At 32.4% G+C, this 115343-nt stretch carries 103 protein-coding genes (2 of these 103 cut by a window edge); 51 read left to right on the forward strand and 52 right to left on the reverse strand.

The window, feature by feature from the left end:
• Positions 1 to 2024, reverse strand: the 5' portion of a protein-coding gene (locus tag Q1B37_RS04570; protein WP_299895977.1) for an esterase-like activity of phytase family protein. The gene continues 844 nt to the left of window position 1, outside the view; only the first 2024 of its 2868 coding nucleotides appear in the window; the start codon lies at positions 2022 to 2024; its stop codon lies off the left edge, out of view.
• Positions 2025 to 2353: 329 nt separating this feature from the next.
• On the opposite strand from Q1B37_RS04570, the gene Q1B37_RS04575 reads away from it, so the two are divergent.
• The 3 genes from Q1B37_RS04575 to Q1B37_RS04585 are packed head-to-tail and all read left to right on the forward strand — an operon-like array spanning position 2354 to position 6142.
• Complete coding sequence (locus Q1B37_RS04575; RefSeq protein ID WP_299895981.1) at positions 2354 to 4759, forward strand: TIM-barrel domain-containing protein; 2406 nt, start codon at positions 2354 to 2356, stop codon at positions 4757 to 4759.
• A gap of 47 nt (positions 4760 to 4806) precedes the next feature.
• Entirely contained in the window at positions 4807 to 5196 is a 390-nt protein-coding gene (locus Q1B37_RS04580) for a hypothetical protein (RefSeq protein ID WP_299895984.1), read from the forward strand.
• Positions 5197 to 5215: 19 nt separating this feature from the next.
• Complete coding sequence (locus Q1B37_RS04585) at positions 5216 to 6142, forward strand: GyrI-like domain-containing protein (protein WP_299895986.1); 927 nt, start codon at positions 5216 to 5218, stop codon at positions 6140 to 6142.
• Positions 6143 to 6199: 57 nt separating this feature from the next.
• Here Q1B37_RS04585 and Q1B37_RS04590 read toward each other — a convergent pair whose 3' ends face one another.
• The gene (locus tag Q1B37_RS04590; protein WP_299895989.1) at positions 6200 to 6742 is read right to left on the reverse strand and encodes a hypothetical protein; all 543 of its coding nucleotides are present in this window, start codon (positions 6740 to 6742) and stop codon (positions 6200 to 6202) included.
• 121 nt (positions 6743 to 6863) lie between these two features.
• Between Q1B37_RS04590 and Q1B37_RS04595 the strand changes: the two genes are divergently transcribed.
• Positions 6864 to 7457, forward strand: a complete 594-nt coding sequence (locus Q1B37_RS04595; protein ID WP_299602140.1) for a YdeI family protein — start codon at positions 6864 to 6866, stop codon at positions 7455 to 7457.
• A 13-nt stretch (positions 7458 to 7470) separates the two neighbouring features.
• Here Q1B37_RS04595 and Q1B37_RS04600 read toward each other — a convergent pair whose 3' ends face one another.
• The 3 genes from Q1B37_RS04600 to Q1B37_RS04610 all read right to left on the reverse strand — a co-directional run bounded on the left by Q1B37_RS04600 (position 7471) and on the right by Q1B37_RS04610 (position 11585).
• Positions 7471 to 10008 (reverse strand): PQQ-dependent sugar dehydrogenase, encoded by a 2538-nt coding sequence (locus Q1B37_RS04600; protein ID WP_299895992.1) that lies wholly within the window; start codon positions 10006 to 10008, stop codon positions 7471 to 7473.
• Between the two features lie 72 nt (positions 10009 to 10080).
• Complete coding sequence (locus Q1B37_RS04605) at positions 10081 to 10740, reverse strand: alpha/beta fold hydrolase (RefSeq protein WP_299895995.1); 660 nt, start codon at positions 10738 to 10740, stop codon at positions 10081 to 10083.
• Positions 10741 to 10778: 38 nt separating this feature from the next.
• Positions 10779 to 11585: a hypothetical protein gene (locus Q1B37_RS04610; protein WP_299895998.1), complete on the reverse strand. Its 807-nt coding sequence runs from the start codon at positions 11583 to 11585 to the stop codon at positions 10779 to 10781.
• Between the two features lie 568 nt (positions 11586 to 12153).
• Here Q1B37_RS04610 and Q1B37_RS04615 point away from each other — a divergent pair.
• From Q1B37_RS04615 to Q1B37_RS04630, 4 genes are all read left to right on the forward strand, one after another.
• Entirely contained in the window at positions 12154 to 12507 is a 354-nt protein-coding gene (locus tag Q1B37_RS04615) for a hypothetical protein (RefSeq protein ID WP_299896002.1), read from the forward strand.
• 28 nt (positions 12508 to 12535) lie between these two features.
• The gene (locus Q1B37_RS04620; RefSeq protein ID WP_299896004.1) at positions 12536 to 13405 is read left to right on the forward strand and encodes a type IV pili methyl-accepting chemotaxis transducer N-terminal domain-containing protein; all 870 of its coding nucleotides are present in this window, start codon (positions 12536 to 12538) and stop codon (positions 13403 to 13405) included.
• 109 nt (positions 13406 to 13514) lie between these two features.
• Positions 13515 to 14828 (forward strand): alginate export family protein, encoded by a 1314-nt coding sequence (locus Q1B37_RS04625; protein WP_299896005.1) that lies wholly within the window; start codon positions 13515 to 13517, stop codon positions 14826 to 14828.
• 204 nt (positions 14829 to 15032) lie between these two features.
• Positions 15033 to 15380, forward strand: a complete 348-nt coding sequence (locus Q1B37_RS04630) for a DUF3887 domain-containing protein (RefSeq protein ID WP_299602122.1) — start codon at positions 15033 to 15035, stop codon at positions 15378 to 15380.
• A 16-nt stretch (positions 15381 to 15396) separates the two neighbouring features.
• Here the strand turns inward: Q1B37_RS04630 and Q1B37_RS04635 are convergent, their stop codons facing one another.
• The 4 genes from Q1B37_RS04635 to Q1B37_RS04650 form a co-directional block, all read right to left on the reverse strand.
• Positions 15397 to 15726, reverse strand: a complete 330-nt coding sequence (locus Q1B37_RS04635; RefSeq protein WP_299602119.1) for a hypothetical protein — start codon at positions 15724 to 15726, stop codon at positions 15397 to 15399.
• A 16-nt stretch (positions 15727 to 15742) separates the two neighbouring features.
• Positions 15743 to 16993, reverse strand: a complete 1251-nt coding sequence (locus tag Q1B37_RS04640; protein ID WP_299896008.1) for a dihydroorotase — start codon at positions 16991 to 16993, stop codon at positions 15743 to 15745.
• Positions 16990 to 18915: a BatA and WFA domain-containing protein gene (locus Q1B37_RS04645; protein ID WP_299896011.1), complete on the reverse strand. Its 1926-nt coding sequence runs from the start codon at positions 18913 to 18915 to the stop codon at positions 16990 to 16992. The genes Q1B37_RS04640 and Q1B37_RS04645 overlap by 4 nt, the downstream gene beginning before the upstream one ends.
• Before the next feature lie 180 nt (positions 18916 to 19095).
• Complete coding sequence (locus Q1B37_RS04650; protein WP_299602110.1) at positions 19096 to 19617, reverse strand: porin family protein; 522 nt, start codon at positions 19615 to 19617, stop codon at positions 19096 to 19098.
• A gap of 173 nt (positions 19618 to 19790) precedes the next feature.
• Between Q1B37_RS04650 and Q1B37_RS04655 the strand changes: the two genes are divergently transcribed.
• Positions 19791 to 21347, forward strand: coding sequence for an NAD(P)/FAD-dependent oxidoreductase (locus tag Q1B37_RS04655; protein ID WP_299896012.1), 1557 nt, complete (start codon positions 19791 to 19793; stop codon positions 21345 to 21347).
• Here the strand turns inward: Q1B37_RS04655 and Q1B37_RS04660 are convergent.
• From Q1B37_RS04660 to Q1B37_RS04675, 4 genes are all read right to left on the reverse strand, one after another.
• Complete coding sequence (locus Q1B37_RS04660) at positions 21344 to 22561, reverse strand: GAF domain-containing sensor histidine kinase (protein WP_366944296.1); 1218 nt, start codon at positions 22559 to 22561, stop codon at positions 21344 to 21346. The two genes, Q1B37_RS04655 and Q1B37_RS04660, sit on opposite strands and share 4 nt — an antisense overlap.
• 342 nt (positions 22562 to 22903) lie before the next feature.
• Positions 22904 to 23677 carry a TIGR02757 family protein gene (locus Q1B37_RS04665; protein ID WP_299896014.1) on the reverse strand — a complete coding sequence of 258 codons (774 nt, stop codon included), beginning with the start codon at positions 23675 to 23677 and terminating at the stop codon, positions 22904 to 22906.
• A gap of 41 nt (positions 23678 to 23718) precedes the next feature.
• On the reverse strand, positions 23719 to 24387 hold the full coding sequence (locus Q1B37_RS04670; RefSeq protein ID WP_299602101.1) for an ABC transporter ATP-binding protein: 669 nt from the start codon (positions 24385 to 24387) through the stop codon (positions 23719 to 23721).
• Between the two features lie 55 nt (positions 24388 to 24442).
• Positions 24443 to 26875 (reverse strand): DUF5916 domain-containing protein, encoded by a 2433-nt coding sequence (locus Q1B37_RS04675; RefSeq protein ID WP_299896016.1) that lies wholly within the window; start codon positions 26873 to 26875, stop codon positions 24443 to 24445.
• 147 nt (positions 26876 to 27022) lie between these two features.
• On the opposite strand from Q1B37_RS04675, the gene msrA reads away from it, so the two are divergent.
• Both msrA and Q1B37_RS04685 read left to right on the forward strand, forming a co-directional pair.
• Positions 27023 to 27565, forward strand: a complete 543-nt coding sequence (msrA, locus tag Q1B37_RS04680) for a peptide-methionine (S)-S-oxide reductase MsrA (RefSeq protein WP_299896018.1) — start codon at positions 27023 to 27025, stop codon at positions 27563 to 27565.
• A gap of 241 nt (positions 27566 to 27806) precedes the next feature.
• Complete coding sequence (locus tag Q1B37_RS04685; protein WP_299896021.1) at positions 27807 to 28109, forward strand: hypothetical protein; 303 nt, start codon at positions 27807 to 27809, stop codon at positions 28107 to 28109.
• Here the strand turns inward: Q1B37_RS04685 and Q1B37_RS04690 are convergent.
• The 6 genes from Q1B37_RS04690 to Q1B37_RS04715 all read right to left on the reverse strand — a co-directional run bounded on the left by Q1B37_RS04690 (position 28106) and on the right by Q1B37_RS04715 (position 33335).
• Positions 28106 to 28630 carry a DUF6787 family protein gene (locus Q1B37_RS04690; RefSeq protein WP_299896024.1) on the reverse strand — a complete coding sequence of 175 codons (525 nt, stop codon included), beginning with the start codon at positions 28628 to 28630 and terminating at the stop codon, positions 28106 to 28108. The two genes, Q1B37_RS04685 and Q1B37_RS04690, sit on opposite strands and share 4 nt — an antisense overlap.
• A 39-nt stretch (positions 28631 to 28669) precedes the next feature.
• Positions 28670 to 29092, reverse strand: a complete 423-nt coding sequence (locus tag Q1B37_RS04695) for a DUF6146 family protein (RefSeq protein ID WP_299896027.1) — start codon at positions 29090 to 29092, stop codon at positions 28670 to 28672.
• Positions 29093 to 29240: 148 nt separating this feature from the next.
• The gene (locus tag Q1B37_RS04700) at positions 29241 to 29879 is read right to left on the reverse strand and encodes a DUF937 domain-containing protein (protein ID WP_299602086.1); all 639 of its coding nucleotides are present in this window, start codon (positions 29877 to 29879) and stop codon (positions 29241 to 29243) included.
• A gap of 178 nt (positions 29880 to 30057) precedes the next feature.
• Complete coding sequence (locus tag Q1B37_RS04705; protein WP_299602083.1) at positions 30058 to 31008, reverse strand: D-2-hydroxyacid dehydrogenase; 951 nt, start codon at positions 31006 to 31008, stop codon at positions 30058 to 30060.
• A 74-nt stretch (positions 31009 to 31082) separates the two neighbouring features.
• Complete coding sequence (gene serC / locus Q1B37_RS04710) at positions 31083 to 32147, reverse strand: 3-phosphoserine/phosphohydroxythreonine transaminase (RefSeq protein ID WP_299896030.1); 1065 nt, start codon at positions 32145 to 32147, stop codon at positions 31083 to 31085.
• 126 nt (positions 32148 to 32273) lie between these two features.
• Positions 32274 to 33335 (reverse strand): acyl-CoA reductase, encoded by a 1062-nt coding sequence (locus Q1B37_RS04715; protein ID WP_299896033.1) that lies wholly within the window; start codon positions 33333 to 33335, stop codon positions 32274 to 32276.
• Between the two features lie 66 nt (positions 33336 to 33401).
• Between Q1B37_RS04715 and Q1B37_RS04720 the strand changes: the two genes are divergently transcribed.
• The 4 genes from Q1B37_RS04720 (at position 33402) to Q1B37_RS04735 (ending at position 36254) form a co-directional block, all read left to right on the forward strand.
• Positions 33402 to 33752 (forward strand): 4Fe-4S dicluster domain-containing protein, encoded by a 351-nt coding sequence (locus Q1B37_RS04720; protein ID WP_219007555.1) that lies wholly within the window; start codon positions 33402 to 33404, stop codon positions 33750 to 33752.
• Positions 33753 to 33870: 118 nt separating this feature from the next.
• Complete coding sequence (locus Q1B37_RS04725; protein ID WP_299896036.1) at positions 33871 to 34485, forward strand: outer membrane beta-barrel protein; 615 nt, start codon at positions 33871 to 33873, stop codon at positions 34483 to 34485.
• Between the two features lie 103 nt (positions 34486 to 34588).
• Positions 34589 to 35464 carry an alpha/beta fold hydrolase gene (locus tag Q1B37_RS04730; protein ID WP_299602067.1) on the forward strand — a complete coding sequence of 292 codons (876 nt, stop codon included), beginning with the start codon at positions 34589 to 34591 and terminating at the stop codon, positions 35462 to 35464.
• A complete protein-coding gene (locus Q1B37_RS04735; RefSeq protein ID WP_299896037.1) occupies positions 35451 to 36254 on the forward strand; it encodes an alpha/beta fold hydrolase in 804 nt (267 codons plus the stop codon). Before Q1B37_RS04730 ends, Q1B37_RS04735 begins: the two co-directional genes overlap by 14 nt.
• A gap of 58 nt (positions 36255 to 36312) precedes the next feature.
• Here Q1B37_RS04735 and Q1B37_RS04740 read toward each other — a convergent pair whose 3' ends face one another.
• Complete coding sequence (locus Q1B37_RS04740; RefSeq protein ID WP_299896039.1) at positions 36313 to 38928, reverse strand: TonB-dependent receptor; 2616 nt, start codon at positions 38926 to 38928, stop codon at positions 36313 to 36315.
• A gap of 178 nt (positions 38929 to 39106) precedes the next feature.
• Positions 39107 to 42031, reverse strand: coding sequence for a TonB-dependent receptor (locus Q1B37_RS04745; RefSeq protein ID WP_299896042.1), 2925 nt, complete (start codon positions 42029 to 42031; stop codon positions 39107 to 39109).
• 678 nt (positions 42032 to 42709) lie between these two features.
• On the opposite strand from Q1B37_RS04745, the gene Q1B37_RS04750 reads away from it, so the two are divergent.
• A complete protein-coding gene (locus tag Q1B37_RS04750; protein WP_299896045.1) occupies positions 42710 to 44656 on the forward strand; it encodes a polysaccharide lyase family 7 protein in 1947 nt (648 codons plus the stop codon).
• A 284-nt stretch (positions 44657 to 44940) separates the two neighbouring features.
• A complete protein-coding gene (locus Q1B37_RS04755) occupies positions 44941 to 46299 on the forward strand; it encodes an RICIN domain-containing protein (RefSeq protein ID WP_299896048.1) in 1359 nt (452 codons plus the stop codon).
• An 82-nt stretch (positions 46300 to 46381) separates the two neighbouring features.
• Here Q1B37_RS04755 and Q1B37_RS04760 read toward each other — a convergent pair whose 3' ends face one another.
• Positions 46382 to 46933 carry a hypothetical protein gene (locus Q1B37_RS04760; RefSeq protein ID WP_299896051.1) on the reverse strand — a complete coding sequence of 184 codons (552 nt, stop codon included), beginning with the start codon at positions 46931 to 46933 and terminating at the stop codon, positions 46382 to 46384.
• Positions 46934 to 47149: 216 nt separating this feature from the next.
• On the opposite strand from Q1B37_RS04760, the gene ychF reads away from it, so the two are divergent.
• The 3 genes from ychF (at position 47150) to Q1B37_RS04775 (ending at position 51607) form a co-directional block, all read left to right on the forward strand.
• Positions 47150 to 48244, forward strand: coding sequence for a redox-regulated ATPase YchF (ychF, locus tag Q1B37_RS04765; protein ID WP_299602046.1), 1095 nt, complete (start codon positions 47150 to 47152; stop codon positions 48242 to 48244).
• Between the two features lie 127 nt (positions 48245 to 48371).
• Positions 48372 to 49271: a DMT family transporter gene (locus Q1B37_RS04770; protein WP_299896053.1), complete on the forward strand. Its 900-nt coding sequence runs from the start codon at positions 48372 to 48374 to the stop codon at positions 49269 to 49271.
• Between the two features lie 146 nt (positions 49272 to 49417).
• Complete coding sequence (locus tag Q1B37_RS04775; RefSeq protein WP_299896056.1) at positions 49418 to 51607, forward strand: response regulator; 2190 nt, start codon at positions 49418 to 49420, stop codon at positions 51605 to 51607.
• A 220-nt stretch (positions 51608 to 51827) separates the two neighbouring features.
• Here the strand turns inward: Q1B37_RS04775 and Q1B37_RS04780 are convergent, their stop codons facing one another.
• The 9 genes from Q1B37_RS04780 to Q1B37_RS04820 form a co-directional block, all read right to left on the reverse strand.
• Positions 51828 to 52313, reverse strand: coding sequence for a hypothetical protein (locus Q1B37_RS04780; protein WP_299896059.1), 486 nt, complete (start codon positions 52311 to 52313; stop codon positions 51828 to 51830).
• Positions 52314 to 52453: 140 nt separating this feature from the next.
• On the reverse strand, positions 52454 to 54646 hold the full coding sequence (locus tag Q1B37_RS04785; RefSeq protein ID WP_299896062.1) for a peptidase domain-containing ABC transporter: 2193 nt from the start codon (positions 54644 to 54646) through the stop codon (positions 52454 to 52456).
• A 101-nt stretch (positions 54647 to 54747) separates the two neighbouring features.
• Positions 54748 to 55278 carry a redoxin domain-containing protein gene (locus Q1B37_RS04790; RefSeq protein WP_299896064.1) on the reverse strand — a complete coding sequence of 177 codons (531 nt, stop codon included), beginning with the start codon at positions 55276 to 55278 and terminating at the stop codon, positions 54748 to 54750.
• Between the two features lie 188 nt (positions 55279 to 55466).
• Positions 55467 to 56090 (reverse strand): hypothetical protein, encoded by a 624-nt coding sequence (locus Q1B37_RS04795; protein ID WP_299896067.1) that lies wholly within the window; start codon positions 56088 to 56090, stop codon positions 55467 to 55469.
• Between the two features lie 162 nt (positions 56091 to 56252).
• The gene (locus Q1B37_RS04800; RefSeq protein WP_299896069.1) at positions 56253 to 56411 is read right to left on the reverse strand and encodes a hypothetical protein; all 159 of its coding nucleotides are present in this window, start codon (positions 56409 to 56411) and stop codon (positions 56253 to 56255) included.
• 237 nt (positions 56412 to 56648) lie between these two features.
• Entirely contained in the window at positions 56649 to 56831 is a 183-nt protein-coding gene (locus Q1B37_RS04805; RefSeq protein ID WP_299896072.1) for a hypothetical protein, read from the reverse strand.
• Between the two features lie 12 nt (positions 56832 to 56843).
• Positions 56844 to 57026: a hypothetical protein gene (locus Q1B37_RS04810; RefSeq protein WP_299896074.1), complete on the reverse strand. Its 183-nt coding sequence runs from the start codon at positions 57024 to 57026 to the stop codon at positions 56844 to 56846.
• 365 nt (positions 57027 to 57391) lie between these two features.
• On the reverse strand, positions 57392 to 57964 hold the full coding sequence (locus tag Q1B37_RS04815) for a sigma-70 family RNA polymerase sigma factor (RefSeq protein ID WP_299896076.1): 573 nt from the start codon (positions 57962 to 57964) through the stop codon (positions 57392 to 57394).
• Positions 57965 to 58472: 508 nt separating this feature from the next.
• Positions 58473 to 58958, reverse strand: coding sequence for a hypothetical protein (locus Q1B37_RS04820; protein ID WP_299896079.1), 486 nt, complete (start codon positions 58956 to 58958; stop codon positions 58473 to 58475).
• 309 nt (positions 58959 to 59267) lie between these two features.
• Here Q1B37_RS04820 and Q1B37_RS04825 point away from each other — a divergent pair, with 309 nt between their 5' ends.
• Together Q1B37_RS04825 and Q1B37_RS04830 are read left to right on the forward strand one after the other, a co-directional pair.
• On the forward strand, positions 59268 to 60965 hold the full coding sequence (locus Q1B37_RS04825) for an AraC family transcriptional regulator (protein ID WP_299896081.1): 1698 nt from the start codon (positions 59268 to 59270) through the stop codon (positions 60963 to 60965).
• A gap of 122 nt (positions 60966 to 61087) precedes the next feature.
• Positions 61088 to 61273: a hypothetical protein gene (locus Q1B37_RS04830; protein WP_299896084.1), complete on the forward strand. Its 186-nt coding sequence runs from the start codon at positions 61088 to 61090 to the stop codon at positions 61271 to 61273.
• 97 nt (positions 61274 to 61370) lie between these two features.
• On the opposite strand, the gene Q1B37_RS04835 is transcribed toward Q1B37_RS04830, so the two are convergent.
• Positions 61371 to 62135, reverse strand: a complete 765-nt coding sequence (locus Q1B37_RS04835) for an alpha/beta hydrolase (protein WP_299896087.1) — start codon at positions 62133 to 62135, stop codon at positions 61371 to 61373.
• Between the two features lie 127 nt (positions 62136 to 62262).
• Here Q1B37_RS04835 and Q1B37_RS04840 point away from each other — a divergent pair, with 127 nt between their 5' ends.
• Complete coding sequence (locus Q1B37_RS04840) at positions 62263 to 64140, forward strand: peptidase M61 (protein WP_299896089.1); 1878 nt, start codon at positions 62263 to 62265, stop codon at positions 64138 to 64140.
• Between the two features lie 56 nt (positions 64141 to 64196).
• Here the strand turns inward: Q1B37_RS04840 and Q1B37_RS04845 are convergent, their stop codons facing one another.
• From Q1B37_RS04845 to Q1B37_RS04855, 3 genes are all read right to left on the reverse strand, one after another.
• Entirely contained in the window at positions 64197 to 65921 is a 1725-nt protein-coding gene (locus Q1B37_RS04845) for an NAD(P)/FAD-dependent oxidoreductase (protein ID WP_299896092.1), read from the reverse strand.
• A 135-nt stretch (positions 65922 to 66056) separates the two neighbouring features.
• Complete coding sequence (locus Q1B37_RS04850; protein WP_299896095.1) at positions 66057 to 66515, reverse strand: SRPBCC domain-containing protein; 459 nt, start codon at positions 66513 to 66515, stop codon at positions 66057 to 66059.
• On the reverse strand, positions 66508 to 66837 hold the full coding sequence (locus Q1B37_RS04855; RefSeq protein ID WP_299602025.1) for a metalloregulator ArsR/SmtB family transcription factor: 330 nt from the start codon (positions 66835 to 66837) through the stop codon (positions 66508 to 66510). Before Q1B37_RS04855 ends, Q1B37_RS04850 begins: the two co-directional genes overlap by 8 nt.
• A 190-nt stretch (positions 66838 to 67027) precedes the next feature.
• Here Q1B37_RS04855 and katG point away from each other — a divergent pair, with 190 nt between their 5' ends.
• Positions 67028 to 69241: a catalase/peroxidase HPI gene (gene katG / locus Q1B37_RS04860; protein WP_299896098.1), complete on the forward strand. Its 2214-nt coding sequence runs from the start codon at positions 67028 to 67030 to the stop codon at positions 69239 to 69241.
• Between the two features lie 112 nt (positions 69242 to 69353).
• On the opposite strand, the gene Q1B37_RS04865 is transcribed toward katG, so the two are convergent.
• Positions 69354 to 69875 carry a GNAT family N-acetyltransferase gene (locus tag Q1B37_RS04865; protein ID WP_299896101.1) on the reverse strand — a complete coding sequence of 174 codons (522 nt, stop codon included), beginning with the start codon at positions 69873 to 69875 and terminating at the stop codon, positions 69354 to 69356.
• 228 nt (positions 69876 to 70103) lie between these two features.
• Here Q1B37_RS04865 and Q1B37_RS04870 point away from each other — a divergent pair, with 228 nt between their 5' ends.
• From Q1B37_RS04870 to Q1B37_RS04900, 7 genes are all read left to right on the forward strand, one after another.
• Positions 70104 to 71957 carry a DNA topoisomerase IV subunit B gene (locus Q1B37_RS04870; RefSeq protein ID WP_299602017.1) on the forward strand — a complete coding sequence of 618 codons (1854 nt, stop codon included), beginning with the start codon at positions 70104 to 70106 and terminating at the stop codon, positions 71955 to 71957.
• Between the two features lie 36 nt (positions 71958 to 71993).
• Entirely contained in the window at positions 71994 to 74663 is a 2670-nt protein-coding gene (locus Q1B37_RS04875) for a DNA gyrase/topoisomerase IV subunit A (RefSeq protein WP_299896104.1), read from the forward strand.
• Positions 74664 to 75037: 374 nt separating this feature from the next.
• Positions 75038 to 75595 (forward strand): RNA polymerase sigma factor, encoded by a 558-nt coding sequence (locus Q1B37_RS04880; protein ID WP_299896107.1) that lies wholly within the window; start codon positions 75038 to 75040, stop codon positions 75593 to 75595.
• 22 nt (positions 75596 to 75617) lie between these two features.
• On the forward strand, positions 75618 to 75914 hold the full coding sequence (locus tag Q1B37_RS04885; protein ID WP_299896110.1) for a hypothetical protein: 297 nt from the start codon (positions 75618 to 75620) through the stop codon (positions 75912 to 75914).
• Positions 75915 to 75916: 2 nt separating this feature from the next.
• Complete coding sequence (locus tag Q1B37_RS04890; protein ID WP_299896113.1) at positions 75917 to 76369, forward strand: hypothetical protein; 453 nt, start codon at positions 75917 to 75919, stop codon at positions 76367 to 76369.
• A 71-nt stretch (positions 76370 to 76440) separates the two neighbouring features.
• Positions 76441 to 77223: a YHYH protein gene (locus Q1B37_RS04895; protein ID WP_299896116.1), complete on the forward strand. Its 783-nt coding sequence runs from the start codon at positions 76441 to 76443 to the stop codon at positions 77221 to 77223.
• A 10-nt stretch (positions 77224 to 77233) separates the two neighbouring features.
• Positions 77234 to 77881 (forward strand): hypothetical protein, encoded by a 648-nt coding sequence (locus Q1B37_RS04900; RefSeq protein ID WP_299896118.1) that lies wholly within the window; start codon positions 77234 to 77236, stop codon positions 77879 to 77881.
• Between the two features lie 72 nt (positions 77882 to 77953).
• On the opposite strand, the gene Q1B37_RS04905 is transcribed toward Q1B37_RS04900, so the two are convergent.
• The 5 genes from Q1B37_RS04905 to Q1B37_RS04925 form a co-directional block, all read right to left on the reverse strand.
• Entirely contained in the window at positions 77954 to 78961 is a 1008-nt protein-coding gene (locus tag Q1B37_RS04905) for a glycoside hydrolase family 11 protein (protein ID WP_299896121.1), read from the reverse strand.
• Positions 78962 to 79155: 194 nt separating this feature from the next.
• Positions 79156 to 79734: an alkylphosphonate utilization protein gene (locus tag Q1B37_RS04910; RefSeq protein ID WP_299896124.1), complete on the reverse strand. Its 579-nt coding sequence runs from the start codon at positions 79732 to 79734 to the stop codon at positions 79156 to 79158.
• Between the two features lie 37 nt (positions 79735 to 79771).
• Positions 79772 to 80566, reverse strand: coding sequence for a TerC family protein (locus tag Q1B37_RS04915; protein ID WP_299896127.1), 795 nt, complete (start codon positions 80564 to 80566; stop codon positions 79772 to 79774).
• Entirely contained in the window at positions 80566 to 80943 is a 378-nt protein-coding gene (locus Q1B37_RS04920) for a DNA topoisomerase IV (RefSeq protein ID WP_299601994.1), read from the reverse strand. Before Q1B37_RS04920 ends, Q1B37_RS04915 begins: the two co-directional genes overlap by 1 nt.
• Before the next feature lie 81 nt (positions 80944 to 81024).
• On the reverse strand, positions 81025 to 81510 hold the full coding sequence (locus tag Q1B37_RS04925) for a helix-turn-helix transcriptional regulator (protein WP_299896129.1): 486 nt from the start codon (positions 81508 to 81510) through the stop codon (positions 81025 to 81027).
• Positions 81511 to 81896: 386 nt separating this feature from the next.
• Here Q1B37_RS04925 and Q1B37_RS04930 point away from each other — a divergent pair, with 386 nt between their 5' ends.
• The 8 genes from Q1B37_RS04930 to Q1B37_RS04965 all read left to right on the forward strand — a co-directional run bounded on the left by Q1B37_RS04930 (position 81897) and on the right by Q1B37_RS04965 (position 90256).
• A complete protein-coding gene (locus tag Q1B37_RS04930) occupies positions 81897 to 83054 on the forward strand; it encodes a M14 family zinc carboxypeptidase (protein ID WP_299896132.1) in 1158 nt (385 codons plus the stop codon).
• A gap of 75 nt (positions 83055 to 83129) precedes the next feature.
• A complete protein-coding gene (locus Q1B37_RS04935) occupies positions 83130 to 83609 on the forward strand; it encodes a winged helix-turn-helix transcriptional regulator (RefSeq protein WP_299601986.1) in 480 nt (159 codons plus the stop codon).
• Positions 83610 to 83710: 101 nt separating this feature from the next.
• On the forward strand, positions 83711 to 86293 hold the full coding sequence (locus tag Q1B37_RS04940; protein WP_299896134.1) for a phosphoenolpyruvate carboxylase: 2583 nt from the start codon (positions 83711 to 83713) through the stop codon (positions 86291 to 86293).
• 152 nt (positions 86294 to 86445) lie between these two features.
• Complete coding sequence (locus tag Q1B37_RS04945) at positions 86446 to 86895, forward strand: hypothetical protein (protein ID WP_299896137.1); 450 nt, start codon at positions 86446 to 86448, stop codon at positions 86893 to 86895.
• A 153-nt stretch (positions 86896 to 87048) separates the two neighbouring features.
• The gene (locus Q1B37_RS04950; protein ID WP_299896141.1) at positions 87049 to 88422 is read left to right on the forward strand and encodes an alpha/beta fold hydrolase; all 1374 of its coding nucleotides are present in this window, start codon (positions 87049 to 87051) and stop codon (positions 88420 to 88422) included.
• Between the two features lie 12 nt (positions 88423 to 88434).
• Entirely contained in the window at positions 88435 to 89139 is a 705-nt protein-coding gene (locus Q1B37_RS04955; RefSeq protein WP_299896144.1) for a DUF2927 domain-containing protein, read from the forward strand.
• A gap of 177 nt (positions 89140 to 89316) precedes the next feature.
• A complete protein-coding gene (locus tag Q1B37_RS04960; protein WP_299896146.1) occupies positions 89317 to 89829 on the forward strand; it encodes a DinB family protein in 513 nt (170 codons plus the stop codon).
• A gap of 1 nt (position 89830) precedes the next feature.
• Positions 89831 to 90256 carry a nuclear transport factor 2 family protein gene (locus Q1B37_RS04965; protein WP_299896149.1) on the forward strand — a complete coding sequence of 142 codons (426 nt, stop codon included), beginning with the start codon at positions 89831 to 89833 and terminating at the stop codon, positions 90254 to 90256.
• Here the strand turns inward: Q1B37_RS04965 and Q1B37_RS04970 are convergent.
• From Q1B37_RS04970 to Q1B37_RS04980, 3 genes are read right to left on the reverse strand one after another with little or no spacing between them, the layout of a single operon-like run.
• On the reverse strand, positions 90239 to 90868 hold the full coding sequence (locus Q1B37_RS04970; protein ID WP_299896152.1) for an esterase: 630 nt from the start codon (positions 90866 to 90868) through the stop codon (positions 90239 to 90241). The two genes, Q1B37_RS04965 and Q1B37_RS04970, sit on opposite strands and share 18 nt — an antisense overlap.
• 14 nt (positions 90869 to 90882) lie before the next feature.
• The gene (locus Q1B37_RS04975; RefSeq protein WP_299896155.1) at positions 90883 to 91731 is read right to left on the reverse strand and encodes an alpha/beta hydrolase; all 849 of its coding nucleotides are present in this window, start codon (positions 91729 to 91731) and stop codon (positions 90883 to 90885) included.
• On the reverse strand, positions 91731 to 92297 hold the full coding sequence (locus Q1B37_RS04980; protein ID WP_299601963.1) for a TetR/AcrR family transcriptional regulator: 567 nt from the start codon (positions 92295 to 92297) through the stop codon (positions 91731 to 91733). The genes Q1B37_RS04975 and Q1B37_RS04980 overlap by 1 nt, the downstream gene beginning before the upstream one ends.
• 84 nt (positions 92298 to 92381) lie before the next feature.
• Here Q1B37_RS04980 and Q1B37_RS04985 point away from each other — a divergent pair, with 84 nt between their 5' ends.
• On the forward strand, positions 92382 to 92804 hold the full coding sequence (locus tag Q1B37_RS04985) for a hotdog fold thioesterase (protein ID WP_299601961.1): 423 nt from the start codon (positions 92382 to 92384) through the stop codon (positions 92802 to 92804).
• A gap of 5 nt (positions 92805 to 92809) precedes the next feature.
• Complete coding sequence (locus tag Q1B37_RS04990) at positions 92810 to 93889, forward strand: chorismate-binding protein (RefSeq protein WP_299896157.1); 1080 nt, start codon at positions 92810 to 92812, stop codon at positions 93887 to 93889.
• Positions 93890 to 93966: 77 nt separating this feature from the next.
• Here the strand turns inward: Q1B37_RS04990 and Q1B37_RS04995 are convergent, their stop codons facing one another.
• Positions 93967 to 94356, reverse strand: a complete 390-nt coding sequence (locus Q1B37_RS04995; RefSeq protein ID WP_299896159.1) for a nuclear transport factor 2 family protein — start codon at positions 94354 to 94356, stop codon at positions 93967 to 93969.
• A gap of 136 nt (positions 94357 to 94492) precedes the next feature.
• On the opposite strand from Q1B37_RS04995, the gene Q1B37_RS05000 reads away from it, so the two are divergent.
• The 4 genes from Q1B37_RS05000 to Q1B37_RS05015 all read left to right on the forward strand — a co-directional run bounded on the left by Q1B37_RS05000 (position 94493) and on the right by Q1B37_RS05015 (position 98679).
• On the forward strand, positions 94493 to 95383 hold the full coding sequence (locus Q1B37_RS05000; protein ID WP_299896162.1) for a LysR family transcriptional regulator: 891 nt from the start codon (positions 94493 to 94495) through the stop codon (positions 95381 to 95383).
• A gap of 186 nt (positions 95384 to 95569) precedes the next feature.
• Entirely contained in the window at positions 95570 to 97294 is a 1725-nt protein-coding gene (gene menD / locus Q1B37_RS05005; protein WP_299896165.1) for a 2-succinyl-5-enolpyruvyl-6-hydroxy-3-cyclohexene-1-carboxylic-acid synthase, read from the forward strand.
• A gap of 103 nt (positions 97295 to 97397) precedes the next feature.
• On the forward strand, positions 97398 to 97739 hold the full coding sequence (locus Q1B37_RS05010; protein ID WP_299601950.1) for a DUF2853 family protein: 342 nt from the start codon (positions 97398 to 97400) through the stop codon (positions 97737 to 97739).
• Between the two features lie 106 nt (positions 97740 to 97845).
• On the forward strand, positions 97846 to 98679 hold the full coding sequence (locus tag Q1B37_RS05015) for a S1-like domain-containing RNA-binding protein (protein WP_299896168.1): 834 nt from the start codon (positions 97846 to 97848) through the stop codon (positions 98677 to 98679).
• 29 nt (positions 98680 to 98708) lie between these two features.
• Here the strand turns inward: Q1B37_RS05015 and Q1B37_RS05020 are convergent, their stop codons facing one another.
• Positions 98709 to 99185 (reverse strand): hypothetical protein, encoded by a 477-nt coding sequence (locus Q1B37_RS05020; protein WP_299896172.1) that lies wholly within the window; start codon positions 99183 to 99185, stop codon positions 98709 to 98711.
• Between the two features lie 167 nt (positions 99186 to 99352).
• On the opposite strand from Q1B37_RS05020, the gene Q1B37_RS05025 reads away from it, so the two are divergent.
• The 3 genes from Q1B37_RS05025 (at position 99353) to Q1B37_RS05035 (ending at position 101745) form a co-directional block, all read left to right on the forward strand.
• Positions 99353 to 100195 carry a 1,4-dihydroxy-2-naphthoyl-CoA synthase gene (locus Q1B37_RS05025; protein WP_299896175.1) on the forward strand — a complete coding sequence of 281 codons (843 nt, stop codon included), beginning with the start codon at positions 99353 to 99355 and terminating at the stop codon, positions 100193 to 100195.
• A gap of 93 nt (positions 100196 to 100288) precedes the next feature.
• A complete protein-coding gene (locus Q1B37_RS05030) occupies positions 100289 to 101080 on the forward strand; it encodes a hypothetical protein (protein WP_299896178.1) in 792 nt (263 codons plus the stop codon).
• Positions 101081 to 101130: 50 nt separating this feature from the next.
• The gene (locus Q1B37_RS05035; RefSeq protein ID WP_299896181.1) at positions 101131 to 101745 is read left to right on the forward strand and encodes a hypothetical protein; all 615 of its coding nucleotides are present in this window, start codon (positions 101131 to 101133) and stop codon (positions 101743 to 101745) included.
• Positions 101746 to 101764: 19 nt separating this feature from the next.
• On the opposite strand, the gene Q1B37_RS05040 is transcribed toward Q1B37_RS05035, so the two are convergent.
• Complete coding sequence (locus tag Q1B37_RS05040) at positions 101765 to 104179, reverse strand: thiamine pyrophosphate-dependent enzyme (protein WP_299896183.1); 2415 nt, start codon at positions 104177 to 104179, stop codon at positions 101765 to 101767.
• Positions 104180 to 104503: 324 nt separating this feature from the next.
• Here Q1B37_RS05040 and Q1B37_RS05045 point away from each other — a divergent pair, with 324 nt between their 5' ends.
• A complete protein-coding gene (locus Q1B37_RS05045; protein WP_299896186.1) occupies positions 104504 to 105211 on the forward strand; it encodes a hypothetical protein in 708 nt (235 codons plus the stop codon).
• Positions 105212 to 105240: 29 nt separating this feature from the next.
• Here the strand turns inward: Q1B37_RS05045 and Q1B37_RS05050 are convergent, their stop codons facing one another.
• From Q1B37_RS05050 to uvrA, 4 genes are all read right to left on the reverse strand, one after another.
• Positions 105241 to 108066 carry a metalloprotease gene (locus Q1B37_RS05050; RefSeq protein WP_299896189.1) on the reverse strand — a complete coding sequence of 942 codons (2826 nt, stop codon included), beginning with the start codon at positions 108064 to 108066 and terminating at the stop codon, positions 105241 to 105243.
• Positions 108063 to 109313: a T9SS type A sorting domain-containing protein gene (locus Q1B37_RS05055; protein WP_299896192.1), complete on the reverse strand. Its 1251-nt coding sequence runs from the start codon at positions 109311 to 109313 to the stop codon at positions 108063 to 108065. Before Q1B37_RS05055 ends, Q1B37_RS05050 begins: the two co-directional genes overlap by 4 nt.
• 33 nt (positions 109314 to 109346) lie before the next feature.
• Positions 109347 to 110036 (reverse strand): TIGR00730 family Rossman fold protein, encoded by a 690-nt coding sequence (locus tag Q1B37_RS05060; RefSeq protein ID WP_299601922.1) that lies wholly within the window; start codon positions 110034 to 110036, stop codon positions 109347 to 109349.
• A gap of 66 nt (positions 110037 to 110102) precedes the next feature.
• The gene (gene uvrA / locus Q1B37_RS05065; protein WP_299896195.1) at positions 110103 to 112940 is read right to left on the reverse strand and encodes an excinuclease ABC subunit UvrA; all 2838 of its coding nucleotides are present in this window, start codon (positions 112938 to 112940) and stop codon (positions 110103 to 110105) included.
• 153 nt (positions 112941 to 113093) lie between these two features.
• Here uvrA and Q1B37_RS05070 point away from each other — a divergent pair, with 153 nt between their 5' ends.
• Together Q1B37_RS05070 and Q1B37_RS05075 are read left to right on the forward strand one after the other, a co-directional pair.
• Positions 113094 to 113618 (forward strand): hypothetical protein, encoded by a 525-nt coding sequence (locus Q1B37_RS05070; protein WP_299601916.1) that lies wholly within the window; start codon positions 113094 to 113096, stop codon positions 113616 to 113618.
• On the forward strand, positions 113619 to 115061 hold the full coding sequence (locus Q1B37_RS05075; RefSeq protein WP_299896198.1) for a DASS family sodium-coupled anion symporter: 1443 nt from the start codon (positions 113619 to 113621) through the stop codon (positions 115059 to 115061).
• A 65-nt stretch (positions 115062 to 115126) separates the two neighbouring features.
• Here Q1B37_RS05075 and Q1B37_RS05080 read toward each other — a convergent pair whose 3' ends face one another.
• A protein-coding gene (locus Q1B37_RS05080; RefSeq protein ID WP_299896200.1) for a vanadium-dependent haloperoxidase crosses the window boundary here: on the reverse strand, positions 115127 to 115343 show its 3' end. 1181 nt of this gene lie beyond the right edge of the window; only the last 217 of its 1398 coding nucleotides appear in the window; the start codon falls outside the window, past its right edge — the gene reads right to left on this strand; it ends in the stop codon at positions 115127 to 115129.

Raw genomic sequence — 115343 nt, forward strand, 5'->3', positions numbered from 1 at the left:
GTGGTTAAAGCCATTCCTTCAAAACCACCACTTTGTTTTACATTAAAAGGTGTATCTAATTTTGTTACTCTATATGGCCAGTACATTCCTGCTAACCATGGAGTGTTTTCACCATTTTGATCCTGAAGATTTGTTCCATCACCAGCATCTCCTACTTTTGGAAAATCACCAAATAAACAAACTGTTCTAATAGAAGGATATTGCTTTTGGGAGATCAGTAAAGTTCTAAAGTCAAAACTTTGAATATCTGCACGATCCTCTAAATTATTGGCTACTATAATATCTGCGATCGCTTGTGTAAATGTTTCCGGATCTACAGTTCTTTCTGCGAATACATCTCCACGATCATCTACATCAGTTCTTGGGTTTATTTTAGTTTCTATGTTGAAACGAACTTTAGACGCGTTTTTCCATCGTCTAGTAGCATCTGGTGTTGATGCTCCGGCACCATTTTTATAATACTCCACATAAAACTCAACAAAATCAAATAGTTGTTGCAAAGAAGGCATGATATAAGGATCGATAAATCCTCTTTCATTAGCAAAAGCTACAGATACAGGAGATAAGGCTAGATCATTTGTTTGTACAGGTCTACCAGCTAATATTTTGTCTGCAATAAAAGTATTTTGAATTTCAGCTAGCGTAAGATCTTTTACTAATACTTCATCCTCAAATTCATAAGGAGTTCCATCTGCTTTTCTTGTTTTTGCAGCTTCGATATGTGGATCATGATCCAAAACAGGAACTCTATCTAAGGTAATTCCGCAATCCGTTTCTAAAGTAGGCATTAAGTAATCTAATGCAGCTTCCATAGAAGGTAAAGTGTTTTCAGGGCGTAAGTTTCTAGCTCCACGATGTCCTTGAGCATCAAAAAGATTTACATCGATCAGTCCTTCTTCATCTAAATAGTCAGAACTTCCGTCTTGGTTTTTATCAAAATTTTGAACTGCTTCTAATAATAAGTCAGGACGATCCGAAATAATACCTTGCAGATCTAGATCTAATAGTCGATTCATGTTCTCAGAATCATTAACAGTATATACAACAACAGGGTGTCCAGCTCTGTTTAAAGAAGAAACATTAAATAATTCGCTAGAAGCCTCTGATAATCCATTTGGAGGAGTAGTTCTACTTCCTACCAATGTATTCGTATCATTATCATCTAACATTACAAACCAAGGAGACATTACTGGTGCTTTACTACCATTAGCTTGTGCATGTGAACGCATTGCATTCATAATTCTAATAGCACTAGCTTCTTCGCTAAAAGGATTTTGTGGAGCTCTTAATTCTTTGCCAGGATTGTCTAAATCAGGTAGCGCATAAGGTGCATCTAATAAGACACCATTCTTATCAAAATGCAGTAAGAATGGACCAAACTCATCACCAATCCAGTAGTCGCCATTAGCTGTTCTCTGAATAGATTCGATATCAAAATCAGCACCTGTAAGTATTCTTTCATCACTAAAGTGGTTGGTAATAGCAAAAGGAATCAATCCATTAGGATCTCTTAATTCGATAAAATCAAGCACTTGGATATCTCCTTCACCTCTTCCAAAGAACGTTTCAAATCTAGGTCTAATTTTGTATAATCGTAAGTTATAGTCTGCAGAGTTTTCAATGCTACCAAAACCATTATCAGACATCGCAGTGAATGTTCCGTCGAAGTTATTTAGTACAGCAGAGAAACCCTGAATCGGTTGTTTACCTGTAAATGGAAGTTCTTGTTGGTTGATTGGACCATTTCCAATAAATAAACCAGAAGTTGGTCCTTCAGAAAAGCTAGACGCGTCTAATACTGCTCGCGAGAATAATAGATCTCCAAAATTTCTGAAGGATCTACCTTGACCTTTGGCGTAAACTTCTTTACCGTAATGATTATCTTTTGGAAGATCAAAGGATGGTTTGGTTTCGTCTTTTTGTTTTTGAGCAAAAGTTGAAAAAGAGAAAAGTAAGCCTAAACAAGCTGAAACACATAGTGTTTTCTTGAATCTACTTACCATAGAGTAAGAATGATTTTTCATGTGTGATACGATTAAGATTAAATTGGTTATTAATACCCTAAAAGTATAGTTTCGGTATTACCAAAATGTTTAGTGTATCTCAAGAAATGTTTAGCTTAAGGTTAGGTGTTTTATATTACTGTATAAGTGTATGAATACGCTTACTTTTAAGGAACAGCTTGTCTATTGGTATAACGAAAACGTTGTAGTAATCTGTTGTGATTTTTGTTGCGTTTTTTGAATTTCGATGAAAATTTAATAATTCGATCAGAGCGATTGTTGTTATATCCCTATTGTAAAGGGATTCTGCTATATTTGACTCTTATCTATTGTCGAAAACTCTATACCAAATGAATTCAAGATTTTTTTCTATTTTGCTCTTAGGAGTGTTTACCTTTTTATCGCTTTCTTGTAAACATAATTCTAGTGATGCCATCGCTAATTATAGTACTTATAAAAAAGATGGTTTTATAGAAATTCCTAGAGATAATGGAAAATATATTATCAAATTATATTCGAATAAAATTGCAGAGACTTCTTTTATACCTAATGGTGAAACTTATAATGATTCATCTCATGCAGTAATTTTGAAAAATGGAATAGAAGCCAATCTTACTGAAACCGATGGATTAATTACTTATGGAGTTGCAAATGGAATTAGTGTAAATATCTCAAAAGAACCTTTTCATATATCTTATTTGTACAATGACAAAGAGCTTATTTCTGAAAAAGATGGGTACGTAAAAACAGATACTACAGAGATCTTAAATTTTAATTTAGATAAAGAAGAAGTGATTTACGGAGCTGGATCTCGAGTAGTTGGGATGAATAGAAGAGGAAATCGATTACAACTGTATAATCGAGCGCATTATGGTTATGAGACACGTTCTGAATTGATGAATTATACCATGCCACTTGTTTTATCATCAAAAAAATATGCTGTTCATTTTGATAATGCACCGATTGGATTTCTTGATATCGACAGTAAGAAAGATAATACGTTAAGTTATGAAACGATAAATGGGAGAAAAACATATCAAGTAGTTGCAGGAGATGATTGGAAAGATCTAATGGATCAATATACAGACTTAACAGGAAAACAACCGCTACCACCCAGATGGGCTTTTGGGAATTTTGCCAGTCGTTTTGGATACCATTCCGAAAATGAAACAAAAGAAACAATTGCTAAGTTTAAAAAGGATTCTATTCCTGTGGATGCAGTTATTTTGGATATCTATTGGTTTGGTAAAGATATTAAAGGTCATATGGGAAATCTTGAGTTTTTAAAAGATTCATTTCCTAATCCAAAACAAATGATTAATGATTTCAAAGATCAAGGAGTCAAAACGATATTAATTACAGAGCCATTTATATTATCAACTTCTAAAAAGTGGGAAGAAGCAGTAGCTGAAAAAGTGTTGGGTAAAGATTCTATTGGAAATCCTTTCGTCTATGATTTTTACTTTGGAAATACTGGAATTGTAGATATTTATGATCAGAAGGGAAAAGATTGGTTTTGGAATATTTATAAAACCTATACCAAAGACTATAATATTGCTGGTTGGTGGGGAGATTTAGGTGAGCCCGAAGTACATCCATCTGCTTTATTACATGCTACAGGATCTGCAGATGAAGTGCATAATATATATGGTCATGATTGGGCAAGATTGGTTCAGGAAGGATATCAAAAGGATTTTCCTAATCAACGTCCTTTTATCCTAATGCGTGCTGGGTATTCTGGCTCTCAGAGATTTGGAATGATCCCTTGGTCTGGAGATGTCAGTAGAAGTTGGGGAGGTTTGCAACCGCAAACAGAGATTGCATTATCCATGGCTATTCAGGGATTAGGATATATGCATTCTGATTTAGGAGGATTTGCTGGAGGCGAAAAATTTGATCCCGAACTATATACACGTTGGTTGCAGTACGGAGTTTTTCAGCCAATTTACAGACCACATGCCCAAGAACATATTGCTCCGGAGCCTGTTTTTCATGATACAAAAACGAAAGATTTAGCTAAGCAAAGTATCGAACTCAGATATCAAATGCTTCCTTATAATTATACATTAGCATTTGAAAACAACCAAAAAGGAATGCCATTAATGAGACCTCTATTTTTTGAGGATATGGATACTAAAGAATTACAAATAGTTTCTAATACATATTTATGGGGAGATAATTTTTTAGTATCTCCAGTTGTTAAACCTGGAGTAGCTTCTAAAGATGTATATTTTCCTAAAACAGCAAACTGGTTTGATTTTTATACAGGAAAAAAATATGAAGGAGGAAGATATATTACAGTAGAGACTGAAGAAAACCACATACCAGTTTTTGTAAGAGGAGGAGCATTTATACCCATGGTTGCTACCGTACAAAACACAGAATCGTATAATACAAAAGAGTTGACTTTACATTATTACTACGATGCGACTGTTAAAAAGAGCAGTGATATTTTATATGATGATGATGGAAGTACACCGAATGCCTATGAAAAAGGTAAATATGAGCTTTTAAGGTTTAAAAGTTCTACTACCGATACTACACTTTTAATGAACTTTACTGCAGAAACAGGAGCTAATTTTGAAAAAACTAAAAGAAGCATCTCTTTAGTGATTCATAACATCTCAAAAGCTCCAGAATCTATTCTTATTGGCGATCAAGCCACAGAATTTGATTGGAATGAAGAAAAGGGTCTAATAACTATAGAATTTGAATGGAATTCAAATCTTGATCAAAATTTAAAAATACAATTTTAGTTAGTTTATATTCTTTATATTCAACTCTGTTCTATAAAAATAGGTAGATGGGGAAATATAAAGATGCCGAATGGTATATAAAAAACAGCAAAGAGCTTACACAAAAGTATGGTGATATTCCACCACCATGGATATATGCACCTAATATTCATCCGTATAGTATTGGATGGAGAATGGGTGGAGGAGAAACACATATGATAATTTTAGATGAATGGTTGGATGAACAAGATTTATCTTTTGATGAACGTGTAACTTATCTAAAAAAATATCCAGTTCCTGCGAGATGGTACTCATGGATCATACATTTTTTATGGGAAGTTGATTCCTATAAATTCGAAATACCTGATTATATTCCATATTTTGAAAAACTTGAAGAACTAGGTTTTAAGAATACAAAAGATTTTCACAAGGATTTTAGTAGAGAAGATTTAGACTAAAAAGTGGACAATAAATACTATGGAATTTGATTCAGAACAGTTTCTAAAGAAAGAATATATTCAGAGAATTAATTTGGCGCTCGAGTATATTGATCATAATCTTGATAAAGAGTTGTCATTAGATATTATTTCAAATGTAGCTTCATATTCGTCATTTCATTTTCATCGTATTTTTAAAGCGATCATAGGTGAAACCTTAAACTCCTACATCGGTAGAAGACGTTTAGAAAAAATAGCTTCTATCTTAATGCATAAAGAAACAGTAAGTATAACCGAAGTAGCTTTTCAGTTTGGTTTTAGTGGTAATTCTTCACTAACTAAAGCGTTCAAAAAGTTTTATGGAGTAAGTCCAAGTGAGTTTAGAAAACGGCTTCCCAATAAGTTTAGCAAGATTGGCAAAGTGAAAAGCAAGAATGGAAAAGAAGAGCTGTTGTTTGAGCAATACATTTGCAACATAACTAATCACTTAAAATGGATTGAGATGAATACAAAAATTGAGATTAAAGAATTACCAGATTTACATTTTGCTAGCATTACACATATTGGAGTAGAAGGTATCGAAAATACTTTTGAAAGACTCTTTAAATGGGGAAGATCTAATGGCATTATGAATGAGAAAGACTCTAAAGTTGCGAGGGTATTTCACGATAGTTTCAAGGTTACATCACCAGATAAAGTGCGAATGAGTATTTCTCTATTATTGGATCGTAAAATTAAGTCTGAAGGAGAAATACAACCACTTACTATTGTTGGAGGAAGAAGTATTGTAGCGAGTATGGAAATTAAGCCAAGTGATTTTGAGAAATCTTGGAGTAGTTTATTTGTTTGGATGAATGATCAAGGGTATACAAAATCAGAGAAAACTCCTTTCGAAATATATCATAATGATTTTAGAGAACATCCAGAAGGAAAGTTTTTGGTAGATTTTTATATTCCGATATTATAGTCTAATTATTAAACAATATTGTTTTATTCGATGTTGTTTTTAGTACTACTAAAGGATTTAGTTCATCATTGAATATTTTCTATAATTACGAGTAGATAGATATTCCTTTTTGAGATTTCTTAAGAATGTAATTACCTCCTCTTTTTGAGGGTAGTTTTCCTTTAAAGGATCCATAAACTCTTCATCATTTACTGTTAATGCGATGTACCATGTACCACTTCTGGTGGTGTAAATATCTTCCATTATCGGGCCATGATCATATCTTGATAGTACTCCGTCAATTACCATTGGAGCTAAATTTACCATATTGGAAGTTCTTTCAACTTCGTAAAAAGAAAAGTAAAATTCTTTTTCATCTATTTTAAAAGGAACATTCCATTGGACATTTAGATCATTTAATTTGAATTTTGCATTTACGAACTTATAAAACTCATTGGCGTCTTTAGGGTCTTCAAAAATAAAAGCACCTCTTTTAGGAAGTTGTTTTTTAAATTTTTTACCTGTAGTGACCTTATAATCCTCAATTCTTGGAGCAATTTTCGTTGGAAAACAAGAGTTACACAATAGCAATAATAAAAGTCCAAAAATTAGAGTTCTCATTGTCTTAATTTTATTTTTTTTGATTATCAAGTTTTATACCATAGTTTTCTTATATGTAAAAAGATATAAGTATATTGAAGTTAATCAATGAATTATGTGAAAGTTTGAATCAAAAAGAGGTATGCAGTACAATACATCAGTAGAAGAATTTATCTCAAAAAAGCCAGAGTGGGTGAAGAGCTTGCAATTGCTTAGATCCATTATGCTAACTACCGAAATGGAAGAAACTATTAAATGGGGAGTCCCTACGTATACGATCAATGGTAAAAATATTGTTGGCATAAGTGCTTTTAAGTCTTATGTCGGAATATGGTTTCATCAGGGAGTTTTTCTGAAGGATCCCTTTAATCAGCTAATAAATGCACAAGAAGGAAAAACAAAAGGTCTAAGACAATGGAGGTTTAGTTCTTTTGATGAAATAAACAAAGATCAGGTATTAGCATATGTGTTAGAGGCAATACAGAATCAAAAAGAAGGTAAGGAAATAACTATCGAAAGATCTTCTACGGAAATAGAAATGCCAGATCGATTGAAAACGGAGTTAGAGCAGAATAAAGAACTAAAACTAAACTTTGATAAGCTAACACCCTTTAAGCAAAAAGAGTATATGGAATATATTTCTACAGCTAAAAGAGATGCTACCAAAGACGCTAGATTACAAAAAATAATACCAATGATTTTAAAAGGCATTGGCCTGAATGATAAGTATAGATAATCTTTTTTTTAACTTATCTCTTAATGATTTTTAGAGTTTTCTTGTCCTTTATGGTAAGAAAGTACATTCCGGTTTTTCTTGTAGAAATATCCAAGGAACTACTAAATCCTTCTCCTATAATTTTTCCAGTAATATCTGTAAGAATCCAATCAGTTTTTTCTGGAAGTTCTACAATACCAGTGGTAGGATTAGGATAAAGATACACTTGCTCTTCTTGTATATCCGGAGTGCTTAACACGCTATCTGATATCCATTGAGCAGTATTATTAGCATTATTTGCACCTGCAATAGAGAAATTACCTCCTGCGAATAATGTATCGGTATCATTAGTATTGGAGGCAAAACTTAGCGTGTTTATTTTTACATTAACACCAACATTAGTATTTGTTCCTAGTGCTTGCCATCCATCAGTTTCACTCCATCGAGCAATATTATTAACGATAATACTAGTAGAGTTATCAATATTGGCGGTATCAAAAGCACCTCCTACATATACATGAGTTCCATCGTGGATTAGCGTATTTACAATATTATTTACGCCATTATCCAAACTAGACCAACTAGATGAGGTTTTGTTCCATCTGGCAATACGATTTACGGTTTGTCCACCCGCAATAGAGAAGTTCCCTCCAATAAAAATATCATTCCCTGAAATTGCGATCGCTTCTACAAATCCGCTCGTTCCTGTTCCAAGAGTACCCCAATTGCTTCCATTCCAAGTGGCAATTCGATTAGCGGTCATATCACCGGCTTCATCAAAATTTCCACCAACATACAATATCCCATCCGTGTCTACAGCTAGAGATCGTACTTCATTATTAGTTCCTGAAACTGAGGAAGTGTTATCTGTTAGAGCTGACCATGAGGCACCGTTCCAAGAAGCAATATTTCTCACTGTAGTACCATCCACAGTTTCAAAAACACCACCTGCATAAACAAGGTTGTTATCTATTTCTATGGCCGCAACAGTACCATCGATCCCAGAACCTAAAGCCGACCAAGAAGTTCCATTCCACATAGCAATATTATTTGCAGCAATACCGCCAATTTCGGTAAAACTACCTCCTGCATATAAGTTGCCATTTGCAGCAATTTTAAGAGTATTAATCGTGCCGTTTGCACCGGTACTCAATGTTCTCCATCCAGAAGATTCATTCCAAACAGCAATATTATTAGCGTTTATGTTTCCGGCTTCAGTAAAAGTACCACCATGATATACATCTCCGTTGGTATCCGTTGCTATTGCTTGCACTATTCCATTTGGTATTCCTTGGTTAAGAGGATTCCATTCTCCTATACCATTTACAGCAGTTCCTGATGGGGTAGAGGTACCATCCACAAGCTTATATAATTGTGCATTACTTCCGTAATCACTAAAGTAGAGTTCTCCGTTTTTATCGACTCCAAAGGATGAGACAAACTCTCCAGAAGTATTAAATAGTAATGTGCTGCTTGCATCTCCGGTAGATGGATTATAGTCTAAGACCCAAACTCTTCCGCTTACATAATCTCCGAAAATATATTTTGAGCTAATATCTGGGCTAAGACTTGTTATTTCGGAACCTCTATACACATATCCACCTGTTATTGATCTATCTCCCTGATTTCTATTATAAAAGTGTACAGGGAATTCCGTAGGTCCTGAAATAGTAACACTACTATTGGCTACAGAATTAGCTTCGAAACGACTCCAACCATAGTTTTTACCATTTTCTATAAGATTCACCTCTTCAAAAGCACCTTGTCCTACATCAGCACCCCATAATCTTCCTGTAACATCGTCAAAAGAGAATTTCCAGGTGTTCCTTATTCCGTATGCATATATTTCGTCTAATCCATTTACTCCTACAAAAGGATTATCGCTTGGTATTTCATAATTTCCATTAGGTAAATCAGGATTGGTTTCAACAGTATTATTTCCATCTAAGTCTACATCAATTCGTAAGATACTACCGAAAACAGTATTTTTATTCTGTCCATTTCCTTCAGGATCATTTCCACCGCCACCATCTCCAATAGAAATGTATAGATATCCATCAGGACCAAATTCGATTTTACCACCATTGTGATTACTATTATTTTGGTTTTTATCGAACTGAAAAATAACTAATTCACTATTGGGATCTACAAAATTAGGGTTTGTAGGGCTGACTGTAAATCTAGAGAGTACCATTCTAACAGTAATTCCTGAAACTGGACTATCAGTGGTATAGTATGTATAAAAATATCCATTGGTGTCATAATCTGGATGAAATGCTAATCCTAAAAGACCCACTTCTTGTCCATCTCTAAATCGAACACGATCAGTAATATTTAAAAAAGTATCAACTTCACTCTCTAGTACATTACTTCTTCTTGGAAATACCTTAATTCGTCCTCTCTGTTCTAGAATAAACATTCTGTCGGTTCCATCTCTTGGAGACTGAATTTCTACCGGAAATTCAAAATCGATATTTGGAAAAGCATTTTCATAAGTGATCTGTGCTGTTCCTATTAAGGTAAAGGACAATAAAAAAAATAGGAAAACAATTGGAGTAGTTAGTGTTTTCATTTGAAGAGTTTTAAGACTTGTGGTTTTAATTCAACGAAAACAATAACCGTTTAGTATAGCATGAGTATACTTTTACAAATGTTTAGCTAACCAATCTTTAAATTGATAAAAATTTTGTGGTGCTACACCATGACCCACAGGAAATTCATTTAGTGTTGTTTGTATTCCTAGTTCATTTAGTTTAACAGGAGCTTTTCTTGCCCAATCGATAGGAATTACTTGGTCTACACTACCATGAGAACAATAAATATTTAGATTTGAAAAATCCTGATTTTCGTAATTTTCTTTAAGAATATCTTCATTTAAATATCCACTTAGCGCAATTACATTTTTTACTTTATTAGGATATGATAATGCAACTGAATAACTGAGTATGGTTCCCTGACTAAAACCTAATAATGTTACATTGCTGGCATCTAATTGGTAAGCTTCAATAGCTTCATCGATAAAGTTTGCAATCTTATCACGAGATTCTATTGCCTGTGCATCATCACTGAATTTTCCTTGAGCGGCGTCAAAATAAATAGCATACCAAGCATTTCCATATGGTTGCAAAGGATAAGGAGCTCTTACAGAGATGATACATAATTCTTGTTGTAGTTCCGGTGCAAAAGAAAATAAATCATTTTCATCACTACCATATCCGTGAAACATAAATAAAACAGGAGTTTTATCACTTTTAATAGTTGGAGTTTTAATGATGTGATGTAATGAAAGTGTCTTAGTTTGCATATTGCTAATTTTTTATGTCAGTCTGGGCTTTTCGAAGTCTATTTTAATTGTAAATGAATATGGTCATCATGTCTTACCGCTTGACACCCGTGAAATCTTATTTTAGGATTTGTTAGATGTAGTCTGTTTTTTAGATGAGGTTCGATAAAAATTTTACCAACTTTCTTTTCATTTACGCTTGCCAAAATTAAATCTTTTGTGGCGGTTTCAGAAAGTTTCAATTGATTATTTACAAAACCAAATGTTACGTACTTGGTAAAGTCATATTGCCAATATCCTTTTTTCTTACATCTATGAGTTTGATCAATTTCATTGCCAACAGGATTTACAAAAGCACCATATCCAAATAAGGAAGGTTTTTTATTAGTTAGTTGATTGTCTACATCTTTATAAATGAATGAAATATCTATTTTTTTTCCATCATTGTGACTAAGATGAGGAAGCAAAGGGAATTTATCTATAAATGGAAAATTAGCATCTAGATATACCAATTTGATATTAGGGTGCTTTAAATGTACTTTTTTAGCAATTGCTTGTATGGAAAGATTTAAATCGGGAGTAACATAATTTCTATTGGATAGTACAGTAAAAAATGAACAAGCTTCTATGTGCTCTGTATTCTTAATTTTCTCTCTACCAAATAGTGGAGCTAAGTAAGGAACTAAAATAAAAGTACATATCATATAGGTTAAAAAGAATATACTGTACTTCTGTATTCTGTATCCTTTATCTTTTTTTATAAAAAGTATTTCTATAATCAAATAGATGATACCTCCAATTTGGGTGAGTAGTGTTAATAAAAGAGCTGATAGAAATTTCCCTAGGATTAATAATATTTTATTCATTAAATAATGTAGCTTTATTCTTACTAATGCAAATTGTGTTTAAGTGTTTATATTGTTGAAATTCAATATTTAATACTTAGTACGTAACGATTTCACTCTTTTTTGTTATATAAAAGTCGCTTTATTTTTCGATTAAATGTTAATAATGTCGATGAAATACATTTACAATTGTTAAATATGTGTTAAAACAATAGTTTTGTTATGGTTTAACCGTAATCTTAACATAGATTTAAGAAATTTTCGATGCTCGACGTTTTTATAAACTTATGATATGATTAAATGTATTTATTTAAAAATTAAGTATTTATATTGCTTTTAAACAATCTAAACGTTCTTTGTCAATGTACTATTATTTAGTTAACTGGATTAGTAAAAAATTATTATTGATCATATAAATTATAGTTATCGACTATATCAGGCTACTTAACGTATGTAATTTGTGCTTCGTCGATTAGCGATGTGTTTTAAAGGATTTCTGGATAATTTTGAGTCTATACGTTAACTATTTCGAAATAACTAAAGTGTAACTAATAACCTTAAATCTTATAATATTTTAACCCTAAATCTTATGAAAAAAATTACTCTTTTATTAATACTATGTATTTGTTCTAGTTTTATTCAAACTGAGGATAGTTATAAAATGACTGTCACTAAGATAGCAGATGCGTATAATGCTAATGATGCAGATCAGATATTTGGATTGTTTTCTCCCGAACTTCAATCTTCATTCACATTAGATAAAGTAAAAACTTTTATCACAGATAACCATAATAAAAAAGGTAAAATGGGATCCTCTTCATTTTTAATGGATGACGAAGGTACTAAACATTATTTAATGGAATTCGATAATTCTTCTACCATATTGATATTAGGATTATCTACCGATAATAAAATCACTCAACTAGCACTAGAGGAATACTAAAATTAATCTCAATTTTAAAAATTAAACAATGAAAAATAGTTTTACATTTAAATTTATGATATTATTCCTATCTATTGGAATTGGAATATCTAGCACGAGTTCGATATGTGCACAACAAAATATGAAATATGGAATGTTAACTTTTAATAAAGCGGTTAATATTTCTGGAAAACAAAGAATGTTAAGCCAAAAAATGGCAAAATCATACCTCTATCTGGTCGAAAATCCTAGCGATGCCAAAGTTAAGAGAGACCTTTTAACTAGTAAAATCATTTTTGAAAAACAAAATGGTATCATTAGACAAAATTCTGGATATAAATTAACGAAAGATAGACTTACTAAAGTAGATAAAATCTGGATTGAATTTAAAAAGCTTATCGAGAGTACACCAAATTATGATAATGCTAAGAAAATCATTGATCTAAATACAGATCTGTTAAAAGCTACAAATGATGTAGTATCAGCAGTTATTGTAGAATCAAAAGGTGCTAATAAAAGTGATGATAATCTGTTAGAGGATGAAGGTCTAGGAGAATCTGATTTAGAGCTTAAAAAAATGATCAATATGGCAGGTAGACAGCGTATGTTATCTCAGCGATTGGCATTATATTATTTTGCAAATCAAACTACTCTAAAGACTAAAAATTCGGAGTCTATGCTTAGTAACGTTTTTAACGAAATAGATGGAGCTATCACGATGTTGTTGATTTCAAATTTTAATAATGAAAAGATTGATGAGAAATTAGGAGTTGCCATGACCAAGTGGGAGAATGTAAAAAACAATAAAGAGAAATTGATGAATCAAGGTTTTAAGCCTTCTGAGATGTATCAAATTAGTAACGATTTAACAAAGGCTTTCAATGCAGTAACTGGATTATATGAAAAAGTAAAAATATAATTACTAGATTAAGTCAGGTTTAAAACGGGGAAAATTGCGTATTTTAATCAAGTGTTAAATACGCATTTTTTTTACCAATATTTCAAATTAACTCAAAAAACCACTTAAAATGAAAAAAACTTTACAACTAGTGATTTGTACTTTTTTATTATGTATTAGTACTGTTACGTCACAAGAATTAAGTATAGATGCAGACATAAGGCCACGAGCAGAATATTTGCGAGGTTTTGGTAATCTTGTTCCTTCTGGAGTGGATGCTGCTATTTTTGTTCAACAACGTTCTCGATTAAAATTTGGATATACTGCAGATAAATTTGCTGCTTATGTGAGTGTTCAGGACGTTAGTGTATGGGGAGATACGCCGCAGATTGCTGCTGCCGATAGTAATAATAGTTTCTCACTGGCACAAGCCTGGATAGATTTTAAATTTGGAAAAGGATGGTCTACAAAACTAGGAAGACAGGCACTATCATACGATGATCAAAGAATCTTAGGAGGTTTAGATTGGGCAATGCAAGGAAGATTTCATGATGCAGCTTTAGTGCGCTATAAAAATGATAACGGTTTTAAATTAGATCTTGGATTCTCTTTTAACCAGAATGGTCTTAGTAGAATAAACACCTTATTTGATCCTAATAATGATGGAGATGCCAGAGCAGTGTTTGATTATAAAGGCATGGCATACGCTTGGTTGCATAAAGACTGGGCTAAATTCTCTGGAAGTTTCTTGTTTGTAAATAATTCTTACCAGAACCTTGATCCTTCGGATGGACAAACACCAATCGATGGAACAGTAAATAGACAGACTTTTGGGACACATTTCGTAGCTAAACCAGCAAAAGGATTAAAAATTGCTGTAAACTTATATGGACAAACAGGAAAATTTACAGAAACTGTGGATTTATCTGCCTACAATGCAGCGCTTGAAGTAACTTATAAACCAGGTAAAACCCTATTTGGTCTTGGAGGAGAAATCTTAAGTGGTGATGATAATGGAGGAACTGATGGAGAAATTAAATCGTTCTTCCCAATTTTTGGAACCAACCATAAGTTTAATGGATATATGGATTATTTCTTTGTTGGAAATCATGCTAATAGTGTAGGATTACAAGATTTATATGCTAAAGCGGTTATCAAGACAGGAAAAACAAATAGTTTTTTAGCTAAACTTCATTATTTTTCTGCTGCTGAGGACATTGCTGGAACAGATGATAAGTATTTAGGTACAGAATTGGATCTGGTATTTACTCAAAAAATATTATCATTTGCTACCTTAAAGATCGGATATTCTCAGATGTTTGCAGGAGACAGTATGGAGGTGCTTAAAGGTGTTACAGATTCAAGCGGTTTGCAAAACTGGGGATGGGCAATGTTAGTTGTAAAACCAAATTTCTTAAAATGGAGTCCTAAACCAGCAGAATAGTTGCTTATCAATAGAATTTTAAAAAAACTGAGAAATCAATTTCTCAGTTTTTTTTATGAATTTCATAAAGATTGTCAGCTTTTTGTTTATAAAATTAGATTATTCTTATTTGTAATATACGTATTAATACTTACTTTTGGTTTTGAATTGTGGAATATTCCCTTTTTCGACTCCCTTTTAAAACCTAATTAAGTAGATCGTACCATGAAAAAACTTATTTTTATTTGTTTGTTGTTTTGTTTTCAAATTACAGTAGCACAAACAGATGCAGATTATGAAAACACTTTGAAAAATATTATAACCTCTTATAATGCTAGTGATGCTCAAAAAATTTTCGATCAATTTTCTGCAGATTTACAAGCAAGTTATCCACTAGATAAGTTAAAAGCATTTTTAACAAAAACACTAGAAGATCAGGGTAAGTTTTCTGAGTTTGATTTTATGGATAAAGATGGGGGCCATCGTTATCTAATACAATCAGAAAGTGATTCAATTATTTTGGTAATAGAACTATCTCCAGATTTAAAACTCACCAAGTTTACAACGGAATAATTTATAACTTTTGTAATTATTTAATAGAAGAGAACCATTGTTGGAATTGTTTGCCAACCAAAGGAACAGTTTTTTGTTCTTCTTTTACTGCGGTAATAATACCATAAAACCATATTACGAATATAAAAACATAAAATGATGAGGAGATGAGCCATGAATCAAAAATACTTACTAAAGCTCCAAGTAAATAAAATCCAATATTGATACCTAATGCTTGTCTAATATGGAAATAAGCAAAAGTATTTTTATCTTCTTGATTTATAAAAAAGGCAATGATCGTTCCTATTAAAGTTAGGTAGGCTACAACGGCAGCTGTTTTACCTTGTTTTGCGTAATCTGATTCCATAATTTGCTTAGTATTATTATATGATTCCTTTTCCGTTAGAAATTACTCCATAAACATTCCCAGTAATTTCTTTTCCCATAAAAGCACTGTTTTTGGAAGTAGAAAATACATGATCTAATGAAAAAGTAGTAGTTCCTTTGGGGTTAAATAGTGATAAGTTCGCTTTATTTCCTTTATCGATAGAAATGTTTTCTACTTTAAATACATCTCTTCCACTCGTCAATACATTTATAGTTTGTTCTAGACTTAAAATACTATTTAAAATTCCGAAAGTACTTTCTAAGCCAATGGTACCGTACTTAGCATTATCGAATTCTACTTTTTTATGCTCAATATCTATAGGTTGATGATCACTAGTAACCATATCAATCGTTCCATCCTTGATACCTTCAAGCAATGCTTCTATATCTTTTTGTGTTCTTAAAGGAGGCAGTACTTTATAGTTGGTGTCAAAACTACTTAACTCCTGATCGGTAAGATATAAATGATGTACCGAAACACTACAAGTAACTTGTAATCCTTTTGCTTTTGCCTCTCTTATGAGCTGTACTGATTTTGCTGTAGAAATGGTAGGAATGTGCAATTTACCGCCAGTATATTCCAGTAAAAACAAATCTCTCGAAATTTGTAATTCTTCTGCAAGCGCTGGAATCCCCTTTAATCCCAAAAGTGTACTTTGTTCCTCCTCGTGTACCATTCCTTTTCCTGCTATGCTATTATCCTGAGGATAGGAAAGTACTAAACCATCAAAGTTTTGAGCATATAATAAGGCGATCTTAAGTAAATTCGGATTTTGAATAGCTTTTTTATAATCACCAAAAGCAATAGCTCCTGCTTGCTGCATATCATATAACTCTGCGAGATCTACACCTTCAGACTTTACTGTTAATGCTCCAATAGGGTATAAGCTTACAGCATTTTGCAATGATTTTCCTTTTAAAAAACCAACAGAAGCACTTGTATCTGTAATAGGTAATGTGTTAGGGTTTAATGCAATTCCGGTAAACCCACTTTTTGCCGCAACAAAAAGTCCATTTTCTATAGTTTCACGCTCCTCATAACCAGGCTCACCATAACTCACACTGCTATCAAACCACCCTTTAGAAACATGAAGATTATGTAGTTTAATTTCCTCTACATCTTCTGAAACTTCTAATAAAGCATCTATATCTTTTATGATTCCATTTTCAATGAGAATATCTACTGTTTGATTATGAAAAGGAGAGGAGGGATCAATAACAGTAGCAGCCTTTAATAAGAAATTCATTTGAGATATTTTAGTAATAAGATTTCGATTAATAAGAAAATCAAGGCAAAAATAATAAACCATTTCCAAAGTTCGTGAATACTGGTTTCTTCTTTTATTTCTTCAAATAGATTAGAAACCGAGTCACTAACTTGATACGAAGAATTTGTGGATAGGTTATAATATTGTAAATGACTCTCTTGATTATTATAATTATAACTTACATGTTGAATAATATTTTCCTTGTCTTTAAGCGCATAAATACCTGCCTTCGAAGGAACATCTTCAGTAGTAATTTTTACTTTAGAACTAAAACTTTGCTGCAAAGGAATACTACTTTCTTTATCTGATTGTAAAGATAAAATACCATCCTGACCTAGAGAAATAGGAACATCATAGGTGTTCGTTTGACCAATGATATAGGAAATATCCGGTAACTTTAAACTTTGCTTACCAATGTTATACAACGTAGGTACAATTAGTGGTGAATTCTGGAAATTGGAATTCTCATCATTCAATGAAGCTGTAAACACATACAACGCATTTGTTTTATACAGGAAAGGCGCTTTGTCTTCAAATGAAATGATAGTATTATTTGGAGAAGCTTGATAATAGGTGTTAACTTTTGGATACTGAAAATTAGTTACGGGTTTATCAAATACTCCTTTATACAGTGGATGAGAGAAGTTAATTCCGGTTATTTTCTTTTCTTGTGTTTTCAGAGAAAGAAAACTCTCCGCAGAAAAACTATTAATCAATTGTTGATAAGAAGCTAAGTTACCATCTGTTGCCGGAATAAAACAAATACTTCCGCCTTGATCTGTAAACTGTTTAAGTGTATTTATTAAAGAAATAGGTATTTGTTTTAGTTCATTAATGACAACAAGATTGGCATTACTAATATCATTATAATTAAGTTCATTGAAAGGAGTACTGATCAACGAAAATTCATCTTTTGTATAAATGTTTTTTAGAAAAGCATCCTTGGCTTCATTGATCGCAACTACTTTTATCTTTTCTGGGGTATTAATCGTAAAGTATCTATAGTTATCAAAGGTTAGTGCAGGATCCTCGATCATCACACGTCCGTTGATTTTAGTATTTTCATCTATCTTAAATTCCGTACGAGCAGTACCATTGGCATTTATTGGAATCGTTGTTTTTGCAAGAAGCTTGGTGTCATTATATAAAGCGACTGCAACATTATCGGGTTTTTTGTCAGCATTACTTAGAAGAGCATTAAGAACAAGCTCATTATTTTGGTTACGATTAACGTATAAGCTATCAATAGCTATGTTTTGTTGTGTTACGGGTTTGAGTTGAACAAGATTTGTTTTAATAGATGAATCGGAAGGTATATCAAAATTCTCATCTTTTTGCTGAAAATCAGACACCATAATCATTCGTTTCAATGTTTCTGGAGCATTTCCGAGCAGTTCCTTTCCCTTCAGATAAGCAGCAGTATAAGAGATTTGGTTAGAAGTATACTCTAATTGCAAAAGATCATTGAGGATGTCTTTTTTGTTTACTTGTCTAAATGTTTCTGTATTGGTAAAGACGGATACGGTTTCATCTTCTGCTAAAGAACTTAATAATTCTTGTACAGCGCGTTGTAACAAAGCGCCTTTTGCGCCTTTTGCTTGCATGCTAAAGGAGTTGTCTAAATAAATCGCAACTTCACTCTTTTTATTCACAATTTCTTCAGAAGCTAGAAATGGTTGTGCAAAAGCAAGAATAATAGCAGCGAAGATAAGTAACCGTGTAATTAGCGTAAGCCATTTTTTGATTTGGGAACTCTTACGAGTTTGTATCGTAACTGCTTTTAAAAACTGAACATTGGTAAAAGGTACTTTCTGAAAACGTCTTAACTGAAATAAATGAACTATGATAGGGATAACAAGCGCAAATAAAGCATAAAGGAATTCTGGGTTTTTAAATTGCATTCGCGAGTAACGTTTGTCAAATATACTATAAGATTTGATATTGACGGTTTAGGGTTAACTAATTTTTAGGTAAGATAATTCCTTAATCTGATTTTATACTTTAAAATTTTAAAAATATTGTTGTAAAATAAAAAAGCGGAAGAATCCTTCCGCTTTTTCCAATCTTTAAATTAGGAAATGTTATAAGAAATAATACCCGACAGAAAGTTGAAACGTACCATTCTTAACATCATTGTTTTCTACTACATCAGTAAAACCATAATTATATCTTGCTTGCGCAAAGAATTTTCCAAATTCTACCCCAGCACCTGCAGCCACACTTAGGTCAAAACTTTTGGTTTCGAACGCTTCAGGATATTCATCGTTTACCAATATTCCGAATTGTGGTCCCGCTTCAAAACTTAAGAACTTCAAAAACTTATATTTTACTAAAATAGGAACGTTTACATAGTCTATATCTAAGTCATCGGAACCTTGGGCAGAATAGATGATTTCTGGTTGTAATGCAAATTTACCAGGTAATCCTATTTGAGCAGCAACTCCAATATGATATCCAGTTCTGGCATCAAAATTCGAATTAGCGTCATCTCCATTGATTGTAGATAAGTTAATTCCTCCCTTAACTCCCAACTTTAAACGTTGTGCGTTGGAAATCGAAGTAAAACCAATAAGCATTATTGCTAATAAAAATAGTTTTTTCATGAGTTAAATTGTTTGTTTGTTCAATTCAAATATAGAAACTTAAAGATTAAAAAAAGTTAAATAGTTTCTATAATTAGAAAGGCCTTGATCCTGAAATCAATCGAGAAATATTTTTACATAGATATATCTATCCTAAGGTTGTATCTTCGCAAAAAACTAAATATCATATCTCTTTGCAATACGAATTTAGCATACAAGTATTACCTGAAGTAGCTGGAAATCCTGATTTGTTAAAAAAACAGGTTTCAATACAAAACAACATACCTATTGAAGATATCAGACATGTGCAGATCCTAAAACGATCGATAGATGCACGTCAACGGGTGATTAAGGTAAATCTAAAGATAAGGGTTTATGTAAATGAAAAATTTACAGAAGAACCTATTTTATTACCAGATTATCCGGATGTATCTAATGCTGCAGAAGTAGTAATTATCGGAGCTGGTCCAGCAGGATTATTTGCTGCGTTAAAATGCATAGAACTAGGATATAAACCCATTGTTATAGAAAGGGGTAAAGATGTACGAAGTAGGAGAAGGGATCTGAAAGCAATTAATCGGGATCATATAGTACATGAAGATTCTAACTATTGTTTTGGAGAAGGAGGTGCAGGAACCTATAGCGATGGTAAATTGTACACAAGATCTAAAAAAAGAGGTGACGTCAATCGAATTTTACGGCTTTTAGTCGGTTTTGGAGCTACGGATCAGATTCTTGTCGAAGCGCATCCACATATTGGTACAAACAAATTACCAGGAATCATTGCGGCGATAAGAAATAAGATTATAGATCATGGTGGCAAGGTACTTTTCGAAACAAGAGTAACAGATTTAAAAATTCTACATAACGAAATACGAGGTGTTATTACACACAATGGAGATATTATAGATGCCAAAAAAGTCATTTTGGCTACTGGACATTCTGCTCGTGATATTTTTGAATTATTATATCGCAAAAAAGTTGAAATAGAAGCAAAGCCTTTTGCTTTAGGAGTGCGAGTGGAACACTCACAACAGTTGATTGATCAGATACAATATAAATGTCCTACTCGTGGTCCTTTTCTTCCGCCATCTCCATATAGTATTGTAAAACAAGTAGGAGGAAGAGGAATGTATTCATTTTGTATGTGTCCAGGAGGTGTTATTGCTCCTTGTGCGACCAGTCCTGGCGAAGTAGTTACGAATGGATGGTCACCATCTAAAAGGGATCAACCTACCTCTAATAGTGGTATTGTGGTTGAACTTCGATTGGAGGATTTTAAAGATTTTTCGGAGTATGGTCCTTTAGCAGGAATGTATTTTCAAAAAAGAATAGAACAACAAGCATGGCATTTAGCTGGAGAAACGCAGAAGGTACCTGCTCAACGATTAGTAGATCTTACAAACGGAAGCGTATCCACTGATTTACCTGAAACTTCTTATAAGCCAGGTTTAAGTTCTATAGATATGAGTGAAGTGTTTCCACAATTTATTTATGAAACGCTAAAAGAAGGTTTTAAGGCTTTCGATAAAAGTATGCGAGGTTATCTAACAAATGAAGCAGTTGCACATGCTCCCGAATCCAGAACATCATCGCCTGTTAGGATTCCTAGAGATAGAAAGACGCTAGAGCATACTCAAATAAAAGGTCTGTATCCTTGTGGAGAAGGAGCTGGATATGCTGGTGGAATTATTTCTGCAGCTATAGATGGAGAAAAGTGTGCGGAAGCCTGCGTTGCTAGTTTATCTTAACTTTCTATTTGCTTTTTGATAGAAAAATCAAAAATTGTTTGAATACCTAAAGTAGATTGTACCTTAATACGCCCTCCTAAGGATTCTACTAGTTTTTTAACAGTAGAAAGACCAATACCATTACCTTTATTTCCACTTCGATCTGTACCGTTGGCAGTAGTGAATAAATCAAAAATGGTATTTATTTTGTCATTAGGAATTCCCATACCATTATCAACTACTTTAAAATAATAGAACATTTTATCTTCACAATGTTTGATGTCTATTAGAATATGATCTTTATCATTATACTTTATACTATTGCCAATAAGATTGAAGAATATTTGTTTCAGAGCAGACTTATTACATTCTAAAGTAGGATTAGACTCTGGAAAATTAATGGTACAATCCGGTTTAATACTTAATAATTCTGCTATTTCTTTTAATAAATGATTTAGTTTGAATAATTCTGGTTTATGTTGTGCAAGGCTGTCACTTTCATAATGGTCGAGTACATCATTGATATAATCACTCATCGTAAACGAAGACTGTTTGATATATTCAAAATACTCTGAAGTTTCCTGATCTAGATCATTCGCTAATTTTAGTTTTAACAGATCCGATGTGGTAATTACATTAGCTAAAGGCATTTTAAGATCATGAGATATTACTCTTGCAAAATCTTTTAAAGATTCATTTCGCTTTCTGAGTTTATTCTCTATTTTTTCTAGGTCTTTGTTCTTTTTATTGAGTTCAAAGAGAATCACCACCTGATGAGCTAATGATTTTAGTGCTTCCAATTGTTTATTGGTAAGTTCTTTAGGTTTACTATCGATAACACATAAAGTTCCTAACGCGAAACCATTTTTATCTATTAATGGAACCCCTGCATAAAAGATTATAGTTCCGTTTAATGTATATGGATTATCCTTGAAACGAGAATCCTTTCTAGCATCAGTTATAATTAAAGGAGTTTCAGGTTGTAAGATAGAATGTGCACAAAAAGAATGATCTCTATGTATTTCTTTAGTATTAAAATTATGTGCAGACTTGAACCATTCTCGATCTGAATCGACAAGGGAAATGAGCGCTATTTCAGTATCACAAAGATAGGCTGCAAGTGTTGTGATTTCATCAAATTCATTTTCAGGTTCTGTATCCAGTATATCTAATGAATGTAAAGCCTCAATTCTAAAATCTTCATTTATGGGGAGTCCGGGTATAATCATCTTCATCAAGAATTGCCTTGTGTGAAACAATTCTTAATAAAATTAACAAAAAAATATTAAAAATTAAGATTTACCAATGTGTATTCGACCAAACGTTAATAAAAAATTATAATCTAATTCTTTTTTATTTAAGTTCAAGAAAATCTTGTGTAGAGTTTTATTATATTCTTGGTTTAATGTTTTAATAAACAATATCTTAAAAAAGAGATTGGTTTAGGACGTAACAATCCATAAAATAGAGCAAGGAGTTGTAAGTTAATTTCATGACTGCGTAAATTTTATTAAAGCAAAATGTATTATGGTAACTTCTTTGAGAACTTTAGGAGAAGGTTTTAGGATTATTCTAAACTAAAATTTTTCAAAAACACCCAATCCAAATAATGCATAGTCATATTTTACTGGATCAGATGGGTCTAATAATCGTAAGTTATTATCGAGGAGACGCAATGCTTTGGCATCATTTTGCTTTCTGCTGATTAGATGTAATTTTCTAGCGACATTACCAGAGTGGACATCCAATGGACAAGAAAGTTGAGAAGGAGAAATATTTTTCCAGATACCTAAATCTACACCAGCTCCCGCCTCTCTAACCATCCACCTAAAAAACATATTGATTCTTTTAGCTGCAGAATTTTTATGTGGGTCACTAACGTGTTTTTCAGTTCTTGGTAAATGTGGGAGACTAAAAAATTCCTTTTTAAAGTAGTGAATAGCATCTTGTAAAAATTCTTCCTGAGCGTATTGCTTAAAGAATCCTTCCATATCACCATATTTTGTATAGAGGTGTTTTAATGCTTTGATAAAATATAGAAGATCTTTGTCATTAAAAGTTCTATGTACAAAACCTTCTAAATTTTCTAAATCAGTATTTGAGTGATTCATTACGAAATCATAAGGAGAGTTTCCTAGCATTTCCATTAACCGATGTGCATTAGTGAGAATGCTTTTACGATTTCCCCAAGAAATAGTAGCCGTTAGAAAACCAGCTATTTCAATATCTTCTTTCTGAGTAAAAAGATGTGGTATTTGTACAGGATCTGTTTCTATAAACTTTGGCTGTTCATAGAAGGCAGCTTTTTCATCAAGAAATTCTTTAAGTTCTTTTTGGTTTAATTTCTTCACAAGATCTTAGATCAAATTGCTATTCCAAAAGCAAAGGAAGGTTAGGATTTATCAACTATTTTACCATCTACCATAACCAACTTTCTGTCTGCCATATCAGCAAGTTCTTCATTATGAGTTACGATCACAAAGGTCTGTCCGTATTCATCCCTAAGTTTAAAGAATAGTTTATGAAGGTTTTCTGCTGATTCACTATCCAGATTTCCAGAAGGCTCATCTGCGAAGATAACTTTTGGGTTGTTTATTAATGATCTGGCTACTGCAACTCGTTGCTGTTCTCCTCCTGATAGTTCACTGGGTTTGTGATCACATCGATGTGACAATCCTAAAAAACCTAAAAGCTCTTTAGCCCTTTTTTCGGCTTCATCTTTAGGTACTTTTTTTATAAATGCAGGAATACATACATTCTCTAAGGCTGTAAATTCTGGTAGTAATTGATGAAATTGAAAAATAAAACCAAGTTGTTCGTTTCGGAATTTTGATAATTGTTTTTCCGATAAAAAATTGATGATATTGTTGTTAATAGATAAATCACTTCCTTTTACTTCAGAGGCTCTATCTAAGGTTCCTAATATTTGTAATAAGGTAGTTTTTCCTGCTCCAGAAGCACCAACTATAGAAACAACTTCTCCTTCTTTGATATGAAGATCTACACCTTTTAATACATGTAAATCACCATAATTCTTATGAATATTTTTGGCTTTTATCATCAGTTCAATTTGTACAGATGGTGAAATTAGTTAAATATCCTAAAAATCGCCAAAATTATCCCTTAAAAGAACCTTTTAAATTATTAACATCAAGAAAATAAACCACTCTTAAAGAAAGTGTATGTTGTATAGGTTGCGCAAATAGATTATCCAAACTTTCTGAATAATTTATTGTAGAAAGTTGATCTTGATTAAAAATTTGATTTCTGTAGAGTAGGGTAGCTTCACTTCCTGGAGCGAATCTCCAACTAAAACTTAGATCAAGATTCCAAATATTAAAATTGGTATTAGGATCATTGTCAGAAGTGTCATATTCAATTTGTGTTCTACCACCGTTATCATTTAAGACATAAAAAACATTTTCGGAATAATCAGCCGTACTCCAAAAATTTCTAAAACGTAGATTGATGGCTTTATAAGGATCAAAATTATAACTAGCACTTAATGAGTTTTCGATAGTAGTAATGTCTCTTTGTCCTAAAAACACATCGGTATCATTATTATCAATATATCCAAAATTTCTTTTGCGAATAGAATAGTCAGTAGTCCAAATCATTAATAATTTATCCGAAAAACGATATCGCGGAGAAAGATTCATACTGTAGGTTTGTTGATTATCCTCGAACCAATTTCGATGGAAAAGACGGACATCATACGCGAATTTTTTTCGATAATCTGACGATACCCACATATTTACTCCCAGGTTTTCACTGAAGGTCACAAATCTTCCATCTACGCGAGGTTCAAAATAATCATCTGTATCTGAATCATAAATGGTAAACCCACCAAAAGCAAAACGCTCGCGAGTAACAAAAAACCAATCTACTCCGAGAGAGTTTGATGTCTGAACACTCGGATCATATAATCTTCGGTGCCTGGCAAAAAGATTAATCCTGTAGTTATTAAACACTTTTGTTGGTTCAAAAATTTGATAAGAAGTACTTATTCTAAAGCTGTTAAAATTATTTCTAAAATTCACACCTAAATCATTGATATCAAATGTGGTGTTCGCAAGATCATGCCCAAAACCATATCTCCATTTTCCTTTGATACGATCAAAATCTAGTTCTGATCTAAATCCAGCAATATTATCTCCAGGAAGATTCACCTGACTCACAATGGATCTACCTGTTAACCGATATGAATTTGCTTTATTCGCTAAATTCCACACCAGTCCAGTTACATTGGCATCTCTAAAATCACTTCCGTTTCTGGTGACATTGGTATTAATGAGTGATAATGAAGAATTTTGATTAAACTGTTGGTCTAGCACAAAGATATTGTAGTTTGCTAAAGGTTCTACTACCTTAGATCGCTGTTCTCCGGTTATAGTATCCGTAATTCGTACTTCTGTTTTTTCGGTAATAGCATTAAAAAAACCAATACCTAGATTGTCTTTGGTTCTTCCTGATATTTTCAATGCATTTAAAAGATTCACTTTTGTAGGAGCATCTTCGGCAACTTCATTCTCATTTAGATCTTCATCAGAAACAAAACCAGTAGGTCCGTTACCAACCCTTCTAGAAAAGAAAATTCTTCCTTTATTAAATAATTCGGTTCCTTCTGTAAAAAATTGCCTATTCTCTCCGAATGTTTGCTCAAAAGGCCCCAAATTTAATCGAACTTCGTCAAATGCTGCTTGACCAAAATCAGGTATCAAAGTAGCATCTAGAGTGAAACTATCACTTAAACCATATTTTACATCAACGCCTGCACTAAAATCAGTTTCTGTTTCCCCATCTGTACTAGAAACCAAACCTTGCACAAAAGGAAAAAAAGTAAGTCTGACAGGTGGATTGATATTTTTAACTCCTTTTACAATTCCGTTGTATTGCGTACGCTGTCCAACTTCATTATCAATAAAATTCCAGGAGTGGGTTTCATTTCTGTTTTGGAAGCGTCTAAAAAAGTTAATACTCCAATCCTGCACCTCCACTTCTGGGAAACGTAAGGCATTATAAGGAATTTTAAACTCAGCATACCACCCTTTATCATCATAGGAAATTTTGGCACTAAAAACTACATTGTAACTAAAATCTTCATTAAACTGATCAGCTCTAGCATCTCCAATCGTTCCGGCGCTCGTTATAAAGAATCGGGTTTCATTAATCCCGTCATTGTAGGTGTTTATCGAAATATTAAAAAAATCTGCTTGTGCAAAAACATTGTCTCTCTGACTAAACTGTTTTAAGATTTTATCTGGTTGATCATCATATAAATAGGCAGCAAAATATACAGCTTTATCGTCATAAGCCATTTTTACTTCGGTTCTTACATTATCGGGTATAGTTCCTTCATTTCCAGGTTGCCACATCTTGAAGTCTCCAGATGGCTCTATATTTTGCCAAACATCGTCATTTAAAATACCGTCAATTTTTGGGGGAGTAGATATTCTATGGGCAGTAATTTGTTTTTTTTCTTGACCAAATAAGTAAAAGGCATGCAATAAAATTAGCACACTGAAGATAGGGCGTATGTTTCTTTCCATATTTTGTAAAAAAATCCTTACTTTTTTGACTTATTTGCAAAACTATGCTTTACAGATAAATGACATACTAATGAAAAGTTAAAAAGCGTCATAGCTGTTTACTATATATGTACATTCGTTCAACAATACTTATTTTTTAACAATATTATGGGAAATAATAACTTACATACAGCTGTTTTTGCTGGTGGTTGCTTTTGGTGTACTGAGGCTGTTTTTCAACGTTTGCAAGGAGTGGAAAAAGTTATTTCTGGATATACAGGAGGAACTATTAAAAACCCAGCTTATCGCGAAATTACTACAGGAAGAACTGGTCATGCCGAAGCTATAAAAATTGAATTCGATGCTGATCAGATTACTTTTTGGGAGTTATTAGAAGTTTTTTTTGCAACTCATGATCCTACTACACTAAATAGACAAGGTGCCGATCGAGGTACACAATACAGGAGTGCTATTTTTTATGAAAATGAAGAACAAAACAAGCTAGCACAACAAATGATAGATTATTTAAATGCTGAAGGTGTTTTTGATAATCCAATTGTTACCGAAATAACTCCGCTTGGCCCATTTTATAATGCAGAAGAGTATCATCAGAATTATTATAATCAAAATAGTGAACAAGGTTATTGCCAGTTTGTGATTAATCCCAAACTAAGTAAATTACAAAACACTTTTAAGAGTAAATTGAAATAAGAGAAAAATTAGTACGGATACCATATAACAAGTTAGAAGAATATAATATAAAAGTTACTGATGATACGCGGTGTACAAAAACAAAATTCAGTAACCACACATCTGGATTTAGAGGACAGTTTGATAAAATAGAAACAAGAACAGAATTTTTGAGATGAATAACCGCCGATTTGGCATACTATTATTTTGGAATGCTATTTGCTTTATTTTGTGTAAATTAAAGAACCCAAAATAATAGTATATGACAGAAAACAAAACAAAAAAGTTAGCACTTAGTATCTTATTTGATGCCATTGGAATGCTATCTTACATTTTTCCTCCTTTTACCGAGATAATAGACATTGCTTGGGCTCCTTTAGCAGGATGGTTAATGACTAAAATGTACAAAGGTAAAGTAGGGAAGGCTGCAGGATTTTTTACCTTGATTGAAGAAGGTTTTCCAGGATTGGATTTTATTCCGACATTTACGTTGATGTGGATTTATACATATGTTGTGAAAAAAGAAAAAGTTAAAGGAGACGTAATGGAGGTAGACCCTTCTTAGTCTTTCAAAAACTTAGCAAATCCCATTCTACGAAGCATTTTTTTTTCGAACCACCAGAAGAATTTGAATTGACCAAATAGCCACCCGACTATTAGTAAAATTACTTGGTATATTGGGAATATTAAGAAAATTCTTAAAGGCCAGTAGATCCATCCATTGGTTGTTTCCTTGCTCAAGCCTATCAAAGATAAAATCGGATCAGATATTCTAGCCGAGGTAGAACCAGTAATTGCAAAAGCAATAAAGATGGCTATAAGTTCCCAGCGATACGTAACATTCCATCTAGTTTCTAAAGCTTTGAATAGTTTTAGTGTTATTACCAATAGAACTATAAAAAGTAGTAAAGATATTACAGAAATAGTAATAATAAAAAGTTCCTTGTCTTCTGATAACGTAAAGAAATTGGAGATGATTCCTCTTGCCAAAAGGAATGAAGAGAATAATAAACTTACGACTCCTAGTACGGGAAAAATTAATTGCCAGTTAGCCTGAATTTCCCAGCGATCTTTGAATTTTTGCATAGCACAAAAATACGATTTAAACTCTCTACGCCAAAACCTTTATCCTCTACTTACAAAAAAACGTTGGTTATATCGCTGTTCAAAAAACAAGAAGTAATTGTAGAGTAAATAGTTTACTTCGTATCCGTAATCGATATGTTGCTCGTAGTTTATTTGTTGGATATATAAATTGGGATTAAAACGCTGTGGTTGTATCACTCTTTGGTTGTATTCGATTACGTATTGACGATTTCTAATTTCCAAAAATTGTTGATTATAATACCCTCTCGGTCTCTGAGTAACTAACCAAGTATTAAATCCTGGTTCTATAATAATAATTTCATATTCTAGGTCGTCATTTGCAATTCGCAACGTATCCGAAGTCTTATTATTGGTAGCAGTGGTATCAAGACTTCTTTCCTTAGTTGTAGCACAACTATATATAAATAAGGAGAGGATACTCACATAAATAATATTTTTCATCTTTCCCATAGTTAAAAAGTACAAAAAGTTAACTAAAAAGCTTTTGTATTTAACATTTTTGTGAATTTAGCCTGCCTCATACTATAAACCAAAAAAGAGTTTAGAACTTATCTAAACTCCTTTTAATTATATGAAAATTATATTCTTTTTATTTTCCAAAAAGACCACCAAGTAATCCTCCGATTCCACCTTTCTTTTGACCACCACCTAGCACCATACCAGCGACATCATCTAAAATACTGCCATCTCCATCAGCATCTAAGAAAGATTCAATTAAAGATTGTTGTTGTGATCCTTGACCTCCACCAAGCATCCCACCGAGCATACTTGATAATCCATTAGCATCAGAAACATTATTTTGAGCAGCTTGTTTTCCTAAAACTCCCATAAGAATTGGGGCAGCAACTTTAAGAATTTGTCCAACAGAACCTGCATCAATACCAGACTTTTGACTTAAAGCGTTTTCTACAGCAGGTTGTTTACCACCTAAAATGTGACCTAAAATTCCCGCACCATCATTCGTTACACTTTCTTCAACACCACCTTCAAACAAACCTCCAAGGTTATCTAAGATATTGCCTCCAGAGTGCTTTCCTGATAAGGCACCTAATAAACCAGAAGCTCCTTCTGGAGTAGATGCGTTTTTTTGCATTGCACCCATTAACACAGGCATAGCCATACTAAGTAAGTTTCCAGTTTTATCGGCAGATTGCCCAGTTTGATTACTTACTCCGCTAATAATTTGTTTTCCGATTGGACTATTTAAAAGATCTAAAATTCCAGACATGATTTATATATTTTTATTATGTGTTCTAAAGTTACATTTTTTATCAGTAAGATCAGAGAATAGGCTTGTGTTTATTTCAGTAAATAATAGACGAAAGGTGTTTTTCGACGATGAACAACAAAAAACACCTTTATAGCAAGTATAAAGGTGTTTCTGTCAAGATTTTATCGTAAGTATATTATTTCAGAATAGAGATGATCTGATCTGCTAGTTCTTGTCCTATTCTGTCTTGTGCTTCTCCTGTTGCAGCGCCGATATGCGGAGTTAATGAAATTTTATTATTCATTAATACCTTTATTGCTGGTTTAGGTTCATTTTCGAATACATCCAATCCCGCAAAACTTAATTTACCTTTTTCTAGAGCATCAACCAAAGCAACCTCATCAATTACTCCACCACGTGCAGCATTAATTAATCCAGCACCATCTTTCATCTGAGCTATTTCATTCTTACCTATAACATATTCTTCTTGTGCGGGAACATGTAGTGTTAAGAAATCTGCATTTTTAAGCACTTCTTCTTTAGATACTGTTTTCAGTTTAAAGTTTGCAGATTGTCCGTCGAAAAATTCTAGAGGGATATCCACTTCTTCAATAAATGGATCAAAAGCTACTACTTTCATTCCAACTCCAATAGCAATTTTGGCAGTAGCCTGACCAATACGACCGATACCAATAACACCCAGCGTTTTTCCTCTAAGTTCGATACCACCTGCATATGCTTTTTTAAGGTTTTTAAATTTACTATCTCCTTCTAAAGGCATATTTCTATTAGCATCATGTAAAAAACGAACACTTCCGTATAAGTGCGCGAATACAAGTTCAGCAACCGAACCAGAAGACGCAGCTGGAGTATTAATTACATGTAATCCTTTTTCGCGTGCATAAGCAACATCGATATTATCCATACCAACACCACCACGACCAATGATTTTTAAAGAACTACAATTATCAATAATATCCGTTCTTACTTTGGTAGCACTACGAACTAATAATACATTAATTTCATTGTCATTTATGTAATCTACTAATTGATCTTGTGCAACTGTGGTAGTTTGCACTTCGAATCCAGCTTTTTCAAGGGCATCAATACCACTTTGTGATACACCATCATTTGCTAATACTTTCATTGTAAAGGTTTGATTTTTTAAGTTTTTAGTTCTTATTTAAGAATTTAGCTTTTAATTACTATGAGCTTATTCCGTTATGCTTTTCTTTCTAAATCACTCATAACATCTACTAAAGCAGCGACACTTTCCATGCTCATTGCGTTGTACATACTTGCTCTGTAACCACCAACGCTTCGATGTCCATTAACTCCATTGATACCTGCTTCTTTCCACATTGCATCAAAGGTTTCTTTTAGATTTCCTTCTACTAGAGAGAAAGTTGCATTCATAGTTGATCTATCTTCTTCTTTTGCAAAACCTTTGAATAAAGGATTTAAGTCAATTTCCGAATAGATAAGTTTTGCCTTCTTCTCATTCTCTTCTTCGATAGTAGCAATACCACCAAGTTTCTTTAACCATCTTAGTGTAAGCATAGAAGTGTAAACAGCAAATACAGGAGGTGTATTAAACATACTTCCTTTACTGATATGCACATTATAGTCTAACATCGAAGGAATTTGTCTTTCTACTTTACCCAGTATATCTTCTTTGATTACTACTAAAGTAGTACCAGCAGGTCCCATGTTTTTTTGTGCACCTGCATAAATCAAGCTAAATTGAGAGAAGTCTAATTGTCTGGAGAAAATGTCACTACTCATATCACAAATTAGAGGAGCATCAGTTGTAGGAAACTCTTTTATCTGAGTACCAAAAATAGTATTGTTACTTGTACAATGTAGATAGTCTAATCCTTTTGGAATATCATATCCCTTAGGGATGTAATTGTAGTTAGCATCTTTAGAAGAAGCAACTTCTATTACTTCTCCAAATATTTTAGCTTCTTTAATAGCCTTATCACTCCAGCTACCTGTGTTGATGTATCCTGCTTTTGATTGTAATAAATTGTAAGCGGTCATCAAGAACTGAGTACTAGCACCTCCTTGTAGAAAAAGTACTTTATAGCCTTTGCCTTCTAAGCCCAGTAATTCTAGTGCTAAACTTCGGGCTTCTTCCATTACATCAACAAAATCCTTGCTACGATGTGAAATCTCCAAAATGGATAACCCAGAGTTGTTAAAATCCAATACCGCTTGGGATGCTTCTTGAAATACTTCTTGTGGTAAAATACAAGGTCCTGCGCTAAAGTTGTGCTTTTTCATCAGTAGTTTTTATAATTTTTAATAGTTACTTTTCTTGTTATTTTCTGGTTGTCTAAACCAGTTCGAAAAAACACCACAAAGGTGCTAATAATCTAAAACAAATGCATTGTCAAAATGATAAATTATTTAGCTAATTGTTGTTAAAAATTCAATAACATCAATATTATCTGCGTAATCTGATAGAGAAGGGGATTGTGTGTTGCCAAAATCGATACTCTCGTCAGAGAACTGATCGCTTACGATACATTGTATTTCTTCTTTATCTGATTCAAATTTTCTTTCTAGCTCTTCTTTTGAGGAATATGTTTCATAAAATAGGGTAGCTATTGGTGAGCTATAACTTTCATCTTCTTTTAGCATCAGAAAACCATTTTCGAGCAATTTAAAACTACTCATTAGGTATACGGCTTTGTTATAATCATAATTATTGGCGTATTTGGCCCCTTTGATTATATCATTAAACTCGTATATCGATTTAAAGAATAAATCAAAATCATAATTCGATGGTACCATTACTTTAGATACACTTCTACACCCTAAACCATAATATCTAAAAATGTCATTACCAAGTGCTGCTAGTTGCTCCTTAGTTTCATTACCTGTTAATACAGCTACAGAATTTCGGTTTTTACGAATAATGTTAGGTTTATTACCGAAATAATGTTCAAAATAACGAGCTGTATTATTACTTCCCGTAGCTATTATAGCGTCAAAATCTTTAATTCTATCATCGGTAAAAGAAATGTAGTCTTTTAACTCGGGTTGAATTGAAATCAAATAAGAAGCGAGATAGGGAAGAAGTTGATTGTCATTAGATGATTGTTTGGCAATTACCTTATGTCCACTAATTACTACAGAAATAAAATCATGAAAACCTACCAATGGAATGTTTCCAGCCATGATAATTCCAACTGTTTTTGTCGATACTTTATCTAGGTTGTAAGGTGATAACCATTTTTCAAGATTTTCTTTGGTTAATAACGTACTCCACTGTTCTAAAGAAAATAAAATGTTTTCTTCTGTAAACCAACCATTATGATTCTTAGCAGATACTATTTTTTGGATCATTCCATCAAAAAAATCCTCATTATGTTTAACGCTACTAATCTTCTCATAACCAGTGTTTTTGAATTGACTCAAGAACTTTCCTAGTTCAGAAAAAGCGATAATTCGGTCATTTAATACCATTTGTAATTTGTTTATAACTAGTTTACGAGTTATTTTTGTGTTGCAAATTTAGAATAAAAAAGAGCTATGGCAATTATAATAACAGATGAATGTATAAACTGTGGTGCTTGTGAGCCTGAATGCCCTAACACTGCAATTTATGAAGGTGCGGATGATTGGCGATATGCTGATGGTACGGATTTAGAAGGAGATGTTGTACTTCCTGGAGGAAAAGCTGTGAATGCAGATGAAGCTCAGGAACCAGTAAGTGATGAGATTTATTATATCGTTCCTGATAAATGTACAGAGTGTAAAGGTTTTCATGAAGAACCTCAATGTGCTGCAGTATGTCCTGTAGATTGTTGTGTTCCTGATGAAGATATCGTTGAAACTGAAGAGTTTTTATTACAGAAACAAGCTTTTATGCACAAAGAATAATCAAGTAGTATTATTAAGATAATGAAAAACCTGTCTCTTTAGACAGGTTTTTTTGTACACATTTTTTAAAATTTACTATTTTCGTCAAGAATTTAACCTCAAATCCAAACCTAGAATTATGAAAAAAATACTATTATTTACACTTTTTATGGCTTTAACAGCTACTTCTTTTGGACAATACAGATGGGAAGTTTCTGGAGGACCAACTTTTTCTAAACTTAATCTTGATAATCTTGATACTGAAGTTGGAACTGGTTTTTATCTAAATGCTGGATACGGATATCTCATGGGGGTAAGAGCTAAAACGAGTTTCGTTTTTTCTTTAGATCTTGTTCAGCGTTCTAGTGAAATTCAGGGGTTAGGTGATGCTAAAACATTGCAGGTTGGTTTTAATCCTAAATTTAGATATTTATTCGGTAGAGGAAAAGATCGCTTTAGAGCCTTTGTAAATGTGGGACCCTCATTTAGATTAAATACTAATTTCGAAATTTCTGGCGTAGAATTAGAATCTGAAGCTTATGAACAATTGGTAATAGGAGGTGTCTATGGAGCTGGTTTTTCTCAAATGATAGGAGAGATGTTTGATATCTTTTTTGAAGCTGGTGTGATGAATGATTTTACTGATAACTTAAAAGATGATGACCTTCAGATTATAAATACTGGAGGCAGTAAGTTTTTTGATTTTTATGCAAGAGTCGGTGTTCGTTTTAGAATATACGATGCAAGAAGATAAGAACATTAGATAAAAGTAAAGATCCCGCTTCGGCGGGATTTTTTATGCGATCAGTTTAATTTTTTGTAAATTAGATACTTATAAATACTTTAAGAATACTAATATGCCAAATTGGGGATACATAGCTATTATTATTCTTGCGTGCTATATCGTAGCTAGTATTGCTTTATATTATTTGCAAGAATACTTCATTTTTAAACCAGAAAAGTTAGATAAAGATTTTCAGTTTCATTACAATAATCAGATTGTCGAAGAATATAATTTAGAAACTAGAGATGGAGCTATTATAAATGGACTTCATTTTAAAGTTGAAAATCCTAAAGGAGTTGTTTTATATTTAAAAGGAAACTCTAAAAGTATCAAAGGTTGGGGTAAATTCGCTGTCGATTTTACGAGGCATCGATACGATGTTTGTATGTTAGATTACAGAGGATTTGGAAAAAGTACAGGAAGACGTTCTTTTAAAGCACTAAAAAGAGATTTGCAATTTGTTTATAACAAGCTAAAAGAACAGGTAGATGAAAAATATATCATTTTATATGGACGTTCTATGGGATCTGGTTTCGCAGCGAAATTAGCTTCTATTAATAATCCAAAGATGTTGATACTAGATGCACCGTACTATAGTTTAAGTAAAGTAGCTGCTAAATATATACCATTTATGCCTGTCTCTTTGATTATGAGATATCCAATTCCTACTTATAAATGGTTAAAGTATGTTAATTGCCCAATTCATATTATCCATGGAACACACGATAGATTAATTCCTTTTAAATCCAGTATCAAACTTTCTAAAATTAAACCAAAACTAACCCGATTATATACAGTAATTGGTGGTGGACATAAGAATCTTAATAATTTTGAATCGTACCATAAAATGTTAGGGGAGATTATTAATTCTAAAATGAGAAAAATCAATCTTTCTAACACTAGTATTGGTGTACAACATGCCAAAAAAGGAGTTAATGTCCAAGCTTAAAAAGATTTTGTTTTGGATAGTATCTGTATATCTACTGATTATTGTTCTGTTATACTTTTTTCAGCATAAAATTATTTTTCAACCAGAAAAACTTTCTTTGAATTATCAATATCGGTTTGATCATGATTTTGAGGAATTCTTTATCACTGCAGAAGATAATTTAAAGCTAAATGGATTACATTTTAAAACCAAAAATCCAAAAGGTGTGATTCTCTATTTTCATGGTAATCGTGGTAGTTTAAAAAGATGGGGAAAGGTTGCTACTTTTTTTGTAGAGAAACAATATGACGTAGTTATTATGGATTATCGTGGATACGGTAAGAATCATGAAACTATAACAGAGCAACTACTATATGCTGATGCACAATTGTTTTATAACTATGCAAAAAATCAATATTCTGAAGACAAGATTATCATTTATGGTCGTTCGTTGGGTACTGGAATTGCAACCAAAATAGCAGCACAAAATCAACCTGGTAATTTAATTTTGGAAACCCCATTTAGTTCCATGGAGGATGTAACTTCGTATTGGTTTCCAATATTTCCAGTAAATGCTCTTTTAAAATTTAAATTTCCATCAGATCAGTTCATTAAGAGTGTTACTTGTAATATTACCATTTATCATGGTACAAAGGATAGGGTAGTACCATTTTCATCAGGGGAAAAATTATTTAAGAGTATTATATCTTCCCAGAAAAATATGATTGTAATTGAAGGAGGGGCACATAATAATCTTAATGAATTTGAATTGTATCAAAGTACAATTGACAATGTTTTGAGAACCTTTTAAGCATACTATTAAAAAGGTCACCTTAAATGATCTAATCATTAAGGTGACCAAAGTTATTTTAAAAATTAAAGTCTAATCTAGCATAATAGTAAGCTCCACTGAATCCCATTTGTACTGCATCCCAATATCCACCAGCTTCAGTTAAATCATCTTGTTGGTCTGGATATTCATTGGTGATATTATTTCCTCCAATGGTAAGCTTTAGTTGTTCGGTAAGTTCATAACCTAATGTTAGATCAGCTGTTATTTTAGCACCGTATACATCATCATTATCATCAAAATCTACCAATGTAATTTCACTAAATCTGGTTAAACCAAGACCCGCATTAAATTTTTCCGTATTGTAATTCAGATTTAAAGCAAATTTACTTCTTGGTGCTGAAGCCAGTAAAAATCCTTGTTCTCTTTTTCCAAAGAATATATCTGGATCTAAATCGGTATTTACAGCAGTGATATACATATTATTTACGTTTCCTGCTAGTAGTGCTGATAATGTCCCAAAAGTATAGTTTGACTTCCAGGATAAGACAACATCCATACCCACGGTTTCGGTATCAACTCCATTTGCAAAAAACTGAGCTTCATTTACATTATCAATATCAGTGGCTTCAAAAGTACCTGTAAGTACGATACGATCCTTGATATCTATGTAATATCCATCTACAGTAGCTGAAAAATCACCAAGCTTAGCAGTAACTCCAACCGAAGCATTTACCGAAGTTTCTTCTTTTAATCGATCAATTCTAAAAGAAGCAGTAACCGGACTATTGTTAGGAGATAATAGTGTTTCTGAAGCTACACCTCCTTGGAAATCTGTAAATCTAAGATTATAATAAATCTGTGCCAATGATGGAGCGCGGAATCCAGAACTAACTGAACCTCTAAAATTGATATTCTCAGTTGCTTTTACTCTTAAAGCAAGCTTCCCATTTATGGTACTTCCAAAATCACTATAGTTCTCAAATCTTGCGGCTCCAGCCAAAAGAAATGCATCTGTAATATCCAATTCTGCATCTGCATAAAGAGATAGATTGGATCTAGATCGATCTACTTCGTTTGCAGGACTGTACCCAGGAAATCCTTGTGATCCTCCAGGTCTAGGTTGACCACTATCGGGATCAATAGGTTGTGTTTGAGTGGCAGGATCTATTATAGGTAATCCATTCGTGTCATAAGTCGCATAAGAACCTTCTTCTCCTGCAAAAATGATAAAATTCTCAGTTCTATACTCAGCACCTAAGGCAATATTCAAACCTTTTGATACTTTTGGATAGTATTTAGAAAAATCTAAATTAAGTGTATTTTGACTTAAGCTATGTCCTCCTGCATCAAATTCTGTTGGTGAGTTTTCTTCCAAGGAGGCATTTAAAGTTCCTTCTATGAAGTAATGGAAATTGTTTTTTCCCCAGGTATTGCTAAGATCAATTTTCCAACCATTATTAGTTTCTGTTCTAATACCTGCCGAAACAGAATTGTCAATAATATTTGAAGTAATTCTTGGCGTAAAGCCATTTGGATAAATTTCGGTGACCACGCGTTCACCACCGTTTCTGGTAAAAGCAAATGCATCGGTATCTCTGTAGTTTCTACCTCCAAAAGCATATAATTCTGTTTTATCGGATAATGGGATATTTGCATTAGCAAAGAAATTAAAACCATCGATTGCAGCTTCTCCGAAACCTCGTCTAAAATCAAATCCAGGTCTAAGTGTTTTATTCTTACTTAAGTATTCTGTGGTAAAGTTGATATAACCCTTATCTCCAATACCTACTCCATAATTAGCAGTTACCTTTACCGATCCTCCATCAAAATCCTTATCTTCTCCTATGCGATTTCCATCGTTTTCTGTATCTAATCGATTTCCATCAGTATTTGGGGTTCCTTCAGGAAAATCTCCTTTAGCATTTGTGTTATAAGCTCCGTAGCTAATACTTCCACTAAGTTTATCTATATTATCTTTAAGTACGATATTGATCACACCGGCGATGGCATCGGATCCATATTGTGCCGCTGCACCATCTCTTAAAATTTCAATTCTTTTGATGGATGTGGCAGGAATCGTATTAAGATCAGTACCAGAGTTTCCTCTTCCTCTTGTACCAAAAATATTAATAAGTGAGGAAGAGTGCCTTCTTTTTCCATTAATAAGAACCAGAGTTTGGTCAGGACCTAAACCTCTTAAACTAGCAGGATCAATATGATCTGCACCATCAGAACCTGATTGTTTGTTGGCGTTAAAAGAAGGCGCTGAATATTGTAGTAATTCATTGATTTCTATTTTACCGCTTTTAGTAACAATATCTTGCATATCAATAATATCAACGGCAACAGGAGTATCTGTAGCGGTTCTTTTAGGGCTTCTGGAACCAACAACTACAATAGTACTTAAAGCTTCTCCTTCTAATAAGGTAATATCTATTTTTTCTTGGTTGCTTACGGAAATTTCTTGAGTCTGAAACCCTACAAAACTAAATACCAATACGGCATTTTCATCTACTGCGATGGTGTAATTACCATTATCATCTGTGGTAGTACCCTTGTCAGAACCTTTTTCTAAAATATTAACAAAGGGTATGGGGGTACCCGAAACATCAGTAACTGTTCCAGTAATAATTTTTTGGCTAAAAGTCATGCCAGTGATTAGCCCAAATAAAATAAGAGTGAGTTTTTTCATGTAAGTGTATTTAGATTAGTATTATGAATTTTCATGTGTTTACAAATTGTTCAAAAGAAATAATCCAGATAATTTTATTACTGAAGTAAATGAAAACCTTAGAGAAAAATTTCTCTAAGGTTTTTAAAATTATAGGTATTCAAAATTTATCAATAAGAGATAGATTTTTGAACACGATTTAGAATTTATAATTCAAAGACAAATTGAACAGGGTTCCAAGCTGACTGAAGTGATAACCATCATATGACATTTGTGAATATCTTCCGTTAAATGTAATAAGGTTAAAAGCTGTTTTCTCAGCATCTGGATCATTTAATACAGCATCTCCTGTGGGAGTTAATGATTTAAATTCCCATTCTGGTAGTACATTTAAAATGTTATTAATGTTTAGTGCTACTGTAATATTATCTGTAGCGTTATAATTAATACCAAGATCTGTAACTATTTTTGTTTTAAATTCAACGCTTAAATCAGAACCACCATCACTATCAGCAGGATCACCACCTACTAAAGATTCTAGATCCTGTAATCCTTGATTTCTAAATTTAGTTGGACCGAATAGCGTATTATTTAAAGAGAAATTAAATTTTCCAATATCATAGTTAGCACCAAGAATGGCTTTAAATTCTGGACGCGAAGTAAAGAATAGCGCTTCTTGGGTATCATTTACAACGGATTGACCTGCATCAGCTACCAATGTTGGGTTGTTTACAGCACCATCTCTTTCATTTTGAATCACGTAATTTCCCGATAAACTAAAATTAAGTTTTCCAGGACCAATACCGATATTTCTATAATTAGCAACAACGTCGATTCCAGAAGTTCTGGTATCGATTGCATTTACAAAGAAACTAACATCAGATAGATTATTATTTTGTAATACGTCATCCAATGGTGTATTTCCTGCATCTGTAGCTCCAATTTCGGTACTCAGAACTATACGATCATCCACTTGTATGTTATAATAATCTACAGTTACATTGATGTTCTTATTGATCTTTGCGCCGAAACCTATGGTAAAGTTTGTAGACTCCTCAGCATCTAATTGAGGGATTGATAAAAGTCTGGCTTGCGGAGAAACATTATTAATTAATCCTCCAACCTGAATTCCCTGACCTGGAATGAAACTGAATTGAGCTCTCTGTGTATAAATTTGATGTAGCGTAGGAGCTCGGAAACCTGTAGATAAAGATGCTCTTACTGTAAATTTATCTTCTAAGAACTTATAACGACTACTAATTTTCCAAACAAAGGCTTCTCCAAAATCACTATAGTCCTCTAAACGAATTGTTCCATTTACCAAGAAATCTTCAGTAATATCAGCAGAGATGTCGAGATATCCACCAAAGTTATAACGGTTAAATTTTCCAGAATTTTCAGGTCTGTTTCCCGCAAAAGAATCGGCTCCACCACCATCATAAGAAGCAAGATCTCCTTCAATAATTTCGAATGTTTCTGTTCTAAATTCTGCTCCAACACCAATACTAATTTGATCAGTAATGAGTTTAGCAATATCTATATTACCTACACTATGTGTAAACTTTGTTCCTCCTGGATCAAAGGATATCGGACTATTTTCTTGATATAATTCAGATCCTTCCGTGATTTCTCCTGGATCTACAACTCCGTTATCGTTTGCATCCACCCAAGTTGATGGTGATAAAACAGAATTACGGTTATGAGAATTATTTACGCTATAATCTTGAGAATTACCTCCAGTAGTGTAGCTTAGATCAAAGTTCCAACCATTCTTTTTGGTTTTAAATCCTATAGTAGCATTGTAATCATTTAAATCTCCTTCGAATGTTGGAAGATATCCTATATATTCTCCATTAGAACCATTTGGAAAGAAATCATTAAGGTAAGAGAAGAAGTCAACACCATCTACATCATCTGGGTTGAATGCTTCTGCACGTCTCCAATAGGGAGTTCTATAATTCGCAAAACTGTTTACCTTTTTATATACATAGGCAGCATTCATATATATATTAGTGTTCTCATTAATGTCATACCCTCCATTCACTAAGAATTTTGCAGCAGATGTTTCGGGAGATCCATTGATATTTCCAGCATCAGGAAACTGACTTAAAAAGTTGTCTACAGAAGTTCGTCCTAAGGTATTTCCAATAGCTATATTTGCCGCGTCTGGTTTAGGGGTTCCATCAGGAAGATTTGGATCTACAAATACAAAATCATTAAATTCTCCATCAGCATCAACTGTTCCCGGACGATTGGCTAAGTTTACTTTAGAAAAATCTACAGTATAATTAAAAAAGCCTTTATTATCTCCGATAGTAGCTCCATTATTTAAACTGATACCGATCGTTTCTCCATCTCCTTCGGATGTTATACCGGTTCTTAAAGTAGCAGAACCATCATTAGGATTGTCTTTTAGAATAATATTCATAACTCCTGCAATCGCATCCGAACCATATTGTGCAGAAGCACCGTCCCTTAATATTTCTACTCGTTTAATTGCATCTGTTGGTATTGCAGAAATATCAGAACCTGTTTCTCCTCGACCAGGAGAAGTCTGAGTATATAAAAGAGCACTCAGGTTTTTACGCTTTCCGTTGATAAGAATCAATGTCCTACTTGGTCCCATATTTCTTATTTCATAAGGGTCTAATAATGAAGTTGCATCGTTAACTGGAGTTTGAACCGTGTTAAATGATGGAATCTTATATTGGAGGGCTTTGTCAAAAGTTACCTGACCAGTAGATGCTAGCTCTTTAGATGCTAAAACATCAATAGGTAATGATGAAGTAGTGTTACTTCTTGGCAATGCTCGAGAACCAACTAGCAATACTTCGTCTAATTCAGAACCACTGGATAAAGTTACATTAATAGTAGACTGGTTGTTTATGGGCACTTCTTTAGATCCAAAACCTACGAAACTATAAACTAAAACCCCGTCAGGATTTACTTCTATAGTGTAAGTTCCATTAAAATCAGTAATGACCCCATTGTTTGTTCCTTTTTCAAGGATGTTAACTCCAGGTAAGGGAGTGCCATCTGTATCGGTTACAGTACCTGTTACTTGAAGTTGAGAAAAAGAAATGCTGGCATACAGCATCCCTAAGATGAGTGTGAGCTTTTTCATGTAAATAATAATTAAATTGGTAAAAATAAAGATAGTAATAAATCAATATTAACAAAGGATATCGCCTTTAATTAAATTTTTTTTAGGGGGATTTTTTCTCTTCCAATTTCTCTGAGATAGGTTAAATAGATAAATCTTTAATTTTTTAAGTTTTATTTAGAATTAATACTAGTTTTTAGCAGTTTATTTTTAGATTTTGGTTTTTTGATTTGTTAATAAAAACATTATAAAAATTAGTACAAATCTGGATTTACAGGAAAGAAAAGTTAGTGAAAGAACAGTGATTTTAAAGATTAGTTGTTTACTGTTTTATTTTTTGGAGTTTTTTTAAACAATATGTACAAACGAATACTATCTGAATAATTACGAATACTATTTTTTAGCACGCATATAGATGTTACGGTTAAAACTTTAATAAAGTACTTGTTATTTTCACTTTCAAAACCTGATTATAGGTTTTGGCGATTAAGTACCTACTGTTTTGTTTATTTTAACAAAGTATCTGAGGTATGTTAATCTTTTAATAATAAAGGGAATTTTCCCATTTTAAATTAGGAATACTTCTTTTCTGGAGGGTATTATTGCAAATAAATTGGTTGACCAATTACGATATTGGATAACCAATTTATTTTTATTTATAATTTAAAAACGTAAACATTTTAAAAACAATCATTTACAATGAAACTAACATTTATTATTAGAAAAAGGTCTCTTTTTTCGTTATTTATTGCAATATTATTTTTTCCAATAGTAAGCTGTACAAATGAAGAATTTGACAGCGAGCTACTGGAAACTATTAAAGGTGATTCGGAAATTAAGGTTTCCATACCAATTCAAAACCCTGGATTCGAACTTGGAGAAGTTAATTGGGGAGATTCTGAAAATTATGCTATCTCAAGTGATAGAAATTCAGGGATAAAATCCGGAAAAGTAACGAGTTCATCTGGCAAAATAGAACAAACGGTTGATGTAAGTCAAAATACAGACTATATCCTTAAAGCTTGGGTTAACGGAGATGGCGAACTTTCTGTAGGTGGACAATCAATTGATTTTGATACAAACGATTTTGAAGAGATTGCTATTAACTTTAACAGTGGTAGTAATTCTTCAGTGACTATATTAGGAATAAGAAATAGTGGAGATGTCCGTTTTGATGATTTTACACTTAAAAGTACTTTGATAGATGGGCCAGTAGCTACAGGTCAGATAGTACCAATTAGTATTTCTGCCAATGGAAATCAAATTGGATATGGACCAGAAAATACGGTTGATGGTATCGTTGAAAATACGGAATCAAGATGGTCATCCAATGGGTATAAAGGTAAATATATTACCTATGATTTAGGTGCTATTAAAACAGTATCAAGTTTAAAAATAGCTTGGTTTAAAGGAGATGAAAGAGAAGCATATTTTCAAATTAGAGTGGGTAATTCTACATCTTCTTTACAAACTGTATATAATGCAAAAACTACGGGAAGTAGTGGGGCAACAGAAGGGTTAGAAACTTTTGATTTTGATGATGTTGACGCTAGATACGTAAGAATATCTAGTTTTGGTAATTCTAAAAATAGCTGGAATAGTATTATTGAAACGGAAATTTATGGAAAAGAAGAGGACGGAAACGATGATACAATTCCTCCTGGACCAGTATCGGAGTTAAATGCGGTAGCTAGAAATGGTTCTGTAGTTTTAAATTGGAATAATCCTCAAGATTCTGATTTCAATAGTGTACGAATTACTTATGATGGTGGTGAGGTAATTTCTTTTGGAGAAAGTGCTACGATTAATAACTTGAGTAACGGCACTTCTTATTCATTTACTGTAGTCGCGGTAGATAATTCTGGTAATGTTTCTGCCAGTAAAGTTATAAATGCAACACCGCAAGGTCCACCACCAGGAGGCTCAGCAGCTAGTATTATCGGACCAGGATGGAAATTAAATGGATTTTCTGGTTTTCTAGCAATTGGTAGTAGTGATAATGGATTGGATTATGCAGATAATGCAAGTAAAAATGAAAGTCACTTTTTCTTTGAGAAAGATGGATATGCAGCATTTAGGTGTTATCCAGGGAATCCAACATCTGGAGGATCTAGTAACCCGCGATCTGAGTTAAGAGAAGTGATAAACGGTGGAGATGGTTATTGGAACGGGAATACAAATACTGAGCATTCTATGAAGTGGAGATTTAAAGTAGAAAATTTACCGCCTTCTGGGAAATTAGCTTTTGGTCAAATCCATGAAAGAGACGATTTTTATGATGATGTTATAAGAGTTCAAGTGCAAGGAGATGCAGGACAGAGTTCAGGAGAAGTGGATTTGAGAATACTTGGATATGTAACAGAAAAAGTTGAGGATCGTGAAGGAAGAACAATTGATTTTGATATGCGTTTGGATACTGAGTATTATTTTGAACTAACCATGAGTAATGGAGTTGTTACTTTATATAACCTAGATAATAATGGAAATCGAATTGAAGAGTTATTTCAATCTATAGATATCGGTAATGCTAATGAAAACTATTTTAAAGCTGGTTGTTATTTACAATCTACAAGTAGTAGTCATGATGGGTCTAGCGATTACGGTCAGGTATTGGTCAAAGATTTATTAGTATCACCAGATAACTAATTTTATTTATGGTGCTCTTTCCCTTTTTTGTTGATTGTTTTAATCTTACGCGATAAGTGTGGCAATATGATATTATGTTTTTTGTTTCGTAAAATATGTACACATGGTATTTATTTAGTTAATATTTTAGTAATACTTAAAATAAGTTATATATTTTTTTACGAAATCGTTTGAGTTGGTATAATTATTCGCTAATATTGCAATAACTAAATTGGTTGACCAATTATTTTTTTGGGTAACCAAAATTTTAACACAAATTCTATCAACAATTCAAAACAATCATTATGAAAACATTTTGTGAAAAAAGGGAAGTGTATCATTTACACTATTTGTTTAGATCTTTACTAGTTTTTATGCTAGTGTTAACAGGAGTTTCTTGCGAGAATGAGGAATTCATTGATGCTGATGATTCGCTTATCAAAGATGAGGGATTAGATACTAAAGCTACTCCAGTAGTAGGGAAGATTTATACAATAAAAAACTTGAATAATGGACGCACTCTTGATATTGCTGGAAAAAGCAATAATAATGGCGCGAATTTACAGGTTTGGGGAACAGATGCTAATACTTCTGGAACTCACAGACAATGGGAGATACTATCAGTTGGCAATGGTTATGTAAGATTCAAAGGTGTAGATAGCGGTAAATCATTAGAAGTTGCAGGAGGAAGTAACTCTAATGGAGCTAACGTGCAACAATGGGCTTATCAAGGAACAACGCATCAACAATGGCAAATTATTTCTGTAGGAAATGGATATTTTAGAATTAAAAGTAGAGATAGTGGAAAAAGCTTAAGAGTTACTGGTAGTTCTAATGGTAGTAATGTAGATCAGTATGCATATAACGGATCAAATAATCAGAAATGGTTTTTTACGGAAGTTGGAGGTACAATAGATCCACCGCCACCGCCTCCTCCAGGAAATACAGCAGCAGCAATTATTGGAAATGGATGGAAGCTTAATGGTTTTAGTGGTAATCTAAATGTAGGAAGCAACGATAATGGATTGAATTATGCAGATAATGCCAGTAAAGCAGAAAGTCATTTCTTTTTTGAGAAGGATGGATTTGCAGCTTTTAGATGTTATCCTGGTAATCCAACATCTGGAGGATCTTCTAATCCAAGATCAGAACTTAGAGAAGTCATAAATGGAGGAGACAATTATTGGAATGGTAATACAAATACAGAACATTCTATGAAATGGAGATTTAAAATAGAAGATTTACCACCGTCTGGTAAATTAGCTTTTGGTCAGATTCACGAACGTGATGATTTCTATGATGATGTAATTAGGGTTCAAGTACAAGGAAGTTCTGGACAAAATTCTGGGTCAGTGGATTTAAGAATTTTGGGATATGTAACCGAAGAGATTGAAGGAAGCGGAAGAACTATCAATTTTAATATGCAGATGGATACTGAGTATTATTTCGAGTTAACTATGAGGAATGGTGTGGTTAGGCTGTACAATTTAAATAACAATGGTAATAGAATAGAGGAACTATTTGAATCTGTTGATATTGGAAATGCTAATGAAAATTATTTTAAAGCAGGTTGTTATTTGCAATCTACTAGTAGTAGTCATGAAAGTTCTAATGTATATGGTCAAGTACTAATTAGAGACTTGGTTGTATCTCCTGATAACTAAGGTAAAGATTAAGACTAAAAAAAAGATCGTCTAAATATTAATTTAGGCGATCTTTTTATATTTATGATTTCTGAATAATAATTTATTTCAGTTTATAGCTTGTAGATACAATAGAATCGGATGCAGAATCATAAGTCTCTAAAATCAGGTTTTTCGCATCGTCAAAATGCCCTAAACAATTATTGTCTTTTGCAAAATTCACCAAATAATAACCGTTAGATAAGGGACGAGCTTTCAACATTTTTTCTCCGTTTTCGTCAATTATTGTAAAGATGTAACCAGAACCATTTGGAATACTACTATATAATTTCTCAGAGGATGTCTTACCCGCATTTTTTATCGAAACGGTCTGAGGAGAATATACAGCAGTTCTATTTGTATCCTCATCTTCTTCATCTGGATTCAATTTTAGTTCACTCTTTTTAGTAATTATCTGTTGCTCGGTAATAACTTTTTCTTCTCCATTAGCACCTTTTATACGTATCGTTTTTGTGACAATTTCTTCAGAAGAGTTTTCTTTGGGTTTAGTTTCTGCAGTTTCTTCTTTTTTCTCCTTTTTATCTTCAGATTGTGTGTATCCAATAAAAACTGAAAATAAAAGTATCAATAATGTTACTTTCTTATATACTTTCATAGGTTAATCATTTAGTGAGTTAAAAATACAAAAAGTTCAAAACTTTTGATTACCGTATTTTTTATTAAAAATTTCGCTTTGGCGTTAGTAGCTATTATTTCACGATTATTTTGTGAGAATCTATTTCTTTAGTATTTGTTTACTATGCTTTAATACCATTATCTTTGCACACTTAAAAATTTGAACAAATACTTTTGTTCCTAGATAACGAAAAATATGAAAGCAGGAATAGTTGGATTACCTAACGTTGGGAAATCAACACTTTTTAATTGTTTGTCTAATGCAAAAGCACAAAGTGCTAATTTCCCTTTTTGTACTATAGAACCTAATATTGGAGTTGTAAATGTACCAGATCCAAGACTAAAAAAGCTTGAAGAGCTTGTCAATCCGGAAAAAGTGATACCAGCTACTGTAGAGATTGTAGATATTGCTGGATTGGTAAAAGGAGCAAGTAAAGGTGAAGGTCTAGGGAATCAGTTTTTAGGAAACATTAGAGAAACGGATGCTATAATTCATGTACTTCGTTGTTTTGATAATGATAATATTGTACACGTTGATGGTTCAATAGACCCTATAAGAGATAAAGAAACTATAGATATAGAGTTACAGCTAAAGGACTTAGAAACTTTAGAAAAGAAATTAGATAAAATAAAGCGTGCTGCAAAAACAGGTAATAAAGAGGCGCAAAAGGAAGAGTCTGTTCTTTTAGCATTAAAAGAAGGTTTAGAAGAAGGTAAATCTGTACGAGCTGTAGATGTTTCTGAAGATGATCATCTAGCGTATGTAAAACCTTTACAGTTTATAACTGATAAACCAGTATTATATGTTTGTAATGTCGATGAAGGAGCTGCAGTAGAGGGTAATGATCACGTAAAACGTGTAAAAGAAGCAGTGGCTTCTGAAAATGCTGAAGTAATTATTCTCGCAGTAGGAACAGAAGCGGATATCACAGAACTCGAAGATTACGAAGAAAGACAAATGTTTCTTCAAGATATGGGATTAGAAGAGCCTGGATCTTCTGTTTTAATTAGAGCAGCTTATAAATTACTAAATCAACAGACTTATTTTACTGCAGGTGTTAAAGAAGTAAGAGCTTGGACAATTCCAATAGGAGCTACTGCACCACAAGCGGCAGGAGTAATTCATACTGATTTCGAAAAAGGATTTATTCGTGCTGAAGTAATTAAATATGAAGATTATGTATCTTTTGGTAGCGAAGCTAAGGTAAAAGAGGCTGGAAAATTAGGGATAGAAGGTAAAGGATATGTGGTAAACGATGGAGATGTTATGCATTTTCTATTTAATGTATAGTTACATACTAAAACAAACAAAATAACCTTAATGAACCTCTTAGAAATTCTAAGAGGTTTTTTGTTGGACATCGTAATTCTATAAATCACTTTCAGAATTTAAAAACTATTGATTCTAATATTGCACCATGCAAAAATCTAAACAAGTTTCTATTGGTATCATCCTAGCAATAATTGGAGTAGTACTTTTTTCCGCGAAAGCGGTAATGGTAAAAATGGCGTATAAGTATCAGATTAGTTCAGAACATCTATTATTGTTTAGAATGTCTTTTTCTTTACCTATTTATTTAGCAATAGCTGTATTCTCAAAAACCAATAATCCAGAGAAAATAAAAAAGTCAGATTATATGTGGATCTTATTTTTTGGTTTTGTGGGCTATTATTTGGCGAGTTATTTTGACTTTTTAGGATTACAATATATCAAAGCGGGTTTAGAGCGTATTATTTTATTTATATACCCAACATTAGTATTGGTGATATCAAGAATTTTTCTAAAAAAGAAAATTTCTAAAAAACAATTAGTAGCTATTGGAATTACTTATATTGGTGTTATTATTACATTCTGGCAGGAACTTCAATTGGATACTCCTAATATTCATTTAGGGATTTTTCTTATTTTTTTAAGTGCATTAACATATGCTACATATCTTGTTGGAAGCGGTTGGTTGATACCTAAATTTGGTGTTGTAGTTTTTACTTCATACGCAATGATTGTTTCATCATTTTGTATTATAACCCAATACCTGCTTTTTGATAGGGGAGATGTTACCAGTTATCCAGGAGAAGTATATGTTTTAGGTATTTTCATGGCATTTTTTGCTACCGTTGTGCCTTCATATCTTATTTCGGCGGCAATTAGTCGCTTAGGAGCATCGAATGTTGCTATTATAGGAAGTTTAGGTCCTGTTTCTACAATTTTACTTGCATTTTTTATATTGGATGAGAACCTTTCTATATTACAGATTTTAGGTGCTACAATTGTAATTTTTGGAATTTATTTTACAACAAAAAAAGCAAAAAGCTCCTAGTCGTTATGAATTTATTTTTAATCTTAACAGCATAAAATCGCTAAACTTTATTCTTTTTTTAGTAAATTAACAAAGAAGAACGATCGTTTCTTTAAGTGCATCGGGAATATGTGGAGAAGCAATCATTTATCAAAAACTAACTAATTTTGAGGGGAAGGTCATTATTTTTTATCCTTTTATGGACTATTCCATGGTTCTCGTATTGTCAGGAAGAATCGAAATTTCCTGTTAATGATAGTTTACAATTTCTAATAGACACATCCAATAATTTAACTTTTGAGTATAAAGTCAAAGAATCGCTCGAGTACGCCATAAAAGCTGCTAATTATGCTCATGAATTAAATAATGATCACTATAAATCTGAAGCCTACTATCTTATGGCTTACAATTATCAAATAATTGTGGATTATAAAAATGCTGAAGAATATTATAGAAAGTCATTGCATTACGCAGAAAAAGCAGGTGATTCATTGTTAATTCTATGGAATAATAATGGATTGGGAAATGTTTTTTCGGATGGCTATAAAGATTTAGAAGCATCGTTGGTGTATTATGATAAAGCCACTGATTTAGGTAAGCGATTAAATAAACCTGAGGAGTATATGACTCCTATCATTAATTTAGCTTGGACTTATGTGGATGCTAAAGAATTTGATAAAGCTATTCCTTATATCGAAGAAGCCAATAAATTAGTAGTGGAAAATCGTGATATCGAAGGTTATTGTGAAGTGTATTATCTTAAAGGCAGGCTAGCTTTAAGTCAGAATGACTTTGAAAAGTCTGAAAAATTTTTCCAAGAAGCACTCAATATAGCAGAAAGGCATAATATGTTATTGGAAGAATCCTATATATATGAAGCTAGAGCAGAGATGTATGCTAAAAAAGGTGAATTAGGTAAAGCCTATGAAGATATCAAACGGTTTCAAGAATATAGAGATAAAGTTTACAATAAAGAAAAACTTAAACAAATAGAAATCGCAAGAGTAAGTTTTAATGTAGATGAATATGAAAGAGAATTACAAATAGCGAAAACAGAGAAAGAATATCAATCTCAACTTGCTAAGAACAATAGAACTCTTAATATTATTGCTGTTATTGGATTGATCTTTTTATTTGGGACTGCATTTTTCTTTTACGTTAGTTATAGGTCTAAGAAAAATTTAAGTGATGTATTAAAAGATAAAAATGTACAACTTATAGAAGCTAAGGCAGAGGCTGAAAAACTTACTCAAGTAAAATCACAGTTTATTTCTACAGTAAGTCATGAGTTAAGAACACCATTATACGGTGTGGTTGGTATCACCTCATTATTATTAGAAGATAAAGATGTTTTAGATAGGCATAAAAAGTTATTAGGTTCTTTAAAGTTTTCGGGAGATTATCTTCTAAATCTAATTAACAACGTACTTCAAATAAGTAAAATAGAATCTAATAAAGTAAAATTAGCTAAGACACCTACCAATCTTTTCAAACTATCACAAAACCTACTCAATTCATTTGAATATCAAGCAAAAAGTAAAGGTAATGAACTTATTTTAGAAGTACCTAACGAACTTCCAGAGTCCTTAAATGTAGATTCTTTGAGGTTATCAGAGATTTTAATAAACCTCATTGGTAATGCCTCGAAATTTACTGAAAATGGGAAGATTTGGTTACGTATTATTTTATTAAGTAAGAAAGAAAACTCGATTCATATCAGATATGAAGTAGAAGATAACGGTGTGGGTATTCCAGATGATAAAAAGGATTTTGTTTTTGAGAAATTTTCACAGGTAGATCGGGAATCTAATAATGTAGAAGGTACTGGGCTTGGGCTATCTATTGTAAAAAACCTTTTGGAAATGATGGATAGTAGCGTACATCTAGAAAGCAATGAAGGAAGAGGTACAAAGTTTTATTTTGATCTTACTCTAGAAATTTTAGAAGAAGGAGAGGAGCTTACTAATAATGAAATGAACAATGGAAAAGCCAAAGTGTACCGTAGAATATTGGTTGCAGAAGATAATAAGATTAATCAAATAGTTACTAAAAACTTATTAAGTCTAATTGGATATGATTGTGTCATTGTAGAAAATGGCTTTAATGCCATTCAAATGGTAAAGAAAGAAGATTTTGATTTAATACTTATGGATTTAAATATGCCTTACTTAAATGGTTCTGAGGCTACCAAACGAATACGAGAATTTGATCAGAAAACTCCTATCATCGCACTTACTGCTGCAGAATTAGGAGAAGTAAAAGAGGATTGTTTAGAAATAGGTATGAATGATTTAATTAATAAACCTCTTAATAAAAATGATTTAAGAGATATTATTGTTAAAAATTTACTGCCTTAATCATAAAAAACGTGAGATAGAATAAGAGCATTATACTATTGATAAAAAAATATTTTAGAGGTTTCGATAATTGTTATTTTGTTTCGGTTTGATCAAAATGACTTTTGATTAAAGTCGAATAATTAATTTTAGATAATTACTTTCACTTTATTTCAACTAGTAAAAATTAATATAGTTGAATTTTTATTTTACTTATGACAAATATGGTAAAGTAAGCAGGTTAATAATCTAGTATTAGTAATAGTCTATTTCTATTTTTTTTGTCTTTTTGTATAATTTTCTTATAGGTTAATAAAAATTCTTCTAGTATTTCTTGATGTAAAGTTTTTTCTAAACTTTCTAAAAGGTTTTTCTTAGTGAGTTTTACAAGTTCTAGTGGTGCATATTTTGTTCTGTAGTAATAGGTTGTAAATGGGTTAAGTTTGTTAATTCCCCTTTTGGTTTCTTTATAAATATGAATCCAATCATTGCAACCTTCAAACTCACAAAAGTTACCATTTGGTAAAATGGTAAATCCAAAAGGATCAATTTCTGATTCTTCATATAAATGGGTAGTCATTATTTTTTTTATTTGACTAGATCTTAAAGGACTTTTGGTATAAAACATTAATATTTCCATTCTTTGTAAAAGGTCAAAGACCTCTATTTTTTGCATACCTTCAAAATTACGCATGACTTTATATAAAAGTTGTTGTTCTTGTTTCATAGTTATTATATAAAGGTTAATCTATATAAAATATCACATTAGTGCTGTAAACAGATCTGTCAGGTTTTGTAAAACTATATTAGTATTCGAAAGGTTCACATACCAAGACAAGTTTGGTATTAACCTTCGGAGTCTTGTTTCTAATATAAACTTTGTAGTGATATATTCTTATGAAGTTCGTTCCAAAAATCGCTGTAAAAATTTTCAGATCTTAGTAATTCTTGGTGTGTTCCAGATATGCTTGTTTGTCCATTTTCTATTACACAAATTTGATCTGCTATTTTTGGTAATGAATGCAATCGATGCGAGATAAAAATGATTCCAATTTTATCCTTGATATCTTGTAAAAGTTTTAATGAGAATTGCTCCGTTTTTCTGTCCATAGCGGATGTATATTCATCGAGTATTAATAATTGAGGCTTTTTATATAGAACACGAGCTAACGCTATGATCTGTTTTTGACCTCCAGAAAGATTGATTCCATCTTCTCCTAAAATCGTAGTATATCCCTGTGGGAATTGTGCAATATAGATATCCAAACCATATGCCTCACAAAATTTTATAATATTTTCTGGTGTGTCTTCATTACCTAAAATAATATTGTCTAATACGGTACCATTGAATATCTCTATATCTTGCTCAATAACACCGATTATATTTCTCCATGAATCTAATCGAATTTGATCGAGAGAATATGTATCATTTATAACGATATCTCCGTGTTCTGGATGATAGAATTTCTGGATTATCTGTCCCAATGTACTTTTACCACTACCACTTTCCCCTACAATAGCAATACATTCTCCTTTTGATATTTTTAGTGAAATATTTTGAAACAAAGGACTTCTTCCAGCAAAACGAAATCGTACATCTTGGATAGACAAGGACTCAAAATTGTGTAAGTGAATATTTCCATCTTTTTCTTTTTCTATCGATGCAAATTCATACATTCTGTTAAAAGCAACTTTAGCTTCATTTAAAGGAATAGCTATTAACGCTATATTGGCTACAGATGGTAATAGCGAGCCAGCAACTCCAAGAATAGCCATTAATTCTCCTATTTGTAAGGTGTTGTAGTACACACTTAAAGTTGTATAGCTTAGAATTGCTATAAGGAAAAATACACTAAATGCATTAGAAAATAATGACAATCGGATATGAATTTTGCCTAAATCAAAAACACAATCTTGATAATGTCCATAGATTAGTTTGTTTAATTTCTGAAACAAGGTTTGTTTATTATTGTTTTTGATGGTTGCAATACCATTCATAGTGGAAATATAATTACTCTGACTATTTGCTCTGGATTGCATTACCTCTTTTTGGGAATTTATGATTTTAGTATTAAAACTATAGATAAGAATAAAATACAACGGAAGACTAACAGAAGCAATGAGCCCCACTTGCCACGAATAATAAAACAAGAAGCCAAGAGAAACAATGGAAACCAAAATGTTAACTACAAAATTATTGGCAACTAGCTGAATCACTTCTTGTACCCGTTGGGTATCATTAAGCCTAGAAACCAATTCTCCTATTTTCCTAGTATCAAAAAATGGTTTGGGTAATTGTAATAAAGCTCCATAAAAATCATTAATGATTCTATTGTTAAAATCCTTACTTTGTCTTAGTAAAAAATAAGATCTTAAAACAGTAAATCCACTTTTTACCAGTAACAAAAATGTAACCAAGGCAATTCCTGTGATCAATTTTGTATAGTCTTTGGTAGGTAAAATGTCATCGATTAGTTTTTGAGAAAAAACTGCCATAACCATACCTAATATTGCAGTTAATAACCCTAAGACAGCACTAAAAGCTAAAAGATTATAATCTTCTTTTAGCAATCTTATAAACCAAGCTTTTTTAGCTGTTTTATGTTGTTCTTGTTTTACAAAAGATGTGTTAGGCTCTAATGTTAGACAAGTTTTTGACTTCCAGATATTTTCTAATTCATCTTTAGTATAATAAAGGATTCCTTTTGCAGGATCACCAATTATAAACTTGTTATCTCTTGTACCATAGCATACAACATAATGCTGTAATCTATTATCTATAGTTACATGAAGAATCACTGGGGATGGATGGTCTATTAATGCTTGTATATCTGCCTCGCAACCTTGTGCAGTAAATCCTAATTGATTGGCACTTTGATATAATCCTAACAGGGTAGTACCCTGTTTGGTAGTACCACTTAGCTCTCTGAGTTTTTCTAGAGAGTGATCACCCTGATAAAACCGAATCAAAGATAATAGACAAGCTACTCCACAATCACTCTGATCATGTTGTAAGACCAATGTCTTCTCTAACTGTTTTTCTGTAAATTTTACTTGCATAATTTTTGTTTTTCGACACTGATAAAGTGCATAATACCATTTTAAAGTGTAAACCAAAATGGAAAAAATTGTGTCCTATAAGTTATTTGTGTGCTTATACTTTAATGGTTTGTTTTTGTAGATAAAAGAGCCAATAGTTTTTCCGATTTTACTTGTCCTTTTTGTCGTTTTACTAATTGTTGATTCTGATCATATATTAAAAGATAAGGAACTGAAGTAGCGTCAAAACGTTTGGCAAAATCATTTCGTGGATCAGATAAGAAAGTAATGTAATCATAAGTATGTAATTTATATTGTATAGAAAAATGAAGTATCTGTTCTGGATCCTCGTCAGATACAAAAATGAGTTGTGTATTTTTAAAAGAAGCCACATGCTGTTCTATCATAGTAGCTTCATGTTGGCAATAATCACATCCACTATTAAAGTAGATAAAAACAGTTGCCTTATCTGGATCTAAGTGATCCCTTGTAAAAGATTGTTTTTCTAGTGTCTGAAAAGAAAATTCAGGAATATGTTGCAAAGTTGTTTTAACTTCGGATTTATACTGTATTTTAGCATACATTTTATATCCTAAAAAGCATAACAACCCAAGCCCGAAAACAACAATGGTTGTTTTTAGAAATGTTTTCATCTGTTTATATTTTTATTGTTTTTTAATGGTTAGATTACTGGATTGTTGGATAGTTCGATGATTAGATTACAAGATAATTAGATGTTTGGATTCATTAGTTTTTCAATACTAATCACTCATAACTCATAATTCTGAATTCCCAATTCACATCTTTCTAACACCTAAAATCTAATCCCTAACACCTAACATCAGCTTACATTAAGTGTAAAAAACATGACAGCTACTACCCAAATAAGTAGTGCAGATCCATAACTACTGACTACAATTTTTAATGCTTTGTCTTTGGTAACTTTGATTTGCTTACTTAATAACCAAGCTAGTGTAATCCAATAAAACAGTTCGAATAGGTTCAGCGTCTGGAAAGGATAGACAAACCAGGTTTCTAATCCTTCTTGTCCTACTAGTGCAAGTGCTGACAATGGGTAAAAGCTTTGCACATCTTCTAGCGTATAGTCTTGCTGGAAAGCAAACCAACTTATTTTTATAATAGATACAACTACAAAGATAAATTCTGCTTTGGTAACGATGTTGAATAGCTTTTTGAAAGAGATATTTTTATCAAAGAAAAATGTACCCATCCACAAAACACTGCTGATTACACTAATCTTTATCAATAATAAAACAGGTAATAATGCATAAGAAATCCATTGCCATTTTTTATTAAAGCTTATAATATGCTGTATTTGATCATTGGATAACTGTTCTGATAAAGAATCATATAATAAGGCATCCGAATTTAAGACCCATTGGCTCAAAAAAGTCAATAAGAGTGTGATTCCTACCAATAGTAGAAACGTATATATATTTTTCATCTGTTCTTTATTTTTTAATTAGGATCCAATGGAATCTACCATTGAATTTTAGTTGGATATTATATATTTTATAGAAATTCACAAAAGATTATTATGAATCCGATAAAATAGTAAATATGAAATGTATTTATATCTGCAATTTTATATGACTACGAGTAAGCATCATTTACTTTTTATTGGTTTTACAAGAAATATCATGGTAACTCCAAATAATAGATAAAGTCCTCCTTTTATAAATTTATGTGGCGAAATAATATCTACTAGATCAGCAAGAATTAGCATTAATGCAGTGATTAAGGAAAATAAAATAATCTTCTTCAATTCTTTCTCAGTTTTTTCACCAATTCAAATACAATATAACACACATAAAAGATGATGACTAGATACTGTATCCAATGATCTTCGAAGCTTTTATTTTCACTCTTATATAATTGATAACTTGCTCTACTTACTATAAAAAGTAATATTAGTTGATAAAATAGAAACGGAATTAGCTTTTCTTTTTTCATAAAAAAAATTTGACCTTCCCTTGTTTGAAAAGGGAAGGTAATTTACAAATTAATGAGATGTTACATAATTATAACAAGATAAAATTGGAATAGCTCTACCAAATATTCTAGCAACTCCATTAGATATAGGCATGAATATAGCTGCACCACAGGTTAATCCTGCTATAAATGCATCTTCTGTCTCTCCTGATCCTGATATACTCTGTAATTTGTTTATACTTAATTTTTTCATTGTATATTTTTTTTAATTTTCATTCGTTCTTTCATCGCTTAATAAACAAGCACTGACTCCCAATAAAGCAACTGGTCCTATAACTGCAAAACCTAGTACAGCTGTTGCCAATCCAAAACCACACGCAAATGCTGCTCCTGGTGAAACATCTCCACCTTGAAGATTTTCCATTGTATTTAATTCTAAATTTCTCATAAAATATAATTTTAATTTTAGTACCTACTCTATGATTAAAGGCTTTTCGGTTTCCGCCTTGTCCGTTGCGCAACGGTTTATTTTAGATTTTTAGATTGTTCGATCTTTGGATGATTAGATTATTAGCTTTTCAATAGTAATCACTCATCATTTCTAATTCTTAACTCCTTAACTTCCGCCATCCGTCCTCTGTCTCCCAGCACCTAACCCCTAACATCCTTACCACTCATTTTTCATTTATTATTTGGGTTTTCAGGTATCATTTTTCTCACTACTCACTACTCTGTACTCACTTCTCAATACTCACCACTTTCACCTCACACCTCACACCCGACATCCAACTTCTAAAACCTCATACCTAGTACCTAACCCACCACCAACTCTACATATACAGGATCATTTTGTATCATTTGGGTTAATCGTTCTTTATGAATATGTTTTTTTTTGCGAGTGTAGCCTTCTGATAGTCCGAAGCGACTAGCGATTTCCTTCATACTTTTTCCTTCAAAAAATAATTGCAGTAGTTGTTTACTTTGGCTACTTAATCGTGTAAAATGTTTATAAAACAGGTCCTGTTCATCGGCTCTTGTTATTTGTTCTATAACAGATTCCGAAGGATCTAATGTATAGTTTTCATGAAGTTCCTGAAATGCTAATATGTGCTGTCTACGCCACTGGTTTCTCCATTTGTTTTTGCAAATCCCAATAAAATAGGTGTGAATAGAGGACTCCAAAGAAGCCAAGCTACCAGAGCGAGCTTTGTGATATAACAATACCATCGCTTCCTGAAAAATATCTTCTACATCTTCGATAGTACCTTGATAGCGTAGAATATACTTTTTTACCGCTGGTAAGTCTTTTTTATAAAATGATTTTAGCACTTGGTGATCCCCTGTGATAATCCCTGCTATGATATGTTTGTTTGTTGTTGAGTTCATGTTTTCCTATACTTTGTTTGTCACACCAATTCTTTCAGAGTGTTTTTTCATACTCCGAGTGACATTATGTTGTTGTGTTTATGTAATTGTATGTTGTACCACATGCGAATGCATCCTATTTCTATGTTACTTTCCTAGGTACTATTCACTTTTTCATTTATACTGTTACATTTTTATATACCCCATCTGCCTAAGGGGTGTACCCCATGGCTAACTGTTTTTAAGGATTGAATTACTATTTATAAGAATCGTTTTACTGGGTATCACCCTTGTAGCAAGCACTTCTAAGGATCGATTTGATATTTATAAGCGGTATTCGATGGCTTATAAGTCTCGATGTACGGGTTATCAACCCTATTTCTTGGGGTTCGTACTAGTAATCTAATCCTTCGAAATAGTATGTTGATCCTTCGAAGTGCTCATAGGAGGGGTAACAACTATTGATATCTTCCTTATGAGTAGTATGGCAAGTGATTTATTGGCTAACTCACCAGCGCTATGTATGGTGTTAAGAGGTTGTATCCGTGGTATCAATACTGGATGTCGTCTTATTAAACAACACCTTCATATCTTCATATACCGATTTGGCACCCGGTTCATTTTCACCGGCTAGATAACGACTCATGCGATAAAAGCTTAGCGCATTGGTATAATTATCATGATCTAAGAGGGTTTTGGTATCTACCAGTTGTTGGGTTAGATTTTCTAGGAGTTGTACTCTGTTTTCTACTTGTGTACGTGCCAGGTAGTCTTTGTCAAACTCTTCTTTGTCGATAAAACTAGGAATCCAATTAGGATGTTGCTCCATATAGTTTTTGGCTTTGTCTACAATTAGTTTGTTCTGATTGGCAATACGCCCGTATTGTCTGCGCTGATCAGGAGTAAGGTTTACTGTTTTACCAGTAAGTATCTGGCGAATACCCAGTAAATGCCCATCTAGCTGAGTTAATTCTTCTTCTGTAAAGCTAATGCTTATTAAATTTTCTAATGCCATGAATGTTATTGTTTTTAGCGATTACGTAAATACGTAATGTTCTTTTTTTGTTTTATATTACTTTTGCAAAAGTTTAAAATAATTTGATCGTTTTGATCGAGACAAATATATATTGGAGATTTATGTTAGTGCAAGAAGAGATGATCGCAATTCATGAATTCTTAAGTGATAATTCATGAATTCAGATTGGGTTAATACTCTACTGCTAATATTTAAGTAACTGAAAAAGAAGTGTTTGTTTTGGTAAACGGGATTTTTTAATTTATTATGATAACCAAAATCTACAATAAGCAACTAAATACTTTATACATGAGGTTTCTAACGTTTATCTTAATCATATTTCTCAGTACGGTACCTTCTCAAGTATTAAGTCAGACTGAAAACTTTATTATTACTGATTCTCTGAAGCAAAAAAGCTTTGATGATTTAGAAAAAAGCTTCTTTACAAGTTTAAAAGATTCCATTAGTTCTCAGGCTTATGCGTTAACTATTATTTCTAAAGGAAAAACAGAAAAAGATACGATACAAATTCTTAAAGGGTATTCATTTTTATCATACCTTAATTCTTCTAAAAAAATATATCTTTCTTACGCTGATAGTATCATAAAAATTGCTAAAAATACAAACAACTCTGGATATTTAAGTTTGGGATATTCTAATAAAGCAGAATATTACTTTAATAAAAGAAATTATCAAAAATCTTTAGATAATTACTTGATTGCAAAAAAATATATCAGTAGAGGAGTAAGAATGGATCTTATTATTGATACTAATATAGGGTTATTAAAAAGTAGATTAGGTCAACATAATGATGCTTTGGAAATCTTTAAAAAATTTTGGAATAAATCTTTAAAAGAGAACTATAAAGAGACTGATCCAGATAATTATCTAAAAAGTTTGTTTTCATTGGCATATACTTATAATAGAGTAAAAAAATATGATTCAGCATCTTATTATAATAAATTGGGTTTAAATGAATCATTGAATCTAAAAAACAAATTTGAATATTATCATTTTGTATTAAGCGAAGCTGTAAACGACTTCGATCTACAAAAATATTCAATTTCCAATGATAGTATTCAGGAAGTTTTACATAATATTCATCATTTGGATAAGGCTAACCAAATTGTAGTTTATTTCTACAAGGGAAAAGTATCTTTAAAACTAAAAAAATATGAAGAAGCAGTTCAAAACTTTAAGCGAGTCGATTCCTTATATAATGAAATACATGATTTAATTCCTGAGGCAAGAGAAGCTTATGTATATTTAATACAACACTATAAAAAAAATAAGGATAGTAAAAATCAGTTATATTTTATAGAACAGTTACTCAGTGTGGATAGTATTTTAAATACTAATTATAGATATCTGAGTAAAAAGATTAATAAAGAATATGATACTCCTCAATTGATAGAGGATAAGAAACTTATAATTAAAGGATTAGAAAATAAAAACAAAAGCTTCTCTGTAGGGATATATTTAGTTTCATTACTTTTTTTAATTAGTTTATTTGGTTTGGGTTATTATTTTATTAGACAGAAAAAATTACAAAAACGTTTTCAAAAGATAATTTCTCAAAAAGAAGAACAAAAGCAGAATGCTAAGTCTATTGTTAAAGATTCTAATAAGTCTATAGGTATTTCAGCGGAAGTGATAGATACTATTTTAGAAATGCTTGAAAAATTTGAAGCTAAAGAAGAATACCTACAAAAGAAAACTACTATTAATGCATTATCAAAAAAGTTCAATACCAATCCTAATTATTTATCTAAAGTAATTAACACATATAAGAAAAAGAGTTTTAGTAATTATATAAACGAACTTCGAATTAATTATGTTATTAAAAAACTAAAAACGGATACCAAGTTTAGAAAATACACCATGAAAGCGATTGCAACTGAGATAGGGTTTAATACGACTGAGGCCTTTTCTAGGTCGTTTCATAAGCAGGTTGGGTTGTATCCTTCTTATTTTATAAAAGAATTAGAAAAACAGGAGGGGTTGTAATTATCAGTAATTAAGTGTTTTACAAGTGATAATTCATGAAAACAGACTAGTTGTTATAGATTGCTGATTTTTTTTTAATCAATATTTATATCTTTGAATCATTAATAACAAATTGAAAGGGAATGAAAAATACAAAGTTAGATCTTCAAAAATTTACAGTAGCTAGATTAGACAACATGAATGCTATAAAAGGAGGTAGTAATAATACATCTACAACATCTACAGATGAGGATAGTCTTCCAACTGAAACATCTTTAGCAAGTTTACAATCAAGTTTACAGTGTATAATTACAAGAAACAACGAATAAGAATTAGTGTTTATTGTAAAAACATGACCAAGATTCCGTTGCTTAACTGTAGCGGAATTTTTTGTTTCCATAATTCTAGACTATTTCTGCCCCGAATTTATAAATTTAGGACAAAGTCAACCGTTTTTTCGATAACCATGTTTGGTGCTTCCTTATGTGGTGTATGACCTATATTGGGAATGATAAGAGATATGGATATTCCTTGCGTTTTTGTAATGATATTCGTTACCTGATCTAAAGTTCCATATTCATCTTTTTCTCCTTGAATTATAAGAGAAGGACAGGTGATATGTTTTAAGTAGTCTTCTATATTCCAGTTAGCGAAGGTAGGAGAGAGCCAGGTTTCTGTCCACATACTAAAGACCGCATCTGTGTTTGAACCGTGATATTTGGTTAGTTTTTCTCTAAGGTTTGTGGTATCGTAAGCAAGTTTAGCTTCTCTTATTCCATCTAACGTTTCTTTTTCTACAAATACATGAGCGCCTTCGGTAATAATACCAGATATTCTATCTGGATATAATGATGCAGCTAATAAAGCAATGCTTCCTCCATCACTATGACCAAATAGAATTATTTTATTGAGTTTTAAATGATCAATAAGTTGTAGTAAAGTATCAGCTTCTTTTTTTAAATAGTCTTGGGCTCTTTTATTCTCTGAAAACGGATCTGACTTGCCATATCCCTGACGATCATAAGATAGTACATTATAATCAGTTCTTTTTTTGATTTTTTCAGGAAAATCTCTCCATAGTTCTATACATCCTAATGAATCGTGTAAGAATATTATGGTTGGTTTGGAAGTGTCTAAAGTTTCTGGATTGCAAGAAAGCCTTATACGATGTGTATTGATAAAAATGTCCAAATGCAAAATTTGTAAGTAAATAATGATCAAAAATAGGTTAAAGTCTATACAAATTATATATTTTGCAAGATCAAAGTTGTAACACCTCATTATTTTTGACGTTTACCATAATAAATATTTAAAATACATGAAAAAAGTACTAGTTGCGGTCTCTACCAGTTTATTGTTAGTAGGATGTGGTTCTATGAATACATCGAAAGATGTAGCTTCTAAAACACCTATAGTTGCGAAAGTTGATCTTACCGAAGTTACCGATGATAAAGTTCCTATGACTATTAATCCAGGTCGCTTTACGCAAGATACAATAAACTATTTTTTACCTAAAGTAGTGCAGGGAACATATGCTGTTAGTGATTTTGGAAAGTTTATCGATAATTTCAGAGCTTTAGATTATAATGGAGCGGAATTATCAACTAATAAGATTGATGATAATACTTGGCAAATTGCTAATGCTACACAATTAGATAAAATTGTGTATTTGGTAAACGATACCTATGATATTGAAAATACAGGTGTTGGTACTCCTTTCTCGCCATCAGGTACTAATATAGAATCTGATAATTTTGTATTGAATTTACATGGGTTTATCGGTTACTTTGATGTATTGAAGAATAATCAATATGCTATAGAAGTAAAAGCTCCGTCCGATATGCAAAGGACTTCTGCATTACCGAATGTAGGTACAGAAAAAAGTGAAGAGGGATCTATTACTACAGATAAGTATTTTGCTTCTCGGTATTTTGAAGTTACAGACAATCCAATGATGTATGGTAAATTAGATGTAGAAGAATTTGAAGTAGGAGGGATTAAAATTGTTTTAAGTGTATATTCTCCAAATAAAACATACTCGGCAGCAGGTATAAAAGAAACTGTTTTTAAAATGATGGAAGCCCAAAAGAAATATTTGGGAGATATTGATAGTACACCTAGATATGATATCTATTTGTATTTAGCTTCACAATCTCAATCTGCTCCTACAGGTTTTGGAGCGTTAGAGCACCATACTTCTACCGTAGTAGTGTTACCAGAGGCTATTCCTGAAGATGCTTTGGCATCTGCTATGATTGATGTGGTGTCTCATGAGTTTTTTCATATCGTAACTCCCTTAAGTGTGCATTCCGAAGATGTTCATTATTTTGATTACAACAATCCTACTTTTTCTAAGCACTTATGGATGTATGAAGGAGTCACAGAATATTTCGCAAGTGTTTTTCAGGTAAATCAAGATCTTGTTTCTGAAGAGGAGTTTTACACGAAAATGATGGGTAAAATAGATTCTGCAAGTTTGTTTGATGATGCTATGAGTTTTACTGAAATGAGTGAAAACATATTGAATGAGCCTTATGCTAAGAACTATGCGAATGTATATGAAAAAGGAGCTTTAATAGGAATGTGTATTGATATTCTCATGCGTGAAGAAAGTGATGGAAATCGTGGGATCTTATCTCTTATGAAAGAACTTTCTTTAAAGTATGGTAAAAATAAACCGTTTGAAGATGATAAAATTATTGATGAAATAGTAGCGATGACCTATCCGTCTATAGAAAAGTTTTTAACCACCCATGTTATAGGAAAAACTCCTATTAACTATAATGAGTTTTTTGAGAAAGTAGGACTTTCTATGGGAGTTAAGGATATCGAGACGGATTATGTAAGAAATGGCAATAATATTATTGTCGGTGGAGATCAGGATAAAGGGACTATATTTTTTACAGAGGATGTTGCAGAAAATAGTTTCTGGGCTACAAATGGAGTGAAACCGTTTGATGTTATAAAAGAGGTAAACGGAACTGCCTTAACATTAATAAATGCTAATTCTGTATTGCAAAATACACTACAATGGAAAGTGGGCGATGATGTAGAGGTAAAATTGGATAGAGGAGGCGAGGAAATTTTAATAAAGACAAAATTAACAAAGTCTTATACTAAAGGAAAAGCATTAAGTAGTCTTGAAAACCCAACAGAAAAACAATTAAAGCTTAGAGAAGCTTGGTTAAAAGGATAATAAAAAAAGCGGGTCAATAAATAGGACCCGCTTTTTCTTTTCTATTTGCTAGTATGCTAAGAAAAACCATCAACACCAGCTGCCAAGCGATCTCGTTTCACTTTTATCTTTTTTAGCATCCATTCTGGATATTGAGAATCGTCTTCGGCTTCATATATTTTTATTTCCTGTGATTCATCAGGGACCAAAAGATCATCTTGTCTACATTTTAATATTTTTGCGGCAGTTTCAACACCAGAGTACCCAGCTCCAGCTACCCCATGTGATAAAACACTCGCACCACATAAATATAAATTTTCTATTTCGCTTTTAGCTTTATAAGAAAATGGGCCTATTTGCCAAAAGCTCTTTTCCGTTCCGTAAACACAACCATTAGTAGAGTTTATATAGTATTCATTCGTAATAGGAGTTCCTAATTCTTTCTGTACGATCTTCTCTCGTACACCTGGGATTACTGTTTCTAAAGTGCGAATCATCTTTTCTGTTAATTTAGCTTTAAAATTCAGATATGCTTTAGATCGTCTACGATCTTCATTTTTGAACTCGTTAAATGATTCGTGATTGATATAGGTAATAGCTTCAATCGTATGATAGCGTCCATCAAAACTAATAGGATCTTTTAATGTAGTACAACTGATAAACATACCTGGGAAAGTATCTCCTTCTAATATGTTTATTTTTTGTGTATCCTCAAATAAAGTATCTAAATCTTCATGCTGCATTAACCAGATATTCCCAGAGTCTAAACCAGCTTTACGAACATCCATATCAACGGTTAGAAATAACATTAGTGAAGTACAGGAATACTTAGTTTTACCAAGACGTTTATTTAGTTTTTTACTAATATTTTCCTTTCCAATCAAGTCTATAAATGTCTTTTGTGGATCAGCATTAGAAATTACTTGTTTTGCTAATATTTTTTCTCCACTTTCTAATTGTACTCCAATAGCTCTTTTTTTTCTATTGCCTTCTAATAAAATTTTAGAAACCTTTTTACTTGTTTGGATGTTACCATGATGCTTTTTTAAAGCTTTAGTCATTGCTTTTACCAATGCGCCACCGCCACCTACAGGATAGTAGCCTCCACTAGAATAATGCCCCATTACAGCAGCGTGTAATGGAAAGCTGGCTCTCGATGGCGGTAATCCGTGATCACCGATTTGTATATTAAGCACCGCTTTTAATAGAGGGCTTTTGATGTGTTTGTTAATTACTTTGCGTAAACTGAAAACACTATATTTACCCATGTTTTTTGTTCTAAAAGGAATAGTGATATGTTGCCAGAATCCTTTTACTTTAGGGATTAGTTGTAGTTCGTAGCTCACATCGCTTACTAACTTTAGATAAGAAGCAATTCCCTTTCGTTCTTCTGGAAACTGTTCGGATAATACTTCTTTTATATTATCATAACCTGCGGGCATATCAATACGATGTTTCCCGATCCAACAATGTTCATAAGCTTCGGGATTCATTCTAAAGAAAGAGACGTCGTTTGCTATACCTAATCCTCCATATAAATCGCTTGTAGATTCGCCTTTATTCAATAATCCTACATAATGTACGCCAGGAGTAAATCTGTATCCATTGAGATAGAAACTATGACACCATCCACCAGGAACATCATGTTGTTCTAGAACTAAAACTTTTTGACCTGCACGTGCTAAACAAATAGCAGATGCAAGACCACCAGCGCCAGATCCAATAATTATTGTGTCGTATTGTTTTGGATCATTTTCGTTAGATTTTATCACTTCACCGTCTTTATCAATAGATTTAATCACCTTGATTATGTATTTAGTTTTCCAGCATTTTTTGTTAAAGGTATCGTTTTTTTAGTTTAGTAAAGAATTATAATAGAAAGTATGCAAGATTTGCTAGTAGTCTATCGTAGAAATGTTTTGGTATATTGGTTATAGTTAAGCGTTATCAGAAGCTTCTACAAATACTTTCAATCTATCAAATACAGATCCCCAACCATTCATGAAGCCCATTTTTTCTTGTTGCAGACAATATTCTTCAGTTTTATGAACTACATTAAATGTAAAATTTGTTTTTTCTCCATCCTTTTCAAATAGTGCTTGTAACTCTACATCTTCTGTCATAGGTTTAAAATCTGCTGAAGAAATTATTTTCTCGTGAGTTATGATTTCTTTATAAATACCTTCAGATATAAACTCGCTGCCATCTGGCATTTCCATAGCATACTTCCAGGTACCATTTACTTTAAAGTTGTGTTCTATGACTTTTGTTTTCATACCCTTTGGTCCCCACCACTGAACAATATGTTCCGAATTGGTCCATGCTTCCCAGACAAGTTCAATAGGAGCATTAAAAGTTCTTTTTAATGATAATGTACGTTTGTTTAAATCACTCATTGTTTTTGGTATTAGATTGTAGTTTATATAAATAGTCTTCAAAAGAGTCTAATCTGTCCTCCCATAAGTTTTTGTATTGTTCTATCCATAAGAATGCTGGTAACAAATTTTGTGGTTGTATAAGGCAGTAACGTTCTCTTCCTTTTTTGGAAATGGATATGATACCACATTCTTCCAGTATTTTTAGATGTTTAGAAATGGCAGGGCGACTTACATCAAATTTTTCTGCAATAGCATTTACGGATAAAGTTTGATTTGCTAGAATAGAAATTATATTTCTTCTAATGGGATCTGCTATTGCCTGAAAAACGTCTCTTCTCATTTGAAATGTAACTGAATGGTTACAAATTTAATTGTAACCGTTTGGTTACGCAAATTTTTAACAGAGTTTTTAAAGTTTATAATTAGGTATAAAGATTATTGATTGTGATGTTGTTTAAATATATGGAAAATCTATACAATATAGAACTGTAAATGGCTAACTTTGGAAGTATACTTTAAAACTCTATATTATGAATAACACGAAAAGCTATGGTATAAATAGCCAAGGGGATATTAGTAAGTGTCCATACATGGGAGGACCTCAAAAGCATACTGCGGGTCATGGAACGACCAACAGAGATTGGTGGCCAAACGAATTAAAATTAAATGTTTTAAGACAGCATAATTTAAAATCAAATCCATTAGGAGATGAATTCGATTATGCAAAAGCTTTCAACAGTCTGGATTATTATGCTTTAAAGAAAGACTTGATGGATTTTATGACTGAGTCACAAGATTGGTGGCCAGCAGATTATGGTCATTATGGAGGTTTAATAATACGTATGGCATGGCACAGTGCCGGAACCTACAGAGCTGGAGATGGGCGAGGTGGAGCTTCTTCAGGATCGTTAAGATTTGCACCATTGAATAGTTGGCCCGATAATGGTAATCTGGACAAAGCACGTTTGTTGTTGTGGCCAATAAAGAAGAAGTATGGAAATAAAATTTCTTGGGCCGATTTAATGATTTTAGCAGGTAACTGTGCTATAGAGTCTATGGGGCTAAAAACCTTTGGTTTTGGCGGAGGAAGAATCGATGTGTGGGAACCAGAACAGGACATCTATTGGGGGTCTGAAAAGGAATGGTTAGGTAACGATGCTCGTTTTTCTGAAGGTAGAGATAATTTAGAAGCTCCTCTTGGAGCTGTTCATATGGGGTTAATATACGTAAATCCAGAAGGGCCAGATGGTACTCCAGATCCTTTGGGTTCCGCTGAAGATATGAGAACTACTTTTAGACGAATGGCAATGAGTGATGAAGAAATTGTAGCATTAACCGCTGGAGGGCATACTTTTGGTAAAGCTCATGGAGCAGCAGATGCTGATCAATATGTGGGAGCAGAACCGCACGGAGCTGCTATTGAAGAAATGAGTACTGGTTGGAAAAATACGTACGGATCAGGAGTGTTAGATGATGCAATTACCAGTGGATTAGAAGGTGCATGGACTCCAAATCCTGATAAATGGGATCATGATTATTTTAAAGTATTATTAGATTATGAATGGGAATTAACTAAAAGCCCTGCTGGAGCTCATCAATGGGCACCAAAAGCCGATTCAGGAGCTCCAACAGCACCAACGGCTGGGGATCCTTCAAAGAGACAAGCATTAATGATGACCGATGCTGACATGGCTTTAAAAATTGATCCCGAGTTTTTAAAGATTTCTAAACATTTCAGAAACAATCCCGAAGATTTAGAAGATGCATTTTCTAGAGCATGGTATAAATTAACGCATAGAGATATGGGGCCGATTTCACGTTATTTAGGACCAGAAGTTCCTAAAGAAGAATTGATTTGGCAAGATGTTGTTCCGAAAGGGAAGATGTTAAATGAATCGGAGATTTCTTCTTTAAAAGAGAGTATCATCGATTCTGGACTAACAACTTCACAACTAGTTACCACAGCGTGGGCATCTGCATCAACATACAGGGATTCTGATAAAAGAGGAGGAGCTAATGGTAGTCGTATTCGTTTAGAACCACAAAAAAGTTGGGAAGCGAATAATCCAGCTGAATTAGCTAAAGTGTTAGATGTTTATGAAACAATTCAGAAGTCTTTTTCTGGAGATGTGTCTATAGCTGATTTAATTGTTTTAGGTGGTAGTATTGGAGTAGAGATGGCTGCTAAAGAAGCTGGTTTTGAAATAACAGTTCCCTTTACTAGTGGTAGAGGAGACGCAACGCAAGAACAAACAGATATTAGTTCTTTTGATTATTTAGAACCTCAAGCTGATGGTTTTAGAAATTATATTCATAAAGATCAAACATCCTCAGCTGAAGACTTATTAGTAGATAGAGCACAACTACTAACGCTTTCTATTCCAGAAATGACAGTTCTTGTTGGGGGATTACGAGTATTAGGAGTAAATTATGATGGTTCTCATCACGGTGTTTTTACGGACAATATTGGTGTATTAACGAATGATTTCTTTAAAAACATACTTGATTTTACGTATACCTGGAAAGCAACTTCTTCTGATGATACTCTATTCGAAGGTAGTGATCGTAGAACAGGGCAGGTTAAGTTTACAGGAACTAGAGCAGATCTTATTTTTGGTTCTAATACAGAATTAAGAGCCGTTGCAGAAGTTTATGCGTCTGATGATGCTAAAGAAAAATTTGTGCAAGATTTTGTGTCTGCTTGGACAAAAGTGATGGATTTGGATAGGTTTGATATCAAATAGAAATGAAATTGAAAAATTGAATATCCTAAAAAGGTGGTCTTCTTAAAGGTCACCTTTTTTATTTCTAATCAATTTTGGTATGTAGATAAGAAATGTTTTGGACTAATCTTATTTATGGATTGAATTCTGATTTCGTGATCTTGTAATATGATGAATTAATGATTCCTTCACAGCTTCCTTTTTTCCAAAATTTCATACCTATTTTTTCCAATACTCTTATCGAAGCGCTATTTTCATGCGCAGCTCTTCCAATAATTTCATGAAGTTGTAATTCATGAAAACCATAGGTTAATGTCGCTTTGGCCGCTTCTGTAGCATATCCCTTATTCCATTGGTCTTTGTAAAAACGAAACCCCAAATCAATTAGATCTTCTTCATTTCTCTTAAGTCCGCACCATCCGATAAATTGATTCGTGGGTTTTAATAGTACAGCCCATCTTCCATAACCAACGCTACGATATTGTTGTTTTTGATAGTTTTTTAGGAATGTGATTGTATCTTCTACATTTGCAAATGCTTGATCACCAGTAAATTTTAGCACTTCTGGATCCGAATTAAGGTCGAAGAAATCCTGAGCATCATCAAGAATGAATTCTCTTAGTATAAGTCTTCTGGTTTCTGTGATGTGTTTCATTAGGATAAAGATTGGTAATTTATAAATAAATACAAAATGTTCTATAAAGTATAATAAGGTCTGAAATGGTATTTCAATTTTAATGATTTTTAAGGTATTTATTAGTTACTTGGTTGTCTGTCAAATAATCAACAAAAACTAATTCAGAATTGTTAATTACTTTGTAGTTGGGGTATTTTAAAATCGTAAGTGAAATCTTATATTAGCAAGCATTCTACCCAAAATTTTATGAGTCAGGAAACAAAATATACCGAAGATAATATACGATCCCTCGATTGGAAAGAGCATATCCGTATGCGACCAGGGATGTATATAGGGAAACTAGGTGATGGATCTTCAGCAGATGATGGAATCTATATTTTACTAAAAGAAGTACTTGATAATTCTATTGATGAATATGTCATGGGTGCTGGTAAAACCATAGAAATTTCTATACAAGGTGATAAGGTAATTGTTAGGGATTACGGTCGTGGGATTCCTTTGGGAAAAGTAGTTGATGTAGTTTCTAAAATGAATACAGGAGGTAAGTATGATTCCAGAGCATTTAAGAAATCGGTAGGTCTGAATGGAGTTGGTACTAAAGCGGTAAATGCTTTGTCTACATATTTTAGGGTAGAATCTACAAGAGATGGAAAATCTGCTTCTGCAGAATTCGAAAAAGGAAACCTAACGAATCAGGAAAAATTAGAAGAAACCTCTAGAAGAAAAGGAACCAAAGTATCTTTTATACCAGATGCTTCGATTTTTAAGAATTATAAATATCGTACCGAGTACGTAACAAAAATGCTTAAAAATTATGTGTATCTAAATCCTGGATTAACCATAATTTTTAATGGAGAAAAATATTTTTCTGAAAACGGATTAAAAGATTTACTTTCAGATAATATCAATCAAGAGGATCGTTTATATCCAATTATTCATTTACTGGGTGAGGATATAGAGATTGCGATTACACATAGTAAAACTCAATATAGCGAAGAATATCATTCTTTTGTAAATGGACAGCATACTACACAAGGGGGAACTCATCAAGCTGCATTTAGGGAAGCGGTAGTAAAAACGGTAAGAGAGTTTTATGGAAAAAATTACGAAGCAAGTGATATTCGTAAGTCTATCGTTGCTGCGATTAGTTTAAAAGTTATGGAACCAGTTTTTGAAAGTCAGACAAAAACCAAATTAGGTTCCACCGAAATGGGGGGTGATTTTCCAACCGTAAGAACATATATAAATGACTTTGTAAAAACGAAACTGGATAATTTTCTACATAAAAATTCTGATACAGCTGAAGCATTACAACGTAAGATACTGCAGGCAGAACGAGAAAGAAAAGATTTATCCGGTATTCGTAAGTTGGCTAGAGAAAGAGCAAAAAAGGCCAGTTTGCACAATAAAAAATTGAGAGATTGTAGAATTCACCTTACAGATAGTAAAAAAGATAGAAACTTAGAGAGTACTTTGTTTATTACGGAGGGAGATTCTGCAAGTGGATCGATAACAAAATCTAGGGATGTAAATACACAAGCTGTATTTAGTTTACGTGGAAAACCACTAAACAGCTACAACATGTCTAAAAAGATTGTGTATGAAAACGAAGAATTTAATCTACTGCAAGCTGCATTGAATATAGAGGAGTCCCTAGAGGATCTCAGATATAATAACATCGTAATAGCAACTGATGCCGATGTAGATGGGATGCACATACGTTTGTTATTGATTACATTTTTCCTTCAGTTTTTTCCAGAGGTCATTAAAGAAGGACATCTATATATATTACAGACGCCTTTATTTAGAGTACGAAATAAGAAAGAAACTATTTATTGTTACTCAGAACAGGAAAAGAAAGATGCAATTGAAAAATTATCTGGGAAGCCAGAGATTACTCGATTTAAGGGATTAGGAGAAATATCTCCGGATGAATTTGTTCATTTTATTGGAGATGATATTCGTTTAGATCCTGTGATGCTAGATAAAGAAAAGTCTATAGAAGAATTATTGTCTTTTTATATGGGTAAGAATACACCGAGTAGACAGGAATTTATTATAGAAAATCTGAAAGTAGAATTAGACGCAGTAGAAGATTAATCCAAAAGGAATACAAAAAGTGCCCCGTAAAAAGGTATGGATATAGAAAACGAAAACGAAGAATTGCATAATGAATTAAATCCAGAGGATCATCAACCTCAGGAAGTGATTACCAAAGTTACTGGAATGTATAAAGACTGGTTTCTGGATTACGCTTCATATGTAATCCTAGAGAGAGCAGTACCAGCAATTGAAGATGGACTGAAGCCAGTACAAAGAAGAATTCTTCATTCTATGAAGGATTTAGATGATGGTCGGTATAATAAAGTAGCTAACATTGTTGGTCATACTATGCAGTATCATCCTCATGGAGATGCTAGTATTGCAGATGCGATGGTACAGATTGGTCAAAGAGACTTACTAATCGATATGCAGGGTAACTGGGGTAATATTCTTACTGGTGATAGAGCAGCAGCTTCTCGTTATATCGAAGCACGTTTATCCAAATTTGCTTTAGACGTTGTGTATAATCCTAAAGTTACGGAATGGCAATTATCGTATGATGGTCGAAAGAAAGAGCCAATAAATCTTCCGGTAAAATTCCCATTACTTTTAGCGCAAGGAGCAGAAGGTATTGCGGTAGGATTAAGTACTAAGATTCTTCCTCATAATTTTATTGAATTAATTGAAGCCTCGATAAAGCATTTATTAGGAAAGCGTTTTACTATTTTACCAGATTTTCCTACGGCCGGAATTGCCGATTTTACAAACTATAATGATGGTAATCGTGGTGGTAAGGTTCGGGTACGTGCAAAGATTTCTCAGTTAGATAAAAACACATTGATTATAAGTGAGATACCATTCACTACTACAACTTCTAGTTTAATTGATTCAATCCTAAAAGCAAACGATAAAGGGAAGATAAAAATCAAAAAAATAGAGGATAATACTGCAGCAGATGTAGAGATTTTGGTACACCTACCAAGCGGTATTTCGCCAGACAAAACTATTGATGCATTATATGCATTTACCAATTGCGAAACATCGATTTCCCCACTGGGTTGTGTTATCGAAGAGAATAGTAGGCCAAATTTTATAGGAGTTTCTGAAATGCTTAAACGCTCTACCGATCATACGGTAGAATTATTGAAGAGGGAATTAGAAATTCAATTAAATGAACTACAAGAGCAGTGGCATTTTGCTTCTTTAGAAAGAATTTTTATTGAGAATCGTATTTACCGTGAAATTGAAGAAGAAGAAACCTGGGAAGGTGTAATTCAGGCAATTGATAAAGGGTTGCAACCTCATATCAAACATTTGAAAAGACCTGTTACAGAAGATGATATTGTACGTCTAACTGAAATTCGAATTAAAAGAATTTCAAAGTTTGATATTGATAAAGCTCAACAAAAGATAGAGGCTCTTGAAGAAGATATTGCACAAGTAAAACATCACTTAGAGTATTTAGTTGAATATGCAGTGTCTTATTTTAAAAGACTGAAAGAAACATATGGTAAAGGTAGAGAGCGCAAAACAGAAATCAGAATTTTTGATGATATAGAAGCTACAAAGGTAGTAATCAGAAATACAAAGCTTTATGTGAACAGGGAAGAAGGTTTTGTAGGTACATCTTTACGAAAAGATGAATATGTAACGGATTGTTCGGATATTGATGATATTATCTGTTTCATGGCAGATGGTAAAATGATGGTGACCAAAGTAGGGTCCAAAACATTTGTAGGGAAAGATATTATTCATGTAGCTGTATTTAAAAAGAAAGACAAAAGAACTATTTATAATATGATCTACCAAGATGGTAGAGGTGGAGCTTCTTATGTAAAGAGATTTGCGGTTACAAGTGTTACAAGAGATAAAGAATACGATCTAACACAAGGAAAGAAGAGTTCAAAAATTACGTATTTCACAGCTAATCCCAATGGCGAGGCAGAAGTAATTACCATTTTCTTGCGTCAGGCAGGGAGTATCAAGAAATTAAAATTTGATCTTGATTTTTCTGATTTATTAATAAAAGGAAGAGGTGTAAAAGGTAATATTGTTACTAAATATAACATCAAAAAAATCGAACTGAAGGAGCAAGGCGTTTCAACGTTAAAACCTCGTAAAATTTGGTTCGATGAAACAGTAAGAAGATTGAATGTTGATGGAAGAGGAGATTTATTAGGAGAATTTAAAGGTGAAGATAGGCTGCTGATTGTTAATCAAAAGGGTATTGTAAAGACGATAGTTCCGGAAATAACAGTTCATTTTGATTCAGATATGATCGTTTTGGAGAAATGGAAACCTATGAAACCTATTTCTGCAATATACTGGGATGGTGAAAAAGAACGATATTATGTAAAACGATTCATAGTAGAGAATTCGGATAAGGAAGAAAGTTTTATCTCTGACCATCAGAAGTCATTCTTAGAAATTGTCTCCACAGATCATAGGCCAGTAGCAGAAGTTGTTTATAATAAAATTAGAGGTAAGGATCAAAAACCAAATGATGAAATTAGTTTAGAGGATTTTATTGCTGTAAAAGGAATCAAGGCACAAGGAAATCAACTGACTACGGAGAAGGTGAGGCAGATTAATTTATTAGATCCATTACCCTATGAAGAACCAGAAGATGTGCCAGCAGAAGAAATTGAAGTGGTAGAAGAAGAGGCTGTGGATGGTGACATAAAAAATAAGGAAACAGGAAATGGAGTAACACTTGATAATACTGAAGATGACGGCGACGGAGAACAAACTTCTTTGTTTTAAAGATCTTAATTTTAAGTATTTACAGGTTTTATGTAAACTATTACTTTATATTTTAAAATATGTTAATTATAATATTAATAAATCCCGTGTTTATATGATACGGGATTTTTTGATGTAATAGTTTGGGCTAGATAGATTCCCTTCTTCGGGTTTAAAAAAGGATAACTTTATTTGATTTTAAAGTAAATAAAAGTTTATTTGAAATCAGATAATCTAGGTATTTGTAAATTTTTAGAAATTAGAAATTATAGTAAATTTTATTTCGTTCTTTTCTGCAGTAATATTTTCATTAGCAACAATTAGCTTTGAGTAGAGTTTATTTATATACTAGATAGGTCGGATAATGATTTATTTAAACGTAAAACATAAACTTATTGAAAAGTGAAGTTGAGATTATTGAAGCTATTATTGATGGGGACGAAAAAGCCTTAGCTACACTGTATACTCTATATTCAGAAAAAATTTACAATACAGCACTTAGCTACACTAAAATAGAGGAAGATGCAGAAGAAATTACGCAAGATGTTTTTTTAAAAATTTTTAAAAATGTTTTAAAGTTTAAGAGGGAATCTTCATTAAATACATGGATTTATCGTATTACAGTGAATACATCACTTAATTATTTAAAAAAAAAGAATAGATTTAAACTATTCAATAATCGGTTAATTAACTCTCAATCTATTGATTTTCATCACCCAGGCGTTTTATTAGAAAATAAGGAGAAAGCAGCGATACTTTATCAGGTAATTGATTGTCTTTCTAAAAATCAAAAAACAGCTTTTATTTTAAGTTATATTGAAGGACTCCCTCGACAAGAGGTAGCGGATATTATGGAAACTTCTTTAAAAGCGGTGGAATCTTTATTACAGCGTGCGAAAAAGAAAATGAAGTCAGAATTAGAAAAAATTTATCCCGATAGAAGGAAATCGTAAAATTAATTGTCTAAAAAGCAATATGGATGAAGAAAAAGAAAAATGGGTAGAGGCTATCTTTCAAAGTATGAAAGATAGTCGTAGGGCATCGCCAAAACCTGAACTGTTATCAAAAATCAATGAACGAATTCATTTTGAACAAGTTGATTTTGTTCCTTTTACTAAGTTGTGGTATGCTTTAGTAGCCGCTATTTTTGTTCTTTTGGTTAATTCGATAGCACTGATTTATTATGTTCAAAATCAGCCATTAAATCATAAAGAAAGAACATTTATGAACGTTTATAATGAGTCTTTAATTAACTCGTATCAAATTTATTAATTATGAATAATAAAAGAGTTTACAATTTCGTGATCATAGGTTTGGTAGTACTTAATATTATTCTTCTAGCCTTTCTTTTAATCAAACCACCTCAACCTATTGAGAGATCTTCGCCTAAGAACTTTCGATCTGAAATAGTAAAAACACTACGTTTGAATGATTTGCAAGAATCTCGATTTCATGATTTAGCTGATGAGCATAAACAAAAAATGGCTGATATAGATGAGGAAAAGGTGAAACTGCTTTATCCTTACTTTGAGAGTCTTTCAGACACCTCATTGGTTATAAACAAGGATAGTATTTTAAATCAATTGCAACAATATGAAAGAAAGAAAATTGAATTAACATATCTTCATTTTAAAGAAATAAAAGAGCTTTTGACAAAGGAGCAATTAGTTGATTTCGATGCTTTTATGAGTAAAGTTGTTAATCGTTTATCAGGGAGTAGAAAATAATATTAAAGTTTTACCGAAGGATTTTGTTTAATTGATTGTCTAAAGAGAAAAATCAATTAAAATAAATTATTATGACAAAATCTGTTTTTTTTCGGTTCAGAATATTATTTGGGTTAACCATGCTTGTTTTATTTTCTTGTAAAAGTGATGATAATGGATCTAATGTTACAGACCCTGATAGTGGAAGCACTCCTGTTTCTGCATTTGATGAATTTAATCCAGATGCGGTAACTGTCTCATTCGATGGTGATGAGATTACTATAGAATCAAATGGTCTTCCTAATCATACATCTCCATATTGGGAAGAAACAAATCCCTTATATATTGAGCCTGTGATAGCAGTTGCTCTAACTCCTGGTCGTATTGGTGGAGATAGAAGTTATTCATTAACTGTTCCTATTTCACCACAGATTGCTTCAACAAGTACTGCAACTGGGTTAGGGGCTATAGGTATTTCAGTCACTGGTGTCCCTATTTTTAATGATTTAGAAGGGCCAAATAGACCTCTAGAAGAGGTTATTGTTGAAACATTTGATTATGCAGGAGCACATAATGGCCCTTCTGGTTATCATTACCATATAGAGTCATATGATGTACCAGAAAACACGGAGCTTTCGTATGATGATGAAAAGTTAATAGGTATAATGTCCGATGGTTTTTTATTATATGGCAGGAGAGAAATGGATGGAGCTTATCCAAATGATCTTGACGAATCTGGTGGTCATTTGGGGACAACTCAGCATAGTGGAGATGAAGAGTTTTATCATTATCATATTGTTAATGAATTTTATTTGGGAAATGTTATTGCTCTTTTTGCGGGCGATTTACAAGGAATACCGAATGCTATTTTTTAAATTGTTTACAATGAGTGTTTCATGTTTTGAAATAATGATAAAGCATGCAAGATTAGTTGTATTACTGTTGTGTCTTTTAAATTTAGGGTGTACAGAACAAATAAAAACAAAACAAAATGGGATTGATCTTCTTAAAGAGGGGTTTGTTGAAGTACCAGATACAACTGTTCATAAAGCATATCTAAACTATAATCATAAAACATCTCAGTGGTTATTAAATGGTGAGTTCTACTCTGGATATATTGTTAGTTTTCATAGTAATGATACGTTAAAAGAAAGAACAGGTGTTTTAAATGGAAAAAAACAAAACAAATCAACCCTATGGTATTCTGATGGACATTTTAAAGAAGTGTCTAATTATCATAACGGAAAACTTCATGGAGAGAAGAAGATATGGTCTGCAGAAACAGATCATATGCTAATATCTCATTTAAATTATTATAGAGGTAAACCTCACGGAGAGCAAAAACAATGGTATACTACAGGAGAACTTTATAAAAAAATGTTTCTGAATATGGGAAAAGAAGATGGTATTCAACAGGCGTTTAGAAAGAATGGTGATTTGTACGCTAATTATGAAGTGAAAAATGGTAGAATATTTGGTCTAAAAAAATCAGTACTCTGTTATGGATTAGAAGATGAAAATGTAAAAAAATAAACCGCTATTAATCAGCGGTTTATTTTTTTACATTTTCGAAAAAACGCTAGGCGTTCAATGAATGCTAAAGCCTTAAAGAATAATAAGTTTTTTAGCTGCATTATTGTTATTGGTATTTAAAACAACAAAATACATTCCTTTTGGTAAATTTTCTATTTCCGTAATGGTTTCTGTTGCACCATAATTTTTGGATAAAACAATTTTACCAGAGACATTGTAAACTTCAAGTTTCTTTTCTTGATTAGAAATATTAAAATTCACATGAGCTACATCCTTTGCAGGGTTAGGATAAATATCAAAATAGGAGTTAGGTTTTTGTAAATCATCAACACCTAAAACGGTATTATCTACCGATACATCTAGTTCTGTAAATTCAAAACTTCCATTACTCTGATATCCTTCTACAACGATAGAGACTTCGTGTAATTTTCCAAGATCCATACCAATAGACTCCCATTGTCTGAAATGCTCTGATATATCAATGCTTCCTTCAGTTCTTCGATCTCTTCGAATGCTAAAATATTGCTGAAAAGTAGTGTTTCCAACTATAGAAGGCTGGTTTACTCTGGTGTTTTCATAAATATCATAAAAACTTCCATTGATTTCAAAAGACCCTTTTAGTTCAGCACCATCTGCCATAGAAGGAATCCAATTTCGCCAATCTTCAATCACATAATACTCGACTAAAGGCTCTACAGTCCATCCATATACTGATAGATATGAGTTTCCTGAAGCAGAAGAAGGATTATAATTACAATTGTAAGTAGCATAAAATTCTCCTATTTCCTGATGTTCTTGAGTTTGGTTATATCCAAGACCTCTTCTTGCTAGATAGTTTAAAATACCACTCCATTCTCCGCTAAAAAGTGCTCCATTTCCTAAAGTCATACAGGCTGTGCCTTGTGAGTTTTGATTCCATAGTTCATATCTAAAACCGTCTTCTTCTCCAGCAATCTGATCTGCTCCTGGTTGTATACAATACGTTTGCGCATTTGTAGTATACATGTTGAAGTGAAAGCATAACAAAACTAGTACTCCAGGGATTTTTGTAAATAATGATCCTAAAACATTGTTTTTCATGGTTAAGTTCTTTTCTTTAAAATTTACCTGTTATATATAAATGGGAGGTAGTTTATAGCAGGTAAGTTGTGATTAATAAAGTGCAATGTTATTGAATAACAAGAAAAGACAAAAAATATTGAAAAATGTAAGGTGTTTTATTTACTTAAAGTTTAAGTAGAAAGTTTTCGATAATTTTCTTAGTTTTATTCGATTCATGATTTTTTTACGTATTTCGTTAAAATCACGATATGTTGCCCATTAATTTTCCCTTCGATATGTTCTGAATTGTCATGTACTAGGGAGATATTTCTTACCGCTGTTCCGCGTTTCGCTATAAAAGTAGCTCCTTTTACGTTTAAATCTTTAATAAGAACAACATTATCACCAGCTTTTAATAAAGCACCATTTGCATCGAGATGTTTAATTTCGATATTTTCGTCATTATGATCTCCAGAAGCCTTCGCCCAATCCAATATTTCGTCATCTAAGTATAACATATCCAAAAGATCTTGAGGCCATCCTTCTGATTTTAACCTATGAAGTATTCTCCATACCATTACCTGAACTCCTGATACTTGACTCCACATACTGTCGTTTAGACATCTCCAATGATTAGGATCCATAGTAGATGAATCTTCAATTTGTACAGAACAAACTGAGCATAATAATATGCTAGAATCAAGTCCCACATTTGGAGATTTAGGGACTTCATAAATAGCTAGGTCATCTGATTTTCCGCATAGTTCGCAGATATTTCCACTACGATCCTTTAATTCTTTTAGTTTGGTCATAATTTTTGATGTGCAACAAGTGTAAAATCTTAAGTTACTACTTTAAGGATCCTTTTTTACGTAATTTAAAGTTGATAAACTCTACAAAAAGAGAAAACGCTATCGTAAAGTACAGATATCCTTTAGGAATAACACCAACCTCAGTATCAAAAATCTTTAGATGTGCTAAATGAGCTGCTTCCGCAATAAGCATAAATCCTATTAGAATTAGAAAAGATAACCCTAAAATTTGTACAGAAGGATGTTTGTTTACAAAACGGCCAACAGGATTAGCAAATAACATCATAATCAATACCGATACAATTACTGCTATGATCATAATAATTAGGGCATCAGTAGGATTATCGCTTAATCCATTGGTCATTCCAACCGCAGTGAGAATAGAATCAAATGAGAAAACAACGTTTATTAAAGTGATTTGCAAGATAGCTTTTGATAATGAGCTAGAACTTTTTTCTTGAATTTCTTTTTCTTCTTCTCCTTTTTCATCTACTTTTTCGTGTATTTCATGAACACTTTTGTAGAGTAAAAAAATTCCACCACCAAATAATATTAGGGCTTGACCGCTTATTCCTGCGGTAATCCAAGGAAGATTAATATGCCAAAAGGGAGCTTCCATGGCTACTAATAATGAGATACCAAAAAGCAATATAATTCTCATAAGCATTGCCAATAACAATCCAATATTAGTAGCTTTTTTCTGTTGCTGTTCTGGTAATTTACTAGAAGCTAAGGAGATAAATATAATATTATCAATTCCTAGGACAATTTCTAGGAAAGTAAGTGTTAGTAGGGCAACCCAAGCATCAGCAGTTGTAAAAATTTCGAGCATTAGTTAACTTTTTTAGCAGTTCCTCTCTGTTTGTTTTTTTTAACACCTACTAAACCATATTCAAAAGTGTAGGTGTCTCCATCTGTAGTTAATATTTTCATATGTATGGCTTTTTCTTCAGCCATATTTTTGGGATGTAATTTTTTTACAATATACTCGCAATCATTAATCCAGCGTATGGTGGCCGTATCACTTTTACCAAGAAAATAATCTATTTCTATAGAATCATTGCGAACAAAAGTAGTTTTCGCTAATTCTCCGTTAAGATAGGTTTCGAATTCAAAAGTTCCGGTATGAAAATTTTGACAATCTCGTTCTTGCTGATAACAACCAAGAAATAGAAGAGAAGCAAGGAATAAAAAAAATAATCGAATCATAATGAATTAAAAACGATGCTACGCGAAAATAAATCTATTTCGTCAAATTTCACATAGTTCTTCAGAAATATATAAAGGAAGTTAATTGTTGTATACTTCGAAGGTGCCATCCTTATAAAAGAAAACGATTTTTTCAATTTCTTTAGGAAGAGAAGAATTGGATTTACTTTGAGTTAAAGAAGGGGTGGTAACTTGATCAGAACTGATATCTTTTTCGTTTGTATCGGATTGAGAGAAAAGATCTTGTTCTGAAACCGATTCATTTATAGGATTAGGAGTAGAGGAAGGTACTATCTCATTTTCTGGTTTGACTTTTTCTTCTTTTACCATCGGATTTTCTGATTTTGGGAAAGTACCTTTTCCATATAGAAGCCAATATAATTCAGCCTCAGGATATGCTTCGGTAATTTTCATTACAAAATCTAAACTCGGTTTGTTTCTTCCAGATAAAATATGTGAAATAGAAGAACGACCTACGCCCATAGCATCAGCAAATCCTGAAGCTGAAACGTGGTAAAATTTCATGATTTCCTGTATTCTTTTTCCAAAAGCAGTAGTGTTTACCATTGTAAACCAGATTAAATAAATTAATTGGTTACAAAGGTAAACAAATGATTTAAAATAACAGTTTACAATTGTAAATATAGTCGAATTCAATATATTTAATATTAATCCGATACTTTAAATAAATAGCTTTTAAGTATTGAAAATAAGTAATTTAAATATTAATTTTAAAAACTTACTTGATTAAAGTGCTTCATGAAATACTTTTCTGTACTTTTCACTATAATACTGTTTAATTATGTAAACAATACAAATATTCACATCGTATACAATTGTAAATTGGGTTAGTTTACATTTGTAACAGTAATGTTAGTTTACATCTGTAAAATTTATATTATTTTCTATGATTCTTCCTTAAACAGTAGTAATTTTAGACCAGATTTATACTTATGAAAATTGAAGAGTTAAAAGATTGGTTTACGAATTATAAACAGTCTGCAATATCAGGACGATATATACATTTAGAACATATTAAACCACTGATAGATACTATATCTCAGAAAGCAGAGATCGAACAGTTAGGAAGTTCTGAAAATGATGAGCCTATTTATCTCATTAAAATAGGTACAGGTTCCAAGAAATTGCTTTTCTGGTCTCAAATGCATGGAAATGAAAGTACCACAACTAAAGCAATATTTGATTTTCTAAAAATGTTGTCCGACGACTTTAATGAGTTATCAAAAGATATTTTAAAGCATTGTACATTATATATCATACCTATTTTGAGTCCAGATGGAGCTAGGTTGTATACACGTCTTAATTATAATAAAGTAGATCTGAATAGAGATGCTCAAAATAGGACCCAGAAGGAGAGTATAGTATTAAGAGAACTCATAGATAGTATTCAACCTGATTATGCATTTAATCTCCACGGACAGCGTACTATATTTAGTGCAGGAGAAACTAAGAATCCTGCAACAGTTTCTTTTTTATCTCCTGCGGGAGATGAAAAACGTACCATCACTACTTGTCGTAAGATTGCTATGGAAATTATAGCAGAAATGAATACTGTATTACAACAGTTTATTCCTAATCGTATCGGGAGGTATGATGATGGTTTTAATATAAATTGTGTGGGCGATACGTTGTCAACGCTTAATGTACCTACAATTTTGTTTGAAGCTGGACATTTCGATAACGATTATGATAGAGAAAGAACTAGAGAGTATATTTTCTACGCCTTAGTGACATCAGTTTCTTATATCGCCAAGAACGAAATTAAAGGAGATCATTATAAAACATATTTTGACATACCTGAAAATGGTAAGCTTTTCTACGATATTATTGTTAGAGATGCTATGTTAAATGGAAAAAATGTTGACATTGCTATTCAATATACTGAGGAATTGTCAGAAAATAGTGTCAAATTCATTCCAAAAATTGTTAAAATTGAAGATTTACAAAATTTTTATGGTCATAGAGAAATAAACGCTGATAAAAGGACAATACAGAACGAAAACGTTACAGTAGAGGTAGTTCCAGAAAACGAGTTGTTAAAATTCCGTTTAAATGATGAATTATTCTCAACAGAATTAACAAAAAGTTGAAAAAAAATATGTGAAAACATTATTTTTCTGTTATTTTTGCAATGTAATTAATCGGGAAAATTTATTAGAATTACTATGGCAAAATTTAAATTAGACGAAGTAGATCATCAAATATTAGATATGTTGATTGAAAATACTCGTACACCGTTTACAGATATTGCAAAGAAATTACTTATTTCTGCAGGTACTGTTCATGTACGTGTAAAGAAAATGGAAGAGGCTGGGATTATCGAAGGTTCTTCCTTAACATTAGATTACAAAAAATTAGGGTATTCGTTTATCGCGTACGTGGGAATATATCTTCAAAATACATCTCAGACCAAATTCGTTTTACAACGAATCAGAGAAATTCCTTTCGTTACCGTTGCTCATATCACAACAGGGAAATTTAATATTTTCTGTAAAGTAAGAGCTAAGGATACTAATCACGCAAAAGACATTATTTTCCAATTGGATGATATCGATGGTGTATATCGTACAGAAACTATGATATCGTTAGAAGAAAGTATCAATGATAAAAAACGTTTAATGCATTCAATCTTCCAAGATTTGTAAAGGGCTATTGTATGCAAACATATTAACCCTTTAGGAAATAATCTTAGAGGGTTTTTTCTTGTATTTTATTTTATTAATCAACCATATTCGTAACCACAATTATGGCAAGACAACCAAAAATAGATCGTTTTAACCACAACGTTCTAACTAAATACCAGATATACAACAGTATATTTATTACATTACCTTTTGATGAAATTACTAATACAGGTGTTTTATTACCTCTTTTTAAAGAAGTATGCGAAAAAGGGTATGATCAAAAGAAAACTCCAACAGAAATTGTAGAAAGTTTTTTCAAATCGTATAGAGATAATCCTACAGATAAAGAAAAGCACGATTTATTATTTCGGTTTATTCAATATATCGAAAGACAAGTAGTATTGTTTGATGCTATAGAAGATGCTGCTTTTCCTGTAGTAAATAATATGGATGGTCGTGGTACGCTAAGGAGTATCAAAGAAGAAGCGCAAGCCAAAGGACAATTAGAAGAGTTAAAAGAATACTTAAGACGATTTAAGATACGTCCAACATTAACTGCGCATCCTACTCAGTTTTATCCAGGTACCGTTTTAGGGATTATCCATGATCTCGATACAGCAATCAGAGAGAATGATTCTCAGAAAATAAAGAGATTATTAGCGCAATTAGGAAAAACTGCATTCTTTAAAAAAGAAAAACCAACTCCGTATGATGAAGCAGTAAGCTTGATATGGTATTTAGAAAATGTATTTTATCATTCGGTAGGAACGATATATAATTATATTCAACAAAATATTTTTCAGGGAGAAGATCTTGAGAATGATTTGATAAACCTTGGTTTTTGGCCAGGAGGAGATAGAGATGGAAATCCTTTTGTTACTACAGAAACTACGCTTAAAGTAGCAAAAAGACTTCGTAAAACTGTTCTGATTAATTACTATCGTGACATGCGTAAGCTAAAACGTAGAATAACTTTTGGTAATCTTCAGGATAAATTAGGAGTTTTGGAATCTGCGTTATACGATAATTTTTACTATGCTAAAACTGCCGAACCTCTTTCTATTGATACATTGATGAATGGATTACTAGAGGTAAGAGAAGAGCTGATAAGTAAACATCAATCTTTGTTTTTAGAAGAATTACAAGATCTTATTAATAAAGTAAAGATATTCGGATTTCATTTTGGAACTTTGGACATAAGACAAGATTCTCGAGTGCACCATGGAGTGTTGATGGAAATTGTTAAAAAAACCAATGAGTTAGGATTAGGGTTCTTTCCAGATGATTATGCTTCTTTATCAGAGGAGGAGCAAATCCAAGTATTGTCTACCATTTCGGGTAATTTAGATCCATCAGTTTTAGATGACGATATGGCAAGAGCTACAATCGAATCTATTTATGCGATCAAAACCATACAAAAAAATAATGGAGAGCGTGGGTCAAACCGATATATCATTAGTAATAACGGAAGTGTACTGAATGTTATGGAAGCTTTTGCTATGATACGTCTATGTGATTGGAAACAACCAACGGTAGATGTAATTCCACTATTTGAAACAGTTCCTGATCTTAAAGTTTCTCACCATGTAATGGAAACTTTATATACCAATCCAGAGTATATGGAACATCTTAAGCGTCGCGGAATGAAGCAGACTATTATGCTTGGTTTCTCAGACGGAACTAAAGATGGTGGATATTTGATGGCGAATTGGGGGATTTTTAAAGCAAAAGAAGCATTGACAGAGATTTCCAGAAAGTATAATGTGAAAGTTATATTCTTTGATGGTAGAGGAGGACCGCCAGCAAGAGGAGGTGGAAATACAAATCAGTTCTATGCATCTCTGGGTCCTACAATTGAAGATGAGCAGATACAAATTACGGTTCAGGGACAAACCATTAGCTCTAATTTTGGAACATTAGATTCCTGTCAATATAACTTAGAACAATTACTTGGCGCTGGAGTAGAAAATGAGCTAACCGTAAATGAAGCTAACCTTTTCTCTAAGGAGAATAAAGAGACGATGCAGAATTTAGCAGACATTAGTTATCAGACGTATGTAGATTTCAAAAGTCATCCTAAGTTTTTACCATATCTTGAGCATATGAGTACGCTTAAATACTACGGAAAAGCAAATATAGGTAGTCGTCCTTCTAAAAGAAGTAAGAGTACAAGTTTAGATTTTGGAGACCTAAGAGCGATTCCATTTGTAGGTAGTTGGAGCCAGCTGAAGCAAAATGTGCCTGGTTTTTATGGAGTAGGTACTGCTTTAAAAGTATATGAAGATAAAGGTGAATTCGATAAAATTATAAATCTTTATAAAGGATCTGCATTTTTCCGAGCTTTAGTCGGTAATAGTATGATGAGTTTGACAAAATCATTCTTTCAATTAACAGCATATATGAAAGATGATAAAGAGTATGGTGCTTTTTGGAATATCATACATGATGAATACGAACTTACTAAACGTCTATTGCTTAAGTTAACTGGATATTCAGAATTAATGGAAAATGAGCCAGCTGGAAAAGCTTCTATAGAAATAAGAGAAAATATCGTATTACCATTGCTTACTATTCAGCAATATGCACTAAAGAAGATTCAGGATATTAATAGATCCGGAGAAGAGGATGAAAATTTAGAGGTGTACGAAAAGATGGTAACCCGTTCTTTGTTCGGGAATATCAATGCAAGTCGAAATTCGGCTTAAAACACTTTTAAAATAAAAAGAAGACTGCAATACGAATAGTGTTGCAGTTTTTTTTATGTTATGTTTTTGTTTTGTTTAGGTAAAATTTAATATTCTGAAGCAACTCTCTGAAAAAATCAATATCTACAGTATATAATTTAAAAACCATAGTCATGAAACTGAAAAGTATTACTTTCTTATTACTTATTTTTTGTTTTTTCAATAGTTGCGATTCAAATGATTGTGAAGCAGTTGTTTGTGTTCCTAACGCCACTTTTAATTTTGAGTTATTGGATACTGAAAACAATAATATACTAGATAGCGGTGTAATAACGATTTCGGATATTAGTATAATAGATCTAGCTAATCAGAGCTCTATTGATTTTTTTAGAAATGATGTTGATAATAGCAGTATTATTACAGTCAGCTCACAAAGTATCTCTTCAGGAAGAAAAACACTTTCTGTTACTATTTCTAATGATCAGCTTTTCCAACTAAGTGTAGAGACTGTTGTAACCAAAGGAGAGTGTTGTAGTGTAGTCCAATTCTCAGATTTTGAAATTCAAGAAGCTGATTTTGAATTTGATGATGCCACAGGCGTATATACTTTTATTTGGCAATAGTAAATAGGATGAAGATTTGCTTTATGTGAATGGATCCTAATTGAGTTTTTTCTTAAAATCTGTACTTTTCAAAATGATTCTTTAATTTTAGAAGCAAAATACTAATCAATATTTCATAAATAGGTTTATGGAATAAGTTATTTACGTAAAGAAATGATTCTATTAAGAAAGAAAGAAATTGTCCTTGTATTGTTTTTAATTTTTTCAACGTATTTATTTTCACAGGATATAGCAGGAGATTGGAAAGGTACTGTTGATATAAGAGGTAGTAAATTAGATATTGCCTTTCATATAGAAAAAGTAGATACAATTTATACTACTACTTTGGATATACCAGCGCAAGGTTTAAATGGAGCTAAGGCAAGTAATACAAAAGTTGATAATACTTCTGTAGTCATCACCTTTTCTGATCTAAAGCTAACGTATGAAGGAAGTTTAAATGATAACAATGAAATTATAGGGAATATGAAACAAGGAGGTTTTCCGATTCCTTTAAACCTTAGAAAGGGTTCCGTTATTTTAAACCGACCGCAAGAGCCAAAACCACCTTTTAATTATTATTCCGAAGAAATAACCTTTGTGAGTAATGCAGATAATGTAAGCTTAAAAGGAACCTTAACTTTACCAGAAAAAAATGGACAATTCCCTTTGGTGATTATTGTAAGTGGTAGTGGACCACAAAATAGGGATGGAGATATGTTTGGTCATAAACCTTATTTAGTATTGGCAGATCATTTAACGAAAAATGGGATAGCAGTTTTTCGTTTCGATGAACGAGGAGTTGGCGAATCTGCTGGGGATTTTAGTAAAATAACCATCGAACTTTCTTCACTAGATGTAACATCAGCTATTGATTTCTTAAAAGAAAGAAAAGAGATCAATAATGATAAAATAGGTTTGATTGGTCATAGTATTGGAGGTATTGTTGCTCCCAAAGTAGCTTCGGAAAATAAAAAAATCAGCTTTTTAGTATTATTAGCTGCTCCTGGCGTTCCGGGTGATCAATTAATGCTTTCTCAAAAAGCTGCTTTTGAAAAAGATATGGGATTGAATGAACTTCAAATTCAGCAAGGACAAAAAATAGTAAAAGAAGCTTATGATATAATTAAGGAAGCCCAGCTGGATAATCAATCACTAAAAGATAGTATTCATTCTTTCTATAAAAACAAGTATGGCAATCTATTTCCTGAAAATCAAAGAAAGGCATTGGTAAATCAGATTACTTCTTATGAGGTAGCAAGTTTTATCAGATCCAGACCTTCGGAGTATTTAGAAAAAATAAAAATTTCTGTTTTAGCGTTAAATGGAGATAAAGATTTGCAAGTGCTTTCAAAAGAAAACCTTACTGCTATTAAAACTGCTCTGGATAAAGCGGGTAATACAAATGTTGAAATAATGGAGCTTAAGAGTCTTAATCACTTATTCCAAGAAGCTACTCGAGGTTCTCTAGGCGAGTATTCTGAAATAGAGCAAACATTTTCTCCGATGGCTTTAGATGTGATTACAGATTGGATAAAAAAACAATAAAAAAATAGATGTATGAAGAGTACAATAAGATTTTTTCTGTGTATCACACTAGTGATTTTTGTTTCCTCTTGTTCGAGTGATGATGATATTGCTTCAGATGCTGAAATTGCTAATGAAGAAGTTATAGAATATTTTAAGGATATCGCTCTGGGTTTTGAATTTGGTAGTGCAAGTAGAGTAACCAGAAAATGGAATACGGATATGAAAATATTTGTAGGTGGTAATCCTTCGGATGCGCTTACAAATGAATTAAACAAAATTGTTAACGAGATTAATAATCTAACCACAGATGGATTTAGTGTCAGCATTGTAGATAGCTCGAGTCAATCTAATTTCTTTATTTTCTTTGGTTCTGGAGATGATTACGCGGATTTGTATCCTGGGCAAGAAGGTTTTGTAGAGTCTAATTGGGGATTATTTTCAATTTTTTGGCTAGACAATCAACTGAATTCTGGTCATATGTATGTAGATATCTTTAGAGCCAATGCAATAGAACAAAGACATTTATTAAGAGAAGAATTGACACAGTCGTTGGGATTAGCCAGAGACTCATTTAGATATGATGATAGTATTTTTCAATCAGAATGGACAAGAACTACGGAATATTCGGAAATTGATAGAGAATTAATAAGACTTTTATATCATCCAGATATGAATGTAGGATTAGATGAAAATGAGGTCGATCCTATTTTGAGGAACATACTTTTCGCTAATTAATAACCTAAAAAGCCATAGCTATCCGTTTTATTAATAAGGTCTTATAAGAGTTATAAATAGTAAATCTTTTGATAGATGCCGTCAAAAGATTTGTTGAAGCATAATAAAGAACTGTTAATGCGCTGATTTTATTTTAAAGATTTAGTACTTTTCGCAATCATATATAATCACTTTCATATGCAAAAGTTACTGACACCTGAAGAATACAATCCTTATTACGGAATTTTTATAGACAAAGCGTTAAAGGAAGATATAGTAGAAGGTTTACAAGAAGGAATAACTCAGTTTGTTGATTTTGTAAAAGTAATTCCAGAGGAAAAAATGAAGTATGCATATGATCATGGCAAATGGACAATTGCGGAGGTATTACAGCATATTATTGATACTGAACGAATATTTTCTTACCGAGCACTAAGATTTGCTAGAAAAGATAACAGTCCTTTGATTGGGTTTGATCAAGATGACTACGTTCCTAATTCAAATGCAAATAATACAGGGAAACAAGAATTTATAGAAGATTTTAAGGCGGTAAGAAATAGTTCTATCTCATTATATAAAGGTTTTACATCAGAAATGTTAACATGGATAGGTGAGGCTAGTGGTAGTCCCATGAGTGCCAGAGCAGCTGGTTATATTCTTTCTGGACATCAAACACATCATCTAGAGGTTATTAAAGAAAGATATCTCTAAAATGACAAAAGAAGAAGTCGCTAAGGGATATTTGTCTTTTTTAGAAGAAGGAAAAATCGACAAGGTAATACAGCTTTTTACTGAAGATGGGATTGTAGTATCTCCTATATACGGAACAATGGTAGCCAAAGAGTTTTATTATGCATTAGCAGTAGATACAAAAGCTTCCAAACTCAATTTTGATGGACTTTTTGTAGAAGAAAACTCTAATAGGATTTCTATACTATTCGATTATCACTGGACTCTTAAATCAGATGAAATTATAAAGTTTAAAGTGGTGGATGTTATAGAGCTAACATCTGACAATAAAATAGAGAAGCTAACCATAATATATGATACTGTGAATGTTAGGATGCTTTGTAGTATGACTAAGATTTCTTATGTATGGATGCTTCCTTTTACTTTAACTTTATGTAATATCGGTTAGAGTTTCCACGTCTAATTCATGACCTCCTCCATGAGTCCTGAACTCTATTTGAGGAAGAATATTTTTAACACGTATTTTTTCTGTATTTACTTTTTCTATTTCAAAATACGGATCGTTTTCTCCTAATATATGGGTGACTTTTGTTGTATCTGATAGAAAAGAGAAATGTTCTTTTTGTAATTCTTTAGGAAAACCTCCAGAAATCATTACAAAACCGGCAGGTTGTATTTGTTTACTTGCTATCCATCTACTCGCGATGCTAACTCCTTGCGAATATCCAAGAACAACAAATTTGGCATGTGAAGGAATTTTTTCCATTGCTACCACCGCATCGACGTAATTGAGAACATTTTTAGTCTCTGTTTTAGTATTTTCCTTGGTTAACCAACTAGCTCCGACTCTTTTATAATCATTGTTCTTATAATATTTTGAAGGAGCTTGTGGAGCGATAATATAGTTTTCTTCTGGATCTAAACTTTGAAATAAACGAATAAAATACCTACTCAGATATCCAATACCATGAAATACTAACCAAACGGTCTTTGTTTTTTCGGTAAGTTCGTTTAGGGTGTCGTAGGTGTTTGTAGATTGATATACAACCTCTTTCTGCATAGCTTTAAAGTATTTTAGAGTTCAAACCATTGATCAATTATGGGCCACAAGATATCCTGATTTTTCTTTCTAAAAAAATCAAAATGTCCTATTGTTTTTAATTTGTAATCTGATGGTACTAAATGTTTTCTGCTTGTCTGTGCGTTTTGATATACACGGTCTCCAAGAATATCAACAGACTTTTTAGGAGCAAAAAGATCATCGTCTATACTAATAAGTAACATGGACTCTTTAATTTCTTGATAAAAAGTTTCCGAATTTCCTTTTGTAAAATGCAACATAGAATCTGGGTGTAATAAAAAAGTAGCCCAATCTTTTGCTGCTTTAGTGGTTAAAGGTCTTCCTAATCCAAACCATTTGGATGGATAGTATCCTAAAATTGATGTAGTAATGGGTATGAAGAATTTGAAGTTTAGATAGATCAAAAAACGCATTCTTGGTGTGAAATGTTTATAGAAACCAAACTGAGACCCAATGGTTAGATATTTATCATAATATTGGAAAGCATCACTGAAACCAACACTGTTTCCTCCATAACTATGACCTATCATATATTGAGCGTTATCAGGAAATTTTTCTTTTACATGTTTAGAAACTGATTTAAAATCCATAGCCCAAGAAAAAAAACCATGATTTTTTAAAGCTCTGATACTTTTAGAATTAGAAGAGCCAATACTGCGATAATCAAATGTAAATACATTACAACCTTTTTCGGCTAAATATTCGGCCATATCAAAGTAAAATTTTTGAGGAACTGCAACAGCAGGCGCGAATACGATTGATACACTATTAGGGGAGGAAGGAATAAATTCGTGTACTGAAATAGGGTAGTCGTCTGTAGAGGGTATGGTAAATGATTTCATTAGTTAGTTTTTAAAATTATTTTTTCCATTCTAGATACTGCATTGTTAATGTATTTATGATCATTGTAAATTCTCATCAACAGGATTCCTCCTTCTAAATCTTGTACAATTTGCTCAGCTAATTCTAAAGATTCTTCTTTGGAATAATTGGGTGCTAGTAGAATCTGTAGTCCAGAGATAAAGTCAGCAAAAAAGTGTTGTATTTCATCTTTGTAAATAGGATTTAGATGAGCTGTTTCTAGGGCTGTATTAGCCATGATACAACCACTATTCGCATTTTTAAACATTTTATCAATGAGCTTTCTAACTTGTTCTAGTTTTTCTGAAATATTTAAATCTTTGTTAGCTATTATCTTAGATAGGTTGTATTTGAAGTAACTGTGTACAGTGGCAAGTACTTCTTTTATCAACTGCTCCTTATTACTGAAATAGTAGTAAAAATGTGATTTTTGAATATCACATGCCTTAGCTAATTCGCTCATGCTACTTTTTGCAATACCACGTTCTCTTAGTATAGGAATTACTCTTTGTAAGACCTCTTCTTTAGATGTTTTCGTTTTAGGCATTTTATTGAACATTCGTTAAAATTATAATTAAATATAGTTAGAATATTTTAACCTCAATGTTTATTTTTACCTAAAATTTAATTTATGAAATTATCAGAGGAAGAAATATTAGCAAAATGCACGGTAATGTGCAAGAACACACTAATGGAAACATTAGATATTTCTTTTTGTGAAGTTGGAGATGATTATTTGGTTGCGAAAATGCCTGTCACACCAAAGGTGCATCAACCAGATGGAGTTTTACATGGAGGTGCAATGGTTGCACTTGCTGAAAGTGTTGGTAGTGCTGCATCTCATATTTTTTTAGATACAGATAAGTTTTATATCAGAGGATTAGAAATTTCTGCCAATCACGTAAAAAGTATGAAAGAAGGATATGTTTATGCAAAGGCTGAAATTGTGCACAAAGGGAGAACTACCCAGCTTTGGGATATAAAATTACGAAATGAGGAAGAGAAGTTAATTTCTATAGTAAAACTAACAACTATTGCTTTAGCGAAATCATAAATTATATGGATATTTCAGAGCTATACCTGAAAATCCAATTACAATTGGATCAGCAATTACCTTTAGTGGTCTATAAAAAACCAGGTACGAATGAGGTGAATTGTTTTCTGCAAAATGATGACTATTTACATGAGGTGAGTTCATATGATAGTTCTGGTTTTGTTTTTGCGCCTTTTAGCAATTCTGAAAAGACAGTAATTATTCCGGATACAGAAAGTTCTTTTTTTACATCAATTATTCCTATTACCACTAAAAATTTAAAGTATGTTTCGAAGAATTCTTCTAATGTTTCTTTAGAAGATGAAGAAAGACAAGCTCATATATCACTAGTGAATAGTGGAATAAAAGCAATTGAAAATAATTCTTTTAGAAAAGTTGTGCTTTCTAGAAAAGAAGAAGTTCCTTTTTCGGAATCTACTCCGTTAGAGGTTTTTCAACGCCTGGTTGATTTATACGCTAATGCCTTCGTATATTTTTGGTATCATCCTAAGATTGGAATGTGGTTAGGAGCGACTCCAGAAACTTTGTTGCACATCGATGGTGATAATTTTTCGACCATGTCATTAGCAGGAACGCAACCTTATAAAGGATCCATGGAAGTCTCTTGGGGAGCAAAAGAAATCGAAGAGCAGGCTATGGTAACGGAGTTTGTAATGAAAGAACTTACTAAAAATGTAAATACTATCCGTAGATCCGAATCTTATACGCATAAAGCAGGAACCCTTCTTCATCTTAAAACCGACATTACTGGAACGTTTAAAAGCAATCCACAGAACATAAAAAATATTATCGAAGTTTTACACCCAACTCCTGCAGTATGCGGTTTACCAAAAGAAGAAGCTCGATCTTTTATTCTACACAATGAAGGATATGATAGAAAATATTACACTGGTTTTTTAGGAGAATTACATCGCTATAACAATGGCGCATCTTCATCAAGTCTATTTGTAAATTTGAGATGTATGGAAATTCGTAAGGATCAAGCACTATTGTATGTTGGAGGAGGTATTACCAAAGATTCTATTCCAGAAAAAGAATGGGAAGAAACTGTAAAGAAGACCGAAACTATGAAAAGAGTTTTGTGATTCAATAACCTTACAAATGGAGATTGATCTTTTTTTACTTTATTTTTTGTTATGAATTAGTCGTAAATATTTACAAACTAATTAATCTCTTTTTCCAAATGCCATATTTTGGAAACAATTTGCCAACCATTTTCTCCATTCACAAAAGCAAGATGGTCAACAAACACATTCCTATGTGCTCTAATTCTGATTTTCACAGTCGTACAATGAGAAGACAACCAGTCAATCATTAAAATTTCTGCTTCAGGTTTTTGTCCAGCATCTGCAGGAGATAATCGACTTTCTACATCTTTACTGAAGCTGTCTATAGGTTCAATAAAAATCTTTCCTTGGTCTACATCGAATAAACTAGAACTTTTATGAAATACCTGGTTTAGTAGTTTGATATCACAATAGTACAATGCATCGAAGTACATTTGTATAGCATCTAGCAATGCTGTAGTAGAATTAGTTTTTTGCTTTTGCATAATTTCTAAGGTTTAATTTTTGTCAAAATTAGTTTGATTGTCTTATAATACTAGATTACAAGATTGAGACATTTTAATTCTTAGCTGAATTATTTTCAACTAGTCCATAAGCAATGAATAGTTAACTTTGTTCTGTATGGAAATCAAGTATTTTAGATTAATAAAAACAATTGTAGAAGAAGGGAGTATCGCTAGTTCTTCTGAAAAACTGTTTTTAACACAATCTGCTTTAAGTCATCAATTGAGAGAACTTGAATCAAGGTTGGGATTTAAGGTTTTTCTGAGAACTAGAAATAAATGGAAATTAACAGATGAGGGTTATGAGCTCTATAATTTAGGAAACACAATTCTGGATAGTATTGAAAAAGGTTTTGAAAATATTAAACAGTTACAGGCTGGTTCAACTGGTACTATAAAGGTAAGTACTGAATGTTATAGTTTTTATCAAGGTCTTCCGGATTTTATTCAGAAAATGGCCTTGTTGTATCCAAAAATACATGTTGATTTGATTCTTGAAGCAACACATCAGCCTATTTCTAAAATGTTGTCAAATGAAATAGATATTGCTATTGTTACTTCCAAACCAGAAAATGAAACCTTGTCAAGCATTGAGGTTTATGAAGATGAGATTTTTGTAATTATGCATAAAGAAAGTCAATATGAATCTGTTGATTTTGTAGATGCTGATTTTTTTTCTAGTACACATTTAATAATTCATTCTTTTCCATTGGAAACAGTTTCTGTATATGAACACTATTTAAAGCCAAATGGAATTCATCCATTAAAAATATCCGCTATACCCTTAACCGAAGTTGCTTTAGAAATGATCGCTGCCAATATGGGGATTATGTGTATGCCTAAATGGGCACTAAAATCTTTTAAATTATCAGAAGATTTGATTTTTAAAAGGATTGGTGAAAATGGTTTAAAAAGAACACATCATTTAGTATTTCGAAAATCTGATGTGTCACAAAAGTATATCCATGATTTTATTTCGAATTTTGAAGATCATTTTTCAAAGATTTGACTTGCTATCTTCTTCGTAAAAAGGTTTATTTAAAGCTGACATACCTCTATATAATTGAAGGTGTTTGTCGTTAAAGTATTTAAGTGTTTTCGGTGGGTTCTCAAATAGCAAAACTTTAAAAAGTAGATTAAAATACATTAAAAAGATTGGCTTTACTTATCCCTATATCGTAATTTAGCAATTCGAATGAAGAAACGTTTATATTCCAAAATTCCTTTATCGCAAACTATCGTTGCCTTATGTGAGGCAAAAGGAATTCATCATGTTGTTATATCTCCAGGATCTAGAAATGCACCCTTAACAATTGGTTTTACAGAAAATCCAGAAATACAATGTTATAGCATTGTAGATGAAAGGTGTGCTGCTTTCTTTGCCTTGGGTATCGCACAGCAAATTAGAAAACCAGTAGCGTTGGTATGTACTTCGGGTAGTGCTCTGCTAAATTATTATCCAGCTATTTCAGAAGCTTTTTATAGTGATATTCCCTTAGTTATCTTAAGTGCTGATCGTCCTGTAGAAAGGATAGATATCGGAGATGGTCAGACCATACGCCAGAAAAATGTTTTTGATAATCATATTTTGTATTCCGCAAATCTATATTCTGAAATTGTGCCAGAAACCGCAATAGAAGATATTAAAGTAAAGCAGAAACAACACGAAGCGCAAAAGCATAATGAACGAGAAATCAATTTAGCATTAAATGTTGCTATTCAAGAAAATGGTCCAGTACACATTAATGTTCCTTTTTACGAACCTTTATATGATACATTAGAAAAGCCTACAGTTTTTCCAAAAAACATTCCCGTTGAGTTTACAGAACATCGCATATCAAAAACGTTATATGCTAATATGTTGGATGAATGGAATGCGGCCAATCGAAAGTTGATACTAATTGGAGTTAATTATCCGAATGTTATTGATCAGAAATGGATTGATCTTTTGGCTAATGACCCTTCGGTATTAGTACTTACCGAAACTACTTCTAATATTCATCATGATTCTCACATCAATTGTATTGATCAGTTGATTACCGCTTTAGATGAAAATGATTTTATGAAGCTACAGCCAGATGTTTTACTAACATTTGGAGGTATGGTCGTATCTAAAAGGATCAAAGCTTTCTTAAGGAAGTATCAACCCAAAGTACATTGGCATGTAGATGAGAAAAAGGCATATGACACTTATTTTTGTCTTACTGAGCATATAAAAATGAATCCAAATAAGTTTTTATTGGATTTTTTACCGAAAACAACGGTGACTGTTAATGATTATAAATCCTATTGGATTTCAGTTAGAGAGGACCGACGCGCAAAGCATAAAGAATATGTTCAGAAAGTAGATTTTACAGATTTAAAAGCATTTGAAGCAATATTTGATGCAATTCCGGATCATCAAATGATTCAACTAAGTAATAGTTCTACAGTAAGGTATGCTCAGTTATTCTCCTTAAACCCATCTTTGAAGGTGTTTTGTAATCGCGGTACCAGCGGTATCGATGGTAGTACTTCTACGGCAATTGGAGCGGCTGTGGTATCAAATACACCTACAACTTTACTCACTGGTGATTTGAGCTTTTTTTATGATAGTAATGGATTGTGGAATAATTATATGCCTTCAAACTTTAAGATCATTCTTATTAATAATGGAGGAGGAGGTATCTTTAGAATTTTACCAGGTAAATCTGAAAGCGACAACTTTAGTACTTATTTTGAAACAAAACATGATTTAACTGCAGAGCAGTTATGTACTATGTTCCAAATAGATTATCATAAAGTAGATGAATTAGATACTTTGTTAGAAAAACTTCAAGAACTTTATAAAAATAATGAATCGCCACAACTCTTAGAGATTTTTACACCTCGAAAAGTAAATGATAGTGTTTTAATCGATTATTTTAAGCATTTTATCTAAAAAACCATTTTTATTATAATTTATAAATGAATTATTCATTTATAAATAGATTATATTTGAGATAACATAATAAATTAACTAAAACCTAAAACATTATCATTTTATGAGCAAGAGAGACGATTTAATTGCTAAGTATGCAGCTGACCTTAAAGATAAAATTGGACAAGAGCCAGATATGGATCTTTTAACAAAAGTAACTATTGGTTGTGGCCCATCTATTTATAATGCAGATGCTTCTACAGTTTCTGGTAGTGATCAGAGTGAGTTAGATACGGTAAAAAACAATTTCCTTATTAAAAAATTAGGTCTTTCTGATGGAGATAAGTTAGATGAAGCAATCGCTTCTGTAATGGAAGCTTACGGAAAGTCTAATAGAAACAAGTACAGAGCTGTTGTGTACTATCTTTTAACAAAGCATTTCGGAAAAGAAGCTATCTACAACTAGTAGATCAGTAGAAAAAACACAGAAAAGGTGCCTAAATCGGCACCTTTTTCTTTTTTAATATATTCAGGTTAATTAAAAAAGTATCTTTGCGCCAAAATATCAGACAATGCTTAAACTAGGTGAGTATAATACATTAGAATTTGTACGAGAGAGAGATCAAGGTGTATACCTTAGTGATGATGAAGGAAATGAAGTCTTATTGCCTAATAAATATGTGCCGAATCAGTTTATGATTCGTGATGAGATCAAAGTATTTGTATACTTGGATCATGAAGAGCGTATCGTAGCAACTACCTTAGAACCTTTTGCAACAGTAAATTCATTTGCTTACCTAAAATGTACAACGGTTTCAGAAATTGGAGCATTTATGGATTGGGGATTAGAAAAAGAACTTTTTGTCCCGTTTAGAGAACAGGCTTCCAAAATGCGAGTAGGTAGCTGGTATCTTGTTTATGTATACTTGGATAAAGAAACCAATAGATTAGTGGGTTCTAGTAAAACGAATAGATTTTTAGATAATTCTTTGGTATTACTCTCTTCATATGATGAGGTTGATTTAATAGCTTCTCATCCTTCTCCGCATGGATGGAATATGATTGTGAATCAAAAATATTTAGGTTTAGTGTATCAAGATGAAATTTTTCAGAAGTTGACTACTGGAGATCGGCTTAAAGGTTTTGTGAAAAAAGTACGACCGGATGGTAAAATAGATCTTACTTTGCAAAGACATGGGTATAGGTCTATCGAGCCAAATGCTGAACAAATACTTAAAGAATTAAAATTACAAGGTGGATTTATCGATTTGAATGATAAGTCAGATCCCGATGATATTAAAGAAGTTTTTCAATTAAGTAAAAAAAGCTTCAAGAAGGCTATTGGGTCTTTGTATAAAGCAAAAAAGATAATTATCGAAAAGGAAGGTATTCGCTTAGTTGAATAACTATCCGATAGATGTGCATAGAGTCCTGATTAATAGGTTAAAGGCACACCAGTTACTGGACAATAAATACCGGTATACGAGCTGGCATCTCGATAAGCATTATTTTTAATACCACCGTTACTCGTATTGGAATTATTGTATCCTCCATTTCCAGTAATAGATACCCTGAAAGCACCTTGTGGTGTAGCGGTTGGAATTGCAACATGGTATTCAGATTGCACAAATTTATTCTCAGGAAGTAATAAGATTGGTGTTTCGTTTTTTAAATGTTGTTTTCGTAAATCTACAGCTAAGTTAATTTCCATTAACTGATAATTTCCAGTTGCTATAGTTTGTCTTGTATAAGAAAGGGAAGGTATAATTTCTTTGTGTTCCAAAGTGTATTTAGCATCAATTTCAGAAATATGATCGCCTATTGCTTCCCATGATACCTTAAGGGTAGGATTTTTTTGTCCAAAAGAAGAAAAACTAAAACAAACTAAGAGTATTCCAATAAAAAATCTCATAACTATAATTATCTGTTGCTGACTAAATTATCAAAAATCGTGCAAATCTGTTGTTAATTTACATAAAAGATATAAAAATATTGCTGTTTTAACTTGATTTAACTAAGCTAATGATATAGCTTGATACAATATATTGTATTATTTTTGATAGCGCTAAAAAAAATATAATGAGTTCAATAAACTGGAAAACTGCAAAAGAATATCAAGATATAACTTACAAAAAATCAAATGGTGTCGCTAGGATAGCATTCAATCGACCAAATGTTAGAAATGCTTTTAGACCAAATACTACTAGTGAATTATATGATGCATTTTATGATGCACAAGAGGATACTTCTATAGGGGTAGTATTACTTTCTGCAGAAGGTCCTTCTACAAAAGATGGTGTTTATAGTTTTTGTAGTGGAGGAGATCAAAAAGCCAGAGGTCACCAAGGATACGTTGGGCAAGATGGTATGCATAGGCTAAATATCTTGGAAGTACAACGTTTGATCCGTTTTATGCCTAAGGTAGTTATTGCTGTAGTACCAGGATGGGCAGTAGGAGGTGGTCATAGTTTACATGTGGTTTGTGATCTTACGCTTGCTAGTAAAGAGCATGCAATTTTTAAACAAACCGATGCAGATGTAACAAGTTTTGATGGAGGTTATGGATCTGCTTATTTAGCGAAAATGGTAGGTCAGAAAAAAGCTCGCGAAATATTCTTTTTAGGAAGAAATTATTCTGCTCAAGAAGCTTATGAAATGGGTATGGTGAATGCGGTTATTCCTCATGATGAATTAGAAGATACTGCATACCAATGGGCTCAGGAAATTTTAGAAAAATCTCCTACGTCTATAAAAATGTTGAAATTTGCTATGAATTTAACAGATGATGGAATGGTTGGCCAGCAGGTATTTGCTGGAGAGGCAACTAGATTAGCGTATATGACAGAAGAAGCTAAAGAAGGGAGAGATGCATTCTTAGAAAAAAGAAAACCTAATTTCAAAGATATAAAGTGGATACCTTAAGGTTATCAGGTATCTTGATGAATCGAGAAAATTATATGAAGAGAGCATTTTTATAATTAATTTATTTTCAGGTAATTAATAAAATTCAAACGTGTGAAAGATAAAGAAGACGAATTACTGTCAGTACAATATAGGATTGAAAAATCTGGTATGAAGCAGCAAAAGCTGGAAAATCGTCTTGTCACTATTTCAGATGAGTTAAAGAGGAGTAAAAGGAATAGTTTGATATTCATGATCTTCTTTTTGCTTGTAATTGCTGGAATGTCTTTCGGTATGTATTATTTAAGTAAGGATGATTCAAAATTCATTTCTGATGAAAGTGTGGATGCTAAAGCAGATATGGATAGGATTCAACAGATGAATGATTCTCTAAAAGATGAATTAACTAAATTAAAATCTGATATTTTAATCTACAAGCAAAACTTAAAAACAGGCTCAGACGATATAGAAAATATCATGCTTTCTGATAGTTTAAATTTGGTTGATTCTACAAATTCAAAAAAGAAAAAATACACTAAACAACATTGCTACGTAAAAAGAGTATTTAGGAATAATGGAGTTATTTTTATAGAAGCTGATTTTATTGAATTTTATAAAGGAAAGAAAGCCGTTAAAAAAGCGAAAGAAAATAATGATGCAGAATATGATATAGACAAGAATGGTGATACTTTATATTTTTTGTATAATAACTATTATGTGTCTAACTTAAATACAAAGTTGAGGAGGTTAGAATTAAATGATAAAGTTCGTATTGAGAACTTGAATCAAATTTCTAAAGGATTTCCTTTAAAAGCTTTTGAGAAGATTATTTCTGATAATCCTATTATGGTATTAGAGATGCAAGATGGTATTGTGTATAGGATTACTAAGCAGAAATTACCCTGATATGAATTAGAACCTAATAAACCTATAATTTTAGTTAATACCCAGTAAAGATGCCAGACATTAAAAATGAAGATCTTTTATCACTGCACTATCAGATAGAAAAGGCTGAAGTAGAGCAGCGTAAATTAGAGGATCTTTTAAATGAAAGATCTGCTGAACTAAAAAGAAATCGAGCATCTAAGTTTATGTTTAAAGTATTGTGTTCGGTCTTATTGATCTCTACAATAGCATTAATTATTTATGTAGTATTTTGGGTGAGCGATGAAACTCCTATCGTAAAAGTTAATAATAAAGAATTCTCTTCTTTTCAATCTGAAATTAATAAACTTAAGAATGAATTAAACGAATTAAAAAGTGAACAAACCCAGACTAATGAATTAAAAGATTTGTACTTGTACAGAGATTTGATAAAAAAAGACACAGTATATTCTGTTCAAATTCAAACTTTTACAGATAATAAGATTACATCTATTTCGGAAAAATATACGAACACTCTGATTTATACAGATGGATCGTTCTATAAATTTAGCTTAGGAATTTTTGAGACATTGAAAGAAGCTCAAGAATTCAGGAAAATTCTTCTTAGATCTAGTGTAATAGACAAAAATATCTTCGTTATTTCCTATGCTGATGGAAAACGCATACGAATAGAGGATCCTTTTTAGTGTACTTGTAATCTGTTCGTTATCTTAGCTTAGGGAAATTAGCAGGATTTACTTCATTCATTATATCATATACTTTTTCAAAGATATCTTCAGAAGAAGGTTTACTGAAATAATCACCATCAGTTCCAAAAGCTGGTCTGTGTGGTTGAGCACTTAATGTTTGTGGTTCACTATCTAAATATTGATAGATGTTTTGCTCATCGATTAATTTATGTAAAATATAACCAGTAGCACCTCCAGGAACATCTTCATCAATAACTAAAATTCTATTTGTTTTCGCGATACTTTTAACGATATCATGATTTAAATCAAAAGGAATCAGAGATTGCACATCGATTACTTCTGCATTAATACCTACAGAAAGTAATTCTTTAGCCGCCTGTTCCACAAGTCGTAAAGTAGAGCCATAGGATACTAAAGTAATATCTGTACCTTCTTTTATCGTTTCGACTACACCTAATGGTGTTCTTATTTCCGATAGGTTAGAAGGCATTTTTTCTTTAAGACGATATCCATTTAAACATTCTACTACCACTGCAGGTTCATCACTATCTAATAATGTATTATAAAAACCAGCTGCTTTGGTCATATTTCTTGGAACTAAAATATGAATACCTCTTAATAAATGTATAAGTCCACCCATTTGCGAACCACTATGCCAAATTCCTTCTAATCTATGACCTCTTGTTCTTACGATTAGTGGAGCTTTTTGTTTAGCAAATGTTCTATATCGTAGGGTTGCTAGATCATCACTTAATCCCTGTATACAGTATAAAATATAATCTAGGTACTGAATTTCAGCAATTGGTCTAAGTCCTCTCATTGCCATTCCAATTCCCTGACCAATAATGGTTGCTTCTCTAATCCCAGCATCAGAAACTCTAATTTCACCGAATTTTTGTTGTAAACCTTCTAAACCTTGGTTTACATCTCCAATTTTACCACTATCTTCTCCAAATATTAAGGATTCAGGAACTCTACTGAATATTTGATCAAAATTATCTCTAAGGATAACACGTGCGTCAACTTCTTCAGCATTTTCTGAGTACTCAGGCTTTACTTCTTTTATATTAGTAGCGTTACTATCAAAATCGTTGTAGAGATGATCACTGTATTTTGGTTGAATTTCATCAATATAATTATTGACCCAATTTTGCAATGCAGTTTTTTCTGGATAATTCTCTTTTACGATATAGCGTAGTGCTTTTCTCGTTGCTTCTAATATATCTTTACGGATGGGTTCATCCTTTTCTGCTAATGTTGTAATAAGTGGAGTTATAAAATTCTTATTAGCACTTTTGCCTTCAACTGCTTTTAGTACTCCTAACGCTTGTTGCTGTTCTTCCTTTATTTCAGAAAGATATGCGTTCCAAGCAGCAGTTTTTCCTTTTCTAACTTCTTTCTTACAGGACTTTTCTAATTCAAGCAATTCTTCTGCAGTAGCAATATTATGCTCTATAATCCATTCCTTGAATTTTTTATTACAATCGTGCTCACGTTCCCAATTAAGTCGTTCTTCGCTCTTATATCTCTCATGCGAACCAGAAGTAGAATGTCCTTGTGGTTGTGTTAATTCTTTTACATGAATAATAACAGGAATATGCTGTTCTCTTGCTAAATCTTCAGCGGTTTCATAGGCTTCTACCAATGCTGGGTAATCCCAACCATTTACAACAATAATCTCGTATCCTTCATGTTTCTCGTCGCGTCTAAATCCTTCAAGGATCAAGGAGATATTTTCTTTTGTTGTTTGATGTTTTGCATGTACCGAAATACCATATTCATCGTCCCAAATGCTAATCACCATAGGAACTTGTAAAACTCCACCAGCATTTACAGTTTCCCAAAAAAGTCCTTCACTAGTACTTGCGTTTCCAATAGTTCCCCAAGCAACTTCATTTCCATTGATAGAAAAATTGGTGAAGTCTGCAACACTTTTTTCGTTACGATATACTTTAGACGCTTGTGCTAATCCAAGAAGTCTAGGCATCTGACCAGCAGTAGGAGAGATATCGGAACTTGAATTTTTTTGTTGTGTTAAGTTTTTCCAGGTTCCATCTTCATTAAGACTATGAGTTGCAAAATGACCACCCATCTGTCTTCCAGCAGCAAAAGGTTCTTTTTCTATATCTGTGTGTGCATAGAGTCCTGCAAAAAACTCTTCGATGCTATATTGATCAATAGCCATCATAAAAGTTTGATCTCGATAGTATCCTGATCTGAAATCACCATCGCGAAAAACTCTCGCCATTGCCAATTGAGGTAATTCTTTACCTCCACCAAAAATTCCGAATTTAGACTTTCCTGTGAGTACTTCTCGTCGTCCTAACAAACTACACTCTCTACTGATTAAAGCTACTTTGTAATCTCTAAGTATTTGATTTCTATATTCTTCGAAAGAAATATTAGGTGTAATAGTTGTTTCAGGCTGCATGTGAACGATTTTTTACGGTGTGCAAATTTAGCCAAAAATAAGACCAATTCCAAGATTTGAAGTCTTAAATTTATTAAGGATAATTCAGCTAATTAACCTTTTTGTTATTGAATTCTTTTTTTGGGTTGTTTTTTTAAGATTGAATTAACAAATATTCAAAATTTTCACATTTAAAAGTTTTATTCTTATTTATAGGGTTTATAAGTATTTTCTTTCATTAATCAGAAAAAAAAGTATAACTTAGAATCGAAATGCAATAGACAACTTCACAATATGACATATAGTAATACTTTGTTATTGTGAATTTCATAAACATTATTTTTTTTGAAGAAAAACAACCCAACCGATATATTATTCTATATTTCATTTGCTATTGTTGCAGTAATAGCGGGTTTTTTCGATAAGAAATATTTAGTTTTTGCGTTACCTATAATGATAATTTCTATTGGAATCGGTTACGTTAAAAATGTTGAAAAGGTTAATATCTGGTATATAATTAGTTTATTATCAATGATTGTTTGTGATATTTTGATTTATTCTGATTTCGTGGGTAATTTTTCAATTATATGTTTACTCACTGCATGCTATTTTCTCATGTGTTCTCTAGCTTTAAGGAAATATGTAGCTTTTAGAGCTATTACTAAGAATACTTTTTGGTCAATACCACTTATTGTGAGTGCTGCGCTTATCGTTTATTTGATCGTATCTATATTTAATTTACTGGTTGATATGGTTAAGGACGCTATTTTGGAAGTAGTTATATGTTTGTTTTTTTCTACAACGCATATATTAATTTCTTACATGATTTATAAACGGGATACCTATAAAGAGGCTTTTAAATTAATAGTGGTTTCTTGTTTGTGTATTTTTATAGTATCACTACTTCCCATAAACGAAATGTTTTATTCTAATAACATTTTTACTGTTTTCGTTAACATTGCTCATGTGTTGAGCTTATATTTATTCATGCAATTTTTGATAAAAACGCATCCCGAAAAGGATGTTACAGAAAAGACTAAGAAGTATTTGTAATTTCTTGATCTATACTCTGATAATTGGGTTTAGTACCATTCTCTTGTAAAGAGTCCAATTAATGTTTGTGGACTGAGTGTAATTATAAAACGGATTTTTTCATCATAGTTTGGTTGATTAATTTCAAAACCATTATTAGAAACAACAGGGAAGAAGAGTTCAAAATAATCTGCTACTAAGCTTACTCGCACTCCCGCATCGTAGACAAATTTAGGTGATACACCTCGATTTTTTACAAAACCTACATCTCCATAAGCATAAATCCAATTCCAAATATTGGTATTCGCATTTAGCGTAGTGATCCATTGATTTGCAAAAGGATAATCTAATTGAGATTTGAAACCACCTTCAGCTATGATTATTTGTTGACTTACCAAGCCTGTTTCTTCACTACGTCCTAAATAGCTAAAATCAAAAAGATAATCGGTAGGTCGATCTAGTGCAAAACTGAAGAAATCACCATCTCTTTCGGTATCATTAAATATAAAAGCACCAGCAAATAACCTAAGATTTAATTGTCTATTGTTTAGAAAAACCTTTCTATAGTTTATGGTTGTTGATATTTTACTAAAGTTTTTGGCTAGCTGATAATCAATTATGTAAGAATTGAAATCTAAAAGATTAAAATCAGAATATCTGTATCTTACATTAAAAACACTGTAGTCTGGTGTTTCTACTGGATTGTTTTCGGCTCGATCTCTAAATACGTTTACGCTTCTAATGGATAATCTTTGTGTTTCATTTGATCTTAAATCCTCAGGTCTCCAAAGGAAATTTACGGAAGGAGAAAAACGTCTAAATAATAAATCTGGAGCATAACTAAACGTACTTCCACTAAAAGCGTAGCGAATCTGGTATAACCCGTAATCTGCTATTTGATCTCTATATTGAAAAAATGCCGAACCAATTAATTTCTTCGAAAGAAAACCGTAACTAGGAGTAATCCTATAATCAAAATCTCTTCTAATAAAAGTTTTATTATAAAATTTGGATCCGATAGTAAGTCCGTCGTAAACATTAAACTCAAATTCTGGAATATAAAAAATCTGGCTTCGAGTGGGATCTTCTACATCTTGTAAAAACCTTAATTGAATAGGTTTATTAAAAAGACCTTTTATATTTCTATGATTATTTCTTCTGTTTACTTCAGGAATGTTTTGATCATAATCCAAAACCAATTTATCAATATCTTCATTAGCTATTTTTACCTTTTTCTTTCCAACGATATTAGTAACCCAAGTTTTAGAAACTAATTGACCATCTCTTAAACCTGCTATGGAGACAGGCATTGCATTGTTTCTTTTGTTTTTTATAGTAATCTCAAGTGAGTCCTTCCTTTTTTTGACGGACTTAATCTTAAAATCTAATTTTTCATTAGTAGGAATAAAATCTTCAAAAAACCAATCGATATTTTTAGGAGTCAGGCTATTTAATAGTTTTTCAAATTCTTTAGAAGAGGTAAGCTTTAAAGTATTATTCGTATAGAATTGTCTAACAGCGTCTTCCAGGATATTGTCGTCTTCTAAATAGTCTTCCAAATATTTAAAACCGACTCCAGCCTTATAAGCATTTGCAATATTACTATTAAATTTCACTAATTTATCTTGTGGTTCTGTGAGTGGTTGATCTAGGAATAACCTAGCCATATTTTTATATCCTAGAAAATATTGATCATTAAAATCCAAGTCTGCTGCATGAAACCATCGTATTCCTATAATTTTACTTAAACTACCTATGATTTTCATATCAGGATAATACTGATCGGTATATGCCATCATTATATATATATGAATGGCATCTTTTATCCAGGCGTCGTATCTAGGGTTTACAAGTAAGGTTTTTTCTAGATATGCTTCGGTGATCGATTTTAATTGCTTGATTTCATATTGAAAACCATCAGGAAATGGTCTAAGAATATCAGGAAGTTGATTTAGACCATAAACTGGATTATTCTTATAGTCGTTTTCGGAAACTAATATTTTATCAAATGGATAGGGGCCAAGACGGTCTTCTAAAAACTTTATGATTCTTTTAGAAGCTACACTCTTCATATCTGGCATTAAATCATTATCGTCGATGTTGCTAATGAGTTTTACACCATTCATTTTAAAATCATAAAATGAATTTGTTTGCTCTAAGTAGAGGTTTACTTCGTTTCTATTTTTTCCGGTTAGTTGTATAGTTTTATTTTCTTCGTTATCAGAAATAAGTTCATTTTGATCTAATTCACTGGTAAGGCTATAGTTGCTAGGAAAGGTGAAATTAATCTGAAAGTCGGCTATTGGAGCATATAGATCGTCCAGGTTTTTATGACTATATACTTGCCAATCTTCGTTATGTACTGCAGGAACTATATACCAGTACTTTAAACTAAAATCTCCATTTTTATGGTATCCATATCTAGTAAATTTTTCACTAGGTAATTTTACTTTATATTCAAGGTTAAATACAAAGCTTTCTCCAGGAAGGAGTTCATTATCAATAGTAAGCCTGATGATATCTGGTAGCTTATTATAACGCTCAAAAGTAAGACTATTTCCAGATACATCTGTAATAGCTGCTATAGCGGTAGCGCCACGTTCGTAGTCTTTTGCAAAATAAAATCGTTTAAGGAAATCTTCGGAAAAACGCTCACCAAGTGGTGTAGTCTTGCTTTCAAAACTGTTTGCCCAGTCATGTAACAAGATTTCCTTTAAAGATTTGTTAGATGTGTTTTTATAAGTAATCTGCTGATTAATAGTTATAACTTTACTTTCCGCATCTAGGGCAGCATCGATGCGGATATCATGCTGTGCTGTTGCAACTTGCAGTATAAAAAAGCTTATTATTATATGATATATCCTAGAAAGATTCAATTTTTCTTTACAAATTTAATCGTATTACTGCGAACGTTTACTGGAATAAGATAATACATACCGTTACTTAAATCTTCTACAGAAATTGTAGTAGTGCCAGTTCCATTCGCTGAAAATGTTTTCAATTTTTGCCCTAAAGTATTATATATTTCAAAATTTATTGATTCCGAATTGTTACTTATTTGTAAAGATAGTATGTCCTCAATTATAGTACCACTATTTAATTGAATTACATTAGAAACCTCTTCAAAATCAGGTGTAGTAAGAAGTTGTTGATTTGTTTGTAATTCCATAACTACAGGTAAATGATCACTCATATCATATAAGGCTTCTCTTAAATTACTATCATAAACACCAGCGCAGTCTACATCATCAATTCTCTGATTGTAGCAATTTCCATTATTACCAAAAGAAAAATATGAGTTTGGAACATATCCTAATTCATCATTATCTATCATGTTTTCAGAAACTAAGATAAAGTCGAAACGGTCATCTAGGCCACCACCGCTTCCGAACTCTCCGAATTCATCACTACTGATTCTCGTACTTTGGGTATGAATACTGGTAAAATTACTGTTACTGCTCCAATCACCAGGTGCGTTTATGGGATCAACTAAAGTAATTTTATTATTAGCATCTAATAATTCTTCATACGCAGGTTCATCGGAAGAATACAAGTTTAGATCTCCAGCAAAAATGACATACGCGTTTTGATCTAAATTACTATAGTTGTCTATAAATTCTTCTACCATATCCAGGCGTTTTACTTCATTTTCAACACCTCTACTAGCTTTTAAATGACAAACGAATACTTCAATAGTAATTGGATTGTTTACCTGATCATCAGAAATAAGTTCTAATGTATACCAGTTGATGTCTCTTATAGTAGTAGTGATTCTTTGACTTTGTAGTAATTCAAACTTTTGATTGTTGTAATATAATAATTGATGTAATTCTACATCAGAATTAGAAAAATTACTTAAAAATGGAGCACTGGAATAATTGTTAGTATCATCATTTAAGGAATTGTCTAATATTTCTTTTCCACCTTCTTCAGTTTCTAGTTCGCAAATCATGAATATATCAGGTTCATAACTATCGATAATAGTTTCCAGAATTTCTTCGCGATTTGTTGGTGGGGCGGCAGGGTAATTAAGGACATTATAAAACATAGTTTTAATCGTCTCTTGTCCTAGCGATAATTGGATGAAAAAAAATGTAAAAAGGGGTATGATTATTTTTTTCATTTTGAGTTTGTTGAGTTTGTGTGAAAAGTTTTTTTAGAAGTTCGGACTTAAATTATATTGCGCATAGAACTTATCTAAAATATCTAATACTTCATCTGGAGTATCTACAACATGAATTAAGTCTAGATCTCCAGGACTAATATTTCCGAATTTATCCAATAGCGTAGCTTTTATCCAATCCATTAATCCTCCCCAAAACTCAGAACCTACTAATATGATCGGGAAAACTGCTATTTTTTTAGTCTGAATTAGCGTGATCGCTTCGAAAAGTTCATCTAATGTTCCGAATCCACCTGGCATTACTACAAAACCTTGTGAATATTTTACAAACATTACTTTACGAACAAAGAAGTAATCAAAGTCTAAACTTTTATCACTATCGATATATGGATTGTCATGTTGCTCGAATGGCAAATCAATATTTAGTCCTACAGAGGTTCCACCTCCTAAATGAGCACCTTTATTACCTGCTTCCATGATTCCAGGTCCACCACCTGTAATAACTCCATAACCATGTTCAACTATTTTCTGAGCTACATCTACAGCCAATTGGTAATATTTATTATCAGTCTTAGTTCTTGCGGATCCAAAAATGGATACACAAGGACCAATTTTACTCATTTTTTCAAAACCATTTACAAATTCTCCCATGATCTTAAAAATCGCCCATGAGTCATTTGTTTTTATTTCATTCCATCCTTTATGACGTTGTTCTTTTCTCATATTTTGTAATTTATAGGAAATGCTTTTCGCAAATATCCTTATGATTGGTTGTTGTTTTATTTGTTATTATGCCTGCTCCAGTTCTTTCTTTAGAAACTTAGCAGTATAGCTTTTTTTATTCTTTATCACTTCTTCCGGTGTTCCTTTTGCAATTACCTGACCACCATTTTTGCCTCCTTCATAGCCAATATCGATAATGTAATCAGCCATTTTAACCACATCTAGATTGTGTTCAATGATAAGAACAGTATTACCTTTGTCGACTAATTCGTTTAATACTTCCATTAAAACTCTAATATCTTCAAAATGAAGACCTGTTGTAGGTTCATCTAGAATATAAAATGTATTTCCGGTATCTCTTTTAGATAATTCTGTAGCAAGTTTGATTCGCTGTGCTTCACCACCAGATAATGTCGTAGATTGTTGCCCAAGCGTTATGTATCCCAACCCCACACTTCTAATGGTTTTGAGTTTTCTGAAAATTTTCGGAATATGTTCAAAAAAATCACAAGCTTCATTAATCGTCATTTCCAATACATCAGAAATCGATTTACCTTTATATCGTATTTCTAATGTTTCTCTATTGAATCTTTTTCCCTGACACGTTTCGCATTCTACATAAACATCAGGCAAGAAATTCATTTCAATAACTCGCAAGCCACCACCTTTGCAGGTTTCACATCTTCCTCCAGCAACATTAAAACTAAATCGCCCTGGTTTGTAACCACGAATCATAGCTTCTGGCGTCTTAGCAAATAAACTTCGAATTTCCGAAAACACACCAGTATATGTAGCAGGGTTGGAGCGTGGAGTTCTTCCGATTGGTGATTGATTAATATCAATTACCTTGTCTGCATGTTCTAAGCCTGTAATTTTCTTGTATGGCATTGGTTTTTTAACCCCATTAAAATAGTAAGCATTTAAAATAGGGTATAGGGTTTCATTGATAAGTGTAGATTTACCACTACCTGATACACCAGTAACAGCAATCATTTTTCCTAATGGAATATCAATAGAAACATTTTTAAGATTATTTCCTGTTGCGCCCTTTAACGAAATCTTTTTACCATTTCCTTTTCTTCGTTTAGCAGGAACTTTGATTTGCTTTTTACCACTTAGATAGTCTGCGGTTAATGTCGTGTGGTTTTTAAGGCTATTAGGATTACCTTCACTAATTATTTCACCACCATGTTTTCCTGCTCGTGGTCCAATATCGATAACATGATCGGCACGCTCTATCATATCTTTGTCGTGTTCAACTACAATAACAGAGTTACCAATATCTCTTAGTTGAACAAGTGAATTGATTAGCTTTTCATTATCTCGTTGATGTAATCCGATACTCGGTTCATCCAAAATGTATAGAACCCCAACCAATTGAGATCCTATCTGTGTGGCTAAGCGAATACGTTGTGCCTCTCCACCAGAAAGTGATTTACTACTTCTGTTAAGCGACAAGTATGTTAATCCTACATCTAGTAAAAATTGTAAACGTGCATTGATCTCTTTTAAAATCTCACCGGAAATTTGTAGTTGCTTTTCGCTTAATTTTTTAGGAAGTTTTTGAAACCATTCTGCAAGTTCGCTAATATCCATGGTAGCAAGATCCGCAATACTTTTTCCTTCAACTTTGAAGTATAAAGATTCTTTTCTTAATCTAGACCCATTACATTCTGGACATTCGATATTATCCATAAAATCTTTAGCCCATCTTCTTAAAGAAGTAGAATCGTTATTGTTGTAAGTGTTTTCTATGAACGTAGCAATACCTTCAAAATCAATTTTGTATTCTCTAGTGACACCCAGTGTTTTGCTATCTACGCTAAACTTTTCCTTTCCACCATACAAAATGATCTGCATCGCTTCTTCTGGAATATCTTTTATAGGGTCACTCAACTTAAACCCAAAACGTTGAGCAATTAGTTCTAACTGCTTAAATATCCAATTATTTTTTTGTGGTCCTTGAGGTACTAAACCTCCATTTTTAATGGATTTAGTATCATCAGGAATTATTTTTTTGATATTTACTTCATACAGATTTCCAATACCGTTACATTTCGGACAAGCACCTTTAGGCGAATTAAAAGAGAAATTATTGGGTTCTGGATTCGGATATGAAATTCCACTAGAAGGACACATTAAACTTCTACTAAAGAAACGAGCTTCATCAGAACCTTGCTCAATCACCATTAAGACATCATCTCCGTGATACATCGCAGTATTAATAGTTTCCATCAAGCGTTTAGAATTGTCCACGTCGTTGGTAACGGCTAAACGATCAATTACGATTTCGATGTCATGGGTTTTGTATCGATCTAGCTTCATACCTTTGGTGATATCTTTGATTTCTCCATCGGTACGAACTTTTACAAAACCTTGTTTAGCTATTTGTTCAAAGAGTTCGCGATAATGTCCTTTTCTAGACCTAATAACAGGGGCGAGAATATTAATTTTTTTTCCTTCAAAGTCTTTAAGGATAAGATCTTTGATCTGCTCATCACTATAACTGACCATCTTCTCACCAGTATTGTAACTATAAGCATCACTTCCTCGAGCAAATAGAAGTCTCAAAAAATCATAAATCTCGGTGATAGTACCCACAGTACTTCTTGGGCTCTTACTAGTGGTTTTTTGTTCAATGGCAATTACAGGAGAAAGTCCATCGATTTTATCTACATCAGGCCTTTCCAGGCTACCAAGAAACTGACGGGCATAAGCGGAAAACGTTTCTATATATCGTCGTTGCCCTTCGGCATAAATAGTATCAAACGCTAAAGACGACTTACCAGATCCAGAAAGCCCAGTAATTACTACCAACTTTTCTCTAGGTATGGTGACATCGATATTTTTTAAATTATGAACTCTAGCTCCTAAAACTTCAATATTTTCCTCTGATACTGCCATAAAAATTTAACCAAGATTGCAAATGTAGTTATTTGTGTTGTGTTAGTAAAATTGGGTAAGCTTTTACAATTGTTAAATAGCTGTTATAATTTCTAAATAAAGACAGAACTAAATTTTGATACTTTTTATATTTTAGCTTAAAACATAAATTATATGATATTAGGAATAGGCTCCAGAATTAAACATCCTACTTATGGATTGGGTGTTGTTACTAATGTAACCTCAAAAATGTATTGGGTAACTTTTATTGAAAATGGATTAGAAACTATTGATGTGGATGAAGATTTTGAAGTCATCGATGGTGTAGAAGATGAAGTAGATACGATTAGTTTTTATGAAGTAGAAAGAACATTCCGAGAATTATTAAAAAGATATAGCGATATTTCTGAGATAGTACCAATAGCTGATAAATGGAAAGGTGGGAAAATAATATTAGAACCAGCAGATACAAATCTTGCTTCTAAAGAAATTCCAATCGATACATTCTTTCATAAAATTGTGATGGTACGAGATCGCATTCGTGTAATGGAACAAAAGATTAACAGTTCTAAAGCGATTGATGATCAGGATAAAATTGATTTACAACAGTATATCACAAGAATGTATGGTAGTCTAACTACATTTAACGTGCTTTTTAAAAATAAATCTCAACAATTTGTTGGTAGCAGTAAAAAGTAAATGACAGTATATCCACTAATTAAAAAGGTAGGTTTATTTGCAGGACCACTATTGTTTTTGGTTTTGGTAAACCTACCTTTTGTTATGGTTTCTGAAATTGCAGACAAGGTAATTTCAGTGGCGGTATGGATGATTATTTGGTGGATTACGGAAGCTGTTTCTATATCTGTAACGGCTTTGATTCCTTTAGTTCTATTTCCATTGGTTGGAATTTTAGATATTAAAACAGTATCTCAAAGTTATGGAAGTCATATCGTTTTTTTATTTTTTGGAGGTTTTGTGATGGCCTTGGCTTTAGAAAAAGTGAATCTTCATAAACGAATTGCGTTATCAATTATAAAGATTACTGGTACCAGTCCAAATCGTGTTATTCTCGGATTTATGATCGCTACAGCTTTTTTGAGTATGTGGATAAGTAATACTGCGTGCACAGTAGTGATGTTACCCATTGCACTTTCTGTAATTCAGCTTTTGATCAATGATGAAGATGGGTTTACTAAAAACGATCGAAACTTTGCATTAAGTATTATGCTAGGAATTGCCTTCTCTGCTAATGTTGGAGGAGTAGCAACCATTATTGGAACGCCACCAAATTCCGTTTTAGTAGGATTTTTAGAGACAGAATATCAGATTGAAATTTCGTTTCTGAACTGGATGTTATTGGCATTTCCTTTTTCAGTGATGATGATTGGAGTTATTTATTTTGTGATTGTAAAATGGATTTATCCCAATCGAATTTCTGGTTTTACAGCTTCAAGAAATGTAATTGACGAAGAATTAAAGAAACTTGGAAAAATCACAAAAATTGAGCGAAGGGTACTTACTATTTTTAGTGTTGTTATTTTTTTGTGGATTACTAGAACTACAATCAATAATTTCTTTCCTGGTTTGAATTTGTCGGATACCGGAATTAGTATGATGGGAGCATTTGCATTATTCGTAATTCCTTTTAAACTAAATAAAGGAGAATTTACACTTGATTGGAAAGATACGCAAAAGCTTCCTTGGGGCATTCTTATTTTATTTGGTGGTGGTTTAGCACTTGCTAGTGGTTTGTCACATGCTGGTCTTATAGAATTAGTAGCCGATAATATTGCTGCTAATAAAGGATTAAGTCTTTTGATAGTTGCTTTGCTGCTAATTGTATTTATGCTTTTTATGACGGAGTTGATGAGTAACGTAGCGTTGGTATCAATTTTTGTTCCTGTAGTGGCAGGAATCGCTTTAGGATTAAAAATTTCAATGCTTCATTTGTTGATTCCAGTAACGATGGCATCCAGTTGCGCATTTATGTTACCAATGGCTACACCTCCCAACGCGATTGTGTTTGCCAGTGGTTATGTAAAAGTATCCGAAATGGTAAAAGTAGGAGTGATCCTAAATATTATTTCAGTGTTATTATTACTATTACTATTTAAGTTTTACGTTTCTCTTATATTTTAAAGGTTTAACAACACTAGAGTATAAAAGCCCAACCTGTTTCGGTTGGACTTTTTTACAGATTTATTTTAGTTTTGAAGATCAAGATCATTTACAGCATCTGCGATCTCTCTACCTAAGCGTAAACCTTCGATAGCATCTTGTTCTATATGTACACCTAAAGGAACGCGAGAGTATGCATTTTCTCTTGCCATTTCAGTAAAGGAAGTAAAACTTCTTGGTGTACCATTAAACTCTATTACGTAATCAAATCCTTCATAGGTTCTATCTGTAAAACTGATATTA

The organism is uncultured Aquimarina sp. (assembly GCF_947492965.1).
Taxonomy (GTDB): Bacteria; Bacteroidota; Bacteroidia; order Flavobacteriales; family Flavobacteriaceae; genus Aquimarina.

Bases quoted from the DNA above. Each gene is read 5' to 3' on its own strand.
- Q1B37_RS04575 (WP_299895981.1), top strand. From the start codon at position 2,354: ATGAATTCAAGATTTTTTTCTATTTTGCTCTTAGGAGTGTTTACCTTT.
- Q1B37_RS04580 (WP_299895984.1), top strand. From the start codon at position 4,807: ATGGGGAAATATAAAGATGCCGAATGGTATATAAAAAACAGCAAAGAG.
- Q1B37_RS04585 (WP_299895986.1), top strand. From the start codon at position 5,216: ATGGAATTTGATTCAGAACAGTTTCTAAAGAAAGAATATATTCAGAGA.
- Q1B37_RS04590 (WP_299895989.1), bottom strand. From the start codon at position 6,742: ATGAGAACTCTAATTTTTGGACTTTTATTATTGCTATTGTGTAACTCT.
- Q1B37_RS04595 (WP_299602140.1), top strand. From the start codon at position 6,864: ATGCAGTACAATACATCAGTAGAAGAATTTATCTCAAAAAAGCCAGAG.
- Q1B37_RS04600 (WP_299895992.1), bottom strand. From the start codon at position 10,008: ATGAAAACACTAACTACTCCAATTGTTTTCCTATTTTTTTTATTGTCC.
- Q1B37_RS04605 (WP_299895995.1), bottom strand. From the start codon at position 10,740: ATGCAAACTAAGACACTTTCATTACATCACATCATTAAAACTCCAACT.
- Q1B37_RS04610 (WP_299895998.1), bottom strand. From the start codon at position 11,585: ATGAATAAAATATTATTAATCCTAGGGAAATTTCTATCAGCTCTTTTA.
- Q1B37_RS04615 (WP_299896002.1), top strand. From the start codon at position 12,154: ATGAAAAAAATTACTCTTTTATTAATACTATGTATTTGTTCTAGTTTT.
- Q1B37_RS04620 (WP_299896004.1), top strand. From the start codon at position 12,536: ATGAAAAATAGTTTTACATTTAAATTTATGATATTATTCCTATCTATT.
- Q1B37_RS04625 (WP_299896005.1), top strand. From the start codon at position 13,515: ATGAAAAAAACTTTACAACTAGTGATTTGTACTTTTTTATTATGTATT.
- Q1B37_RS04630 (WP_299602122.1), top strand. From the start codon at position 15,033: ATGAAAAAACTTATTTTTATTTGTTTGTTGTTTTGTTTTCAAATTACA.
- Q1B37_RS04635 (WP_299602119.1), bottom strand. From the start codon at position 15,726: ATGGAATCAGATTACGCAAAACAAGGTAAAACAGCTGCCGTTGTAGCC.
- Q1B37_RS04640 (WP_299896008.1), bottom strand. From the start codon at position 16,993: ATGAATTTCTTATTAAAGGCTGCTACTGTTATTGATCCCTCCTCTCCT.
- Q1B37_RS04645 (WP_299896011.1), bottom strand. From the start codon at position 18,915: ATGCAATTTAAAAACCCAGAATTCCTTTATGCTTTATTTGCGCTTGTT.
- Q1B37_RS04650 (WP_299602110.1), bottom strand. From the start codon at position 19,617: ATGAAAAAACTATTTTTATTAGCAATAATGCTTATTGGTTTTACTTCG.
- Q1B37_RS04660 (WP_366944296.1), bottom strand. From the start codon at position 22,561: ATGAAGATGATTATACCCGGACTCCCCATAAATGAAGATTTTAGAATT.
- Q1B37_RS04670 (WP_299602101.1), bottom strand. From the start codon at position 24,387: ATGATAAAAGCCAAAAATATTCATAAGAATTATGGTGATTTACATGTA.
- Q1B37_RS04675 (WP_299896016.1), bottom strand. From the start codon at position 26,875: ATGGAAAGAAACATACGCCCTATCTTCAGTGTGCTAATTTTATTGCAT.
- msrA (WP_299896018.1), top strand. From the start codon at position 27,023: ATGGGAAATAATAACTTACATACAGCTGTTTTTGCTGGTGGTTGCTTT.
- Q1B37_RS04685 (WP_299896021.1), top strand. From the start codon at position 27,807: ATGACAGAAAACAAAACAAAAAAGTTAGCACTTAGTATCTTATTTGAT.
- Q1B37_RS04690 (WP_299896024.1), bottom strand. From the start codon at position 28,630: ATGCAAAAATTCAAAGATCGCTGGGAAATTCAGGCTAACTGGCAATTA.
- Q1B37_RS04695 (WP_299896027.1), bottom strand. From the start codon at position 29,092: ATGAAAAATATTATTTATGTGAGTATCCTCTCCTTATTTATATATAGT.
- Q1B37_RS04700 (WP_299602086.1), bottom strand. From the start codon at position 29,879: ATGTCTGGAATTTTAGATCTTTTAAATAGTCCAATCGGAAAACAAATT.
- Q1B37_RS04705 (WP_299602083.1), bottom strand. From the start codon at position 31,008: ATGAAAGTATTAGCAAATGATGGTGTATCACAAAGTGGTATTGATGCC.
- serC (WP_299896030.1), bottom strand. From the start codon at position 32,147: ATGAAAAAGCACAACTTTAGCGCAGGACCTTGTATTTTACCACAAGAA.
- Q1B37_RS04715 (WP_299896033.1), bottom strand. From the start codon at position 33,335: ATGGTATTAAATGACCGAATTATCGCTTTTTCTGAACTAGGAAAGTTC.
- Q1B37_RS04720 (WP_219007555.1), top strand. From the start codon at position 33,402: ATGGCAATTATAATAACAGATGAATGTATAAACTGTGGTGCTTGTGAG.
- Q1B37_RS04725 (WP_299896036.1), top strand. From the start codon at position 33,871: ATGAAAAAAATACTATTATTTACACTTTTTATGGCTTTAACAGCTACT.
- Q1B37_RS04730 (WP_299602067.1), top strand. From the start codon at position 34,589: ATGCCAAATTGGGGATACATAGCTATTATTATTCTTGCGTGCTATATC.
- Q1B37_RS04735 (WP_299896037.1), top strand. From the start codon at position 35,451: ATGTCCAAGCTTAAAAAGATTTTGTTTTGGATAGTATCTGTATATCTA.
- Q1B37_RS04740 (WP_299896039.1), bottom strand. From the start codon at position 38,928: ATGAAAAAACTCACTCTTATTTTATTTGGGCTAATCACTGGCATGACT.
- Q1B37_RS04745 (WP_299896042.1), bottom strand. From the start codon at position 42,031: ATGAAAAAGCTCACACTCATCTTAGGGATGCTGTATGCCAGCATTTCT.
- Q1B37_RS04750 (WP_299896045.1), top strand. From the start codon at position 42,710: ATGAAACTAACATTTATTATTAGAAAAAGGTCTCTTTTTTCGTTATTT.
- Q1B37_RS04755 (WP_299896048.1), top strand. From the start codon at position 44,941: ATGAAAACATTTTGTGAAAAAAGGGAAGTGTATCATTTACACTATTTG.
- Q1B37_RS04760 (WP_299896051.1), bottom strand. From the start codon at position 46,933: ATGAAAGTATATAAGAAAGTAACATTATTGATACTTTTATTTTCAGTT.
- ychF (WP_299602046.1), top strand. From the start codon at position 47,150: ATGAAAGCAGGAATAGTTGGATTACCTAACGTTGGGAAATCAACACTT.
- Q1B37_RS04770 (WP_299896053.1), top strand. From the start codon at position 48,372: ATGCAAAAATCTAAACAAGTTTCTATTGGTATCATCCTAGCAATAATT.
- Q1B37_RS04780 (WP_299896059.1), bottom strand. From the start codon at position 52,313: ATGAAACAAGAACAACAACTTTTATATAAAGTCATGCGTAATTTTGAA.
- Q1B37_RS04785 (WP_299896062.1), bottom strand. From the start codon at position 54,646: ATGCAAGTAAAATTTACAGAAAAACAGTTAGAGAAGACATTGGTCTTA.
- Q1B37_RS04790 (WP_299896064.1), bottom strand. From the start codon at position 55,278: ATGAAAACATTTCTAAAAACAACCATTGTTGTTTTCGGGCTTGGGTTG.
- Q1B37_RS04795 (WP_299896067.1), bottom strand. From the start codon at position 56,090: ATGAAAAATATATATACGTTTCTACTATTGGTAGGAATCACACTCTTA.
- Q1B37_RS04805 (WP_299896072.1), bottom strand. From the start codon at position 56,831: ATGAAAAAATTAAGTATAAACAAATTACAGAGTATATCAGGATCAGGA.
- Q1B37_RS04810 (WP_299896074.1), bottom strand. From the start codon at position 57,026: ATGAGAAATTTAGAATTAAATACAATGGAAAATCTTCAAGGTGGAGAT.
- Q1B37_RS04815 (WP_299896076.1), bottom strand. From the start codon at position 57,964: ATGAACTCAACAACAAACAAACATATCATAGCAGGGATTATCACAGGG.
- Q1B37_RS04820 (WP_299896079.1), bottom strand. From the start codon at position 58,958: ATGGCATTAGAAAATTTAATAAGCATTAGCTTTACAGAAGAAGAATTA.
- Q1B37_RS04825 (WP_299896081.1), top strand. From the start codon at position 59,268: ATGAGGTTTCTAACGTTTATCTTAATCATATTTCTCAGTACGGTACCT.
- Q1B37_RS04830 (WP_299896084.1), top strand. From the start codon at position 61,088: ATGAAAAATACAAAGTTAGATCTTCAAAAATTTACAGTAGCTAGATTA.
- Q1B37_RS04840 (WP_299896089.1), top strand. From the start codon at position 62,263: ATGAAAAAAGTACTAGTTGCGGTCTCTACCAGTTTATTGTTAGTAGGA.
- Q1B37_RS04850 (WP_299896095.1), bottom strand. From the start codon at position 66,515: ATGAGTGATTTAAACAAACGTACATTATCATTAAAAAGAACTTTTAAT.
- Q1B37_RS04855 (WP_299602025.1), bottom strand. From the start codon at position 66,837: ATGAGAAGAGACGTTTTTCAGGCAATAGCAGATCCCATTAGAAGAAAT.
- katG (WP_299896098.1), top strand. From the start codon at position 67,028: ATGAATAACACGAAAAGCTATGGTATAAATAGCCAAGGGGATATTAGT.
- Q1B37_RS04865 (WP_299896101.1), bottom strand. From the start codon at position 69,875: ATGAAACACATCACAGAAACCAGAAGACTTATACTAAGAGAATTCATT.
- Q1B37_RS04870 (WP_299602017.1), top strand. From the start codon at position 70,104: ATGAGTCAGGAAACAAAATATACCGAAGATAATATACGATCCCTCGAT.
- Q1B37_RS04875 (WP_299896104.1), top strand. From the start codon at position 71,994: ATGGATATAGAAAACGAAAACGAAGAATTGCATAATGAATTAAATCCA.
- Q1B37_RS04885 (WP_299896110.1), top strand. From the start codon at position 75,618: ATGGATGAAGAAAAAGAAAAATGGGTAGAGGCTATCTTTCAAAGTATG.
- Q1B37_RS04890 (WP_299896113.1), top strand. From the start codon at position 75,917: ATGAATAATAAAAGAGTTTACAATTTCGTGATCATAGGTTTGGTAGTA.
- Q1B37_RS04895 (WP_299896116.1), top strand. From the start codon at position 76,441: ATGACAAAATCTGTTTTTTTTCGGTTCAGAATATTATTTGGGTTAACC.
- Q1B37_RS04900 (WP_299896118.1), top strand. From the start codon at position 77,234: ATGAGTGTTTCATGTTTTGAAATAATGATAAAGCATGCAAGATTAGTT.
- Q1B37_RS04905 (WP_299896121.1), bottom strand. From the start codon at position 78,961: ATGAAAAACAATGTTTTAGGATCATTATTTACAAAAATCCCTGGAGTA.
- Q1B37_RS04910 (WP_299896124.1), bottom strand. From the start codon at position 79,734: ATGACCAAACTAAAAGAATTAAAGGATCGTAGTGGAAATATCTGCGAA.
- Q1B37_RS04915 (WP_299896127.1), bottom strand. From the start codon at position 80,566: ATGCTCGAAATTTTTACAACTGCTGATGCTTGGGTTGCCCTACTAACA.
- Q1B37_RS04920 (WP_299601994.1), bottom strand. From the start codon at position 80,943: ATGATTCGATTATTTTTTTTATTCCTTGCTTCTCTTCTATTTCTTGGT.
- Q1B37_RS04925 (WP_299896129.1), bottom strand. From the start codon at position 81,510: ATGGTAAACACTACTGCTTTTGGAAAAAGAATACAGGAAATCATGAAA.
- Q1B37_RS04930 (WP_299896132.1), top strand. From the start codon at position 81,897: ATGAAAATTGAAGAGTTAAAAGATTGGTTTACGAATTATAAACAGTCT.
- Q1B37_RS04935 (WP_299601986.1), top strand. From the start codon at position 83,130: ATGGCAAAATTTAAATTAGACGAAGTAGATCATCAAATATTAGATATG.
- Q1B37_RS04940 (WP_299896134.1), top strand. From the start codon at position 83,711: ATGGCAAGACAACCAAAAATAGATCGTTTTAACCACAACGTTCTAACT.
- Q1B37_RS04945 (WP_299896137.1), top strand. From the start codon at position 86,446: ATGAAACTGAAAAGTATTACTTTCTTATTACTTATTTTTTGTTTTTTC.
- Q1B37_RS04950 (WP_299896141.1), top strand. From the start codon at position 87,049: ATGATTCTATTAAGAAAGAAAGAAATTGTCCTTGTATTGTTTTTAATT.
- Q1B37_RS04955 (WP_299896144.1), top strand. From the start codon at position 88,435: ATGAAGAGTACAATAAGATTTTTTCTGTGTATCACACTAGTGATTTTT.
- Q1B37_RS04960 (WP_299896146.1), top strand. From the start codon at position 89,317: ATGCAAAAGTTACTGACACCTGAAGAATACAATCCTTATTACGGAATT.
- Q1B37_RS04965 (WP_299896149.1), top strand. From the start codon at position 89,831: ATGACAAAAGAAGAAGTCGCTAAGGGATATTTGTCTTTTTTAGAAGAA.
- Q1B37_RS04970 (WP_299896152.1), bottom strand. From the start codon at position 90,868: ATGCAGAAAGAGGTTGTATATCAATCTACAAACACCTACGACACCCTA.
- Q1B37_RS04975 (WP_299896155.1), bottom strand. From the start codon at position 91,731: ATGAAATCATTTACCATACCCTCTACAGACGACTACCCTATTTCAGTA.
- Q1B37_RS04980 (WP_299601963.1), bottom strand. From the start codon at position 92,297: ATGCCTAAAACGAAAACATCTAAAGAAGAGGTCTTACAAAGAGTAATT.
- Q1B37_RS04985 (WP_299601961.1), top strand. From the start codon at position 92,382: ATGAAATTATCAGAGGAAGAAATATTAGCAAAATGCACGGTAATGTGC.
- Q1B37_RS04990 (WP_299896157.1), top strand. From the start codon at position 92,810: ATGGATATTTCAGAGCTATACCTGAAAATCCAATTACAATTGGATCAG.
- Q1B37_RS04995 (WP_299896159.1), bottom strand. From the start codon at position 94,356: ATGCAAAAGCAAAAAACTAATTCTACTACAGCATTGCTAGATGCTATA.
- Q1B37_RS05000 (WP_299896162.1), top strand. From the start codon at position 94,493: ATGGAAATCAAGTATTTTAGATTAATAAAAACAATTGTAGAAGAAGGG.
- menD (WP_299896165.1), top strand. From the start codon at position 95,570: ATGAAGAAACGTTTATATTCCAAAATTCCTTTATCGCAAACTATCGTT.
- Q1B37_RS05010 (WP_299601950.1), top strand. From the start codon at position 97,398: ATGAGCAAGAGAGACGATTTAATTGCTAAGTATGCAGCTGACCTTAAA.
- Q1B37_RS05015 (WP_299896168.1), top strand. From the start codon at position 97,846: ATGCTTAAACTAGGTGAGTATAATACATTAGAATTTGTACGAGAGAGA.
- Q1B37_RS05020 (WP_299896172.1), bottom strand. From the start codon at position 99,185: ATGAGATTTTTTATTGGAATACTCTTAGTTTGTTTTAGTTTTTCTTCT.
- Q1B37_RS05025 (WP_299896175.1), top strand. From the start codon at position 99,353: ATGAGTTCAATAAACTGGAAAACTGCAAAAGAATATCAAGATATAACT.
- Q1B37_RS05035 (WP_299896181.1), top strand. From the start codon at position 101,131: ATGCCAGACATTAAAAATGAAGATCTTTTATCACTGCACTATCAGATA.
- Q1B37_RS05040 (WP_299896183.1), bottom strand. From the start codon at position 104,179: ATGCAGCCTGAAACAACTATTACACCTAATATTTCTTTCGAAGAATAT.
- Q1B37_RS05055 (WP_299896192.1), bottom strand. From the start codon at position 109,313: ATGAAAAAAATAATCATACCCCTTTTTACATTTTTTTTCATCCAATTA.
- Q1B37_RS05060 (WP_299601922.1), bottom strand. From the start codon at position 110,036: ATGAGAAAAGAACAACGTCATAAAGGATGGAATGAAATAAAAACAAAT.
- uvrA (WP_299896195.1), bottom strand. From the start codon at position 112,940: ATGGCAGTATCAGAGGAAAATATTGAAGTTTTAGGAGCTAGAGTTCAT.
- Q1B37_RS05070 (WP_299601916.1), top strand. From the start codon at position 113,094: ATGATATTAGGAATAGGCTCCAGAATTAAACATCCTACTTATGGATTG.
- Q1B37_RS05075 (WP_299896198.1), top strand. From the start codon at position 113,619: ATGACAGTATATCCACTAATTAAAAAGGTAGGTTTATTTGCAGGACCA.